This is a genomic window from Halomonas sp. NO4 (genome assembly GCF_010994375.1).
In the GTDB taxonomy this organism is placed as follows: Bacteria; Pseudomonadota; Gammaproteobacteria; order Pseudomonadales; family Halomonadaceae; genus Halomonas.
This window is the reverse complement of sequence record NZ_WHMA01000001.1, coordinates 88,978-196,633: the sequence shown is the minus strand read 5'-3', so window position 1 is coordinate 196,633 and position 107,656 is coordinate 88,978. Positions and strand designations below refer to the sequence as shown.

At 67.9% G+C, this 107,656-nt stretch carries 116 protein-coding genes and 1 tRNA gene (1 of these 117 cut by a window edge); 40 read left to right on the top strand and 77 right to left on the bottom strand.

Features of this window, described 5'->3' with window-relative positions; all coding sequences use genetic code 11:
• Window positions 1–1,477 carry the 5' portion of a sulfate permease gene (gene sulP / locus FEF15_RS00995; RefSeq protein ID WP_163557220.1) on the bottom strand. It extends 236 nt beyond the left edge of the window, so the window shows 1,477 of its 1,713 coding nt (coding positions 1–1,477); the start codon lies at window positions 1,475–1,477; the stop codon falls past the left edge of the window.
• Between the two features lie 126 nt (window positions 1,478–1,603).
• Between sulP and FEF15_RS00990 the strand changes: the two genes are divergently transcribed.
• Window positions 1,604–2,878 (top strand): aminotransferase class I/II-fold pyridoxal phosphate-dependent enzyme, encoded by a 1,275-nt coding sequence (locus tag FEF15_RS00990; protein ID WP_163557219.1) that lies wholly within the window; start codon window positions 1,604–1,606, stop codon window positions 2,876–2,878.
• A 179-nt stretch (window positions 2,879–3,057) separates the two neighbouring features.
• Window positions 3,058–4,650, top strand: coding sequence for a methyl-accepting chemotaxis protein (locus FEF15_RS00985; protein ID WP_240454029.1), 1,593 nt, complete (start codon window positions 3,058–3,060; stop codon window positions 4,648–4,650).
• A gap of 33 nt (window positions 4,651–4,683) precedes the next feature.
• Here the strand turns inward: FEF15_RS00985 and FEF15_RS00980 are convergent, their stop codons facing one another.
• Together FEF15_RS00980 and rarD are read right to left on the bottom strand one after the other, a co-directional pair.
• On the bottom strand, window positions 4,684–5,838 hold the full coding sequence (locus FEF15_RS00980; protein WP_163557218.1) for an FAD-dependent oxidoreductase: 1,155 nt from the start codon (window positions 5,836–5,838) through the stop codon (window positions 4,684–4,686).
• A 29-nt stretch (window positions 5,839–5,867) separates the two neighbouring features.
• Window positions 5,868–6,794, bottom strand: a complete 927-nt coding sequence (gene rarD / locus FEF15_RS00975; RefSeq protein WP_163557217.1) for an EamA family transporter RarD — start codon at window positions 6,792–6,794, stop codon at window positions 5,868–5,870.
• Between the two features lie 139 nt (window positions 6,795–6,933).
• Between rarD and FEF15_RS00970 the strand changes: the two genes are divergently transcribed.
• Both FEF15_RS00970 and FEF15_RS00965 read left to right on the top strand, forming a co-directional pair.
• Window positions 6,934–7,749, top strand: a complete 816-nt coding sequence (locus FEF15_RS00970; protein WP_163557216.1) for an amidohydrolase — start codon at window positions 6,934–6,936, stop codon at window positions 7,747–7,749.
• The gene (locus FEF15_RS00965) at window positions 7,749–8,447 is read left to right on the top strand and encodes a pseudouridine synthase (RefSeq protein ID WP_163557215.1); all 699 of its coding nucleotides are present in this window, start codon (window positions 7,749–7,751) and stop codon (window positions 8,445–8,447) included. Before FEF15_RS00970 ends, FEF15_RS00965 begins: the two co-directional genes overlap by 1 nt.
• Before the next feature lie 36 nt (window positions 8,448–8,483).
• Here FEF15_RS00965 and FEF15_RS00960 read toward each other — a convergent pair whose 3' ends face one another.
• The 6 genes from FEF15_RS00960 to gloB form a co-directional block, all read right to left on the bottom strand.
• The gene (locus tag FEF15_RS00960) at window positions 8,484–10,100 is read right to left on the bottom strand and encodes a dipeptide ABC transporter ATP-binding protein (RefSeq protein ID WP_163557214.1); all 1,617 of its coding nucleotides are present in this window, start codon (window positions 10,098–10,100) and stop codon (window positions 8,484–8,486) included.
• Window positions 10,093–11,178, bottom strand: coding sequence for an ABC transporter permease (locus FEF15_RS00955; protein WP_163557213.1), 1,086 nt, complete (start codon window positions 11,176–11,178; stop codon window positions 10,093–10,095). Before FEF15_RS00955 ends, FEF15_RS00960 begins: the two co-directional genes overlap by 8 nt.
• Before the next feature lie 3 nt (window positions 11,179–11,181).
• On the bottom strand, window positions 11,182–12,255 hold the full coding sequence (locus tag FEF15_RS00950) for a microcin C ABC transporter permease YejB (protein ID WP_163557212.1): 1,074 nt from the start codon (window positions 12,253–12,255) through the stop codon (window positions 11,182–11,184).
• Between the two features lie 21 nt (window positions 12,256–12,276).
• Window positions 12,277–14,058 (bottom strand): extracellular solute-binding protein, encoded by a 1,782-nt coding sequence (locus FEF15_RS00945; RefSeq protein WP_240454040.1) that lies wholly within the window; start codon window positions 14,056–14,058, stop codon window positions 12,277–12,279.
• Window positions 14,059–14,221: 163 nt separating this feature from the next.
• Window positions 14,222–15,379: a transglycosylase SLT domain-containing protein gene (locus FEF15_RS00940; RefSeq protein WP_163557210.1), complete on the bottom strand. Its 1,158-nt coding sequence runs from the start codon at window positions 15,377–15,379 to the stop codon at window positions 14,222–14,224.
• 65 nt (window positions 15,380–15,444) lie between these two features.
• Window positions 15,445–16,212, bottom strand: coding sequence for a hydroxyacylglutathione hydrolase (gene gloB, locus FEF15_RS00935; RefSeq protein WP_163557209.1), 768 nt, complete (start codon window positions 16,210–16,212; stop codon window positions 15,445–15,447).
• A 117-nt stretch (window positions 16,213–16,329) separates the two neighbouring features.
• On the opposite strand from gloB, the gene FEF15_RS00930 reads away from it, so the two are divergent.
• Genes FEF15_RS00930 through nudC form a run of 4 tightly spaced genes read left to right on the top strand, consistent with a single transcriptional unit; the run spans window position 16,330 to window position 19,127 of the window.
• Entirely contained in the window at window positions 16,330–17,103 is a 774-nt protein-coding gene (locus FEF15_RS00930) for a methyltransferase domain-containing protein (protein ID WP_163557208.1), read from the top strand.
• Entirely contained in the window at window positions 17,096–17,584 is a 489-nt protein-coding gene (gene rnhA / locus FEF15_RS00925; protein ID WP_163557207.1) for a ribonuclease HI, read from the top strand. Before FEF15_RS00930 ends, rnhA begins: the two co-directional genes overlap by 8 nt.
• A gap of 5 nt (window positions 17,585–17,589) precedes the next feature.
• Window positions 17,590–18,351 carry a DNA polymerase III subunit epsilon gene (gene dnaQ / locus FEF15_RS00920; protein ID WP_163557206.1) on the top strand — a complete coding sequence of 254 codons (762 nt, stop codon included), beginning with the start codon at window positions 17,590–17,592 and terminating at the stop codon, window positions 18,349–18,351.
• The gene (gene nudC, locus FEF15_RS00915; protein WP_163557205.1) at window positions 18,351–19,127 is read left to right on the top strand and encodes an NAD(+) diphosphatase; all 777 of its coding nucleotides are present in this window, start codon (window positions 18,351–18,353) and stop codon (window positions 19,125–19,127) included. Before dnaQ ends, nudC begins: the two co-directional genes overlap by 1 nt.
• 18 nt (window positions 19,128–19,145) lie before the next feature.
• Here the strand turns inward: nudC and FEF15_RS00910 are convergent, their stop codons facing one another.
• Window positions 19,146–19,457, bottom strand: a complete 312-nt coding sequence (locus tag FEF15_RS00910; RefSeq protein WP_163557204.1) for an SCP2 sterol-binding domain-containing protein — start codon at window positions 19,455–19,457, stop codon at window positions 19,146–19,148.
• Window positions 19,458–19,627: 170 nt separating this feature from the next.
• Here FEF15_RS00910 and sohB point away from each other — a divergent pair, with 170 nt between their 5' ends.
• Window positions 19,628–20,668 (top strand): protease SohB, encoded by a 1,041-nt coding sequence (sohB, locus tag FEF15_RS00905; protein ID WP_163557203.1) that lies wholly within the window; start codon window positions 19,628–19,630, stop codon window positions 20,666–20,668.
• A gap of 3 nt (window positions 20,669–20,671) precedes the next feature.
• On the opposite strand, the gene FEF15_RS00900 is transcribed toward sohB, so the two are convergent.
• Window positions 20,672–20,992: a metalloregulator ArsR/SmtB family transcription factor gene (locus FEF15_RS00900; RefSeq protein WP_163557202.1), complete on the bottom strand. Its 321-nt coding sequence runs from the start codon at window positions 20,990–20,992 to the stop codon at window positions 20,672–20,674.
• Between the two features lie 345 nt (window positions 20,993–21,337).
• Here FEF15_RS00900 and FEF15_RS00895 point away from each other — a divergent pair, with 345 nt between their 5' ends.
• The 3 genes from FEF15_RS00895 (at window position 21,338) to FEF15_RS00885 (ending at window position 24,898) form a co-directional block, all read left to right on the top strand.
• Window positions 21,338–23,248, top strand: a complete 1,911-nt coding sequence (locus FEF15_RS00895; protein WP_163557201.1) for a propionyl-CoA synthetase — start codon at window positions 21,338–21,340, stop codon at window positions 23,246–23,248.
• 169 nt (window positions 23,249–23,417) lie between these two features.
• A complete protein-coding gene (locus tag FEF15_RS00890; protein WP_163557200.1) occupies window positions 23,418–24,089 on the top strand; it encodes a 7-cyano-7-deazaguanine/7-aminomethyl-7-deazaguanine transporter in 672 nt (223 codons plus the stop codon).
• Between the two features lie 26 nt (window positions 24,090–24,115).
• On the top strand, window positions 24,116–24,898 hold the full coding sequence (locus FEF15_RS00885) for an alpha/beta fold hydrolase (protein WP_163557199.1): 783 nt from the start codon (window positions 24,116–24,118) through the stop codon (window positions 24,896–24,898).
• Between the two features lie 3 nt (window positions 24,899–24,901).
• Here the strand turns inward: FEF15_RS00885 and FEF15_RS00880 are convergent, their stop codons facing one another.
• Entirely contained in the window at window positions 24,902–26,191 is a 1,290-nt protein-coding gene (locus tag FEF15_RS00880) for an ABC transporter substrate-binding protein (RefSeq protein ID WP_163557198.1), read from the bottom strand.
• Window positions 26,192–26,322: 131 nt separating this feature from the next.
• On the opposite strand from FEF15_RS00880, the gene FEF15_RS00875 reads away from it, so the two are divergent.
• The 9 genes from FEF15_RS00875 to FEF15_RS00835 all read left to right on the top strand — a co-directional run bounded on the left by FEF15_RS00875 (window position 26,323) and on the right by FEF15_RS00835 (window position 31,679).
• Window positions 26,323–28,029, top strand: coding sequence for a potassium/proton antiporter (locus tag FEF15_RS00875; RefSeq protein WP_163557197.1), 1,707 nt, complete (start codon window positions 26,323–26,325; stop codon window positions 28,027–28,029).
• A gap of 72 nt (window positions 28,030–28,101) precedes the next feature.
• Window positions 28,102–28,191: transfer RNA gene (locus FEF15_RS00870), tRNA-Ser, on the top strand.
• A gap of 119 nt (window positions 28,192–28,310) precedes the next feature.
• Window positions 28,311–28,772, top strand: coding sequence for an NUDIX hydrolase (locus FEF15_RS00865; protein WP_163557196.1), 462 nt, complete (start codon window positions 28,311–28,313; stop codon window positions 28,770–28,772).
• Window positions 28,773–28,863: 91 nt separating this feature from the next.
• A complete protein-coding gene (locus FEF15_RS00860) occupies window positions 28,864–29,532 on the top strand; it encodes a Bax inhibitor-1/YccA family protein (protein WP_163557195.1) in 669 nt (222 codons plus the stop codon).
• An 89-nt stretch (window positions 29,533–29,621) separates the two neighbouring features.
• Complete coding sequence (tusD, locus tag FEF15_RS00855; protein ID WP_163557194.1) at window positions 29,622–30,014, top strand: sulfurtransferase complex subunit TusD; 393 nt, start codon at window positions 29,622–29,624, stop codon at window positions 30,012–30,014.
• Between the two features lie 12 nt (window positions 30,015–30,026).
• The gene (gene tusC, locus FEF15_RS00850; protein WP_163557193.1) at window positions 30,027–30,401 is read left to right on the top strand and encodes a sulfurtransferase complex subunit TusC; all 375 of its coding nucleotides are present in this window, start codon (window positions 30,027–30,029) and stop codon (window positions 30,399–30,401) included.
• 33 nt (window positions 30,402–30,434) lie between these two features.
• Window positions 30,435–30,725 carry a sulfurtransferase complex subunit TusB gene (gene tusB, locus FEF15_RS00845; protein ID WP_163557192.1) on the top strand — a complete coding sequence of 97 codons (291 nt, stop codon included), beginning with the start codon at window positions 30,435–30,437 and terminating at the stop codon, window positions 30,723–30,725.
• Complete coding sequence (locus FEF15_RS00840; protein ID WP_163557191.1) at window positions 30,725–31,078, top strand: TusE/DsrC/DsvC family sulfur relay protein; 354 nt, start codon at window positions 30,725–30,727, stop codon at window positions 31,076–31,078. Before tusB ends, FEF15_RS00840 begins: the two co-directional genes overlap by 1 nt.
• Window positions 31,079–31,112: 34 nt before the next feature.
• Window positions 31,113–31,679 (top strand): ACP phosphodiesterase, encoded by a 567-nt coding sequence (locus FEF15_RS00835; protein WP_163557190.1) that lies wholly within the window; start codon window positions 31,113–31,115, stop codon window positions 31,677–31,679.
• A gap of 17 nt (window positions 31,680–31,696) precedes the next feature.
• On the opposite strand, the gene glp is transcribed toward FEF15_RS00835, so the two are convergent.
• From glp to FEF15_RS00780, 11 genes are all read right to left on the bottom strand, one after another.
• Complete coding sequence (glp, locus tag FEF15_RS00830) at window positions 31,697–32,917, bottom strand: gephyrin-like molybdotransferase Glp (protein ID WP_163557189.1); 1,221 nt, start codon at window positions 32,915–32,917, stop codon at window positions 31,697–31,699.
• Complete coding sequence (gene moaB / locus FEF15_RS00825) at window positions 32,910–33,431, bottom strand: molybdenum cofactor biosynthesis protein B (RefSeq protein WP_163557188.1); 522 nt, start codon at window positions 33,429–33,431, stop codon at window positions 32,910–32,912. The genes glp and moaB overlap by 8 nt, the downstream gene beginning before the upstream one ends.
• Window positions 33,428–33,751: a DUF1244 domain-containing protein gene (locus FEF15_RS00820; protein WP_163557323.1), complete on the bottom strand. Its 324-nt coding sequence runs from the start codon at window positions 33,749–33,751 to the stop codon at window positions 33,428–33,430. Before FEF15_RS00820 ends, moaB begins: the two co-directional genes overlap by 4 nt.
• A 94-nt stretch (window positions 33,752–33,845) precedes the next feature.
• A complete protein-coding gene (locus FEF15_RS00815) occupies window positions 33,846–34,904 on the bottom strand; it encodes a formate dehydrogenase subunit gamma (protein WP_163557187.1) in 1,059 nt (352 codons plus the stop codon).
• Between the two features lie 12 nt (window positions 34,905–34,916).
• Window positions 34,917–35,567, bottom strand: a complete 651-nt coding sequence (fdh3B, locus tag FEF15_RS00810; protein ID WP_163557186.1) for a formate dehydrogenase FDH3 subunit beta — start codon at window positions 35,565–35,567, stop codon at window positions 34,917–34,919.
• A 25-nt stretch (window positions 35,568–35,592) separates the two neighbouring features.
• Window positions 35,593–38,448 (bottom strand): formate dehydrogenase subunit alpha, encoded by a 2,856-nt coding sequence (locus tag FEF15_RS00805; RefSeq protein ID WP_163557185.1) that lies wholly within the window; start codon window positions 38,446–38,448, stop codon window positions 35,593–35,595.
• Window positions 38,449–38,472: 24 nt separating this feature from the next.
• Window positions 38,473–38,751 carry a twin-arginine translocation signal domain-containing protein gene (locus FEF15_RS00800; protein ID WP_240454028.1) on the bottom strand — a complete coding sequence of 93 codons (279 nt, stop codon included), beginning with the start codon at window positions 38,749–38,751 and terminating at the stop codon, window positions 38,473–38,475.
• A 30-nt stretch (window positions 38,752–38,781) separates the two neighbouring features.
• The gene (locus FEF15_RS00795) at window positions 38,782–39,399 is read right to left on the bottom strand and encodes a molecular chaperone TorD family protein (RefSeq protein ID WP_163557184.1); all 618 of its coding nucleotides are present in this window, start codon (window positions 39,397–39,399) and stop codon (window positions 38,782–38,784) included.
• Window positions 39,400–39,401: 2 nt separating this feature from the next.
• Window positions 39,402–41,126 (bottom strand): 4Fe-4S binding protein, encoded by a 1,725-nt coding sequence (locus FEF15_RS00790; protein WP_163557183.1) that lies wholly within the window; start codon window positions 41,124–41,126, stop codon window positions 39,402–39,404.
• Window positions 41,127–41,207: 81 nt separating this feature from the next.
• A complete protein-coding gene (locus FEF15_RS00785; protein WP_163557182.1) occupies window positions 41,208–41,816 on the bottom strand; it encodes a DUF3306 domain-containing protein in 609 nt (202 codons plus the stop codon).
• Window positions 41,813–42,244 carry a DUF3305 domain-containing protein gene (locus FEF15_RS00780; protein WP_163557181.1) on the bottom strand — a complete coding sequence of 144 codons (432 nt, stop codon included), beginning with the start codon at window positions 42,242–42,244 and terminating at the stop codon, window positions 41,813–41,815. Before FEF15_RS00780 ends, FEF15_RS00785 begins: the two co-directional genes overlap by 4 nt.
• A 100-nt stretch (window positions 42,245–42,344) precedes the next feature.
• Here FEF15_RS00780 and FEF15_RS00775 point away from each other — a divergent pair, with 100 nt between their 5' ends.
• On the top strand, window positions 42,345–43,211 hold the full coding sequence (locus tag FEF15_RS00775; RefSeq protein ID WP_163557321.1) for a formate dehydrogenase accessory sulfurtransferase FdhD: 867 nt from the start codon (window positions 42,345–42,347) through the stop codon (window positions 43,209–43,211).
• Here the strand turns inward: FEF15_RS00775 and FEF15_RS00770 are convergent.
• Together FEF15_RS00770 and FEF15_RS00765 are read right to left on the bottom strand one after the other, a co-directional pair.
• The gene (locus FEF15_RS00770) at window positions 43,208–43,837 is read right to left on the bottom strand and encodes an XRE family transcriptional regulator (protein ID WP_163557180.1); all 630 of its coding nucleotides are present in this window, start codon (window positions 43,835–43,837) and stop codon (window positions 43,208–43,210) included. The two genes, FEF15_RS00775 and FEF15_RS00770, sit on opposite strands and share 4 nt — an antisense overlap.
• A 94-nt stretch (window positions 43,838–43,931) precedes the next feature.
• Window positions 43,932–44,867, bottom strand: coding sequence for a histone deacetylase family protein (locus FEF15_RS00765; protein WP_163557179.1), 936 nt, complete (start codon window positions 44,865–44,867; stop codon window positions 43,932–43,934).
• 109 nt (window positions 44,868–44,976) lie between these two features.
• Between FEF15_RS00765 and FEF15_RS00760 the strand changes: the two genes are divergently transcribed.
• Complete coding sequence (locus FEF15_RS00760) at window positions 44,977–47,724, top strand: bifunctional acetate--CoA ligase family protein/GNAT family N-acetyltransferase (protein ID WP_163557178.1); 2,748 nt, start codon at window positions 44,977–44,979, stop codon at window positions 47,722–47,724.
• A 69-nt stretch (window positions 47,725–47,793) separates the two neighbouring features.
• On the opposite strand, the gene pdxH is transcribed toward FEF15_RS00760, so the two are convergent.
• The 5 genes from pdxH to FEF15_RS00735 all read right to left on the bottom strand — a co-directional run bounded on the left by pdxH (window position 47,794) and on the right by FEF15_RS00735 (window position 50,541).
• Window positions 47,794–48,435: a pyridoxamine 5'-phosphate oxidase gene (gene pdxH, locus FEF15_RS00755; RefSeq protein ID WP_163557177.1), complete on the bottom strand. Its 642-nt coding sequence runs from the start codon at window positions 48,433–48,435 to the stop codon at window positions 47,794–47,796.
• Window positions 48,436–48,533: 98 nt separating this feature from the next.
• A complete protein-coding gene (locus tag FEF15_RS00750; protein ID WP_163557176.1) occupies window positions 48,534–48,935 on the bottom strand; it encodes a DUF2069 domain-containing protein in 402 nt (133 codons plus the stop codon).
• The gene (wrbA, locus tag FEF15_RS00745; RefSeq protein ID WP_163557175.1) at window positions 48,932–49,552 is read right to left on the bottom strand and encodes an NAD(P)H:quinone oxidoreductase; all 621 of its coding nucleotides are present in this window, start codon (window positions 49,550–49,552) and stop codon (window positions 48,932–48,934) included. The genes FEF15_RS00750 and wrbA overlap by 4 nt, the downstream gene beginning before the upstream one ends.
• A gap of 39 nt (window positions 49,553–49,591) precedes the next feature.
• The gene (gene arsC, locus FEF15_RS00740; RefSeq protein ID WP_163557174.1) at window positions 49,592–49,948 is read right to left on the bottom strand and encodes an arsenate reductase (glutaredoxin); all 357 of its coding nucleotides are present in this window, start codon (window positions 49,946–49,948) and stop codon (window positions 49,592–49,594) included.
• A gap of 56 nt (window positions 49,949–50,004) precedes the next feature.
• A complete protein-coding gene (locus tag FEF15_RS00735) occupies window positions 50,005–50,541 on the bottom strand; it encodes a gamma-glutamylcyclotransferase family protein (RefSeq protein ID WP_346427851.1) in 537 nt (178 codons plus the stop codon).
• A 32-nt stretch (window positions 50,542–50,573) separates the two neighbouring features.
• Between FEF15_RS00735 and smrA the strand changes: the two genes are divergently transcribed.
• The gene (smrA, locus tag FEF15_RS00730) at window positions 50,574–51,167 is read left to right on the top strand and encodes a DNA endonuclease SmrA (RefSeq protein WP_163557173.1); all 594 of its coding nucleotides are present in this window, start codon (window positions 50,574–50,576) and stop codon (window positions 51,165–51,167) included.
• A gap of 60 nt (window positions 51,168–51,227) precedes the next feature.
• Here smrA and FEF15_RS00725 read toward each other — a convergent pair whose 3' ends face one another.
• From FEF15_RS00725 to metH, 4 genes are all read right to left on the bottom strand, one after another.
• Window positions 51,228–51,761: a DUF934 domain-containing protein gene (locus FEF15_RS00725; protein WP_163557172.1), complete on the bottom strand. Its 534-nt coding sequence runs from the start codon at window positions 51,759–51,761 to the stop codon at window positions 51,228–51,230.
• Window positions 51,754–53,406 (bottom strand): nitrite/sulfite reductase, encoded by a 1,653-nt coding sequence (locus tag FEF15_RS00720; RefSeq protein ID WP_163557171.1) that lies wholly within the window; start codon window positions 53,404–53,406, stop codon window positions 51,754–51,756. The genes FEF15_RS00725 and FEF15_RS00720 overlap by 8 nt, the downstream gene beginning before the upstream one ends.
• A 140-nt stretch (window positions 53,407–53,546) precedes the next feature.
• Window positions 53,547–54,911: an MATE family efflux transporter gene (locus FEF15_RS00715; RefSeq protein ID WP_163557170.1), complete on the bottom strand. Its 1,365-nt coding sequence runs from the start codon at window positions 54,909–54,911 to the stop codon at window positions 53,547–53,549.
• The gene (metH, locus tag FEF15_RS00710) at window positions 54,908–58,633 is read right to left on the bottom strand and encodes a methionine synthase (protein ID WP_163557169.1); all 3,726 of its coding nucleotides are present in this window, start codon (window positions 58,631–58,633) and stop codon (window positions 54,908–54,910) included. The genes FEF15_RS00715 and metH overlap by 4 nt, the downstream gene beginning before the upstream one ends.
• A gap of 253 nt (window positions 58,634–58,886) precedes the next feature.
• On the opposite strand from metH, the gene nfuA reads away from it, so the two are divergent.
• On the top strand, window positions 58,887–59,477 hold the full coding sequence (gene nfuA, locus FEF15_RS00705; RefSeq protein ID WP_163557168.1) for a Fe-S biogenesis protein NfuA: 591 nt from the start codon (window positions 58,887–58,889) through the stop codon (window positions 59,475–59,477).
• A gap of 56 nt (window positions 59,478–59,533) precedes the next feature.
• Here nfuA and FEF15_RS00700 read toward each other — a convergent pair whose 3' ends face one another.
• The gene (locus FEF15_RS00700) at window positions 59,534–60,574 is read right to left on the bottom strand and encodes a DNA-binding protein (protein ID WP_163557167.1); all 1,041 of its coding nucleotides are present in this window, start codon (window positions 60,572–60,574) and stop codon (window positions 59,534–59,536) included.
• A gap of 277 nt (window positions 60,575–60,851) precedes the next feature.
• On the opposite strand from FEF15_RS00700, the gene FEF15_RS00695 reads away from it, so the two are divergent.
• The gene (locus FEF15_RS00695) at window positions 60,852–61,952 is read left to right on the top strand and encodes a site-specific integrase (protein WP_163557319.1); all 1,101 of its coding nucleotides are present in this window, start codon (window positions 60,852–60,854) and stop codon (window positions 61,950–61,952) included.
• Window positions 61,953–61,979: 27 nt separating this feature from the next.
• A complete protein-coding gene (locus tag FEF15_RS00690; RefSeq protein WP_163557166.1) occupies window positions 61,980–62,408 on the top strand; it encodes a SufE family protein in 429 nt (142 codons plus the stop codon).
• A gap of 27 nt (window positions 62,409–62,435) precedes the next feature.
• Here FEF15_RS00690 and yidD read toward each other — a convergent pair whose 3' ends face one another.
• The 6 genes from yidD to FEF15_RS00660 form a co-directional block, all read right to left on the bottom strand.
• Complete coding sequence (gene yidD, locus FEF15_RS00685) at window positions 62,436–62,696, bottom strand: membrane protein insertion efficiency factor YidD (RefSeq protein ID WP_163557318.1); 261 nt, start codon at window positions 62,694–62,696, stop codon at window positions 62,436–62,438.
• Between the two features lie 72 nt (window positions 62,697–62,768).
• Window positions 62,769–63,221 (bottom strand): phosphoribosyl-AMP cyclohydrolase, encoded by a 453-nt coding sequence (hisI, locus tag FEF15_RS00680; protein ID WP_163557165.1) that lies wholly within the window; start codon window positions 63,219–63,221, stop codon window positions 62,769–62,771.
• 52 nt (window positions 63,222–63,273) lie between these two features.
• The gene (locus FEF15_RS00675) at window positions 63,274–63,729 is read right to left on the bottom strand and encodes a transcriptional repressor (RefSeq protein WP_163557164.1); all 456 of its coding nucleotides are present in this window, start codon (window positions 63,727–63,729) and stop codon (window positions 63,274–63,276) included.
• 10 nt (window positions 63,730–63,739) lie between these two features.
• On the bottom strand, window positions 63,740–64,762 hold the full coding sequence (locus FEF15_RS00670; RefSeq protein WP_163557163.1) for an alpha-L-glutamate ligase-like protein: 1,023 nt from the start codon (window positions 64,760–64,762) through the stop codon (window positions 63,740–63,742).
• A 5-nt stretch (window positions 64,763–64,767) separates the two neighbouring features.
• Window positions 64,768–66,273, bottom strand: coding sequence for a UUP1 family membrane protein (locus FEF15_RS00665; RefSeq protein WP_163557162.1), 1,506 nt, complete (start codon window positions 66,271–66,273; stop codon window positions 64,768–64,770).
• Between the two features lie 33 nt (window positions 66,274–66,306).
• Window positions 66,307–67,155 (bottom strand): ATP-dependent zinc protease, encoded by an 849-nt coding sequence (locus tag FEF15_RS00660; RefSeq protein WP_163557161.1) that lies wholly within the window; start codon window positions 67,153–67,155, stop codon window positions 66,307–66,309.
• Between the two features lie 321 nt (window positions 67,156–67,476).
• On the opposite strand from FEF15_RS00660, the gene FEF15_RS00655 reads away from it, so the two are divergent.
• On the top strand, window positions 67,477–67,791 hold the full coding sequence (locus FEF15_RS00655; protein WP_163557160.1) for a hypothetical protein: 315 nt from the start codon (window positions 67,477–67,479) through the stop codon (window positions 67,789–67,791).
• On the opposite strand, the gene FEF15_RS00650 is transcribed toward FEF15_RS00655, so the two are convergent.
• The 21 genes from FEF15_RS00650 to FEF15_RS00550 all read right to left on the bottom strand — a co-directional run bounded on the left by FEF15_RS00650 (window position 67,783) and on the right by FEF15_RS00550 (window position 77,246).
• The gene (locus FEF15_RS00650) at window positions 67,783–67,926 is read right to left on the bottom strand and encodes a hypothetical protein (protein ID WP_163557040.1); all 144 of its coding nucleotides are present in this window, start codon (window positions 67,924–67,926) and stop codon (window positions 67,783–67,785) included. The two genes, FEF15_RS00655 and FEF15_RS00650, sit on opposite strands and share 9 nt — an antisense overlap.
• Window positions 67,916–68,068: a hypothetical protein gene (locus tag FEF15_RS00645; RefSeq protein ID WP_163557159.1), complete on the bottom strand. Its 153-nt coding sequence runs from the start codon at window positions 68,066–68,068 to the stop codon at window positions 67,916–67,918. Before FEF15_RS00645 ends, FEF15_RS00650 begins: the two co-directional genes overlap by 11 nt.
• A gap of 122 nt (window positions 68,069–68,190) precedes the next feature.
• Complete coding sequence (locus FEF15_RS00640) at window positions 68,191–68,490, bottom strand: hypothetical protein (RefSeq protein WP_163557158.1); 300 nt, start codon at window positions 68,488–68,490, stop codon at window positions 68,191–68,193.
• Window positions 68,487–69,179: a hypothetical protein gene (locus tag FEF15_RS19210; RefSeq protein WP_205598448.1), complete on the bottom strand. Its 693-nt coding sequence runs from the start codon at window positions 69,177–69,179 to the stop codon at window positions 68,487–68,489. The genes FEF15_RS00640 and FEF15_RS19210 overlap by 4 nt, the downstream gene beginning before the upstream one ends.
• Complete coding sequence (locus tag FEF15_RS00630; protein ID WP_163557157.1) at window positions 69,176–69,469, bottom strand: hypothetical protein; 294 nt, start codon at window positions 69,467–69,469, stop codon at window positions 69,176–69,178. Before FEF15_RS00630 ends, FEF15_RS19210 begins: the two co-directional genes overlap by 4 nt.
• 9 nt (window positions 69,470–69,478) lie before the next feature.
• Complete coding sequence (locus FEF15_RS00625; RefSeq protein WP_163557156.1) at window positions 69,479–70,066, bottom strand: tail fiber protein; 588 nt, start codon at window positions 70,064–70,066, stop codon at window positions 69,479–69,481.
• Window positions 70,066–70,593 (bottom strand): hypothetical protein, encoded by a 528-nt coding sequence (locus FEF15_RS00620; protein ID WP_163557155.1) that lies wholly within the window; start codon window positions 70,591–70,593, stop codon window positions 70,066–70,068. Before FEF15_RS00620 ends, FEF15_RS00625 begins: the two co-directional genes overlap by 1 nt.
• Window positions 70,590–71,057 carry a hypothetical protein gene (locus FEF15_RS00615; RefSeq protein WP_163557154.1) on the bottom strand — a complete coding sequence of 156 codons (468 nt, stop codon included), beginning with the start codon at window positions 71,055–71,057 and terminating at the stop codon, window positions 70,590–70,592. The genes FEF15_RS00620 and FEF15_RS00615 overlap by 4 nt, the downstream gene beginning before the upstream one ends.
• Window positions 71,047–71,388: a hypothetical protein gene (locus FEF15_RS00610; RefSeq protein WP_163557153.1), complete on the bottom strand. Its 342-nt coding sequence runs from the start codon at window positions 71,386–71,388 to the stop codon at window positions 71,047–71,049. Before FEF15_RS00610 ends, FEF15_RS00615 begins: the two co-directional genes overlap by 11 nt.
• On the bottom strand, window positions 71,376–71,588 hold the full coding sequence (locus FEF15_RS00605; protein WP_163557152.1) for a hypothetical protein: 213 nt from the start codon (window positions 71,586–71,588) through the stop codon (window positions 71,376–71,378). Before FEF15_RS00605 ends, FEF15_RS00610 begins: the two co-directional genes overlap by 13 nt.
• A gap of 3 nt (window positions 71,589–71,591) precedes the next feature.
• Window positions 71,592–71,909: a hypothetical protein gene (locus tag FEF15_RS00600; protein ID WP_163557151.1), complete on the bottom strand. Its 318-nt coding sequence runs from the start codon at window positions 71,907–71,909 to the stop codon at window positions 71,592–71,594.
• A gap of 15 nt (window positions 71,910–71,924) precedes the next feature.
• Window positions 71,925–72,734 carry a major capsid protein P2 gene (locus FEF15_RS00595; RefSeq protein WP_163557150.1) on the bottom strand — a complete coding sequence of 270 codons (810 nt, stop codon included), beginning with the start codon at window positions 72,732–72,734 and terminating at the stop codon, window positions 71,925–71,927.
• A 12-nt stretch (window positions 72,735–72,746) separates the two neighbouring features.
• A complete protein-coding gene (locus FEF15_RS00590; protein WP_163557149.1) occupies window positions 72,747–72,890 on the bottom strand; it encodes a hypothetical protein in 144 nt (47 codons plus the stop codon).
• A gap of 93 nt (window positions 72,891–72,983) precedes the next feature.
• Complete coding sequence (locus FEF15_RS00585; protein ID WP_163557148.1) at window positions 72,984–73,640, bottom strand: ATP-binding protein; 657 nt, start codon at window positions 73,638–73,640, stop codon at window positions 72,984–72,986.
• Entirely contained in the window at window positions 73,624–74,076 is a 453-nt protein-coding gene (locus FEF15_RS00580) for a hypothetical protein (protein ID WP_163557147.1), read from the bottom strand. Before FEF15_RS00580 ends, FEF15_RS00585 begins: the two co-directional genes overlap by 17 nt.
• Before the next feature lie 17 nt (window positions 74,077–74,093).
• The gene (locus FEF15_RS00575; RefSeq protein ID WP_163557146.1) at window positions 74,094–74,474 is read right to left on the bottom strand and encodes a hypothetical protein; all 381 of its coding nucleotides are present in this window, start codon (window positions 74,472–74,474) and stop codon (window positions 74,094–74,096) included.
• On the bottom strand, window positions 74,467–74,664 hold the full coding sequence (locus FEF15_RS00570; RefSeq protein WP_163557145.1) for a hypothetical protein: 198 nt from the start codon (window positions 74,662–74,664) through the stop codon (window positions 74,467–74,469). The genes FEF15_RS00575 and FEF15_RS00570 overlap by 8 nt, the downstream gene beginning before the upstream one ends.
• The gene (locus FEF15_RS00565) at window positions 74,661–76,553 is read right to left on the bottom strand and encodes a replication endonuclease (protein ID WP_163557144.1); all 1,893 of its coding nucleotides are present in this window, start codon (window positions 76,551–76,553) and stop codon (window positions 74,661–74,663) included. The genes FEF15_RS00570 and FEF15_RS00565 overlap by 4 nt, the downstream gene beginning before the upstream one ends.
• Window positions 76,550–76,792 (bottom strand): hypothetical protein, encoded by a 243-nt coding sequence (locus tag FEF15_RS00560; RefSeq protein ID WP_163557143.1) that lies wholly within the window; start codon window positions 76,790–76,792, stop codon window positions 76,550–76,552. Before FEF15_RS00560 ends, FEF15_RS00565 begins: the two co-directional genes overlap by 4 nt.
• Window positions 76,789–76,941 (bottom strand): hypothetical protein, encoded by a 153-nt coding sequence (locus tag FEF15_RS00555; protein ID WP_163557142.1) that lies wholly within the window; start codon window positions 76,939–76,941, stop codon window positions 76,789–76,791. The genes FEF15_RS00560 and FEF15_RS00555 overlap by 4 nt, the downstream gene beginning before the upstream one ends.
• Entirely contained in the window at window positions 76,938–77,246 is a 309-nt protein-coding gene (locus FEF15_RS00550) for a hypothetical protein (RefSeq protein WP_163557141.1), read from the bottom strand. Before FEF15_RS00550 ends, FEF15_RS00555 begins: the two co-directional genes overlap by 4 nt.
• A 198-nt stretch (window positions 77,247–77,444) precedes the next feature.
• Between FEF15_RS00550 and FEF15_RS00545 the strand changes: the two genes are divergently transcribed.
• Window positions 77,445–77,783, top strand: coding sequence for a helix-turn-helix domain-containing protein (locus tag FEF15_RS00545; protein ID WP_163557140.1), 339 nt, complete (start codon window positions 77,445–77,447; stop codon window positions 77,781–77,783).
• A 161-nt stretch (window positions 77,784–77,944) separates the two neighbouring features.
• On the opposite strand, the gene FEF15_RS00540 is transcribed toward FEF15_RS00545, so the two are convergent.
• The 4 genes from FEF15_RS00540 to gorA form a co-directional block, all read right to left on the bottom strand.
• A complete protein-coding gene (locus FEF15_RS00540; protein WP_163557139.1) occupies window positions 77,945–78,361 on the bottom strand; it encodes an ectoine synthase in 417 nt (138 codons plus the stop codon).
• A gap of 109 nt (window positions 78,362–78,470) precedes the next feature.
• On the bottom strand, window positions 78,471–79,736 hold the full coding sequence (ectB, locus tag FEF15_RS00535; protein WP_163557138.1) for a diaminobutyrate--2-oxoglutarate transaminase: 1,266 nt from the start codon (window positions 79,734–79,736) through the stop codon (window positions 78,471–78,473).
• Between the two features lie 89 nt (window positions 79,737–79,825).
• Window positions 79,826–80,404 carry a diaminobutyrate acetyltransferase gene (ectA, locus tag FEF15_RS00530; RefSeq protein WP_163557137.1) on the bottom strand — a complete coding sequence of 193 codons (579 nt, stop codon included), beginning with the start codon at window positions 80,402–80,404 and terminating at the stop codon, window positions 79,826–79,828.
• A 254-nt stretch (window positions 80,405–80,658) separates the two neighbouring features.
• Window positions 80,659–82,020, bottom strand: a complete 1,362-nt coding sequence (gene gorA, locus FEF15_RS00525; RefSeq protein WP_240454027.1) for a glutathione-disulfide reductase — start codon at window positions 82,018–82,020, stop codon at window positions 80,659–80,661.
• A gap of 230 nt (window positions 82,021–82,250) precedes the next feature.
• Here gorA and can point away from each other — a divergent pair, with 230 nt between their 5' ends.
• The 9 genes from can to FEF15_RS00480 all read left to right on the top strand — a co-directional run bounded on the left by can (window position 82,251) and on the right by FEF15_RS00480 (window position 92,191).
• Entirely contained in the window at window positions 82,251–82,904 is a 654-nt protein-coding gene (gene can / locus FEF15_RS00520) for a carbonate dehydratase (protein WP_163557135.1), read from the top strand.
• A 159-nt stretch (window positions 82,905–83,063) separates the two neighbouring features.
• Window positions 83,064–84,641 carry an ABC transporter substrate-binding protein gene (locus tag FEF15_RS00515; protein WP_163557134.1) on the top strand — a complete coding sequence of 526 codons (1,578 nt, stop codon included), beginning with the start codon at window positions 83,064–83,066 and terminating at the stop codon, window positions 84,639–84,641.
• Between the two features lie 98 nt (window positions 84,642–84,739).
• Window positions 84,740–85,786: an ABC transporter permease gene (locus FEF15_RS00510; RefSeq protein WP_163557133.1), complete on the top strand. Its 1,047-nt coding sequence runs from the start codon at window positions 84,740–84,742 to the stop codon at window positions 85,784–85,786.
• Window positions 85,783–86,739 carry an ABC transporter permease gene (locus FEF15_RS00505; protein ID WP_163557132.1) on the top strand — a complete coding sequence of 319 codons (957 nt, stop codon included), beginning with the start codon at window positions 85,783–85,785 and terminating at the stop codon, window positions 86,737–86,739. The genes FEF15_RS00510 and FEF15_RS00505 overlap by 4 nt, the downstream gene beginning before the upstream one ends.
• A gap of 15 nt (window positions 86,740–86,754) precedes the next feature.
• On the top strand, window positions 86,755–87,777 hold the full coding sequence (locus FEF15_RS00500; RefSeq protein ID WP_163557131.1) for an ABC transporter ATP-binding protein: 1,023 nt from the start codon (window positions 86,755–86,757) through the stop codon (window positions 87,775–87,777).
• Entirely contained in the window at window positions 87,774–88,835 is a 1,062-nt protein-coding gene (locus tag FEF15_RS00495) for an oligopeptide/dipeptide ABC transporter ATP-binding protein (RefSeq protein ID WP_163557130.1), read from the top strand. Before FEF15_RS00500 ends, FEF15_RS00495 begins: the two co-directional genes overlap by 4 nt.
• Window positions 88,836–88,893: 58 nt before the next feature.
• Complete coding sequence (locus FEF15_RS00490; RefSeq protein WP_163557129.1) at window positions 88,894–89,802, top strand: LysR family transcriptional regulator; 909 nt, start codon at window positions 88,894–88,896, stop codon at window positions 89,800–89,802.
• A 23-nt stretch (window positions 89,803–89,825) separates the two neighbouring features.
• Window positions 89,826–91,133: a Xaa-Pro dipeptidase gene (pepQ, locus tag FEF15_RS00485; protein ID WP_163557128.1), complete on the top strand. Its 1,308-nt coding sequence runs from the start codon at window positions 89,826–89,828 to the stop codon at window positions 91,131–91,133.
• 20 nt (window positions 91,134–91,153) lie between these two features.
• Window positions 91,154–92,191 carry a hydrolase gene (locus tag FEF15_RS00480; protein ID WP_163557127.1) on the top strand — a complete coding sequence of 346 codons (1,038 nt, stop codon included), beginning with the start codon at window positions 91,154–91,156 and terminating at the stop codon, window positions 92,189–92,191.
• Here the strand turns inward: FEF15_RS00480 and msrA are convergent.
• The 6 genes from msrA to galU form a co-directional block, all read right to left on the bottom strand.
• The gene (msrA, locus tag FEF15_RS00475) at window positions 92,175–92,786 is read right to left on the bottom strand and encodes a peptide-methionine (S)-S-oxide reductase MsrA (RefSeq protein ID WP_163557126.1); all 612 of its coding nucleotides are present in this window, start codon (window positions 92,784–92,786) and stop codon (window positions 92,175–92,177) included. The genes FEF15_RS00480 and msrA overlap by 17 nt on opposite strands.
• A gap of 71 nt (window positions 92,787–92,857) precedes the next feature.
• Complete coding sequence (locus FEF15_RS00470) at window positions 92,858–96,877, bottom strand: translocation/assembly module TamB domain-containing protein (protein WP_163557125.1); 4,020 nt, start codon at window positions 96,875–96,877, stop codon at window positions 92,858–92,860.
• Window positions 96,877–98,751: an autotransporter assembly complex family protein gene (locus tag FEF15_RS00465; RefSeq protein WP_346427850.1), complete on the bottom strand. Its 1,875-nt coding sequence runs from the start codon at window positions 98,749–98,751 to the stop codon at window positions 96,877–96,879. Before FEF15_RS00465 ends, FEF15_RS00470 begins: the two co-directional genes overlap by 1 nt.
• A 56-nt stretch (window positions 98,752–98,807) precedes the next feature.
• Window positions 98,808–99,662: a hypothetical protein gene (locus FEF15_RS00460; protein ID WP_163557124.1), complete on the bottom strand. Its 855-nt coding sequence runs from the start codon at window positions 99,660–99,662 to the stop codon at window positions 98,808–98,810.
• An 84-nt stretch (window positions 99,663–99,746) separates the two neighbouring features.
• On the bottom strand, window positions 99,747–101,048 hold the full coding sequence (locus FEF15_RS00455) for a UDP-glucose/GDP-mannose dehydrogenase family protein (protein WP_163557123.1): 1,302 nt from the start codon (window positions 101,046–101,048) through the stop codon (window positions 99,747–99,749).
• A 5-nt stretch (window positions 101,049–101,053) separates the two neighbouring features.
• Window positions 101,054–101,944 (bottom strand): UTP--glucose-1-phosphate uridylyltransferase GalU, encoded by an 891-nt coding sequence (gene galU / locus FEF15_RS00450; RefSeq protein ID WP_163557122.1) that lies wholly within the window; start codon window positions 101,942–101,944, stop codon window positions 101,054–101,056.
• A 154-nt stretch (window positions 101,945–102,098) separates the two neighbouring features.
• Between galU and ubiG the strand changes: the two genes are divergently transcribed.
• Window positions 102,099–102,821 carry a bifunctional 2-polyprenyl-6-hydroxyphenol methylase/3-demethylubiquinol 3-O-methyltransferase UbiG gene (gene ubiG / locus FEF15_RS00445; RefSeq protein ID WP_163557121.1) on the top strand — a complete coding sequence of 241 codons (723 nt, stop codon included), beginning with the start codon at window positions 102,099–102,101 and terminating at the stop codon, window positions 102,819–102,821.
• Window positions 102,818–103,480: an HAD-IA family hydrolase gene (locus FEF15_RS00440; protein WP_163557120.1), complete on the top strand. Its 663-nt coding sequence runs from the start codon at window positions 102,818–102,820 to the stop codon at window positions 103,478–103,480. The genes ubiG and FEF15_RS00440 overlap by 4 nt, the downstream gene beginning before the upstream one ends.
• Before the next feature lie 147 nt (window positions 103,481–103,627).
• On the opposite strand, the gene FEF15_RS00435 is transcribed toward FEF15_RS00440, so the two are convergent.
• From FEF15_RS00435 to tolA, 5 genes are all read right to left on the bottom strand, one after another.
• Window positions 103,628–104,386, bottom strand: a complete 759-nt coding sequence (locus tag FEF15_RS00435; RefSeq protein WP_163557119.1) for a YciK family oxidoreductase — start codon at window positions 104,384–104,386, stop codon at window positions 103,628–103,630.
• 27 nt (window positions 104,387–104,413) lie between these two features.
• Window positions 104,414–105,184: a tol-pal system protein YbgF gene (gene ybgF / locus FEF15_RS00430; protein WP_163557118.1), complete on the bottom strand. Its 771-nt coding sequence runs from the start codon at window positions 105,182–105,184 to the stop codon at window positions 104,414–104,416.
• Window positions 105,185–105,217: 33 nt separating this feature from the next.
• On the bottom strand, window positions 105,218–105,760 hold the full coding sequence (gene pal / locus FEF15_RS00425; RefSeq protein WP_163557117.1) for a peptidoglycan-associated lipoprotein Pal: 543 nt from the start codon (window positions 105,758–105,760) through the stop codon (window positions 105,218–105,220).
• A 24-nt stretch (window positions 105,761–105,784) separates the two neighbouring features.
• Complete coding sequence (gene tolB / locus FEF15_RS00420; protein WP_163557116.1) at window positions 105,785–107,074, bottom strand: Tol-Pal system beta propeller repeat protein TolB; 1,290 nt, start codon at window positions 107,072–107,074, stop codon at window positions 105,785–105,787.
• Window positions 107,074–107,656, bottom strand: a 583-nt coding sequence (gene tolA / locus FEF15_RS19340; protein WP_240454026.1) for a cell envelope integrity protein TolA, incomplete at its 5' end; no start/stop codon positions are given. The genes tolB and tolA, both read right to left, overlap by 1 nt.

The following is a 107,656-nucleotide window of genomic DNA, read 5'->3' as shown; positions in this document are numbered from 1 at the left end:
GCTCCGGGCGGGTGGCCACCAGGTCGTAGACGAGATCCTCCAGGTAGCGCGCATTGGCGAAGTAGAGGCTCTCGTCGATGCGCAGCAGCGCCAGGTGCGAGGCGGTCTCGGTGTCGTGCCGGACCACGTTGCGGAAGTGTTCGGTGCCCGGGATGCGGCCCACCAGGGCGCTGTGGGGGCGGCTGGTGCGGTAGAGGAAAAGGCCGATGGAGAGGGCCACGCCGCCGATGATGCCCGCCTCGACGCCCTCCACCAGGGTCAGGGCGATGGTCGCCGCCATGGCCGAGAAGTCGCTGCGCGAGTAGCGCCAGGTCTGGCGGATCATGGGTACATCCACCAGGGTCAGGATCGATACGGTGATGGTGGCCGCCAGGGTGGCGATCGGCAGGTGAGCAAGCAACGGAGTGAACAGCAGCGTGACCAGGGCGATGCCTGCGGCGGCGAAGATCCCCGCCATGGGCGTGCGGGCCCCGGCATCGAAGTTGATCACGGTTCGCGACAGGCCGCCGGTCACGGGCATCCCGGCCGAGAAGGCCGCGGCGAGGTTGGCGCCGCCCAGGCCCACGAGTTCCTGATTGGGTGAAATGCGCTCCCGGCGGCGCGCGGCGAGCATCTGGCCCATGGAGACGGATTCGACGAAGCCCACCACGCTGATCAGCAGCGCCGGCACGAGCAGGCTCTGCCACAGGGAGAGCTCGAAGCCGGGCAGGGTGAGGGGCGGCAGGCCGCGCGGGATGTCGCCGACCACCGCCACGCCCTGCGCGGCGAGGTCGAGCCACCAGGTGAGCCAGGTGGTGACCACCACCGCCAGCACGGGGCCGGTACGGGTCACCAGGTCGGCCAGCGACGGCGGCAGACGCAGCCCGCGGAGGGCCTGCTTGCCGCGCAGACGCATGGCAACCAGAAACAGCAGGGTGGCGCTGCCGATGGCCAGCGTCGGGCCGTTCAAGTGGGGCAGGCCGCTGACGATCTCGGCGAGGCGGGGAAAGAGACCGCTGGCCTCGACCTCGAGCCCCAGGAGGTGGCCCGCCTGGCTCACCGCGATCAGCAGGCCCGCGGCGGAGAGGAAGCCCCCGATCACCGGGTGACTCAGAAAGTTGGCCAGAAACCCCATGCGCAGCAGCCCCATGGCGATGAGCATGAGACCGGACAGCAGCGAGAGAACCAGTGCCGCCTCCAGGTATTCGGGCGTCCCCGGCGAGGCCACGTTGGCGAGGGCGGCCCCGGTCATCAGTGCCACGATGGCGACGGGGCCCACCGCCAGGGTGCGACTGGTACCGAGCAAGGCGTAGACGAGCATCGGCAGCAGGCTGGCGTAGAGCCCGACCACCGCCGGCAGTCCGGCCAGGATGGCATAGGCCAGCGACTGGGGGATCACCATCACGGTGACGATGACGCCGGCCAGCAGGTCGGCACTGCACAGGCGTCGGTTGTAGTGGGGCAGCCAGCTGAGGATTGGCAGGTGACGTTTCAGCATCCGTTCTCGTCAATCACGGGGAAGGGGGCGCCAGGGCCCGCGAAAGGCTACCAGACTAAACGATATTGGTGCCGAGGTTGAGACTTGGCTAGCATCGGGGCGGGATCAAACGACAAGGACCTCTACATGCGACCCGAAACCCTCGCCTTGCATCACGGCTACGCCCCCGACGAGCAGAAGGCCGTGGCCGTGCCCATTCACCAGACCACCTCCTTTGCCTTCGACGACGCCCAGCACGCCGCCGACCTCTTCGACCTCAAGGTGGAAGGCAATATCTACTCGCGCATCATGAACCCCACCTGCGCGGTGCTCGAACAGCGCCTGGCGGCTCTTGAAGGCGGCATTGCCGGACTGGCGGTAGCCTCGGGCATGGCCGCCATCACCTATGCCATCCAGACCATCGCCGAGGCGGGCGATAACATCGTCTCGATCAGCGAGCTCTACGGCGGCACCTACAACCTCTTCGCCCACACCCTGCCGCGCCAGGGCATCGAGGTGCGCTTCGCCGACAAGGATGACATCGCGGGTATCGAGTCGCTCATCGACGAGCGCACCAAGGCCGTGTTCTGCGAGACCGTGGGCAACCCCTCGGGCAGCGTGGTCGACCTGGAACGCCTGGCCGAGGTGGCCCATCGTCATGGCGTGCCGGTGATGGTCGACAATACCGTGCCGACGCCCTTCCTGTGGCGGCCCATCGAGCACGGCGCCGACATCGTGATCCACTCGGCCACCAAATACATCGGCGGCCACGGCACCACCGTGGGCGGGGTGATCGTCGATTCCGGCCGCTTCCCCTGGGCCGACTACCCGGAGCGCTTCCCGCTGCTCAACGAGCCGGACGTGTCTTACCATGGCGTGTGCTACACCCGCGACCTGGGCGAAGCCGCCTTCATCGGTCGGGCGCGGGTGGTGCCGCTGCGCAACATGGGGGCAGCACTCTCCGCCCAGGCGGCATGGAACCTGCTGCAGGGGCTGGAGACGCTGGCCCTGCGCATCGAGCGGGTCTGCGCCAATGCGCGCCGGGTCGCCGAATACCTGGAAGCCCACGACGCGGTCACCTGGGTGCAGTATGCCGGCCTGTCCAGCCACAAGGATCATGAGCTGGCGCAGAAGTACATGGATGGCCAGGCCTCCGGCATCCTCAGCTTCGGCATCCGCGGCGGCCGCGAGGCCGGGGCGCGCTTCTACGACGCCCTGGGCATGATCCTGCGGCTGGTAAACATCGGCGACGCCAAGACCTGTTCGTCGATTCCCGCCTCGACCACCCACCGTCAGCTCAACGACCAGGAGCTGGAAGCGGCCGGGGTCAAGCCCGATATGGTGCGGCTTTCCATCGGCATCGAGCATGTCGACGACATCATCGCCGACCTCGACCAGGCCCTGGCTGCCAGCCAGCAGTGATCGATCACGCCGCCAGGGTCGGTGCCTCGCGGCGATGGCGGATGACGGCACGATCCGGCGTGCCGTCTGATGCTCTCCGACGGGAATCACGCTTTGGTATGACAGGCGAAAGTGCTAGAGGGATCAGCCTGTCGACACGGTAAGCTGCGCATGACATCGACAACAAAAGAGAACGTGTCATGCAGATTCTGATCGTGGTAGCCGGCCTGGCGCTGCTGGGTATCGGCTTGATACTCATTGTGGTGGCCGGGGCTGGCGTGCTGGGCGCGGTTACCCTGGGCCTGGGCGGCGCCGCGGGCGCGCTGCTGGTGCTGTCCGGCATGACGAGCGTCTTCACGGCCAGTGCCGAGCGGCTGGAGAGCGGGCGCCTCGTGGCCTGGCTGCCACCCACCCGCGATTACCTCTCCCTGCGACGCATGGCCCATGGCTTGATCGAGCGGGCCAGCAATACCGCCATCGCCTCGGCGGAGGTCTCTCACCACGCCGATCAGATGGACCGGCGACTGGACCGCCAGGAGGGAGTCGTGCGCGAGGCGTCGTCGAGCATGGCGGCCATCACCGCGGCCATCGAGCAGGTGGCCGCCAGTGCTGGCAACGTGGCATCGCTGGCCAGCCGCTCGCGGGACGCCAGCCACGTGAGCCGCGAATCCCTGGATCAGGTCATCACCGAGATGCAGGCGCTGGCGAGCCGCTCGGAGGAGGCGCTGGAACTGCTCAACCTCCTCAGCGAAAAGGCCGATAGCGTGCGCCACGTCACCTCGCTGATCGAGGAGATCGCCGAACAGACCAACCTGCTGTCGCTCAACGCCTCCATCGAGGCCGCCCGCGCCGGCGAACACGGGCGGGGCTTTGCCGTGGTCGCCGGCGAGGTGCGCCAGCTCGCCGGACGCACGGCGGACGCCACCCGCAACGTGGAGGCGCTGGTCGGTGATATCGGCGACAGCAGCCATCGCGTCGTCGATACCATCGGTCACCTGATGCAGCGGGTCGGCGACCGGGCCCAGGAGATGGGCAAGGTGGGCGAGCAGCTCACCGAGATGACCGGCGACTTCGACCGAGTGGAGAGCGAGATCCGCTCCATCGCCGAGGCCATGGAGGACACCAACCGGCACACCCAGCGGGTCGCCGGTACGCTCAGCACCCTCGAGGAGGAGACCGAGCAGGGCAATCGCGACATGCATGGGTTGGCCGGCCAGGCCCGCTCGCTGATGGAAGCGGCGGAGGGCGTCGACGGCGCCCTGGCCCAGCAGCGCCTCGAGGGCCGTCATCAGCAGGTGCTGGCGGCCACCCGCGAGGCTGCAGCTCAGGTCGGCAGGCTGCTCGAGGCGGGCATCAAGCGTGGCGAGATCGAGGCCCGTACGCTCTTCGAGCCCGACTATCGGCCGGTTGCCGGTACCAACCCCGTGCAGTACCGCACCGACTTCGACGACTACACCGACCGCCACTTCCCCGAGGTTCAGGAGCCGCTGCTCGGCGCCCAGGGGCTCGCCTACGCCATCAGCACCGACCGGCGCGGCTACGTGCCCACCCACAATCACCATGTCAGCGAACCGCCCAACGGCGACTACGAGCACGACCTCAAGCTGAGCCGCAGCAAGCGGATCTACGACGATCCCACCGGGAGTCGCTGCGGGGCGCACCAGGAGCCGCTGCTGCTGCAGACCTACAAACGCGATACCGGCGAGATCATGCACGACCTCTCCGTGCCGGTGTTCGTCGACGGCAAGCACTGGGGGGGCTTCCGCGTCGGCTACAAGCCCGAGGTGGTCTGAGCACGCAGATGGCCTGGCCAGGCTGGTGACGCCTCAGCCGCGGTAGCGACGCAGGAAACGCGCATCCAGCCAACGTTTCCAGCGCAGGGCGCCGCGCCCAGCCCACCAGTGGCGCCCACGCAGGGCAAGCCCCAGGCCTTGGCCCAGGTCGAGGATGGCCAACGCCTGGCGCTGGGGGACGAAGTCGCGCAGCCCGCGCCCATAGAGCCGCGCCGCCAGGTTGTCGAGCAGCACCGGCCCCTGGCGCACCCCGTAGACGCCCTGGCGGGGCAGCGCCCGGCCGGGGAGGGCAGCGCAGTCGCCCACGGCGAAGATATCGGCGTCGCCGGTGCTCTGCAGGGTGGCGTGAATCGCCAGGCCGCGCGCCTCGATGCAGGGCAGGCCCAGCGCTTCCGCCACGGCCGGCGGCTGTAGCCCGCTGGCATGAACCACATGCTCGGCTATCACCAGATCCAGGCTGTCCTCCCCCATGGGCACCGTCTCGTCGCTCACCATCAGGCCGCCCGGCGCATGGCCCACCGCGCGCGTTTCGGTCTTGACCCGCACCCCCAGGCGCCCGAGATGGCGCGCCAGCCAGCGCTGTGCGCGTGGCGGTGCCTCGCCGAGCACGCTGGCGCCCCGCGTGACCAGGGTCACCTCGATCTCCCCCGAGCGGCGCTGTGCCAGGGCCGCCAGGTTACAGGCGACCTCCACCCCGCTCGGACCGCCGCCGACCACGGCGACACGTGGCGTCTCGCCCCGGTCGAAGGCGCGCTCCAGCTGGCGGCGCAGGTTGGCCAGCTGGGGGATCGGCTTCACCGTCCAGACCCTCGGCCCGGGGCGGCGTGCCGGAGGGTGATCGACCTGCGAGCCGAGGTTGAGCGAGAGCAGCGAGAAACCCAGGCGACGCCCGTCGTCGAGGCACGCCTCGCGGGTGGTCAGATCGACACCGTCCAGTCGGGCGCGCAGCAGGGTGGCGTCATGGCGACGGCACAGCCGGCGCGGGTCGAGGCGGTCCTCGGCGGGGGCGACGCGCCCGCCGAGCATCCCGGTGGCCAGCCCCGAATACCAGAAGCCGCCGGGGTCCACCACCACGAGTTCGGCGCTCGCCAGGCGATGACGGTGGCGAATCACGTGGAGGTGAGCATGGCCGGCGCCGACCAGCAGGATACGCGGGCGGCCCGGCGGTGGCGACCCGGGCGAATTCATGGGGTCAGCGTAGCGCATGGGCGGTGAGGCTAGCTGGACTGGCGGGGTGCCCCGGGGGCCGGGCGGCGCGTACGCCCCTGCCACGCCGACCAGGAGTAGAGCGCAAGCCCGGTCCAGATCAACACGAAGGTGGCCAACTGGGTGGGTGCTAGCGGCTCACGGAACACCAGCAGGGCGAGGAAGAACTGGATGGAGGGGTTGAGGTACATCAGAAACCCCAGCGTGGCCAGGCGCAACCGGCGAGCCGCCCCGGCAAAGGCGAGCAGCGGCAGGGCGGTGATCACCCCGCTGGCGACGAGCAGCGCCGTGGTGCGCGGTGCCTCCAGGAAGTGCGACAGCTCGACCGAACTCAGCCAGGCCAGCGCCACGAGCCCCAGGGGCAGCAGCAACAGGGTCTCGACGAAGAGGCCGGAGAGCCCGTCCAGCGGCACCTGCTTGCGCAGCAGGCCGTAGGTGCCAAAGGAGAAAGCGAGCACCAGGCTGATCCAGGGCAGCTCGCCGAGCAGCATCAGCTGAATGGCGATGGCCACGCCGGCGATCGCCACGGCCACGCCCTGCAGGGCGGCCATGCGTTCGCGCAGGACCAGCATCCCCAGGGCCACGTTGACCAGCGGAGTAAGGAAATAGCCCAGGCTCGCCTGGAAGACCTGGCGACTCTCCACGGCGTAGATGTAGAGCCCCCAGTTGGTGGCGATCAGCAGGGCGCAGCCGAGCACGCGCCCCAGCCGGCGCGGTTCGGCCAGCGCCAGGCGAATCGGCGCCCAGCGGCGCATCAGGGTGATCAGGCCGACCAGGAAGACGCAGGACCAGATGACGCGATGGATCAGTACCTCGAAGGCGGGCACACCCTGGAAGAGGGCGAAGAAGAGCGGAAAGCATCCCCACATCACATAGGCGGCGAGCCCGAAGGCAACGCCCTGGGCGGCTTCGCGGTCAGGGGAGAGAGTGGGGGACATGCCGGGCTCCTGGCAAAAGGCTTAACTTAGCAGGCGAATGGCTCGCCCGCCATGGGGCGACGGGCGTCGATGCGGGCTGACGTGGCCGAGACGCTGCGGTACGCTGGAAAGCATGCCCATCGCGCAACAGGAACCCGAGATGAGTGAACTGCGTACCACCCTGGTGCAGTGCGACCTGCGCTGGGAAGATCCCGATGCCAACTGTCGCCTGCTCGAGGAGACGCTGGGCGATCTCGGCGGTGACGACACTGACCTGATCGTGCTGCCGGAGATGTTCGCCACCGGCTTCACCATGAACTCGCGCGAGATGGCCGAACCCATGGCCGAGAGCCGCACGGTGGCCTGGCTCAGCGAACAGGCCCGCCGCCGCCGCTGCGTGGTGACCGGCAGCGTGGCCATCGAAGATGAGGGGCACTTCTACAACCGCCTGGTCTGGGCCCGTCCCGACGGCAGCCGGGTGCACTACGACAAGCGTCACCTCTTCCGCATGGCCGGCGAGCACGAGCGCTACGCCATGGGCCACGAGCGCGTCATCGTCACCCTCAAGGGCTTTCGCATCCTGCTCAGCGTCTGCTACGACCTGCGCTTTCCCGTCTGGCTTCGCCAGCAGCCGGGCCCCGACGAGCACTTCGAGTACGATGCTCTGCTGTGCGTGGCCAACTGGCCCGCGCCGCGCCGTCACCCCTGGCGCATCCTGCTCCAGGCCCGAGCCATCGAGAACCTTTGCCCGGTGATCGGGGTGAATCGCGTGGGCGAGGACGCCAAGGGGCTGGGCTACGCCGGCGACTCCATGCTGGTCGACTTCAAGGGCGAGGCGCTGATCGACGAGCCGCGCGACACGCCTTTCGTCGAGACCGCCACCCTGTCGCTGGACGAGCTCCAGGCGTTCCGCGAGAAGTTTCCCGCCTGGCGGGATGCTGACCATTTCACCCTCTCCGATGGGGTGGGCTACTGATGCGGCTCGACCGCTTCCTTGCCGAAACCACCGACCTCACGCGCGGCCTGGCCAAAAAGGCCCTGCAGCGCGGCGAGGTGCGCGTGAACGGGGAACTGGTGAAGCAGGCCGCCACCCAGGTGGACGAGGCGAGCCGGGTCACCTGGCACGACGAACCGCTGGTCCTGGTGGGGCGGCGCTACCTGATGCTGCACAAGCCGCCCGGCGTGGAGTGCACGGCGCGGCGCGGGCTCTACCTTCGCGCCATCGACTTGATCGACCTACCCAAGGCGGAACGGCTCCAGCCGGTGGGGCGGCTCGACGTGGATACCACCGGCCTGGTGCTGCTGACCGATGACGGCCAGTGGTCGCATCGGGTGACGGCGCCACGCCGGCGCTGTGGCAAGGTCTACCGCGTCAGCCTGGCCGAGCCGCTGGCCGGCGAGGCACTGGAACAGGCGGCGCGGTGCTTTGCCGAGGGGCTGCTGCTGGAGGGCGACACCAAGCCCACGCGTCCCGCCGAGCTGATCATGCGCGAACCCCGGGTGGCCGAGTTGACCCTGTTCGAGGGCCGGTACCACCAGGTCAAGCGCATGTTTGCCGTCGTCGGCAACCACGTCGTCGCCCTGCACCGCGAGTCGGTGGGGCCGCTGGCCCTGGCGGACCTGCCCGAGGGCGCCTGGCGGGCACTCAGCGCCGAGGAGATCGCGGCTTTCTGACCCGGCGCCACCTAACGCCCTGCCGAGAGGCCGTCGTCACGGCTCGCCGACGGGCACCGCGGAGGCCGAGAGCCCGGCGGCCGCCACCAGGGCGCGGGTGTAGGCGGTCCGCGGCGCCTGCAGGACTTCGAGGCACTCTCCCTGCTCGACCACCTCGCCCTCCTTGAGCACCATCACCCGGTGCGCCATGGCGCGCACCACCGCCAGGTCGTGGCTGATGCACAGGTAGCTCAGGCCGCGCCGCGCCTGGAGGTCGCGCAGTAGGACGATCAGTTGCTTCTGTACGGTGCGGTCGAGCGCCGAGGTGGGCTCGTCGAGGACCAGCAGCTCGGGCTCCAGAATGATGGCGCGGGCGACCGCGATGCGCTGCCGCTGGCCGCCGGAGAACTCGTGAGGGTAGCGCGCTGCGCAGTTCTCCGGCAGGCCCACCTCGCGCAGCGTCTCGCGCACGCGACGCTGCACCTCGGCGGCCTCCAACTCGGGATAGTGGAAGCGCAACCCTTCGCTGACGATCTCCGAGACGGGCAGGCGGGGGGAGAGCGACCCGTAGGGGTCCTGGAAGACCACCTGGAAGCGGCGGCGACGCAGTCGCAGCGCCTTGCCGCTGAGCCGGTCGAGGCGCTCCTCGGCGAAGGTAATCTCGCCCTGGCACTCGGTGAGACGCAGCAGGGCCAGCGCCAGGGTCGTCTTGCCCGAGCCGGATTCGCCGACGATGCCCAGGGTCTCGCCACGCCCCAGCGTGAGGTCGAGCGGCTTGACCGCCTCGAAGGCCGGCGGGCGAGGGGCCAGCAGCCGTTTCGGGCGGGCAAAGCGCACGGCGAGGCGCTTGGCCTCGAGCAGCGGGGTGATGCGGGGCAGGGGGGTGGGCCGCCCCTCCGGCTCGGCGGCCAGCAGGGTGCGGGTGTAGGCGCTCTGCGGGGCGTCGAAAACCCGGCTCACCGGCCCCGTCTCCTGCTCCCGGCCGTTGAAGAGCACGCAGACCCGGTCGGCGTGCCGCCGCACCAGGTTGAGGTCGTGGGTGATGAAGAGCATGCCCATGCCGTGGCGATCACGCAGCTCGGCGAGCAGCGCCAGGATCTCCTGCTGCACGGTGACGTCGAGTGCCGTGGTGGGCTCGTCGGCGATCAGCAGCTCCGGGTCGTTGGCAATCGCCATGGCGATCATCACCCGCTGACGCTGCCCGCCGGAGAGCTGGTGGGGCCAGGCGTCGAGCAGCTCGTCGGGGCGCGGCAGCTTTACCTGCACGAGGAGCTCGCGGCTGCGCTCCCGGGCCGCTCGCCCGGAGAGGCCCTGGTGCAGGCGCAGCGTCTCGCCGATCTGCTTGGCCACGGTGTGCAGCGGGTTGAGTGAGGTCATGGGTTCCTGGAAGACGAAGCCCACCCGGCCGCCGCGCAGCCCCTGCCACGCCCGCGGACGCAGGCGGGCAAGGTCGGTGTCGCCCAGCCAGCGCCCCCCGGTGACCCGGGCGTTGCCGGGCAGCAGGTTCATGACGCCCAGCGCGGACACCGACTTGCCGGAGCCCGACTCCCCCACCAGGGCCAGCGTCTCGCCGCGGCGAATGGACAGCGACAGGCGTTCGACCACCGTGGCGCCATCGAAGGCGATGCTCAGCTCGTCCAGGCGGAACAGCGTATCGGAGGCGGAATCAGGCATTGGTCTGGGTCCTCGGCACAGGGTCGGGGGGCGTGGCGTGCTGAATGTGGCGCGGGTCGAAGGCATCGCGCAGCCCCTCGCCGATGAACACCAGCAGCGAGAGCATCAGCGACAGGCTGACGAAGGCGGTGATGCCGAGCCAGGGAGCATGCAGGTTGTTCTTGCCCTGGGCGACCAGCTCCCCCAGTGACGGCGAACCGGGTGGCAGGCCGAAGCCGAGGAAGTCCAGCGCCGTGAGGCTGGTGATGGCCCCGGTGAAGAGGAAGGGCACGAAGGTCAGGGTGGCGACCATGGCATTGGGCAGCACGTGGCGCCACATGATCAGCCGGGGCGGGAGGCCCATCGCCTTGGCGGCGCGCACGTACTCGAGATTGCGCGCGCGCAGGAATTCGGCGCGCACCACGTCGACCAGCCCCAACCAGGAGAAGAGCAGCATGATGCCGAGCAGCCACCAGAAGCCGGGCTGCACGAAACTCGCCAGGATGATCAGCAGGAAGAGTACCGGCAGCCCCGACCAGATCTCGGTGAGGCGCTGGCCGATCAGGTCGGTCTTGCCGCCGACGTAGCCCTGGATACCACCCACCACCACGCCCAGGATCAGCGAGCCCGCCGTCAGCACCAGGGCGAAGATCACCGAGAGGCGAAAGCCGTAGATCACCCGGGCCAGGACGTCGCGTCCCTGATCGTCGGTCCCCAGCCAGTGACGGGCGTCGGGGGGCGCCGGCGAGGGGCGCATCATCTGCATGTCCAGTGTCTGGTAGGAGAAGGGAATCGGCGGCCACAGCGCCCAGCCGTTATCGGCGAGCTGTTCGCGGATGAAGGGGTCGTGGTAATCAGTGCCGGTGGGCAGGAATCCGCCGAACTCGGTCTCTGGGTAGTCCACCAGCAGGGGCAGGTACCACTGGCCGTCGTAGCGCATCACCAAGGGCTTGTCGTTGGCGATCAGCTCGGCGGCAAGACTCACCGCAAAGAGCGCCAGGAAGGCCCACAGCGACACCCAGGCGCGCCGGTTGTCGCGGAACACACCAAGGCGCCGCCGGGTGATGGGGGAGAGTCGTGACGTGAAGGCGAGGGCCATGGTTCAGGACTCCCGGGTTTCGAAGTCGATGCGCGGATCGACCCACACGTAGGTCAGATCGGAGACCAGCTTGAGGATCAGCCCGATCAGGGTATAGAGGAAGAGGGTGCCGAAGATCACCGGGTAGTCGCGCTGCATGACCGCCTCGAAGCCGAGCAGGCCTAGCCCCTCCAGGGAGAAGATCACCTCGATGAGCAGCGAGCCGGTGAAGAAGATGGTGACCAGCGCGCCGGGCAGGCCGGCGATGATGATCAGCATGGCGTTGCGAAAAACATGGCCATAGAGCGTGCGCCGGTCGCTGGCTCCCTTGGCGCGAGCGGTGAGCACGTACTGCTTGTGGATCTCGTCGAGGAAGCTGTTCTTGGTGAGCATGGTCAGGGTCGCGAAGCTGCCGATGGTCATGGCCACCACCGGCAGGGTGATGTGCCAGGCGTAGTCCTTGACCTTGCCCCAGGTCGAGAACGTGTCGAAGTCCGGCGAAGTGAGTCCGCGCAGCGGGAAGAGGTCCCAGTAGCTGCCGCCGGCGAAGAGCACGATCAGCAGGATGGCGAACAGGAAGCCGGGTATGGCGTAGCCGACGATCACCAGCCCCGAGCTCCAGACGTCGAAGCGCGAGCCGTGGTGCAGCGCCTTGCGAATGCCCAGCGGAATGGAGATCAGGTAGACGAGCAGGGTGGTCCACAGGCCCAGGGAGACCGACACCGGCAGGCGCTCGATCATCAGCTCCACCACCGGGCGGTCGCGGAAGAAACTGTTGCCGAAGTCGAAGGTGGCGTAGTCGGCCATCATGCCCAGGAAGCGCTCGTGGGCGGGCTTGTCGAAGCCGAACTGCTGCTCGAGCTGCTCGATGAAACGCGGGTCGATGCCCCGGGCGCCGCGTGACTCGTCGCGCACCACCACGTCGCCACCGCCGGTATCTAGGCGCGTGCTGGCCATGCTGTCGGCGCCCTCGAAGCGGGCCAGCATCTGGTCGATAGGGCCCCCGGGAGCGGCCTGCACGATGATGAAGTTGAGCAGCATGATGCCCACCAGGGTGGGGATCATCAGCAGCAGTCGGCGTAGAACGTAACGGCTCACGGGGGCATCCTTGTCCAGGCGTCAGCGGCCGTGCAGCCGCTGGTTGATCTCGGCGGCTCGCTCGGCGTCGACCCACCAGGCGGCCAGGTCGAAGCCGTACTCGGGGAAGGGCTCGGGGTAGCTGAACTTGTCCCAGAGTCCGATCCGCGTCTCGCCGGAATGGTAGTGGGGAATCGTGATGAACAGCCAGCGCAGCACCCGGTCCAGGGCCCGGGTGGCGGTGTTCAACTCCGCCCGGCTGTCGGCGCGGATCAGGTGGTCGACGAGGGCATCCACCGACGGGCGGGCAAGCCCCATCAGGTTGCGACTCTGCGGAGTCTCGGCATAGTCGCTGGTCCAGTATTCGCGCTGCTCGTTGCCGGGGTTGTTCGACTGCGGAAACTGGCCGACCACCATGTCGAAGTCGAAGTTGCGCAGGCGGTTGAGATACTGGTTGATATCGACGATGCGAATGCTGCCCTCGACCCCCAGGCGCGCCATGTTGCGCAGCATCGGCTGGACCACCCGCTCCATGCCGGTATCGAAGAGCAGCACCTCGAGGCTCAACGGTCGGCCCGTCTCGCTGTGGATCAGGCGCCCCTCCTCGACGACATAGCCTGCCGCCTGCAGCAGTTCATAGGCATGGCGCAGGCGCTCGCGCAGCTCATCGGGATGGTCGATGGGCAGCGCGGCCTCGAAGACCTCCGGCGGTAGGCTGTCGCGGTGGGGCGTGAGCAGGGCGAGCTCGGCCTCGCTCGGCATGCCTTCGGCGGCCATCTCGGAATTCTGGAAATAGCTTCGGGTGCGTCGGTAGCTGTCGTAGAAGAGGTTGGCGTTGAGCCAGGGAAAGTCGAAGGTCAGCGCGAGCGCCTCGCGCACGCGGCGGTCGCTGAACTTGTCGCGGCGCAGGTTGTAGATGAACGCCTGCATGGTGGCGGGCTGGCCGTCGGGCACGGTGAGGCGCTTGACCAGGCCGTCGTGGTAGGCGGGAAAGTCGTAGCCGATGGCCCAGGTGGCGGCCCGGGCATCGGTGCGGTAGTCGATGATGCCCGCCTTGAAGGCTTCCCAGGCGATGTCGCGATCACGGTAGTAGTCGTAGATACGACGGTCGATGTTGTGGCGTCCACGGTTGACCGGTAGGTCGCGCCCCCAGTAGTCCGGATCGCGCGCGTAGACGATGCGCCGGCCCGGCTCTACCTCGGCGATTCGGTAGGGCCCGGAGCCGGGGTGGCGGTCGAGGGTCGGCGAAGTGAAGTCGCGCTCGACCCAGTAGTGCTTCGGCAGGATCGGCAGCTGGCCGACGATCAGTGGCAGCTCCCGCGACTCGTTGGAGCGGAAGGTGAAGCGCACCGTCTGCTCATCCAGTGCCTCGACGTTTTCCACCTCGGCGTAGTAACTGCGATAGAAGGGGTTGCCCTCTTCGATCAGTAGATTGAAGCTGAACACCACGTCCTCGGCCGTGACCGGCTCGCCATCCTGGAAGCGCGCCTCGGGGCGAAGGTCAAACTCGATCCAGTGGCGGTCGGGATCCAGGCGAATGCCTTCGGCGAGCAGGCCATAGACGCTGAACGGCTCGTCGGGGTTGCCCTCGAGCAGGGTGTCGTAGATCACCGAGACCCCAGCGGCTGGCGTGCCGCGGATGATGAAGGGATTGGTCGAGTCGAAGCTGGAGCCCACGGCGGCCTGCGTCATACTGCCGCCCTTGGGCGCATCGGGATTGACGTAGGGGAAGTGCGCAAAGTCCGCGGGTAGGGCTGGCTCGTCGTAGAGGGCCAGCCCGTGGACAGTCGGAACGCTGGTCTCCGGGTTGCCCAGGGCCGGCATGGCCAGCACGACCAGGCTCAGCAGGCTGTGGCGCAGGCGGCAGGCGCCGATTGATAGCAGTGACATCCTTGGCGGAATCCTCTGGTCCTCGGGGAGACGACCGCCATAAGGTGTCAGGAGCCTTGCCCCGTGTAAACTGCCATGCCGGTTTTTGACCCGGCGATCAGCGAGATGCCAGGCTCTGGCTGGGCATGTCGAGCACCTGGCCGACCTGGATCACGTCGCCGCGGAGGCTGTTGTGACGGCGGATCTCGTCGACGCTGATCCCATGGCGGCCGGCGATGCGCGACAGGGTATCGCCTTGCTGCACCACGTACTCTGCGGCACCAGGCGAGTCGTTACGGGCCGGCTCATCACCCAGGCGGGCCAGGACCGTCGCCTCATGCTCACTGGGAATCATCACCACTTCGGCCGTGCCCGGGCGTACCTGGCTGCCGCTGAGCGCCGGATTGAGGTCGGCGATTTCGGTGTGGCTGACGCCCGCCATGTCGGCCAGTCGACGCAGGTCGAGCGGCTGGTCCACCGGCACCTCGGCAACAGCCGGGGCTGTCTCGATGGCGGGCAGCTCGATGTCGTACGTCTCAGGATCGGCGACGATGGCGGCAATCGCATGCAGCTTGGGGAGGTAGTTCATGGTCTCGCCAGGCAGGTCGAGATTCCAGTAATCGCCTCGTTCTCCGCGGGCCAGGGCCGCGTTGCGTGCCCGGTTCACGGTGCCGGCGCCGGCATTGTAGGCTGCCAGGGAGAGTTCGATGTTGCCGTCGTACCACTGCTCGGCCTGCAGTTCGATGTAGTCGAGGGCGGCTTGCGTGGCGGCCGCCACGTCGAGCCGGCCGTCGTATCCCTGCAGACGCTGCAGGCCCAGGGCGTCGGCGGTACCCGGCATGAACTGCCACATCCCGGCGGCACCGCGGTGGCTAAGGGCATGCGGATCGAAGGAACTTTCGATGAAGGGGATCAGGGCCAGTTCGCCCGGCAGGTCGCGCTGCTCGATCTGCTCGGTGATCCACGCCAGCCAGGGGCGGGCGCGTTCGGCGATCTCGTGCACGTTCTGCGGACTGGCACGCAGCTTGTCGATCCAGTGCTGCACTCGGGGGTCGTCGATATGCAGTTCCCACTGCATGGCATTGCGCAGCCGCGCCCAGGCATCCGCGGCGCGGGGCTTGAGCTGCAGGGCATTCCAGAAGTGGCGCGTCGGCTCGACGGCATGGGGGTTCAAGGTGGCAGCCTGGGTGACGGGGCCAGCCAGAGCCAGGGCGCAGATCAACGCGAGGCTGCTGGCCAGGCCGATGCCCTGGCGGCGGGCTGTTCGATAGGTCATGCAGTCTCCTTGCTAATCGCAGGACGGCGAGATCGCGGGGGTGTTCGGGATCACGTCGGTGGCGATCAGAATCGATCCTTCCAGGCCCGCAGGGTGGTAAAGGTAGCCAGGTCGGTGTCGGTGTCGCCCTGAGCAGCGGCCGCCGCACGCACCTCGGGGTCAGCACAACGCAGGAACGGGTTGATGCGCCGTTCACGGCCCAGGTCGCTGGGCAGGGTGGGGCGGTCCAGTTCCCGGGCACGTTCCGTCTCGGCCATTGCCGCCGCCACATCGGGGTTGTGGGGATCGGCAGCGCTGGCGAAGCGCAGATTGGCGAGCGTGTATTCGTGGGCGGCGAACACCAGGGTGTCGTCGGGAAGTTCCGCGAGGCGCTTAAGTGAGTGGTGCATCTGCTCGGGGGAACCTTCGAAGAGCCGGCCGCAACCCGCCGAAAAGAGCGAATCGCCACAGAAGAGCAGAGGAGGGATGCCCGCGGTGAAGTAGGCGATATGATCGAGGGTGTGGCCCGGTACGGCCATGATATCGAAGCGACGCCCCATCACCCGGCAGGTGTCGCCATCCTCCACGCGCTCGTCGATGCCTTCGATCTGCGGGTTGTGGGGGCCGATCACGTGGGGCGCGTAGCGCTGGATGAGCTCCGGCAGGCCGCCGGTATGGTCGTGATGATGGTGGGTGATCATCACGCTCGCCAGGGTCAGGCCCTCACGCTCCAGCAGCTGGATGACGGGCTCGGCATCGCCTGGATCCACGACGCACACGTTGGGGCTCGTGTCCTGACGCAGAAGCCAGATATAGTTATCGTTAAACGCGGGAATCGGTGTCACGCTCAGCATGGGCAGGTTGTCCTCGTTGCGTCGTCAACCGAGTGAGCGGAATGGGGCCGGCCCGCATGCTGCGAGCGGTCTGGAAACGGCTTACAAAACACACAATCTTGGAGGTGATGGTCGACGATGTCAAACGCGCAGGAGGCCATCGCCCTGGCACGGCTTTACCGGGAAGGGCAGCGTTACTGGGCGAGTGCCGATGGCGGTGCGCACTGGCGCACCGAGCGCGCCTGCCTAGGGCCCATCTGCGAGCGCCTGCACGGCGGGCACCGCCTGGAGCTGGGCATGGCGCCCAGCCTGACCGAGATGTGCCCGATCCGGCATGCCTTGCGCTGGGCGCCCACGGCCGAGCTCGCCGAGGGACCCTCGACCCTGGTCTGCCCGCCGGACGCCCTGGCACTGCCCGACGAGTGCCTGCACCTGGTCGTCGTCCATCATCTGCTTGAAGTGGTACCCAATCCTCACCGCCTTCTGCAGGAAGCCGCTCGGGTCACCGCCGACGACGGCCACCTGATCATCTTCGGCTGGGCCCCCATGGGGCCGGCGGGCCTCGCCCGTCTGTGGCCCGGCCATCGGCACCGCCTGCCGTGGCGTGGCCGTTGGCGAACCCCGGCCGGGCTGCGGGATTGGTTGGCGTTTGTCGACTTCCAGATCGAGCGGGTAGACTACTGCGGCTTTCATCTGCCCGGCAGCCTGCCGCGCAATGCCACGCTGGAGACCTTGGGCCGGCGACACAACCTGCCCTTGGGCGACAGCTACATCATCCGCGCTCGACGCCACAATCGGCTGGCCCATGTCCAGCGCCCCCAGCTGAGCCTCGGCAACGCGCTGGGTGGCGGTGCCCTGGGGCATGCCTCGCGCGTCGGGCGCCACAGCGAAAGGGTATGCGAGCTTGAGTGATGCACCCTCGGATGGCCCGCTGCCCCGGGTCACCGTTTACACCGATGGCGCCTGTCGCGGCAACCCGGGACCGGGCGGCTGGGGCGCGGTGCTGCAGAGCGGCCAGCACGAGAAGGCGCTCAAGGGCGCCGAAGCCATGACGACCAACAATCGCATGGAGCTGATGGCGGCGATCATGGCACTGCGCGCCCTCAAGCGTCGCTGCGAGGTGGAGCTCTGGACCGACTCGGAGTACCTGCGCCGCGGCATCACCGAGTGGATTCATGGCTGGCAGAAGCGTGGCTGGAAGACGGCGAGCCGCCAGCCGGTGAAGAATGCCGAACTGTGGCGTGAGCTGCTCGACGAGACCCGGCGCCACCGCATCCAGTGGCACTGGGTGAAGGGGCACAGCGGCCACCCCGGCAACGAGCGGGCCGATGCCCTGGCCAATGCCGCCATCGACGAACAGACGGCCAGCGCCGCCCTCTCCAACCAGGAGTGAGTCCCATGCGACAGATAGTTCTGGATACCGAGACGACCGGCATCGACCCGCGCGACGGGCACCGCCTGATCGAGATCGGTGCCGTGGAGCTGGTCAACCGCCGTCTGACCGGTAACAACTTCCACCAGTACATCAACCCTGAGCGCGAGATCGACGCCGAGGCGATCGGTGTGCACGGCATCACCAATGAGCGGGTGGCCGACGAGCCCCGCTTTGCCGAGATCGCCCAGGCGTTCTGGGACTACATCCGCGGCGCCGAGCTGGTGATCCACAACGCCGCCTTCGACGTGGGCTTCATCGACCACGAATTCCAGCTGCTGGCCGCCGAGCGTCGCGAGCCGCGCCTGGGGCCGGTGGCGGAGCATTGCCGCATTCTCGACACCCTGAAGCTGGCACGTGATCGCCACCCCGGCCAGCGCAACAACCTCGACGCCCTGTGCAAGCGCTACGAGATCGACAACGGGCATCGAGTGTTGCACGGCGCCCTGCTCGATGCCGAAATCCTCGCCGAGGTCTACCTGGCGATGACCGGCGGGCAGACGGCGCTGACCCTGGATGCCGACGACAGCGGCAGCAGCGAAGCAGTCGCCGGCGGGCTCGCGATTCGCCGGCTGTCGCTGGCCCCCGGCACCCTGCGCGTGGCCAGCCCGAACGACGCGGAGCTCGCTGCCCATCGCGCCAAGCTGGAGCAGATTCGCCAGGCGGCGGGCCACTGCCATTGGGATGACCTGGGCGAACGCTCGGAGCTCACCGCGGAGCCCCGCTGATGCTGCGTCGCGAGTTGCCGCTGGCGGAAACAGCGGGGTGGGTGATCCGCATCGCGGAGGGGCGCATTGCCCCCGGCCCCGACGGCTCCCCCCTTCAGCTGCAGCAGTCCTGGTCGAGCACCTGGCAGCCGCTCTGCTACTGGGATGAGGTTCCGGTGGCGCTGGCCGTGGAGGCGCAGGCCGAGGAGAGCTGGCCGGACGGCCGCCACTGGCTGTCACGCTTGCCCGAGTCATGGTTTCCGCTGCTCTCCACCGCCCTGCAGGTGGCCGCCTGGCTGCGCGACCACCGCTTCTGCGGGCGTTGCGGCGCGCCTTCCGCGCGGCTGGACCGCGAATTCGCCATGCTCTGCCCGCACTGCGGTCACCGCAACTACCCGCGCATCTCGCCCTGCATCATCACCCTGGTGACCCACGGCGAGAGCCTGCTGCTGGCTCGCAGCCCGCGCTTTCCGCCGGGGCGCTACTCCACGCTGGCGGGCTTCATCGAGCCCGGTGAGTCCGCTGAGGACGCCGTGCGCCGCGAGATCCACGAGGAGGTGGGCCTGCCGGTGGGGCGGGTGCGCTACTATCGCAGCCAGGCGTGGCCCTTTCCGCATTCGCTGATGCTGGGCTTCTTCGCCGAGGCGGCGAGCCGGGAGCTGCACATCGACGGCGTCGAAATCGTCGATGCCGCCTGGTTCCGGCCAGGGCGGCTGCCCCAGCTGCCGCCCCTCTACTCGATCTCGCGGGCGCTGATCGAGACGCACCTGGCGGAGGTGGCGACGGCTACCCGCTGAGACGAGCGGTCGGCCGTGTCAGCGATTGGGGAAAAGACTCGAGAGCTTGGTGGCCAGCATGACGTTGCCGGTGGCCTTGAGCTTGCCAGTCATGAAGGCGCTCATGCCGCTGATTTCGCCGGTCATGACGCCCTTGAGGGTGTCGCTGCTCATGCTCAGGGTGACCGAGGGGTCGTCGTGTTCGCCCTCGTGGACAGCCAGGCTACCGTCCTGGACTACCAGATAGTGGCTGCCGGCATCGCTGAAGTGGAACTGGAAGACGTCATCCATCCCCTGGGCGGCCTGGGGATCGAAGCGCTGTTGCAGTTTCTCGAGCGTGGAGCGGGACATGGTCGTTCCTTTTCAGGGTGTCATGGGGAATCGTGTCGTGGGGAGAGGTGAGATGGCACCCATCCTGCGACGAAAGCGTATTTCGAACGATCGTTTTAATCAAGAGCATTGTGCTGCGCGCCGGGCGACGGCAGGATGGACCCATCGAATGTGGTAGCGGAGATCTCAGGGTGGAAGAGTGGCTGACCGAATTAGGACTCTTTGTGGCCCAGCTCGTGGTCCTGGCGCTGATCGTGGGCCTGGCGCTGGCAGCGATCGCACGGTTTCGCGGCGAGGGCAGTGAACGCCTGCGTCTGCGCGTCGAGCAGCTCAACGATCGCCGCGAGTACCGGCGTCGCCGGCTGGCTCTCGCCGCCAGCGAGCCGGGCGCCCGCAAGCGGCTGCTCAAGGCGTTCCGGCGCGACGACAAGGCGCGTGGCCGCCGCGGCGGCAAGGAGACATCGGAATCGCAGCAGACGGTGTGGGTGCTCGACTTTCACGGCGACATCCGCGCCAGCGGTACCGGGCGCTTCGCCGAGGAGATCACCGCGGTGCTGGCGAGTGCCGAGGCGGGTGACGAGGTGGTACTGCGTCTGGAATCCGCGGGCGGGCTGGTGCACGCCTATGGCCTGGCCGCCGCCCAGGTGGATCGCCTGCGTGAGGCCGGTTTGACCACCACGGTGTGCGTCGACAAGGTGGCAGCCAGCGGCGGCTACCTGATGGCGTGCGCCGCCGACCAGTTGCGTGCTGCGCCCTTCGCGGTGCTCGGCTCCATTGGCGTGGTGGCGCAGCTGCCCAACCTCCACCGCCTGCTCAAGCGCCACGACGTCGACGTGGAGCTGCTGACGGCCGGCGAATACAAGCGCACGCTCACCGTGTTCGGCGAGAACACCCCGGAAGGACGCGACAAGTTCCAGTCCGACCTGGACAACACCCACCAGCTGTTCAAGGCCCATGTGGCCGAGCGTCGCCCGGATCTGGACGTCGATGCCGTGGCCACCGGCGAGGTGTGGCACGGGCGCGATGCCCTCGGGCGCGGCCTGATCGATGCCCTGGACACCAGCGAAGCCTATCTGGTGTCGCGCATGGAAACGGCACGGGTCATCGCCGTGCGGCTGGAGTCGCGGCGGTCGATGGGCGAACGCCTGGGCATGGCCGTTTCCCACGGCGTGGAGCGTGGCGTCGACCGGCTGCTCGAACGCCTGGATGCCGGTCGCTGGGAGAAACGCTGACGCTCAGAGACCCTGCAGGCGCGCTAGCGTCTCGACCAGGGCCGGCGCCTGCTCCCCGTGTACCGAATAGTAGATGGTCTGGGAGGCGCGACGCGTCGTGACCAGACCCTCCCGACGCAGGATCGCCAGGTGCTGCGACAGTGCCGACTGGCTCAGCGCCAGGCGGCGGTTGAGTTCGGTGACGGAGAGTTCCGTGCCGTCGAGCAGGCAGAGAATGCGCAAGCGATTGTCGTTGGCGACGGCCTTGAGCAGGGCCGTGGCCTCGTCAATGGCGTCGTCTCCTGCATCGAGCAGGCGTGCAGCCGCGCTGTGTGAGGTGCTCATCATGGTCTCCCTTTATCGGCTCGCCGTGCGCTGGTGGCACTCGTCAGGATGGCGTCGGGAGCCGGGTCGAGCGGCGGCACGGACAATGCCGCATCGCTCACAGCCAGTGGCCGATTTTCATGGCATCACTCATTTAGTCATCTTTGATAGTGGTTCCGATCCTGTCAAACGCCGTGTCAACGAAGATAGGGCTGCCCTGGCTCCGACCTCGCACGGTTGTCAACAATATTGACTCTCACTTCGGCGCTTTCACCATCCTTAGCCGATGGTATGAAGGAAATCCGCGAGAAAATCTCTAAAGTGTCAACAATCATCGTGGCAACTTCGACGCCGGACAGGAAACCCATGACCACCTACAAGACCGAATTCCAGCACTCCATCGAGCGGCCCGAATCCTTCTGGGCAGAGCAGGCTCGCCGCATCCCGTGGTTCACGCCGCCCTCCACCATTCTCCAGTACGACGAGCAGCAGCACGCGCGCTGGTTCGTCGATGGCGAGCTCAACATCTGCCACGCGGCCCTTGACCATCACGTCGAGGAGGGACGCGGCGAGCAACCGGCCGTCTTCTGGGATTCTCCGGTCACGGACAGCAAGCGCACCCTGACCTATCGCGAGATGCGCGACGAGGTAGCCCGCGTGGCCGGTGCGCTGCGCCGCCTGGGGGTCGAGAAGGGCGATCGGGTGGTCATCTACATGCCCATGGTGCCCGAGGCGCTGATGGCCATGTACGCCTGCGCGCGACTCGGCGCGGTGCACTCCGTCGTCTTCGGCGGCTTCGCGCCCCACGAACTGGCCGTGCGCATCGACGACGCCAAGCCCAAGGTGGTAGTGGCGGCGTCCTGCGGCATCGAGGTCGAGCGCGTCATTCCCTACAAGCCGATCCTGGACGACGCCATTGCCCAGAGCGAGCACCAGCCGGATGCCTGCGTGATCCTGCAGCGTGAGCGGCAACCGGCCACCCTGGGCCCTCGCGATCATGACTGGGCCGCGCTGGTCGCCGAAGCCGAGCCCGCCGACTGCGTGCCCGTCAAGGGCAGCGACCCGCTCTACGTGCTCTACACCTCGGGCACCACCGGCAAGCCCAAGGGCGTGGTGCGCGACACCGGCGGCTATGCCGTGGCGCTGCACTACTCCATGGAGGCGATCTACGACGTGGCGCCGGGCGAGGTGTTCTTCTCCGCCTCGGACGTGGGCTGGGTAGTCGGCCACTCCTACATCGTCTATGCGCCGCTGCTGCGCGGCTGCACCACGGTGGTCTACGAGGGCAAGCCGGTGAAGACGCCGGATGCCGGCGCCTTCTGGCGCCTGATCAGCGAGTACCGGGTGAAGAGCTTCTTCACGGCCCCCACTGCCTTCCGCGCCATCAAGAAGGAGGACCCGGACGCCAAGCTGCTCGAGCAGTACGATATCTCCTGTCTCAAGGCGCTGTTCCTGGCCGGCGAGCGTCTCGATCCGCCGACCTTCCACTGGCTGGACGACCTGCTCGACGTGCCGGTGATCGACCACTGGTGGCAGACCGAGACCGGTTGGCCGATCGCCGCCAACCTCCACGGCCTCGAGCCCATGCCCACGAAGGCGGGCAGCGCCACCGTGCCGGTACCGGGATTCGACGTGCAGATCCTGGATCGCGAAGGAGAGCGCGCCCACGCCATGGAGCAGGGCAGCGTGGTCATCAAGCAGCCGCTGCCGCCCGGCTGCCTGACCGGCATCTGGGGCGACCCGCAGCGCTTCCACAGCGCCTACATGGCGGCGTTCCCCGGTTACTATCTCACCGGCGACGGCGGCTACTTCGACGAGGATGGCTACCTTTTCATCATGGGGCGCACCGACGACGTCATCAATGTCGCCGGCCACCGCCTCTCGACCGGCGAGATGGAAGAGGTGGTGGGCGCCCATCCGGCCGTGGCCGAGTGCGCGGTGATCGGCATCCACGATGCGCTCAAGGGTCAGGTGCCCGTGGGGCTGGTGATTCCCAAGGACGGCTTCGAGGGTGACGAGGTAGCCCTGGAGCAGGAGCTGATCGACAAGGTACGCCAGCAGATCGGCCCTGTCGCCTGCTTCAAGCAGGTGCTCGTGGTCAACCGCCTGCCCAAGACCCGCTCCGGCAAGATTCTGCGCAAGCTGCTGCGCAACATCGCCGACGGCAAGGAGTACGGGGTGCCATCGACCATCGACGATCCGGCGAGCCTCGAGGACGTCCACGAGGCCATGAAGGAGCGCGACGTGGGCGCCGCTCACGAGGCCCGTCAGGTCTGAAGACTCCGCTGGCCGAGCCCCTGCGACGCCGCCTCCGGGCGGCGTCGTGCTGTGCGGCCGTTGCCTTGGCCTGTCCGGGCCTGGCGCGTATACTACGCGCCTTCCAGTCACGAGGGTTCCCTCACCCCTCCCGCGGCGAGCTCAGCCGCGCACGAAAAAGGACCTGCCGATGTTCACGCTTCCGCCCGTACAGTACCGCCGTTGTCTCGCCCTGCTGGTGAGCTTCCATATCCTGGTGATCGCCGCCAGCAACTACCTGGTACAGATTCCGTTCACCCTGTTCGGTTTCCACACCACCTGGGGGGCCTTCAGCTTCCCCTTCATCTTCCTGGCCACCGACCTGACCGTGCGTCTCTTCGGCAAGGAGCCGGCGCGCGCCATCATCCTGCGCGTCATGCTGCCGGCGCTGGTGATCTCCTACCTGGTGTCGGTGATCTTCCCGCGCGGCAGTTTCGCGGGCCTCGAGGCGTTGAGCGAGCCCAACCTCTTCGTGGCCCGCATCGCCCTGGCCAGCTTCATGGCCTATGTGCTCGGTCAGCTGCTCGATGTTCAGGTCTTCGATCGGCTGCGCAGGCTGCGAGCCTGGTGGATCGCCCCGGCCGTATCGACCATCTTCGGCAACCTGGCCGACACCGCCGCGTTCTTTTCCATGGCGTTCTACAACAGCCCGGATCCCTTCATGGCGGCCAACTGGATCGAGATCGCCTGGGTCGACTACGTGATCAAGCTGGGTATCAGCCTGCTCTTCTTCCTGCCGCTCTACGGCGTGCTGCTCGCCTGGTTGAGTCGTCGGCTGGTCGCTGCCACCGGGCAGCAGGACCTGGCCCCGCAGCGCGCCTGATTCAAGCAACCGATATGGGAGGTCCGATGACCGTCGAGCTCAATCATGTGGACACCGGCGGGGAGGGCACGCCCCTCGTCGTCGTGCACGGACTGCTGGGCAGCGCCGACAACTGGCGCTCCCACGTCAAGCAGTGGCAGGAGCAGCACCGGGTGGTGGCCGTCGATCTGCGCAACCACGGGCGTTCACCGCATGCCGACGGCATGGGCTATGCCGCCATGGCAGCCGACCTGCTCGCCCTGCTGGATAAGCTGGGCATCGAGCGTGCCCACCTGCTGGGTCACTCCATGGGCGGCAAGGTGGTCATCAGCCTGGCCCGCCTGCATCCGGAACGGGTCGCGTCGCTGATCGTGGCCGACATCGCTCCCCAGGCCTACGGGCACGGCCATGATGACGTCTTTGCTGCCCTGCGCCGGGTCGCCGAGGGAGAGCCCACTAACCGCCGCGAGGCGGATGCGCTGCTCGCCGAACACGTGACGGAGCGCCCCATACGGCTGTTTCTCGCCACCAACCTGGAGCGCAGCGACGACGGCGTGCTACGGCTGCGCATCGGGCTCGAGCAGATCGAGGGCGACTATGAGGCGATCATGCAGGCGCCGGAAGGAGAGGGAAGCTACGACGGGCCGGTACTGGTGCTGCGCGGCGGACGCTCTCCCTACGTGACCGATGCCATGCTGCCCGCGCTTCGCGAAGTATTGCCCACGGCGCAGGTGGTCACTCTCGGCGAGGCAGGGCACTGGCTGCACGCCGAACAGCCCGAGGCGTTCCAGGCGGCGGTCAACGACTTCCTCGCCACGCTCGAGGCATAACCCTCAGGGCTCCGGCGTGCCCAGGTCCACCGCCAGGCGTTCCACCGGCTGGCGGGTCTCGATCACCCCGGCTTCCAGCAGCAGCTCCTCGAAGCGGGCGTAACGCCCCTGGTCCACGGCGGCGGGACGCTGGGCAAGACGCGGGAATACATCCAGCCAGGCCTCCCCCATGATGGGATCGTCGAGGGCCGGCTCCGCTGCCGTCATGAGCTCCCAGGCGGCCTCGCGGTGGTTGAGGATCCATAGGGTGGCCTCCTCGAGGGCGGCGACGAGTTCGCGAATGGCATCCCGCTGGGTAGCCAACCGGTCGCGGTTGGCCATCAGAATCAGGCCGTCGTGGGCGGGAAGGCCATGCTCCTCGAGCCGCAGCGTACGCGTGGGAATGCCCTCGTCGGCCAGCTGACGCGGCACGAGGTGGCGCTGGTGGATCACCACGCCATCCAGGTTCCCCTCGCGCATGGCGTCGAGCACCCCGTAGTTCACGTCCTCGAGGTCGATACGCTCGGGCAGGCCGTTGGCAGAGCCCAGCGGCGAGCTCAGCAGGGCGGCGCTGTCCTGTACTGTGTAGCCGAGGCGCAGCTTCGCGAGCGCCTGGGGCTCGTCGACATTTCCATCGACCGCTTCCGTGGCTTCCGCGGATTCGGGCTCCTCCTCGAGCAGTGACTGGCGCAGCACCAGCCCCGACAGCGGTGTGTCGATGAGGGTCGCCACCCGTACCAGCGGGGCGCCCTTATCCACCAGCAGATGCAGCAGGGGCTGGCGGCCCAGGGCCAGATCGGTGCGGCCGGCAGCCAGCAGCTTGGCGGGCACGTTGGGGTCGGCGGGGCTGACCAGTGTCACTTCCAGTCCCCGGCGCTTGAAGAAGCCCTTCTCTCGCGCCACCAGCAGGGCCGCATGCTGGGGGTTCAGGTACCAGTCGAGCGTGATGCTGAGGTGGGTCACCGGCGGCGGAGCGATCGGCTCGGCGGGCTCGAAGGCCACCGACGGCACCTCGGGGACAACCAGCTCGGGAGCCGGCTCGACGACGGCGGGGGAGGCCAGGAAGGAGGGACCTTCCACCACCGGCGGGACCTCGACGAGGTGCGGCGCCTCGATCAACGGCCTGCCCGGCGTTCCCTTTGCAGCCGGCGCTTCCGCGACCACCAGGCTCGGCGGCACCAGGACCTCGGTGTCCAGGGTCAATGCCTCCTCTTCGCCATCGGTGGCCTCGGCGAGGGCCATGGGTGCGATCAGGGCGCTTGGCAGCACGGCAAGGAGGACGGCGAGAAAGGGGGCGCGAGGAACCTTGTGCATGAGCGGGTTGGCACTCCAGCCATTGGTGAGGCGCCAGTTTATCCCTGGCCACCTTGTCGAAGCCAGCGGCGACGCCAACGGCGAACGGGCAGCGAGCGTGGCATAATGGCTCGCCCGCCTGCGAGGAAGCTATGGATACCATCAACACCCTCTTTCTTCTCAGCGGCTTTCTGCTTGCCCTGAGCGTGATTGCCAGCCGCCTTTCCACCCTGGTGGGCTTCCCCCTGCTGCTGATCTTCCTGGCGCTGGGCATGCTGGCAGGCGAAGAGGGCGTGCTGGGTATCCAGTTCGACGACTACTCTCTGGCCTTTCTGATCGGCCACCTGGCCCTGGCGATGATCCTGCTGGATGGCGGCTTGCGCACCCGGCTCAAGACCTTCCGGGTCGGATTCAGGCCCGCGCTCTCCCTGGCCACCCTGGGGGTTTTCGTCACCAGCGCACTGATCGGCGTCATCGCCATGCAGGTATTCGACCTGTCGTTGATCCAGGGCTTGCTGGTCGGTGCCATCGTCGGTTCAACGGATGCTGCGGCGGTCTTCTCCATGCTCAGCGGGCGGGGGGTGCACCTCAACGAGCGGGTTAGCGCCACCCTGGAGATCGAGTCGGGCACCAACGACCCCATGGCGATCTTCCTGACGCTGCTGCTGGTCGAGCTGCTGGTCGGCGACCTGGGAGGACCCCTGGGTACGCTGCTGTTCCTGGCCAGCCAGTTCGGCCTGGCGCTGATCCTCGGCGTGGGCGGTGGCTGGCTGAGCGGGCGCCTGTTACGCTGGCTCGACCTCGCGCCCGGGCTCTACTCGCTGCTGGCCCTGGCGCTGGGGTTTGCCGTCTTCGGGCTGACCGGATTCCTGGGCGGCAGCGGCTTTCTGGCCATCTACCTCACCGGGCTGATGATCGGCAATCAGCCGGGGCGCCACCTCAACTTCATTCTGCCCGTCCACGACGGCCTGGCTTGGCTCAGCCAGATCGGCCTCTTCCTGGTCCTGGGGCTGCTGGTCACGCCCTCGGAACTGCTGGAGTACGCCCTGCCGGCGACCGTCGTGGCCCTGGCGCTGATCCTGGTGGCTCGGCCACTCGCCGTGTTCATCAGCGTCAAGCCGTTCTTCAAGTTCCGCTGGCGGGAGCTCTTCTTCATCGCCTGGGTGGGGCTGCGCGGGGCCGTGCCCATCGTGCTGGCGATCTTTCCGGTGATCGGCGGGGTCGAGAACGCCTCGCTCTACTTCAACGTGGCCTTCGCCGTGGTGCTGCTGTCGCTGCTGATCCAGGGTGGCAGCCTGCCGCTGATGGCACGCTGGATGCGAGTCGAGATTCCCAAGGGGGTTACCCCCAACCATCGCGGGCCGCTCGGCATCCTGCCGGAGAACGACTACGAGATGTTCGTCTACAAGGTCGACAACAGCGACCTGGACGATGTGCCCATTCGACTGTTGCGCTTTCCCTCCGGCGCGGTGATCTCGGCCCTGTTTCGTGAACACGCCATGCTTCACCCCAAGGGCAGCACCCGGCTCAAGCTGGGCGATGTCATCTGCGTGATCGGCCGGGCCGACGACCTGCCGGCGCTGAACCGACTGTTCAGCGGCGAGACCCGCCTCAAGCAGGAGCGTGCCTTCTTCGGCACCTTCACCTTCGACGGCGACGCGCGCATGGGCGACATCGCCAGCGCCTACGGCCTCACCCTGAGCCCCGGCGAGACGGACATGACGCTCGGTGAGTTCGTCTCGCTGCGCGTCGGAGGGCACCCCGTGGTCGGCGACGACGTCGACTGGCACGGTATTCACTGGGTCGTCAACGAGATGGACGGCAACAAGGTCACCCGTGTCGGCCTGCGTCTTTACTGAACGGGTAACGCCTTGATCGCACACCGCTCTTGACCCCGGCCGAAAAGCTGATAAGATGCTTCGCCGTGAGCCGGAGGGATGGCAGAGCGGTTGAATGCACCGGTCTTGAAAACCGGCGAAGGTGAGAGCCTTCCCAGGGTTCGAATCCCTGTCCCTCCGCCACTCACCCAAATCAAATCAGAAAGCGCCCCGCAGCTCCTTGTCTTTGCCTTGACAAGCCATGTTGCGGGGCGCTTTCGCGTGCGGCGACGCATCGTAACCCGGCATGGTAGGGTAAAGCGATGAGCAAGAATCACGCCTCGTCCGTTCGCCCCATCGCCTCGGTCTCCGCGGCCGTGGTCTGCCAGGACCGAATTTTGATGGTGCGGCGGCGAAATTCCCCCAATGCCGGGCGCCTGGCTCTGCCGGGTGGCAAGGTCGAGCCGGGTGAGACCCTTCAGGCGGCCGCGGTGCGCGAGCTGCGCGAGGAGACCGGCTTGGAGGGCGTGCCTCGCGGGGTGCTCACCGCCATCGACATGCTGAGCCACGATGCCGCGGGTGAGTTGCTGTCGCACTACGTGATCGTGGTGATCCGCCTGCACTGGCGTGGCGGGGAACCCATGGCCGCCGACGATGCCAGCGAGCTGGTATGGCTGGATCTGGCGGGGTTGGAAGCGGCAGGGGACGATGTCTGCGTGACGGCCGCCCGGGTGGCGCGGGAGATCCTGCATCACGACTCCAGGGAAGAAGCAGCGTTGAGATGAGCGCAGGCAAGGGCTTGCGCGGGGAACACGGAGTGGGCATTCTAGGTCAACCAAAGGTCTACCCAGATCAATCACAGGGAGCTCTGTACCAATGGCCTATCAAGACACTCATGTGACGCAGCAGACGTCCCAGGCGGTCAGCACCAACAAGGTGTTGCGCAACACGTACGGGCTGCTGGCCATGACGCTGCTGTTTTCCGCGGTGACCGCGGGCGCCGCCATGGCGATGGGTATCGAGCGGATGAACATCTTCGTGTTCTTCATCGGCGCCTACGGCCTGATGTTCCTGGTGCACAAGACCGCCAACTCGGCCATGGGGCTGCTGTCGACCTTCGCCTTCACCGGCTTCATGGGCTTCACTCTGGGCCCGATCCTCAGCGCCTATCTGGCCATGCCCAACGGTGCCGCGCTGATCATGAATGCCCTGGCCATGACCGGCCTGACCTTCGTGGGGCTCTCTGCCGTGGCCCTGGTGACCAAGAAGGATTTCGGCTTCCTGGCCAACTTCCTGGTGGCGGGCGCCATCGTGCTCGTCCTGGCGATGGTCGCCGGCCTGATCTTCCAGATCCCCACGCTGATGCTGATGGTGTCTGCCGGTTTCGTGCTCTTCGCCTCGGCGGCCATTCTCTATCAGACCAGCGAGATCGTGCACCGCGCCGGCGAGACCAACTACATCCTGGCCACCATCACGCTCTACGTCTCGATCTACAACCTCTTCGTCAGCCTGCTCTCGCTGCTCGGCATCATGAGCAACGAATGACCGAGCCCGGTTGCCGTTACCGCCAGGCCCCGCTACGGCGGGGCCTGTGCATTTGAGGCTGTCACCACTTCCACACCGACACGATTGCCATGCGCTACGCATTGCTCGTTCAGGGCGCTCCCTACAGCCAGCAGGCCTCGCACTCGGCGCTGCGATTCGCCATGGCCCTGCCTGAACGGGGCCACAGGCTCGACAGCGTCTTCTTCTACCACGACGGGGTCTACAACGCCGCACGTCTCGCTGCACCGCCCCAGGACGAACCCCACCTGCCGGACGCCTGGCGCGAGCTGCACGAGCGCCACGGTACCGAACTCCTGGTCTGCATCGCCTCGGCCCTGCGCCGAGGCCTGCTCGACGAGCGTGAAGCCGCACGCCACGGCAAGGAGGGCCATAGCGTCGAGCCGCCATTCGAGCTCACGGGGCTGGGCCAGCTGATCGAGCTGGGCCGGCGCTGTGATCGGTTGGTGACATTTCCCCCTTGAGGAGGCCCGCCCATGGCACAATCTGACCCCCCGGGTGAGCTTCTGGTGATCCTGCGCCATGCGCCGCACGGCAGCAGCTGGCTGCGCGAAGGCCTCGACGCCGCTCTCGTGGCCGCCGCCTTCGGCCAGTCGGTCACATTGCTGTTCCAGGGCGAGGGTGTCATGGCGCTGCTCGAAGGGCAGGACAGCGGCGCCCTGGGCCAGAAGGGCACGTCCGCCACCTTGGAGATGCTCGGCATGTACGATATCGAGTCGCTCTACGTCGATGCCGCCGCCCTGGCCAGGTTCGGCCTGACGCGCGACGACTTGCTGCTGGCCGCCGAGCCCCTCGAGGCGGCGGACACGCCGGCCATTCTCGCCGCCCACCCTCAGGTGCTGGTCTTCTAGATAGCGCCCCAGCGCGCAACCGCGAGGTCACCCATGATCCTGCACATACTCAATCGCTCGCCGGGCGGCAGCCTGGTCTACCGCGACGCCCTGGCCAGCATGGGCCCCGACGATCGCCTGCTGCTGATCGAGGATGGAGTGCAAGGGGCACTGCCCGCGCAGGTGCGCCATTTCGAGCCGGTACTCGACCGATTATTCGCCCTGCGCGAGGATCTGGTATCGCGCGGCCTGGAGGGGCGCTGCGACGAAGCCGTCCAGGTGGTGGACGTCGACGGTTTCGTCGAGCTGACGGAGGAAGCGGACAAGACGGTGAGCTGGTTCTGATGGCCTCCACGGAGACATATCGCTATCTACAGGTGGGCGAGCGCGCCATTGCGCTCGACCCGGAGGGCTACCTGGTCGATCTGGCGGACTGGACGCCCGAGGTCGCCACGGCCCTGGCCGAGGAAGAGGGCCGCACTCTCTCGGAGGAGCACTGGGAAGTCATCGAGGTGCTGCGCGACTTCTACGCCCGTTTCGAGAACGCCCCGGCCATGCGACCGCTGGTCAAGTCCGTCGCTCAGGCGCTCGGGCCGGAGAAGGGGCGCTCGCTGCACCTCATGAAACTCTTCCCCGACAGCCCCGCCAAGGTGGGCGCACGCCTGGCCGGGCTACCCAAGCCCACTAACTGCCTGTGAGTCGGTGCCAACAGCAGGCGCCAGGAGTCGTCGCGTGAATTTCCTCGCCCACGCCTGGCTCGCCCGCGGCGGCAGCGACGACTTCCTGTACGGCAACCTGATCGCCGACGGGGTGAAGGGGCGTGACCTCACGGCCTGGCCGGATGCCGTGGCCCAAGGCATTCGCCACCATCGCCGCGTCGATGCCTACGTCGACCGACACCCGGTGGTCCTCGCCGCGCGCCGGCGTTCGCCACCGGAGCTGCGCCGCTATGCCGGCATAGCGCTGGACCTGATATGGGATCACTTCATTGCCGCCGAATTGAGGCAAGACGGCCGCGACAGGCTACTCATCCCGCGCTGCTATCACCTGCTGGCCTCGCGTCCCGCGCCGGCTCGCCTGGCGGGCATGATGCCGCTGCTCGTCGAGCAGGACTGGCTGCGCCGCTACCGTGACTTCGGCTTTACCTGCCGGGCCGTCGAGGGGATCGGGCGGCGTCTGTCAGGCCCCAATCGGCTTGCCGAACTGACGCCCTGGCTGGCGGCGGACTATCCCAGCCTGGCGGCCGACTTCCAGCGGCTCTGGCCGGAACTGGAGGCGGCACTCGGCGACGAGTCTTGAAATGACCTAGAAGAGAGTCACGGCAGCTGCAGCCATAGGCAATGCACCGCGTCTCCCTCCTTCACTCGACCGTGCTCCGCAATGACGGCAAGGGCATCCGCCTCGATGCAGGAGGCGAGCACGGCGGAATTCTGGTCCCGAAAGGCGTGTGCCAGGATGCCCTCGGGGCCGAACTCGAGGCGCACACGCAGGAAGTGACGGCGCGGGCCGGTTTCGGCAGCGAAGGCGGCCCGGGCGGTGAGCGTCGGCAGCTTGGCCAGCTTCGGGCAGTCGAGCAGGGCACCCAGCAGCGGCCGGAGGAAGAGCCAGGCACCCACGAAGGTGGAGACCGGATTGCCGGGTAGGCCCACGAACCGCGCCTCGCCTCCCTCGCCACGGCGCGGCAAGCGACCGAGTGCCAACGGTTTGCCGGGACGCATGGCGATACGCCACAGGTCGAGCTGTCCCAGTTCGCCCACCGCCGCCTTGACGTGATCCGCCTCGCCGACGCTGACACCCCCGGTGGTGACCACCACGTCGGCGCATTCAGCCGCCTGCCGAAGCAGACGCCGTGTCTCGTTGGCACTGTCGGGCACGGCGGCCTGCATTACCACCTCGGCACCGAAACGCGTCAGCAGGCGCTCCAGCATGGGCCGGTTGGAGTTGTAGATCTGACCCGGTCCCAGCGGCTCGCCGGGGGCTACGATCTCGTCGCCGGTGGAGAGAAGCGCCACTCGCGGCCTGCGTCGCACCGTGACTGTGGTGATGCCCTGGCCGGCGAGATGGCCGAGGGCTGCCGCCTCGAGCCACTGCCCGGCCGGCAGCAGGGGCGCGCCGGCGGCCACGTCGCGGCCGCGTCGGCGCACGTTGTTGCCGGCGGGAATGTCGCCGGTAACCTGCACATTCTCTTCGATGAGCGTGACGGCCTCCTGCATGACGACGCAGTCGGCGCCGGGTGGGATCTCGCCCCCTGTGAAGATGCGGGCACATTCGCCGCGGGGTAGAGGAGAGGGCGAGGTGCCGGCGGTGATGCGCTGGGTGACCGGCAACGCCTGACCGGCGTCGGCGTGGTGGAGGGCGTAGCCATCCATGGCGCTGTTGTCGAAGGGCGGCACGTCCAGGGTGGCCGTCACCGCCTCGGCCAGGACGCGGCCGGCGGCGCGGTCGCACTCGATCCGTTCGGCATCCAGCGGCGCGACATCGGCCAGCAGGGCGGCCAGCGCCGCCTCCACGCTCTGCAACGGATTGCCGTCAGCCATGCTGCCCCCGCTCCGGGATCACCAGGTTAGCGAAGTTGCAGGGCTTGTGCCGGCTGTCCAGCTGCTCGGCGAGCAGGCCGTCCCAGGCCGTGCGACAGGCGCCGCTGGAGCCCGGCAGGCAGAACACCACGGTGGCGTTGGCCAGGCCGCCCAGGCAGCGGCTCTGGATGGTCGAGCTGCCGATCTCGGCGAAGGAGAGCTGGCGGAACTGCTCGCCGAAGCCTTCGATGCGCTTGTCGAGCAGTACCGATACCGCCTCGGGCGTGGAGTCTCGGCCGGTGAAGCCGGTGCCCCCGGTGGTGAGGATCACCTGGATCTCGGGGTCGGCGATCCAGGCCGACACCGCGGCACGGATGCGGTAGACGTCGTCGATGACGATACGCCGCTCTGCCAGGCGATGCCCGGCGGCCGCCAGGCGCTCGGCGAGCAGGGCGCCGCTGCGGTCGGTCGATTCGTCACGGGTGTCGGAGATGGTCAATACCGCGATGGAGAGCGGAATCATCGCCTCGTTCATGCGTTGTCGCTCTCCTGCTTTCGGGCCTGGCGCGTCGCGAAGGCGGCCTGCTGCTCCGGGGTGGCCTCCTTTTGGTACTGCGCCTTCCACTCTGCATAGGGCATGCCGTAGACGTACTCGCGGGCGCTTTCGTAGTCGAGCTCGGCACCCCGCTCCTCGGCGGCGGCTACCAGCCACTTGGAGAGGCAGTTGCGACAGAAGTCGGCCAGGATCATCAGGTCGATGTTCTGCACTTCCTTGTGCGCATCGAGGTGGTCGAGCAGCCGACGGAAGGCCGCGGCCTCGAGTTCGGTTCGTGTCGTCTCGTCGAGGTGTTGCATGGTCACTTGCGCGCTCCTGTAGTGGGCCTTTCCGCCAGCATAACAAAAGACACCGCCCGTGGTCGGGCGGTGTCGGTAATGGAATATCCCGGATTCATCCCGATCGCGGCGCCGGATCGCTACGGGTCCCCTCGGCAGCCTCGTCGGCGAGAGTTTGTTCATCCACGGCCTCTCCCTTCACCTCCTCGTACCAGAGGTTGTGATGGTCCTTGGCCCAGGTTTCATCCACGTAGCCGGTGGTCATGCCCTCCAGCGACCCTTCGGAGCCAATGGTGCCGATATAGATATGACCGAACGCCAAGGCTGTCAGGCCCAGTGCGCCCACGGCGTGCAGGATGTTGGCCCACTGCATGGTATCGCGGCCCTGGCCGTAGTTGGGGAAGTCCATCACCACGCCCGAGGCGATAACCAGGATCCCCACGGTGGCAAGCACCCAGAACCACGCTTTTTCACCGCCGTTGGCGAAGCCGGCGTCGACGTGCTGCTTGCCGACCAGTCCGCCGCCCTTCATGAACCAGGTAATGTCGTGACGTTTGGGCAGGTTGCGCTTGAGCAAGCGAAGCAACAGTACGACCAGCAGGATGCCGAACAGCGGTCCCAGGTAGTTGTGAGCCACCTTGGAGACGGAAATCATGCTGGCCCAGAACGCATCGCCGAACAGCGAGCGGAAAACGAATTTGCCGTACAGCAGATTGAGTCCGGTGAGCGCCAGGACAATGAAGAGCGTGGCAACCGTCCAGTGGAGCGACCGCACCACCAGCGGCCAGCGCAACAGCTTGCGACCGGTGCGCGGCGCGCTGAGGTCCTTGCGCCCGATGATCACGTAGAACAGCGCAATCACCACGAGCATGCTGCCAATGACGATGAGTCCGAAGGGCGAGACCCAGCGGTTGCGCAGCTGTCGCCAGGTCTCCCCGCTGGCGTTGACCAGGTTGTAGTCGCTTCCCGCCCGCGAATCGCGGAAGTTAGGCCCGGTCTCGCCGCTGCGCACTTGGCGCCAGGTATCGGCATCCAGCGCCGGCACCGCCGTGGCCGCCTCGCGCTCGGGATCGGCCTGGGCCATGACACTCTGCGAGAGCACCAGACCAACCACTAGCAGCAGGGCGAGCAGTGGCAATCGCCATAGCGACTGCCGGTCAATGAAGTGGCTCATGACATCACCTCCTCAGCCCTGGCGGGCGGCGTCGTAGGCCAGCGAGTCGGCCGCGGACAGGTCGTCACCCTGGCCGGTGCGCATCCGCTCTCGGCGCTGGTTGCCGGACCAGCCGCCGTCGCGGTGGCCGCGCCGCACCACCCGCTGGCGGAAGATGTCGGCCACTTCCTGGGCGTCACCGGCAAGCAGCGCCTTGGTGGAGCACATCTCGGCACACAGCGGCAGCTTGCCCTCGGCAATGCGATTGGCCCCGTACTTCTGGTACTCCTCCTCTTTGGTCTCCGCCGGGCCGCCGGCGCAGTAGGTGCACTTGTCCATCTTGCCGCGCTCGCCGAAGGCGTTCTGCTTGGGGAACTGCGGGGCACCGAAGGGGCAGGCATAGAGGCAGTAGCCGCAGCCGATGCACAGGTCCTTGTCGTGGAGCACAATGCCGTCGTCGGTCTTGTAGAAGCAGTCGGTGGGGCAGACCGCCATGCAGGGCGCATCGTCGCAGTGCATGCAGGCTACCGAGATCGACACTTCGCCGGGCTCGCCGTCGTCGAGGGTGACCACCCGCCGGCGCTGGACACCCCACTCCACGTCATTGGCGTTCTTGCAGGCGGTGACGCAGCCGTTGCACTCGATGCAGCGTTCCGCGTCGCACATGAATTTCATCTGAGCCATGGGAATCTCCTGGTACCGGGTGCCGTCAGCTGGCCTTCTCGATGCGACACAGGGTGCACTTGGTTTCCTGCATCTGCGTCACGGTGTCGTAGCCGTAGGTGGTCGCCGTGTTGGCCGCCTCGCCGAGCACGTAGGGTGCCGAGCCTTCGGGGTAGCGGTCGTGCAGGCTCTCGCCCTGGAACATGCCGCCGAAGTGGAAGGGCATGAACACCACCTCACGGGCCACGCGGGGCGTGACCAGCGCCTTGACGCGCACACGGCCGCCCTCAGCCCCCTCGACCCAGACGTCGTCGCCCTCGGCGATGCCCAGGTCATTGGCCAGCGCCGGGTTGATCTCGACGAACATCTCCTGCTGCAGCTCGGCGAGCCACGACATGGAGCGCGTCTCCTCGCCGCCGCCTTCGTACTCCACCAGGCGCCCTGAGGTGAGGATGATGGGGTAATCGCCGGTGACGTCGTTCTCCTGGATGCTCTTGTAGAGCGTGGGGAGCCGATAGTGGGAAGCCACGTCATCCCAGGTGGGATAGTCCTCGACCAGGTCGCGACGGCTGGTGTAGAGCGGTTCGCGGTGCTTGGGGATGGGGTCGGGGAAGGTCCAGACATTGCAGCGCGCCTTGGCATTGCCGAAGGGAGAGCACTCGTGGGCGATGGCCACCCGCTGAATGCCGCCGGAGAGGTCGGTCTTCCAGTTCTTGCCCTCGGCCTCGGCTTTCTCGTCGTCGCTGAGATCGTCCCACCAGCCGAGGTCCCTGAGCATCTCGGCGGTGAACTCCGGGTAGCCGTCCTCCAACTCGGAGCCGGCACTGTAGGAGCCGTCGGAGAGGATGTTCTCGCCGTCGCGTTCGATGCCGAAGCGCGCGCGGAACGTCAAGCCACCCTCGGAGACGGGCTTGCTGGTGTCGTAGAGGATCGGCGTTCCGGGGTGGCCCATCTCGGCATTGCCCCAGCAGGGCCAGGGCAGGCCGTAGTAGTCGCCGTCGGCCGGGCCTCCCTGGGCCTGCAGCGTACGGAAGCTGAAGGTGTGCCAGTTCTGCTGGTGGGCCTTGAGACGCTCGGGGCTCTGGCCGGTATAGCCCACCGTCCACATGCCGCGGTTGAATTCGCGGGTGATGTCCTCGATCAGAGGCTCGTCGCCGTTCATCTCATAGTTCTTGACCAGTTCGTCGCCGAAGCCCAGCTTACGGGCCAGCAGATACATGATCTCGTGGTCGGGCTTCGACTCGAACAGCGGATCGATCACCTTGTCGCGCCACTGCAGCGAACGGTTGGTCGCGGTCACGCTGCCGTAGGTCTCGAACTGAGTGGCCGCCGGCAGCAGGTAGACGCCGTCGCTGCGGCCGTGCATGACGCCGGCCACGGTGGGGTAGGGGTCGACGATGACCATCATCTCCAGCTGCTGCATGGCCTGCTGCATCTCGGGCCCGCGGGTCTGGGAGTTGACCGCATGCCCCCAGTAGAACATCGCCTTGAGCCGGGTACGCTGTGAGATCGCCTCCTCTTCTTCGAGCACCCCGTCGATCCAGCGCGACACTGTGATGCCGCTGGAATACATGGGCTGGCCGTCGGCGTACTCGGTCGAGTCGAAACGACCCTTGAGCCAGTCGAGATCGAGGTCCCAGACGCGTGCCCAGTGAGCCCAGGCGCCCTCGGCGAGGCCGTAGTAGCCGGGCAGGGAGTGCGACATCAGCCCCAGGTCGGTGGCGCCCTGGACGTTGTCGTGGCCGCGGAAGATATTGGCCCCGCCGCCGGACTTGCCGATATTGCCCAGCGCCAGCTCGAGGATGCAGTAGGCGCGGGTGTTGTTGTTGCCGGTGGTGTGCTGGGTGCCGCCCATGCACCAGACGATGCAGCCGGGGCGGTTCTCGGCCAGGCGCTGGGCGGTATCGCGCATCTGTGCCTCGGGCACGCCGGTGATGCGCTCCACCTCGCTGGGCGGGAAGTTCGCCACCTCGGTACGCACCTCGTCCATGGCGTAGACCCGCTGATTGATGTATTCGCGATCTTCCCAGCCGTTCTCGAAGATATGCCACAGCAGGCCCCAGATGAAGGCCACGTCGGAGCCGGGCCGGATGCGCACGAAGCTGTCGGCCTTGGCAGCGGTACGCGTGAAGCGCGGGTCGACGACGATGATCTGGGCGCCGCTGCGCTCCTTGGCCAGCAGGATATGCTGCATGGCCACTGGGTGCGCCTCGCTGGGGTTGGAACCGATGAACATGATCGACTTGCTGTTCTGCAGGTCATTGAGCGAGTTGGTCATCGCCCCGTAACCCCAGGTGTTGGCCACCCCGGCCACGGTGGTGGAGTGGCAGATGCGCGCTTGATGGTCGGTGTTATTGGTGCCGGCCAGGGCCGCGAACTTGCGCAGCAGGTAGGCCTGTTCGTTGTTGAACTTGGCCGAGCCCAGCCAGTAGATGCTGTCGGGGCCGTGCTGCTCGGTGAGCTCGAGCACCTTGTCGCCAATCTCCTCGATGGCCTCTTCCCAGGAGAGGCGCTGCCACTCGCCCCCCACCAGTTTCATGGGGTACTTGAGGCGGCGACTGGAGTGGCCGTGCTGTCGCAACGAGGCGCCCTTGGCGCAGTGTGCGCCACGGCTGATGGGGTGGTCGAAGGCGGGCTCCTGGCGGGTCCAGATGCCTTCCTGCACCTCGGCATAGACACCACAGCCCACCGAACAGTGGGAACAAACGGTGCGCTTGGTCTCCACCGGCGAGTCGAGCACCGGCGTCTTGTCCGCTGCGCGGGTCCGCTGCATCATCGGTGCGCCCATGAAGCCGGCCGCAGCCAGGCCGCCGGTGGCGGCACCACTACGCTTGAGGAACTGGCGTCGAGAGATGCCAAGTCCCTTCGCCTGGGGAAGATCGGATTTCCGGGTCAGTCGCATGGCGATGGTCTCCTGGCTCTGTCGTCAGTCACGCAGGGTGGCGTAGAAGGTACGGACGTGCTCGGTCTCCCGGTAGCGGGTCGAGCGCTCGGTCTCGTCACGGCTCGGCTCGGGCTCGGCCTGCACGAAAGTGACGTGCCCCACGGCGGTGGCCGCGCCGGCTGCCGCCGTTCCCAGGCCCAGGTGCTTCAAGAAACGCCGGCGCTGCGGGTTGCGTGTGGTTGGCATGGTGTTCTCCTCGACGATCGATGCCTCAGGGGCGTTGTTGTCGTTGCTGTGGTCGCTGTCTTCCGGTTGGGTCATGGGCTTGTCAGTGTGCGCAGGCAGCCCGACTCACGGCTCGACGAGGCGCACGGGATCCTGTACCGCCTCGTCCTCGAGGTGGTGGCGTTCATGGGCCAGGAAAGCGATGCCCAGCTCGCCGAGCCGGGCATAGAAGAGGGTGTCGACGCGCGCCAGGTCAGCCAGGCACTCCGTCGCCCAGGGGGCGAGGTGCGCCATGAAGAAGCGCGCCTCGTCGCCGCTGCCGGCCTCGATCAGCAGGGCCATGCTCTCGCACAGGGCGGCCAGGTGATCCTCGGGTTCGGGGACGGCCTCGCGACGCGCAATGCCCAGCGTGCGCAGGTCGCGGCGCAGGCTGAGCAGGGCCTCATCCATCAGTTCGCCGTTCCGATACCAGGAGGCGTAGGGAGTGATCTCGCCCTGGATCACCCCGACCAGATGACGGAAATGCGCGCGCGCCAGGTCCTCGGGCGTGGCCTGCCGGGCCGCCTCGACCAGCCCGGCCCAGTGGGTGGCGAGGTCGCCCTCGCTCACGTCGACATCGAGCCCCGCGAGCCAGTCGAGCAGCTCGTGGCTCGGCGGCTCACGCAGCAGGCGCGCCAGCAGGCGATAGATGTCGGCACGCAGCGCGCGGGTCTCGTCCTGGGTGCAATCGGGAGCATCACGCATGGCTATACCTTCAACTGGGACTCGGGGTCGTGGGCCAGCGTCCGCCAGACATCGCGGACACGACAGTCCTCGCACATTTCGAGGCGTGCCATGGCTTCGCCGGCGAAGTAGGGGTGATCGGCGAGCTTGGCCTTGATCGTGGCGATGGTGCTGGCCGTGGCGAACGGTTTGCCGCAGCGGATGCAGTCGAACGGTGCTTCTTCGTGGCACACCCTGCGCTCGCGACGAGTCGCGTCGGCCAGGAAACCGGGCACCAGGCGGATGGCGTCTTCCGGGCAGGCCTCGGCACAGAGGCCACACTGCACGCAGTCCGCCTCGCGAAAGCTCAGCTGTGGGCTGTCGCTGCCGGCTGCCAGGGCCGGGGTGGGGCAGCTCGCCACGCAGGCCATGCACAGGGTGCAGGCCTGGGCATCGACCGCCAGCCCGCCGTAGGGAGCGCCCGCCGGCAGGGCTTGGCGCTCCCCGCTCGGCGCACCCAGCGCTGCCAGGCGCCCGAGCACTTGGTCGAGGCGCGTGCGCTTGTCGTCGCTATCGAACTGCAGCGGCTCGGCCGTCAGCACGCCGTGCGGGGGGATCGCGTCGCGCCCCTTGCGGTCGTTCACCGTCAGTGGCTGGATGCGCTCCGGGTCATGCCCCAGTGCCACGAGCAGCGCGCGGGCGAGCGCCAATTCGCCGTCCAGGAAGTCCACCAGGCGTGGCGGCATGTCGGGATGATACTGAAGGCGCATCTCGGCGGCGCCGGCGGCGAGCGCGGCAAGCCACTGGTCGTGGCCGGCGGCGCCCAGCTCCTCGAGGGGGACGTCGAGTACGTGGCCGGCCGGCTCGTCGTCACCAGACAGGTGCTCCTCGTCCAGATACTGGGCCGGGGTGAAACGCACCACCGGTGTCGTGCCACCCGCCTCGCGGTAGGCCGCCAGCCAGGCAACGAGCGTCTCCTGCTGCCGCTGCGTTTCCGGCACGCGGAACTGGATGGCCCCGGTGGGGCAGGCGCTGCTGCAGCTACCCACACCGTGGCAACGGAAGGGGTCGATCTCGATCCAGGCGTCGATGCGCCCCTGGCGGCTGGCGATGGCATCCGCCGGACACACCTCGAGACAGCGGGTGCAGCCGCCATTGCCGTTGGCCGAGTGGGCACAGAGGTCGGCGTTCACCTGGAAGTAGCGCGGCTTGTCGAACTCCCCGATGAGCTCGCCGAAGGCATCGAGCTGCGCTGCATGGTCGGGATCGTCGCTTCGGGTGGCGATATAGCCCGGCGGCGGCAGCTCGAGGACGAGGGCAGGGCGCTCGCCGAGGTCGAGGACGCAATCGAAGTGCGCGCGGTCAGCGAGAGCGCGGGCGAGATCGAGCCGCTCGCCCGCCTGCTCGACGCTTACCATGAACCGGCCGAGATGGCCGTCGAGGCGAAGCGTGCGGGCCTGGGCAGCGGTGAGCGCATGGCTGGCGAGATGCCGGGTGGCCTTGAGCAGGGCCGCGTCAGCGGCGTCGCTCGCTCCCTTCACGGGCTCGGTGAACAGCAGGGTCAGACTGGCCAGGCGAGTGCCGGCCAGGGCCTGGGCAGCGCGGCGCACGTCGCGCTCGTTGCCCAGCAGTAGGGCGTGGCCGCGGCTGAGGTAGTCGACGCCCGCCGGTGCCAGGTTGACCGGCCAGGAGATACGGCGGAAGGCGTGGGCTCGGGCGAGCCGGTTCGACGGCTCGTTATCCGATACCAGCTGGATATGTTGGTTCATGCGGTCTCACGGTCTGTAATTGTTATCGTGTCGTTACTGTCGTTGTTGTGAGCCAAAGCCGTTTGAAGGCTTGCTAATGTTTCAGTGTTGGTCGCTTTCGGCGTTCTTGCCACTACATCCTTCGTCTAAGGCGGACTGAGGCGGCACCGCCTCACGAGGGAGGGTTTCGTCCTCCTCACCGGTGGTCGCGCTGCTGTTGTCGGCTGCCACTTCCTCATCATGGGAGTGACCGGTGGCATGATCACCGCCGGCCGTCTCGCTCGTGCCTACCTCGCGGGGGCCTTCCTCGCCGGAGACTTGCCGTGTCCACTGACGCAGCCGCTGGGCCAGCTCGCTGGCCAGGGGTTGGAGCTGGCGGCGGTAGTCGTCGTCGTAGTCGTCCAGTCCGTCGCGCACCCCGTAATGATCGGCGGCGAAGAGACGACGCAGGGCGCGTCGGCGCAGCCCGGCGCTCACGCCGGGGGACAGGAACGCCTTGATGTCGCTGCCGGGGGCCAGGCTGTCCGGGTCGGGCAGGGTGTGGTCGAGGCTGCCCGGCTCGGGGGGTGGTGTGGCGTCCGCCGAAGCCTCGCGAGGCGCCTCAACCATGGCGTCAGCGTCTTGGCTTGACTCAGTGTGGGCGGGCGCGTCGCTCGCGGGGACAGCCTGACCGGCCCGCTTGCGTTCCGACCAGCGGTTCAGACGGTTCATGGGTTCACCTCCCGGGCACGGCCCGCCCCCGGGCGCTTCTTTTTGCGCCCCTCGTCCGGCGCCTCCCCGTGGCGGGCCAGGTAGGCCTCGACCCAGGCCTGGATGGCCAGGGGCATGGCGACCTCCAGCACCTGCTGCTCGCCATCGAGCCAGGCGGCGGCCACGTCCTGGCTCGCCGAGATGGCCGTGGGGCGGGGAGTCTCACCAGCGTCACCGGCACGCACGAAGAGGCGCGGTGAACCGCCGGTGAGGTTGAATCGGTAGGCGGCCCGCTCGGTGAGATAGAGCTGAAGACTCAGCACCCAGGGGCCGCCGTCGCCCGGCGCCAGGTCGACGATACGCCAGCGAGTGGTGGCGAATCCCTTGATACGCTGTGACTCCCCGGCGAGAGCGAAGCTCAGCGGGCGTCGGCTCACACTGCCCGTCATGGCATGATCTCCGGTGGTGGATTGGCCGATGGCTTTCAGTAAAGACGTCCGCGTCGAGGAGTGCCATCATGGGGATCAACGCTACGCCGAGGAGCTTGCCATGCCATCGTTGAGCCTGAGTCGGGCTCGCCTGCCCGCCACGGTGGAAGTCGACGTGGTCGACGAGTACGGGGAACCTCGCCGGCAGGCCATCGCCGCCGAGCGCCCCCTGACGCTCTATCTCAACCGCCGCGAGATCGTCACCCTGATGACGCTGGGAGCCGATCCCGAGGCGCTGGTGGTGGGCTACCTGCGCAACCAGGGACTGCTCGGCGCTCTCGAGGATCTCACTGCCGTTCACGTCGACTGGGAGGTGGAAGCCGCGGCGGTGGTCACCCGCCACCTCCCGGACGATCTCGAGGCGCGCCTGGGCCAACGCACCGTGACCACGGGCTGCGGTCAGGGCACGGTGTTCGGTCGCCTGCTGGAGGCCACGGCGCTCACGCCGCTGCCGGCGACCCAGCTGCCGCAGTCGGTGCTCTATGCGCTGCTGGAGCGCCTGAACGACTTCAACGAGACCTACAAGAGCGCCGGCGCGGTGCACGGCTGTGCGCTGTGCCGCCAGGCGGAGGTGCTCGATTTCGTGGAGGACGTGGGGCGCCACAACGCCGTGGACACCCTGGCGGGACGCCAGTGGCTGGCAGCGGCGGGAGTGGGCGGCGTCGCGTCCGCCTCGGCCGATCTCTTCTACACCACCGGGCGGTTGACCTCGGAAATGGTGCTCAAGGTCGCCCAGATGGGCATCAGCGTGCTGGTCTCTCGCTCGGGCGTGACCCAGAAGGGCGTGGAGCTGGCCAGCCGCTTCGGCGTGCTGCTGATCGCCCGCGCCAAGGGGCGCCACTTCCAAGCGATCCATGCCGACGCGCGCCTGGTTCTTGACGCCGTGCCGCCGCGGCGACCGGGTGATCGGGCACGGGCGAAAGCCTAGGTTTCCGCCGGGGTGCAGACGGACAGAACCACTGCATCCTCATCGCTCACCGACACCAGGGCGTGCCCCATGTCGCTGTCGAAGTAGATGCTGTCGCCCGCCCCCAGGGTGAGCGGCTCGTAGAACTCGGTGTAGAGGCGGACCGCCCCTTCGAGGACCATCAGGAATTCCTCGCCGTCATGGCGCACCCACTCGCTGAACTCGTCGAAGTGGCGAGCGCGCACGATGGTCTTGAAGGGGATCATGCGCTTCTGCGCCAGCTCGCAGCTCAGGAGCTCATGCTCGTAGGTGGGGGTGGGGTGGTGCTGGCCGTCACCCCGGCGGGTCAGGTCGCGCCGCCCCATGGTGCGCGGTTGGCTGCGCGGCGGCGTGAGCAGCTGGGGCAGGTCGATGCCCAGGCCGTTGATCAGTTTCTGCACCGCCGTGAAGGTGGGCGAGATCTGGTCGTTCTCGATCTTGGAGAGCGTGGAACGCGCCAGGCCGGTGCGGCGGCTGACGTCCTCCAGGGTCCACTGGTTGGCCAGGCGCAGCTCCCTGAGGCGCTCGCCCAGGCGCAGCGGCTCCACGAAGGGCTTGCGACCGGACGCGATACGCAGCGCGGCCTCCTGGTCGGTGGTCGTGGTCATCTAGGCGTTCACTATCGGAAACAGAATTTCCCGAAAGCGTACCACAAATGGCCGCGCCGGCATTGCGGAAACGACCCCCGCAATGTCCTGTGCGTCAGGTGTCGAAGGGCAGGCCGAGCAGTGCCTTGAGGTGGGCCTCGGTACTGCGCCCCAGGGAGTCGAGGTCGTAGCCGCCCTCGAGTACCGAGACCAGTCGGTTGTCGGCGTAGAGGGCAGCGATCTCCATGGCCAAGTGCGTCACCCAGTGGTAGTCCGCCTCGGTCAGGCACAGCTCGGCCAGGGGGTCCTCGTGGTGGGCGTCGAAACCGGCCGACAGCAGGACGATCTCGGGCTTGAAGGCGTGCAGTGCCGGCAGCCAGTCGTCCTCGATGGCGCGCCGGAAGCCGGCACTGTCGGTGCCGGCCTCGAGCGGCGTGTTGACCACGTTCTGCCACTCGCTGCGCAGGTAGCGCCAGGGGTAGAAAGGGTACTGGAAGCTGGTGCAGATCAGCACCTCGGGATCGTCCTTGAAGATGTCGATGGTGCCGTTGCACTGGTGCACGTCGAAATCGAGGATGGCGACGCGCCGGGCGCTGTATTTGGCGCGCGCGTGGGCCGCTCCCACGGCGACGTTGTTGTAGAAGCAGAAGCCCATGGCGTCGGCCGCCTCGGCATGGTGGCCCGGCGGGCGAACGGCACAGAAGACGTTGTCGGCCTGGCGCCGAAACACCTGGTCGACGCCGCGGATCACCGCACCCGCCGCCACCCGGGCCGCGCGCAGGCTGTCGGGGTTCATCAGGGTGTCACTGTCGAGGGTGACGATGCCGCTTTCGGGGACGCACTTGTCGAGGGCGCGCAGGTGGCGCAGGGGGTGAACCCGCGCCAACTCCTCCTCGGAGGCAGGCTGCGCTTCGGACTGCATGGTCTGCTGCAGCACGCCGGCCAGCGCCAAACGGGCGCGGATGGCCTCCAGGCGCAGGGGGCTTTCAGGGTGGTCGGGGCCCATGTGATGCAGATTGCAGTCCGGGTGGGTGATATAGGCCGTGATCATGCGCGCGCTCCAGAATGATTGAAGTCACCTTAATGCGCTCAATCCCTTGCACGACAGTCGCAATAAGTCGTACACAGGGTGGAGCCATTGACCTGGAGGAGGACACGACTTGGGCACCCGATTCCTGCGGCACTTCTTCGAACCTCGCACCGTGGCGGTCGTCGGCGCCTCGGAGAAGGCGCACTCCATCGGCGGCCTGGTGATCCGCAACCTTGAGGATGCCGGTTTCCGCGGCTCGGTATGGGCGGTCAACCCCAAGGGCTACGACACGGTGTTCGGCCGCCCCTGTGTGGCGCACATCCGCGATCTGCCGGAGACGCCTGACCTGGCGGTGGTCGCCTCGCCCGCCGCGACGCTGCCCAAGGTGATCGCTCAACTGGGCCGGGTCGGCGTCAAGGCCGCCCTGGTGCTCTCCGCGGGTGCCCATCTGGACGACGCCGAATCCGGCCAGGCGTCGATTCGCGACCGCATGCTCACCGCCGCCCGGGAGTCCGGCATTCGCGTGCTGGGTCCGGAGTGCATGGGGTTGATCGTGCCCGGGCGTCACCTCAACGCCTCCTACGCCAGCCAGCCGGTCAAAGCGGGCAAGGTGGCCTACCTGGGGCAGTCGGGGATGCTCGGCAACGCCATGATCGATTGGGCGGCGGGGCGCGGCATCGGCTTCTCGCACCTGATCACGGTCGGCGACAGCGTCGACGTCATGCTTCCCGACCTGCTCGACTACATCAACCAGTATGCGCCCACTCAGGCCATCCTCCTGCACCTGGAACGCATCCAGGATTCTCTGCACTTCATGACGGCGCTGCGCGACGCCTCGCGCCATCGACTGGTGCTGGCCATCAAGAGCGGGCGCACGCCGGAGTCGGACCTCTTCAACCTGCCGCCCACGCCCGGGATTGCCAACCGCGACGTGATCTTCGACGCCGCCTTCTCGCGAGCCGGCGTGGTGCGCGTCAACGACTCCGACGAGCTCTTCGACGCCCTGATGACGCTGTCGCAGATGAAGCCGCTCAAGGGCGACCGACTGGCCATCGTCGCCAACGGCCTGGGGCCGGCAATGCTCGCCATCGACAAGCTGATCAGCGCCGGCGGGCGTCTCGCGGCCTTCTCCCGCGAGACCCACGATGCCCTCTGCGACGGCGATTTCGACATGAGCAAGCCCGGCGAGAATCCGGTGGACTTGGGCGGCAACGCCACCCCGGAGAAGTTCGTCGAGGCACTGGAGATCGTCGCCGCCGACCCCGGCGTGGACGCCGTGCTGGTGGTTCACGCTCCGACGCGCCTGGCACCCTCCAAAGCCACGGCTGAGGCGCTCATCGCCAGCCGCAAGCGTTTCCGGCGCAACCTGCTGACCAGTTGGATGGGCCTGGAGGGGGCGCTGGATGCCCGCCACGCCTGCAGCCTGGCCGGGATTCCCACCTATGTCTCGCCGGAGAAGGCGGTCAAGGCCTTCATGCACATGGTGGACTACCAGCGCGTCCAGGCGCTGCTGCAGGAGACGCCGCCCAGCCTGCCCTTTGCCACCACCAGCGACATTCGCGCCGAGTGCCGCGCGCTGATCCAGCGCGCCAAGGCGGAGGGCCGCGACAGCCTCTCCCATTCGGAGACGGCGCAGGTCCTCGAGGCCTACGGCATTCCCGTGGCGCCCGGCCGCTACGTGCGAACTCCCGAGGAGGGCGCAGCCGCCGCGGCGGAAATGGCCGGCCCCATGGCGCTCAAGGTGGTGCACGAGGGCAACTGCGTGCCGTTTCGCTATCGCCGTCACCCGCACAAGCTCTCCGCCGGGCTGCTGCAGGATTTGACCACGCCGGAACAGGTCGCCGAAGGCGTTGAGCAGCTCGGCGAGAAGGTGGGCGAGAAGTTCCCGACCATGGCCATTCGCGAGTTTTGCCTGCAGCCCATGCAGCGCGGCAAGCACTCGCTGCAGGTCTGCGCCGGCATCACCCGCGATCCGGTGTTCGGTCCGGTGATCGTTTTCGGCATCGGCGGCTACAAGGTCAATATCCTGGCCGACCGCCAGGTGGCACTGCCGCCGCTCAACATGACCCTGGCCGCCGACGTGGTGGGGCGCACCCACGCCGCGCGGCTGATTCGCGAGCACTCGAGTCATCCCGAGCGCGACCTGGACCGCCTCTGCGAGCTGCTGGTCAAACTCTCGCAGATGGCCTCGGACTTGCTCGACCTGCGCGGCCTGGAGCTCAATCCGCTGCTGCTCAACCGCGACGGCATCCAGGCGGTCGACTTCGCCCTCGATCTCGGCGCGCCGGCGCGCTTCGCGATCATGCCCTACCCGGAGGAGCTGCGCGAATGGACGACGCTCAAGAACGGCATGGCCGTCGAGGTGCGCCCCATCCGTGCCGAGGACGCACCGCTGATCACCAGCTTCCACGAGCAGCTCTCCGAGGAGAGCATTCGCTTCCGCTACTTCCACAACAAGTCGGATCTCACCCAGCGCGACCTGTCGATCCTCTCGCACATCAACTACGACCGGCAGATGGCCTTCATCGCCGAGCACCAGAAGGCGGACGGCAGCAAGGAGATGCTGGGGGTGGTGCGGGTGTGGAACGACCCGGACAACATCCGCACCGAGTTCTCGATCATCGTGCGTGACGACATGAAGGGACAGGGGCTCGGCAGCCTGCTGATGAACAAGATGATCGCCTACTGTCAGAGCGTGGGCACCCTGGAGATGATCGGCAAGATCATGGTCGACAACCACCCCATGCGGGCGCTGATGAAGCACCTGGGCTTCAAGCAGCGCTACAACATGGAGGAGCAGGTAGTGGACGCCGTGTTGCGGCTCAACGAGCCGGAGAGCGAGTGGCAGCGGCACCGCCTGGAAAGCCTACCCGACTGACACGGCAACCCCGAACATCAGCCCCCGCGCGAGGGGACTTTTACGTTACGACACAGGAGATGCGGCGTTTCAGGGCGCCATACGGAAGAGGTGCCAGCGGCCCTCGCGCTGTTCGAAGCGCAACCGGTCGTGCAGGCGGCTGGGCTGTCCCTGCCAGAACTCAAACATGTCGGGAATCACGCGGTAGCCGCCCCAGTGCACCGGGCGGGGCACCGTCTGGCCCTCGTAGGCCTGTTCGAAGCGATGCTGACGCTCCTCGATCCACTGGCGGCCGGGAATCACCACGCTCTGGGTGGCAATCCAGGCGCCCAACTGGCTGGCCCGCGGGCGGCTTTCGAAGTAGGCGTCCGACTCCTCGGCCGAGACCTGCTCGACGCGCCCCTCGACACGCACCTGGCGGGACAGCGACGGCCACCAGAACACTAGGGCAGCATGCGGCACATTGGCCAGCTCGCTGCCCTTGTGGCTGTGATAGTTGGTGTAGAAGACCAGACCCTGCTCGTCATAGCCCTTGAGCAGCAACACCCGCGCATGCGGCAGCCCCTGGCTGTCCACCGTGGCCAGCGTCATGGCGTTGCCGTCCTCGCCTTCGTTTTCCAGGGCCAGGGTCATCCATTCGTCGAACAGCACCCGAGGGTCGTCGGGCACCTGATCCTCATCCAGCCGTCCGCCCTCGTAGTCGCGGCGAATATCGGCAATGTTGCGTGTCATGGCGGTCTCCTCATCGTTTCCCGCTATGGTCGCTGCTGCGCGAAAGGAGCACAACACCTGTTTCTCGACGCCCCCGGCACCGGCCGGGCCACCTCTCCTCAGCGCTGTTGGCTTGCCTTCAGCTGCCGGCTGCGAAAGCGCGCATAGAACATGCTGCCGGTGAACAGCGCCAGAGCGCTCACGGCCTCCAGTAGGCCGAGCAGACCCTGGCCGGGCAGGGTGGCCAGCATCACCCCCTGGGCGAAGTAGAGCAGGCTGACGAAGGCCAGCCACGCATGGCCCCGCGGCCGGCGACCGAGAATCGAAGGGAGGAAGAGCACCAGCGGCAGGATGCGAATGAGGATCGGCAACAGGGGATTGTCGCCGGCCTGCATCGACAGACCGCCCCAAACCAGCAGTACCAGCAGGACCGCCAGGCTGCCGAGGACCAGTCGTCGCGCCCGCTCGGTCAGCACATCCACGCCGTATTGGGCTTCCAGTGACTCCAGCCAGCGTCTCATGGCGCCTCCCGCAGCGGCTGCAGGGCCAGGGCCAGGCGAGCAAGGCGCTGCCCCTGAGCCCGCACCAGGTGGCGTTCGTGGTCGTCCAGCACGCGATCACTGCGCTGGCCGGCCAGGTGGCTGGCGCCATAGGGGGTGCCACCCGTGGTGGTTTCCATGAGCTCGGTCTCGCTGTAGGGAATGCCGGCGTAGACCATGCCAAGGTGCAGTAGCGGCAGCAGCATCGAGATCAGCGTGGTCTCCTGGCCACCGTGCAGACTGGCGGTGGAGGTGAAGGCGGTGGCCGGCTTGTCGTTCAGCGCCCCGCCCAGCCACAGTTCGCTGGTGGAGTCGACGAAGTGCTTGAGCGGGGCGGCCATGTTGCCGAAGCGCGTCGGGCTGCCCAGCGCCAGGCCCGCGCAGTGGCGCAGGTCGTCGAGGCTGGCGTAGATGGCGCCTTCGGCGGGAATCTCCGGGTCCACCGCCTCGCAGGTCGGCGATACCGGCGGCACGGTGCGCAGCCGGGCATCGATGCCCGGACAGGACTCGACGCCGGCGGCGAACTGCTCGGCCATGGCGCGGGTGGCCCCGTAGCGGGAGTAGTAGAGGATCAATACGTAGGGCAGGGAGGCGCTCATCCGGGCTCCTGGTGGCGGGTGGGGCGGCAGGCGGGGGGATCAGTCGGCATCGACCAGGGCGAGCACGTCTTCCGGCGGACGACCGAGCACCGCTCGCTCGCCGTCGTCGGCAATGGGGCGCTCCAGCAGGCGGGGATGGGCAACGATAGCCGCGATCACCTGCTCCTGGTCGCTCAGATCGACCTCCGGGTCCATCGCCTTCCATTCGGCTTCCTGGGTGCGCACCAGGGCATGGCCGTCGGCGTCGAGCCGCGACAGCAGGTCGCGCAGCTCGGCCTCGCTCGGCGGCTCGTCCAGGTAGCGGCGCTGGCGCACCTCGATGCCGCGCTCCTCCAGCAGCGCCAGGGCCTGGCGCGACTTGGAACAGCGAGGGTTGTGATACAGGGTAATGGGCATGCCGGCTCCTCGATCCGTGACGAAGTGGCGGCCATTGTAGAAGGGGGGGGAGTGGCTCACAACTGCGCTTCGGGCTCGGCCGCCCTGTCCAGCCGCTGGTATGCCCAGGCCTGGCTTCCGTCGGAAAGGGTCACGCGCACGCGTTCATAGCGAATCCCCAGCCGCTCGTAGCGGTCGAGCCGGGCGAGCTCCCGGGCGGAGACCTCGAGCACCACGCCCTCGACCGCCTTCCCGGGCGCCTCGGCGATATCGAGACCCTCGCGGCGAAAGTCCTCGAGCACCGCCGGTTGCGGGTCGCCGACGCGCCCGTAGACCAGCCAGCGCACCGGGGCATGGCGCAGCGTGCCGTAGACGAAGACCGCATGGGGGCCTGTCTCGACCGGTGGCAGATGCTCGGGGCGGTCGTAGGTGAAGGGGCTGAGCAGGGTCCACCATAGCCAACCGGCCAGCGCCAAGGGGGCGAGGAGCAACAGGGTAACGGACCAACGAAGCAGGCGCATGGCACTCCTCAGCGGGATGGCAAGCGGCGGATAGCCGCCATCCTGCCACGCCGTGCGGCCCGACTTAAGCCCGTGGCGGTGCTCTGCTAGCATGGAACTTCCCCAGACGACCCCGGAGGTACGCCATGACACAGTCGGCACGCGACGATCACGACTTTCGGGCCCTGATGGGGGACGTGCAACCCTTGCGGCGTGAAGGCAACCGCGCCGACCCCGGCCGGCCGCGTCGGGCGCCCAGCGAAGCGCAGCTGGCCCGGCGCGAGAGCGCCGAGGCCGAAAGCGCGGGCGACAGCTTCCTCTCCGACGACTTCGTCGAACTGCTACCGCCCTTCGATCCCCTGGAGTTCCGCCGCGACGGCATCCAGCAGGGGGTGGTGGACCGCCTGCGCCATGGCGGCTATGCAGCCCAGGCGCGGCTGCACCTGCTGCGCCGCCCCCTCGCCGAGTGTCGCCGCACGCTGCCCGGCTTCATCGAGGAAGCCCAGGCCCATGACCTGCGCTCGGTGTTGATCGTGCATGGCCGCGGCCGCGAGATCGACAGCGCCCCCAACGTGCTGCGCTCCTATCTGGCCAAGTGGCTGGCCCAGTTCGAGCAGGTGCAGGCCTTCGTTTCCGCCCAGCCGTCCGACGGTGGCCTGGGCGCCACCTGGGTGATGCTGCGCAAGAGCGAACGCGCACGGGCCGCAAACCGCGAACGCCAGCAGAAGCGGCGTGGCTGACGTCGCGCCGATACTAAGACGCTGACCTAAGGGTCGGCGTCATTTGATAGAAGGCTGATCTCACGCGAAGGCAGGCTCGGCCTCGTGGATCGCCTCGCGCAGGCGATGGCGGAACAGCGGTTCGGGCTCGTCCACGGCCGGCTGGTAAGCGCGGCTGAAGGCGTTGAGGGCACGCAGGGCATCCTCCAGCCACTGGTCCTCGCGCAGCGAGAGGGCATCGAAACCACAGCGGGTCAGGAAGAACACCTGGTCCACCAGCACGTCGCCGATGGCGCGGATCTCACCCGGGTAGCCATAGCGCTCGCGCAGCAGCCGGGCCAGCGAATAGCCGCGACCGTCGGTGAACTTGGGGAAGTCGATGGCGATCAGCGGCGCGTCCTGCAGGGCATCGGCCAGCTCCGGCGTCAGTTCGGTGTCGCTGGCAAGCCAGGGCGCCAGGTCCTCGCTCGGCGCGGCTTCCCGCCACTGCTCGAGCGGCACGATGGCCGGCCCCTCGGGGAGCGCGGACTCGGGATCGCGAATCAGGGTCCAGCGATCCGCGTCGGGCACTCCCCGACGAATGAGGGGACGTGTGACGGTGGCTTGATCAGGCATAGACCCGCTCCTTGAAGGGTTTGAGACCGATACGGCGATAGGTGTCGAGGAAGGTCTCGCCGTCGTGGCGCTCGCCGACGTAGACCTGCAGCACCTTGTCGATGACGTCCGGGACACTGTCGCGGTAGAACGACGGCCCCAGGATCTTGCCCAGCGACGCCTCGTCGCCCTGGGCACCGCCCAACGAGATCTGGTAGAACTCTTCGCCCTTCTTGTCGACGCCGAGGATGCCGATGTGGCCGACATGGTGGTGACCGCAGGCGTTCATGCAGCCCGAGATGTTGAGCTCCAGCGGCCCCAGGTCGTAGAGGAAATCCAAGTCCTCGAAGCGCTCCTGGATCGCCTGGGCGACGGGGATCGACTTAGCGTTGGCTAGGGCGCAGTAGTCGCCGCCGGGGCAGCAGATCAGGTCGGCCAGGGTGCCCACCGTGGGATTGGCCAGACCCAGCGCCTCCAACTCGTGCCACAGCGCCTCGAGGCGGTCCATGGGCACGTCGGTGAGCACCAGGTTCTGCTCGTGGGTGACGCGCAGCTCGCCAAAGCTGTATTCGTCGGCCAGGTCGGCGATCTGGTGCATCTGCTCCCAGGTCACGTCGCCGGGGGAGTGGCCGCGGCGCTTGAGCGATAGGGTCACCGCCTTGTAGCCGGGGACCTTGTGGCCGTGCACGTTGTTGGTCATGAAACGCGCGAAGGCGCGGTTCTCGCCGCGCAGCCGCTCGATCTCGGCCTGGGCCGCGGCCGGCACCTCGCGGCGCTCGGGATCGATGAAGTGGGCCTGCATGGCCTCGACGGTTTCGCGGGTCAGGGTCTGGCTGCCCTCCTTGAGGTGGGCCCACTCGGCATCGACCCGGCGGCGGAACTCCTCGATGCCCAGAGCCTTCACCAGGATTTTGATGCGCGCCTTGAACTTGTTGTCACGGCGGCCGAACTGGTTATAGACGCGCACCAGGGCTTCCAGGTAGGTGAGCAGGTGCTGCCAGGGGAGGTCCTCGCGCACCACGTCGCCGATCATCGGCGTGCGGCCCAGCCCGCCACCGGCCAGCACCTTGACGCGTACCTCATCGTGTTCGTCGCGCCACAGGCGCAGGCCCACGTCGTGCACCTGGATCGCCGCGCGATCCTCGGCCGCGCCGGTGACGGCGATCTTGAACTTGCGCGGCAGGTAGGTGAACTCGGGGTGGAAGGTCGACCACTGGCGGATCAGCTCGCACCAGGGACGCGGATCGACCTCCTCGTCCTCGGCCACCCCGGAGAATTGGTCGGTGGTGGTGTTGCGGATGTCGTTGCCGCTGGTCTGGATGGAGTGCATCTGCACGCTGGCCAGCTCGCCCAGCATGTCGGGCACCGTCTCCAGCTTTGGCCAGTTGAGCTGCAGGTTGGTACGGGTGGTGAAATGGCCGTAGCCGCGGTCGTAGTCGCGGGCCAGATCGCCGAGCTTGCGCAGCTGATAGGAGGCCAGCATGCCGTAGGGAATGGCGATGCGCAGCATCGGGGCGTAGCGCTGGACATAGAGGCCATTCTGCACGCGCAGGGGCAGAAACTCCTCCTCGCTGAGCCGCCCGGCCAGATAACGGTTCATCTGGTCGCGAAACTGGGCGACGCGTTCGTTGACCAAGGTCTGGTCGTGGGTGTCATAGCGATACATTCGGCCGGTCCTGCTGCAGAGAGATTGGCGAATCGTCAGGGGGCACCATAACGCCCCGGCTTTATTCGATGAAAGAATAAATATTTATACTTTTTATTCAAAAAAGAATATATGGCGCTTCCATCCTGCCAGGCAGGCCGCTAGACCTCAAGCTGCTGCCAGCGGCGGCGTTGCCAGATCGCCGCAAACCACGCCGAGTTGAGACAGCGATAGCCGAGCTGCACCCACCAGATGCCGAGCAGCCCCTGCTCGAGCGCCACGCCCACCCACCAGGCCAGCGGCAGGAAGACCAGCCACTGCAGGGTCAGGGTGGTGGTCATCACGGTACGATTGGCCCCGGCACCGAGCAGCGCCTGGCCGAGCACCAGGGCGGCGGCATCGAGCACGATCATGGCGGCGGTGAGCTGCAGCGGCACGCGCCCGAGGGCGACCAGCGCAGGGTCGTGCAGGAACAACGCCAACACCGCGTCGGGGAAGAGCGCCATGGGTAGGGCCAGCGCCGCCAGGCAGAGCCAGGCCAGGCGCACCACGTCCCAGCCCCAGCGATGGGCATCGCCGTGGGCGCGCCGCCCCAGTGCCTGGCCCACCAGGCTCATGGCGGCCATGCCCAGCCCCACGCCGGGCAGGATCAGCAGCAGCGAGAGGTTCACCAGTACGTGACCCACGGCCACGCTGGCGGTGTCGATCTGCCCCAGTATCCAGAACAGCACGGCATAGCCGGCGGCAAACCACAGCTGCTGGAAGGAGTGTGGCGTGGCCAGGCGCAGGGTAGTGACAACGGTCAGTCGCCGTGGCAGGTCGCCGAGAAAACCGCGCCGCCGCGCATGGCGGGCGCTCACCCCGGCCCAGATGGCCAGTCCCGCGAAGAGCGACAGGGTGGTGCCGGCGCCGGCACCGGCCGTGCCCATGGCCGGCAGGCCCAGGTAGCCGAAGATCAGCACCAGGCTGGCGGCCACGTTGACGACGTGCATCACCAGCAGGATACGCAGGTAGATGGCTGTCTGCTGGATGCCGTTCCAGTAGCCGCGGAAACAGAAGATCATGGCCACCGCAGCGAGCGACACCACCCGCCAGCGAAAGTAGGCCACCGCCTCGGCATGCACGGCCGGCTCCTGGTTGAGCAGAGCCAGGAGGGCAGGTGCCTGCCACAGACAGAGCAGGGTGACCGGGGCGGCCAGCAGCGCCGCGATGATCAGCCCGGCATTGAGCGGCACCGCCAGGCGGGGCCAGTCCTCCTCGCCGTGGCGTCGGGCTGTCTGGGCCTGCACTCCAGAAGAGAGGCCGAAGACCAGGGCGGTCACTAGGAACATGGCGTAACCGCCGATGCCCACCCCGGCCAGCGGCACCTCGCCGAGGGCACCCACCAAGGCCGCATCGATCAGGTTGATCAGGCTCTGCGACAGCATGCCGGCCACGATCGGCAGGGCCAGGCGCAGGATGCGCTGGCGTCGGTGCGGATCGAGTCGCAGGCGATCCAGCCGCTCGTCCCGGCCCAGCGAGGTCATGCCGGGTCGTAGGAGAGTACCGGCGAGAGCCAGCGTTCGAGCTCCACCAGCGTCATGCCCTTGCGTTCGGCCAGCGCCTCCACCTGGTCACGGGTGATCTTGCCGGTGGCGAAGTACTTGGACTGGGGATGCGAGAAGTACCAACCGGATACCGCCGCCGCCGGCCACATGGCGAAGTTCTCGGTGAGTTCGATCCCCGCGTTGGCGGGTGCGTCGAGCAGGTGGAACAGCCGCGTCTTCTCGGTGTGGTCGGGGCAGGCCGGGTAGCCCGGGGCGGGGCGGATGCCCTGGTACTTCTCGGCGATCAGCGCCTCGTTGTCGAGTCCCTCCTCGGGCACGTAGCCCCAGAACTCCTTGCGCACCCGTTCGTGCAGGCGCTCGGCAAAGGCCTCGGCAAGGCGGTCGGTGAGGGCCTGGACTAGGATGGCGTTGTAGTCGTCGCCGGCGGCCTTGTACTGCTCGGCGAGTTGTTCGACGCCATGGCCGGTGGTTACCGCGAAGCCGCCGATCCAGTCGAGCTTGCCGGTCGGCTTCCCGTCCGCGTCGTAACGGGGCGCCACGAAATCGGCCAGGCTGTAACAGACGCCGTCGCGGTTCTTGGTGGTCTGCTGGCGGATGTGGTGCAGTCGCTCGATTACCTGGGTGCGCGACTCGTCGGAATACACCTCGATGACGTCGTCATCGACGCTGTTAGCGGGCCACAGGCCGATCACGCCGCGGGGGTGCACCAGCCGCTCGTCGACCAGCCGACGCAGCATGGCCTGGGCATCGGCATAGAGACTGCGTGCCGCTTCGCCGACCTTGGGATCGTCGAGAATCTTGGGAAACTTGCCGGAGAGCTCCCAGCTCATGAAGAAGGGCGTCCAGTCGATGCGCTCGACGAGCTCCTCGAGGTCGTAGCCGTCGAATACCTTGAGGCCGGTGAGACGCGGGCGTGGCGGTGTGTAGCTGGCCCAGTCGATGGCCAGCTTGCGGCGTCGCGCCTCGGCATAGCTGAGATCGGCGGCCTTGGGGCGGCGCTTGGCGTTGCGCGCACGGACCTGATCGTACTCCTCGCGAATCTGCGCCACGTACTCCGCCTTGTGGCCCGGCGAGAGCAGCTTGCCGGCCACCCCGACGGCGCGCGAAGCGTCCGCCACGTAGATCACCGGCTGGTCGTAGCCGGGCTCGACCTTCACCGCGGTATGCGCCTTGGAGGTGGTGGCCCCGCCGATCAGCAGCGGGAGGGTAAAGCCCTGGCGCTGCATCTCCTTGGCCACATGGACCATTTCATCGAGCGACGGGGTAATGAGCCCCGAGAGGCCGATGATGTCGGCATTCACCTCGCGGGCGGTCTGCAGGATCTTTTCCGCCGGCACCATGACGCCGAGGTCGATTACCTCGTAGTTATTGCACTGCAGGACCACGCCGACGATGTTCTTGCCGATGTCGTGGACGTCCCCCTTCACCGTGGCCATGACGATCTTGCCCTTGGCCCGGGTATCCTCGTTCCTGGCCTTTTCCGCTTCGATGTAGGGAATCAGGTAGGCCACCGCCTGCTTCATGACCCGGGCCGACTTGACCACCTGGGGCAGGAACATCTTGCCCGCGCCGAACAGGTCACCCACCACGTTCATGCCGTTCATCAGCGGCCCCTCGATCACTTCGATGGGCTGCTGCGCCCGCTGACGGGCCAGCTCGGTGTCCTCTTCGATGTAGGCGGTGATGCCCTTTACCAGAGCGTGCTCGATGCGTTTCTCCACCTCCCAGCTGCGCCACTCCAGGTCTTCCTTGCGGGCGCCGCCCGAACCGTCTCCCTTGTACTTCTCGGCCAGGTCGACCAGGCGTTCGGTGCTGTCGCTGCGGCGATTGAGCACCACGTCCTCGACCGCCTCGCGGAGTTCGCCCGGCAAGTCGTCATAGACGGCCAGCTGGCCGGCATTGACGATGCCCATGGTGAGCCCGGCGCGGATGGCATAGTAGAGGAACACCGAGTGGATCGCCTCGCGCACGGTGTTGTTGCCGCGAAAGGAGAAGGAGACGTTGGAGACGCCGCCCGAGACCAGGGCATGGGGCAGGTGCTCGCGGATCCAGCGGGTCGCTTCGATGAAATCCACCGCGTAGTTGTCGTGTTCCTCGATACCGGTGGCGATGGCGAAGATGTTGGGGTCGAAGATGATGTCTTCGGGCGGGAAGTCGAGCTCGTCGACCAGCAGCCGGTAGGCGCGCTGACAGATCTCGGTCTTGCGCGCGAAAGTATCCGCCTGGCCCTTCTCGTCGAAGGCCATCACCACGATGGCGGCACCGTGACGGCGGCAGACGGTGGCCTGCTCGCGGAAGGCCGCCTCGCCCTCCTTGAGCGAGATGGAGTTGACCACCGCCTTGCCCTGCACACACTTGAGGCCCGCCTCGATGATCTCCCACTTGGAGGAGTCGATCATGATCGGGACCTTGGCGATATCGGGCTCGCCGGCGATCAGGTTGAGGAAGCGCACCATCGCCTCCTGCGACTCCAGCATGCCCTCGTCCATGTTGACGTCTATCATCTGGGCGCCGTTCTCCACCTGCTCGAGGGCCACCTCCAGCGCCGTGGTGTAGTCCTCCTCGACGATCAGGCGCTTGAAGCGTGCCGAGCCGGTGACGTTGGTGCGCTCGCCGACGTTGACGAACAGCGACTCGGCGCCGATGTTGAAGGGCTCAAGCCCCGACAGGCGACAGGTCCGGGGGATCTCCGGCACCGGGCGGGGCGCTACGCCCTGAATGGCCCGGTGGATGGCGGCGATGTGCTCGGGCGTGGAGCCGCAGCAGCCGCCGATGATGTTGACCAGCCCGCTTTCGGCGAACTCGGCGACGATGGCCGCCATCTCCTCGGGCGTCTGGTCGTACTCGCCGAACTCGTTGGGCAGCCCAGCGTTGGGGTGAGCGGAGACGAAGGTATCCGCCTTGGTGGCCAGCTCCTCGACGTAGGGACGCAGTTCCTCGGCGCCCAGCGCGCAGTTCAGGCCGATGGAGAGCGGCCGGGCATGACGCAGCGAGTTCCAGAACGCCTCGGTGGTCTGGCCGGAGAGCGTGCGCCCGGAGGCGTCGGTGATGGTGCCGGAGATCATCACCGGCAGCCGCTCGCCGCGCGCCTCGAAGAGCACCTCCAGGGCGTAGATCGCCGCCTTGGCGTTGAGGGTGTCGAAGATGGTCTCGATCAGGATCAGGTCCGAGCCGCCCTCGATCAGCGCCTCGGCCGCCTCGTAATAGTTGTCGCGCAGTTCGTCGAAGGTGACGTTGCGCTTGGCCGGATCGTTGACGTCGGGGGAGAGCGAGGCGGTGCGCGAGGTCGGCCCCAGCACCCCGGCCACGTAGCGCGGCACCCGGGTTTCCTCGGCCACGGCGTCGCACACCGCGCGGGCCAGTCGCGCCGCCTCGCGGTTGAGCTCGGGGACGAGCGCCTCCATGTTGTAATCGGCCTGGGAGAGGCGGGTGCTGTTGAAGGTGTTGGTCTCGACGATGTCGGCCCCTGCCTCGAGATACTCGCGGTGGATACGCGTCACCAGGTCGGGACAGGTCAGTGCCAGCAGGTCGTTGTTGCCCTTGAGGTCGGTGGCCCAGTCGGCGAAGCGCTCGCCGCGGAACTCCGCTTCGGAGAGCCCGGCATTCTGCAGCATGGTGCCCATGCCTCCGTCGAGCATCAGGATGCGCTCGGCGAGGCGTTCGGTGAGAGAGGCGGTCAGGGCAGTGGGAACGGCAGCCATGGGTCGGGTCGGTCTCCAGCGAAGTCACGTCGAGATTGGCAGGTCGCCGCTGCGCTTTGGGGCGTCTTGTGAGCATGGGCGGCGCCGCGATATTAGAGGCGCCATGGTAGCAAAAGCGCCGCAGCGAGGGCAGGGCAGCGGCCAAAAACCGACCAAAACAGTCGGGATTGTGTCGCCCGCGGCTTTTGCTTACCATGGCGTCAGACCAATGACGGCTGCCTGAGCGACCGGCAGCCAGGCTAGCGAGAATACCATGAGCGAGATCATCCAGATTACCGACAGCGCCCAGGACTACCTCGCCGAACTGCTCGCCAAGCAGAACGTCGAGGGTATCGCCGTGCGCATCTTCATCACCCAGCCGGGGACGCCCTACGCGGAGACCTGCCTGGCTTACTGCCGGCCCGGCGAGGAAGAGCCGACCGACGAGCGCCTCGACCTCAAGAAGCTTGCCGTCTACGTCGACAAGCACAGCATTCCCTTCCTCGAGGAGGCCGTGGTCGACTTCAACGCCGACCGTATGGGCGGCCAGCTCACCATCAAGGCGCCCAACGCCAAGATGCCCAAGGTCAACGCCGACAGCCCCTTGGAGGATCGCGTCAACTACGTGCTCTACAGCGAGATCAATCCCGGTCTGGCCGCCCACGGCGGCGAGATCAAACTGATCGAGCTGACCGAGGATCAGATTGCCGTGCTCGCCTTCGGCGGCGGCTGCCAGGGCTGTGCCGCGGTCGACCTCACCCTCAAGCAGGGCGTGGAGCGTACCTTGATGGAGCGCATCCCCGAGCTTTCCGGCATTCGCGACGTGACCGACCACACGGACACGACCAACGCCTACTACCGCTGAGTCGCCGGCGAGGCGAGGGCCGTCACCTCGCCGCGATGTCTCGGTAAGCACCTCCCTCAGCGCTTCTCCGCTGCCGAAGATCCGGCCTCGTCCGGGTCTTCGCTGTTGTCGTGCGGGCCCGCCTCGGGCCTTGCCGGCGCCGGCTCCTGCCATAGCCAGCGATTGAACTGCGACTCGAGCTCGCGCAAACGGCGCGCCTGCTCATCGAGCAGGCGGCGCTGTTCGTCGATGCGTGCCTGCAGCAGGGCCTTTTCATGCTGGCGTGCCTGCGCCAGCTCCTCGGCCCGGTGGCAGGCCCAGTTGGCCTCGCGGTGGCGCTGCTCCTCCTCGGCCAAGGCGCCGCGAGTCGCCTTCACCTCTTCCTGCAGCGCCGCCAGGCGCGTCTCCAGCTGACGCTCACGGGCGACGCGCGCCTTCTCCACGGCCTGCCGCTCCTGGCGCGCCTCGTCGAGTAGCGCCATCAGCCGCGCTTCGGCGCTCTCGTGGCGCTGCTCCTCCTGGCTCAACCGCTCGCGCAACTGCGTCTCACGCTGCGCCTGGGCCTCCTGCTGGGAGGCCAGGCGCCGCTCGTGCTCGGTTTGCTGCTTTTCCAACTGGCGAGTCAGGCGTTGCACCCGTTCGCCAAGCTGTTCCGCCTCGCTCCGGCGCTGGTCACGCTCGGCCTCGGCCGTGGCCAGGGCGGCGCTGCGCGCCTCCAGCCGCTGCTGTGTCTCGCCGAGGTGCGCGGCCAGGGCGGCCTCGCGCTGAGCGGCATCCTCGGCTTGGCGCTCGGCATCCTGTGTCGCTTCGTGGGCCGCCTCCACGCGACGATCGGCGGCGTCGCGGTACTGCGCCAGGGCGTCGCCGGCCGCCTCCTGAGCCTGGGTCCACAGCCGCTCGGCAAGCGATGCCACCGCCTCCGGCATGGCGTGCGTCGGCGGTGCGTCACGACTGGCATCACGCCGCGCCCGCCACTCGCGCAGATGCTCGTTGATGGTGGTGAAGCTGCCGGTCCCCAGTATCTCGCGCACCTTCTGCACGCTGGGCGTTTCTCCCTGGTCAAGCAGTGTCTCCACCGCCCGCTGCACATCTTCGTATTGCACACCGCTGCGTGCCATGACGTTCTCCTTGCTGATCTTCACCGGGTCTGGCCGGCGCGAGCTTACCCGATGCGTCGGGTGCTTCGATACCATTCAGCATATTACATATAACGTAATATACACTACGTTAAAGACAATAAAGTCAAGATTACGCGGCTTATCTTGCTTTTATTGCTGATACGGCGGTAGAGTTGTCCCGGTCACGCCGAAGGAGCCCTGTTTCGTGTCGCAGCCGCCCCCGGGCAACCCGCCGCTCGACAACCGTCAGGCACCCGACCTTGCGCCGGTTGCCGCCATGCCCGCAGCCGGCGAGGTGCGTATCGCGGCGAATGGCGATGCCGAGGCCGTCGCCCACTGGCTCGCCGAGTACCGCGCAAGTCCCCGCACCCAGCGCGCCTATCGCCGCGAGGCGGAGCGGCTGCTGCTGTGGCTCGGCGAGCAGGGCAGGGGGCTAGGCTCGCTGCGCCGCGAGGATCTCGACGCCTTCGAGGCTTTTCTTGCCGACCCACAGCCGCGGGCACGCTGGACGGGGCCGGCACGGCCGCGCACGAGTCCCGAGTGGCGCCCCTTCCGCGGGCCGCTGTCGGCGGCCAGCCGGCGCCAGAGCCTGGTGATTCTGCAAGGCCTGTTCGCCTGGCTGGTGGAAGCGGGCTGGGTCAGCCACAACCCCTTTCGCCTGATGCGCGACAAGCGTCGGCGCCTCGACAATCGGCAGGGCCGGGTGGAGCGCTACCTGGAACGGTCGCTGTGGGAGTGGCTATGGGCCTGGCTAAACCGGCCGCTGTCTCAGCGCGCGACACCGCGCCAGCGCTTCGAGCGGGAACGGCAACGACTGGTGTTCGGCTTCGCCTATCTGCTCGCCCCGCGGATCAGCGAGATGAGTGCGGCACGGATGCACGACTTCCACCGTCGGGAAGGACGCTGGTGGTGGCGGGTGGTCGGCAAGGGGGACAAGGTAGCGGCGATTCCCGTGCCGCCGGACATGCTGCCACTGCTCGAAGCCTGGCGGGCCCAGTTGGGGCTGGCGCCGCTCCCCGAACCGGGAGAGGCCACGCCGCTGCTGCGTGCCCTGAACGGTACGCGCCCGCTGGGCGACAACCGCCTCTACCGGCTGGTTCGCGAGACGTTTCAGGAGGCCGCCGAGGCGCTGGAGGACGAACGGGGCAGGGCGGTGGCGCCCCAGGTGGCACGCCTGCGCCAGGCCACGCCCCACTGGCTACGCCACACGGCGCTGACCCACCAGGCCCAGGCCGGCGTGGAGCTGCGCTTCCTGGCCGCCACCGCCCGTCATGCGCGCCTGGACACCACGACCCGCTACCTGCATGCCGAAGATGAGGAGTGGCACCAGCAGCAGGCAGCCCACGGCCTCGTCGCCAGGGGTGACGACGCGTTATAATGATCCCAACCCTTTCAAGGAGTCGCCATGAGTGCCGAGACCACTGCCGAACAGGCCCAGCAGGCGCTGCAGGAAGAGTTCGAGATGTTCGACAACTGGATGGACCGCTACCAGTACATCATCGACATGGGCAGGCAGCTGCCGGCCTTCCCGGACGAGTGGAAGACCGCCGAGCACAAGATCGAGGGCTGCCAGTCGAACGTCTGGATGCACCATCGCCGCGACGGCGAGCAGCTTCACTTCCAGGCCATCTCGGATGCCGCCATCGTGTCGGGGCTGATCGCCGTGCTGATGCGTATCTACAATGACCGCCCGGCGGCGGAGATTCGTGACACCAGTCCGCACTTCCTGCAGGACCTGGGGCTCGACAAGCATCTTTCACCGACGCGCAGCAACGGCCTGCACAGCATGCTTGCACGCATCTACGAGGTGGCCGAAGCGGAGACGGCCGCTTGAGAGGCGCCGCTTCAACGCAGCCGGAACTCAGCGCGGGCGAAAGTCCTCATCGAGCTCCGGATCGGCCCGGCACAGCGCCTCGCTGGGGCCGCCGGGAACCGGGTCGATGCCGCCTTCGCAGCCGGGGTGGCAACGCAGGATACGCCGCGCCGCCAGCCATCCGCCCTGGAGCGTGCCGTGCACGCGAAGCGCTTCCAGGGTGTAGTGCGAGCAGCTCGGCCAGTAGCGACAGCGCGGACCGAGCAGCGGGCTCAGGGTGACCTGATAGAGCTTCACCAGGCCGATCATCACCAACCCCAGGCCATTGGATAGAGCACGGCCGAGGCGGGTGAGCCAGGCGGCCACCAGGCAGGGCACGGCTCAGCGCCCCTCCGGGGACGTGCCGTAAAGCGCTTCGGGGTCGATCAGCGGTTCACTGGTCACCCGCGCCGTCTCGCCCTCCAGGGCCAGGTAGAAGCAGCTGAGCCGCCCGGTGTGACAGGCCGGCCCGGTCTGGTCGACCTGCAGCAGCAGGGTGTCGCCGTCGCAGTCGAGGTGCGCCGACCGGAGGTGCTGCTGCTGGCCCGAGGACTCCCCCTTGCGCCACAGCTTGCCGCGCGACCGCGACCAGTAGCAGACACGCCCGGTGCGCAACGTCTCCTCCAGCGCCTCGCGGTTCATCCACGCCATCATCAGCACCTCGCCGCTGTCGTGCTGCTGGGCAATGGCAGGAATCAGGCCATCGGCATTGAAGCTCACGGCCTCGAGCACTCGGGTGAGGGGTTCGCGCACGTCGCCGGTGGCGCGCTCGAGTTGCTTGAAGAGATCGGCCATGGGCACTCCGGAATCAGAATAGAGAAGCAGAAGCAGAAAGAGAAAAGGGTTCTCAGGCGTTGGCCGCGGCCGTCTGCAAGCAGGCCTCGCAGCGTCCCAGCAGCTCGATGGTCTGGCGCTCGACACGAAACCCCAGGTCGCGCGCTCGGCTGTCGAGCTGGGTATTGACGTCGTCGAGGTGCAGCTCCTCCACACGGCCGCAGTCGCGGCAGATGAGCAGCTGGAAGCCGTGCGCATGTTCCGGGCAGGGGCAGGCCACGAAGGCGTTGAGGGACTCGATGCGATGCACCAGCCCCTGGTCGATCAGGAAGTCAAGGGCGCGATAGATGGTCGGCGGGCGCGCTGCCGCATGCTCCGCAGCCAGGCGATCGAGAAGCTCGTAGGCCTTCAATCCGCCGCTGGTATCGGCAATCATCTCGAGCACACGACGGCGAATCGGCGTGAAGCGCACCCCGTGGCGCTGGCACTGTCGCTCCGCCTGCTGGAGCAGACTGCTGGAATTGGTCATGGCGGGTCCGCTACGCTGAAAACCGCTCTCCATTGTACGCGCCGGCCGCTACACCGGCCAGCGGCACCCCTTCAGCGGGCGGCGGCAGCTCGCCCTGCCGGGCGAATTGGCGCTGGGCGAAGTCGACGCGTGCCGACACCTCGGCGCCATGCGCTTCACGCTCAACGAGATCGAGGCGCCGGCGCAGGCCTTCGCCGTTGGCCATCTGAATGGCCAGGCCGGGACGCGCATTGAGCTCGAGCAGCATCGGGCCACGGTCGCGGTCGAGCACCATGTCGGTGCCCAGGTAGCCAAGCCCGGTCACCTCGTAGCAACTGGCGGCCAACAGCAGCAGGGTGCGCCACTCGGGAATGACCAGGCTCGCCAGCTCATGGCCGGTGTCGGGGTGCGCCTGGCGCGTCCGGTCGAACTGCACGCCGCGCAGCGCCCGCCCGGTGGCGATGTCGAGCCCCACGCCGACGGCCCCCTGGTGGAGGTTGGCCTTGCCGTCCGAGGCGGCCGTGGAAAGGCGCATCATGGCCATCACGGGATAGCCGCGAAACACCACGACCCGAATGTCGGGCACGCCCTCGTAGGTATAGGCGGAGAAGCGCTCGTCGAAGTTGATCAGCGCCTCGACCACGGCCACGTCCGGCGTGCCACCCAGCGAATAGAGTCCGGAGAGGATGTTGGAGACGTGGCGCTCGAGGTCCGCGAGGGTTAGTGCCACCCCGCTGGGCTTGATGTAGCGGTCGCCTTCCACGCGCTCGACCACCAGGATGCCCTTGCCCCCGCTGCCCTTGGCGGGCTTGATGACGAAGCCAGCGACGTCGGTGATCATCTCGCGAATGTGCTTGACCCCGAACTGGGTGGTGACGGTGCCGATCAGGGCAGGCGTGGTGATGCCGTGGCGCTCGGCCAGCAGCTTGGTCTTGAGCTTGTCATCCACCAGCGGGTAGAGCCGTCGATCGTTGTAGCGCCCGATATAACGGATGTTGCGACGGTTCATGCCGACGATGCCGCGGGTGCGCAGTTGCTTGGGCCAGGCCCACATAAAGATCAATCCTCGGTAACGGGCTTGAAGCGGCGCAGCTCAAGCAAGCGGTAGCCGGTGTAGTTGCCGAGCAACAGGATCAGCGCCATGAGTATCAGCTGTACGCCCAGAAAATTGAAGGTGATGTGGCGAATCCAGGGGTTGTTCATGGCCAGGTAGGCGAGCACCGCGGTCAGCAGGCTGCCGCCTCCCTGGATCAGCACCTCCTTGGCCCCTTCCTCTTCCCACAGGATGGACATCCGCTCGATGGTCCAGGCGAGGATGATCATGGGGAAGAAGGTGATGGTCAAACCGGCGTTGAGTCCCATGCGGTAGGAGAGCACCGAGAACAGCGAGATGATGGCGATGACGGTGATGATCACCGCCGAGACTCTCGCTACCAACAGCAGATTGAGGTAGGAGAGGTAGTTGCGAATCACCAGTCCCACCGCGACGACCAGCAGGAAGCCCACGATACCGGTCAGCAGGGAGGTCTGGATGAACGCCAGGGCGATCAGCACGGGCATGAAGGTCCCTGAGGTCTTGATCCCCACCAGCACGCGCAGTAGCACGACCACCAGGGCGCCGATGGGAATCAGCAGGATTGTCTGGAACAGCGCCTGCTCTTCCAGCGGCAGGCTGTGGATCGAGAAGTTGAGCAGGGTGTCCTCCACCAGCTGGCTGCGCACGGCCGCGGCTGCCGGCTGGCTCCGCGAGATCATCGCGAAGTCGATGCGCGAACTGGTGCCGCCTTCGACCTCGAGCACCGACTCCCCGGCGGATTCCCAGAGCAGCAGGTTGTCAGGCTGCCCCTGGGTGCCGGAACGCGGGTCGAAAAGCGTCCAGTCGCTGCCGTCGAAGACCTGGATCCAGGGGGTGAGGCTCTGCCGCCGGCGGCCATCCTCGAGTCGCAGTCCGCTGACCGCCCGGGCCGTCACGCCCGCCTGATGGAGCAGCCGCACCAGCAGCGGCGTGCGATCGAACTGCGTGAGCAACAGGCGCGCGTTCTCGCCTTCGCGCTCCTCGGTGAAGTCGCGAATCAGCTGCCGGGCAAAGGTGTAGGCGTCCGCACTGCGCGCCCAGGCGCGCTCGATGACCTGGCTGGCGGCGGTGTCGTAGGGCGGCTCCCAGACGATGTCCTCGCGCAGCGGCGGTGCTTCCACGCCCCCGTTCCGCGCATCTGGCGCCACCAGGGCCTGGACGCTGTAGAAGAGCTGCTGATTGCCTTGCGCTTCGCGCGTTGCCCACTCGGCGCGTCGGCCACCGTTCTCCTCCAGGAACGACAGCCCGTAGCCGGGCGAGGCCGTGTGCTCGGTCAGGATGCGAAACCCGCGCTGGCTGGAGGGGAGGGCAAGATTGACCTTGACTGGCCCCCCTTCGGCCGTGAAAGTGACCTGCGCCTGAATCTCCCAGATCTGGCGCTGCTCGCCGGGTGTCCAGGGCACCTCGAACTGGAGGTGGCGGTGAATGGACAGGGCGATGCCCGCAACCAGCAGCAGGGCGACGATCAGGTAGAAGGGGAGTCGTGACATGTATCTTCCTTGAGCGGGGCGCCGCCCCGGTCATCAGGCATCGTCGTCGGGCTGGGCCGCATCGCTGGCTTCAGTGCCTTCGGCGGCGGCCCCGGCGGAGCCGTCAGCATACTCGGGACGTTCGTGCAGGTACTGCTCAGCCACGTCGACCACGGCAATGTCCATGAGGAAGCGGCGTCCGAGAAGGATCGGATAGTCCAGGCTGGTACGATCCGTGAGGGTAAACTCGACCGTTTCGCGAATCGGCCCCAGCGTCATCAGCAGGCTGATCACGGGGCGTGACTCCTCGCCGACGGTCTGGATGACGCGCACCCGGCGCTCCACGGGGGCCTCGATCCACTGGTCGCGCACGCTGTCGACGACGCTGTCGCTATCGACCAGGCCGAGCTTGAAGCGGACCCAGTCCTCGCCGTCGCGCTCGAACTCGGTGATGTCGATGGCGGAAATCGATGAGGTGTTGGCGCCCGAGTCTATGCGTGCCCTGAGATAGGTCCCGACCTCGGGCAGGCCGATCCACTCGCTGCGCCCCAGCACCTCCTTGTTATCGAACTGGGCGATCTCGTTGCGACAAGCCGCAGCGTCAGCGTCGCGGGGTGAGCTCTCGTCATCGCGACTGGCCAGATCCCCGCGCAAGTCACGCAGCAGGCCACCCAGTTCGCGCACGTCTGCCATTAGCGCCTGCTGCTCGCGCTGCTGTTCCTGTAGCGCCAGTTGGCCAACGTCGCAGCGGTTCGACAGCGTCGTCTCCAGTCGATCGATTCGGGACTGGAACGCCTGGCGGGTCAGCGGTGGCTCGGCGGGGTCACGCTCGGGAACCAGGTTACAGCCGGTCAGCAGCACGGCCAGGGAGAATAGGGCAGAGGATCGCAGGAAGTGGCACATGCAGGGGCTTCGAAAAAAAATGATGGGTGATGATACGGAGTCGCCGCGCCGCTTGTCCAACGCGACAATCCCGTACCGAACGCGCGGAAGACGTGGTCCCAATGAGTATAGCGGGTGCTCCGTTAGCCACACCTCTAATTTAACATAATATACATTATGCGCACTCGATTGGGTGCGATTTTCCTGATCCCTTCCCGCTTGATCCTTCCCCTTTTTTCCTAAGTCATCTGCACCAGATTTCTCGGCCTGATTGCCTTGCATCGCCGCTCGCCGATGGACGCGGCGGCACTTGATAAAAATCGAACGGCTGGAGCGATTGCGATGCAAAACTTTCACGAATGGATTTTGCTGGATACCGCCCACGGCGCGGTGGCGGTGACCGTCGGCGAGGCGGTGCGCCTGCTCGGCGTGCACGAGAAAACCGCCCAGCGCTGGGCACGCGGCACGCAGCGGCCCTCGCCGGAACGCGCCGCGCTGCTGGCGATCCTGTCGGGTCAGGTGGTGCCGTGGCGCGGCTGGGCGGGCTGGCAGGTGCGCACACGACACGGGCCGGCGCCCACGCGCCGGCCCTTCACGGTCTTAGTGGCCCCCGATGGCCGGGAGCTGCGCCCCGACTATCCGGCGCCGTCAGAATAGCCGCCCCTGGCTGCCGCGCTGGGCGCGGCGGCCCTTGGCCTTGCCCTTGACGGACACGATGCGCCCGCCCTTGCGGAACTTGTAGCCCTTCTTGAGCCGCCCGCATTGATTCAGTGCCTCGCGCTTAGTGGCCACGGCGTTGCTCCCTCTCCAGTTCTCGGGCGAGTTCCAGGCGGGTGACGCGGGCATTGGTGCGCATCAGGGCCAGGCCCATCAGCAGCAAGCCCAGGTTTCCCCCGGCCTGGATCGCCTCGATGATGATTCCGCCATCCGCCATGGCTCAGAACGCGCCCAGGATTTCGGCGATCATTTCGGGCGGAATGAAGGTTCCCGAGAACCAGGCCAGCACGCCCACGATGCCGTATGACGCGGCCTTTTTCTGTTTGTCGGTCAATTTCATCACAGGCTCCCCATGCTGCCGCTGTTCCAGCCGGTCTGTTGGTTGATGCGCTCGGCCACGGCGGCGATCTCGTCGGCCTCGCGGCGCCCGTAGGGCTCGATGCCGCCGCCCAGCGAGAAGTCCCAATCGCGGAAGTCCCAGGTGCCCAGGTTCCAGTCGAGCCAGGCGCCGGCGGCGCCCAGGGCGTCGGGCTGGACGGGGCGCAGGATGGCGGGGCGCTCGCCGGTGGTCAGCCGATAGAGCAGGTAGCCGCCGAGGCCGAGCAGGGCGACGGTGCCCAGGTCGAGGTTGATTTTCATGCCATGCGTACCCCTTTCATGATGGTGGCCGAGCTGTACGGCTGTTCGCCGTTCTCAAACTCGATGATTGCCCGCACAAGCTCGGGGCGGCGGGCCATCACGTCGATCTCGTCCCACACGCCGACGCCCAGGGCGTGGGCGACGTGCTCGGCGTAGGCGTTGGTCGGGTTCTCGTGGCTGGGCGCCCAGCGGTTGATGATGCCCATGACGTTGGTGATGCCGTGGGTGTTGGTGTAGGTGTCGAGGACGCGGGCGAGTGCGCGAATGCCGTACTCCGGCGCGGTGAAGCGCATGAAGCGGCCATCTGAGGGCGGGTCATCGAGTCCCTGCCAGCGGGTGCCGGTGTACTCGATGTTGCCGGGGTTGTTGTTGCGGATGCCGCGGGGCTGTGCCATGTCAAAAATGCTCCAGTCGAGGGTGTCACTGATGCCGGGTATGGTGTGGTCGGTGTCGTCCTCGGCGCCCAGCCAGTCGTCGAGCCAGCCCAGGTTGAGGCGTCCGTCGCTCAGCTCGTGGCTTTGGCGGTTCGTCCACCAGTCGCCGAGCAGCGGCACGCCGCCGCTGTCGTCAAAGGCGCCCTGCGTGGGCTGGTACGGCACGCCCGAGGTGCCGAAGGCGCGTGGCTGGCGGCCCAGCAGGTACCAAGCACCCCCGGCCAGCAGGGCAAGCCCCAGGACGGCGCGAATCATGCGGGCTCTTCCCCGGTCGGCTCGGCGGCGGCGGCTTCCAGCGCGGCCAGATGGTCGGCGTGCTGCTGGTCGGCGTCGGCAAAGGCGGCGTCGATCTGGGCGCCCAGCTCTGCGGGAATGTCGGTCACGCGCCCGGTGAACGGCTCGCGCTCGATCCAGCGGGCGCCATTGTGTTCGCCCACGAAGGCGACGCCCTCGGCGGCGAGCGCGGCGGTATCGACGGTGTAGTGCGTGCCCAGGGCGACGAATACCAGCCCCTCGGCGGTGATAATCTGGCGTGCAGGTGTCATATCGGCCCCTTATGTCTTGATGGCGTAGAGCATGGCGACGTTACGCGGGCGGGTTTCGCTGCCGCCGCTGTTGCCCACGCTGACGCTGTGCGAGTGGTTACCGTTGCCGTTGATGCTCAGGCTGTGCCAGTGGTTGCCGGCAGCTCCTGTTGTTTTCGCTGCATTGTCACCGCCAGCCCATGAGCCGTTATTCAGGTTTCCATCATTGGCGTTTTGTCCGGTATACGAATGGCTATGACTGCCGGTGCTGTTGGTGCTGCCGCTGTGCCCATGGCTGCCGGTGCTGTTGGTACTCGCGCTGTGGCTGTGACTTTTGTTGTCATCGCCTTGGCTGCTGCCCAGCCCGCGCCCGCTGTCGACCCCTCGGCCATCGTCCAGGCCGCGCACGAACTCGCCGCGCAAGTCGGGCAAGTTGAAGGTGGTCGCGCCGTCGCCGGCGCCGTGGGTTTCGCCGATGGCAGCGAATAGGCGCGGGTAGTCGGCGCGGGCCACCTCGGCGCCGTTGCACTTGAGCCAGCCGCGCGGCGGCGCGGCCATGGCAAAGGTTTGTACGGCGCCCGGCTCGGCGCCTGCGGCGGCGGCGGTCAGGCGGGCCATTAGACGACCTCCGCGACATGCAGCACGTCGCCGGCATCGCCGCCCACCTCGACGGCGCCGGTCACGTCAAGCTCGAAGGTGTCGCCGGGCTGGATCGGTAGCCCGGCGATGGTCACGGCCTGGCCGTTGTTAATGCTCGCGCGCATGACCAGTTGCCGGCGGTCGGGGTTGGCCGGGATCGTCTCGCCCCCGGCAATGTCGCCCACGGCTTGAATCGTGGCGGCGGCGTCGAGCGCCACGCTGCCGGTGGTGCGGTTTGACTCGAACTCGCCGGTGCCGGCGATCAGCCTGACTCGCAAGGTCACGCCCGAGTCATTGCGAATGCGCAGGGTGTCGAAGGGGCGCACGCGGGCGCCCTCGCCCCCCTGCACCTCGAAACTGTCGCCCCGGCTCGTCTCGACGGTGACGCGCCCGCCGCTGGCGTCGGTGACGCGGAAATATTCGCCCACCGCCTGCACGAGCTGCTGCGCGCCGGGCTCGATGTTGAGGACGTAATCGCGCAGCGCGCCTCGGTTGCTGTCGCTCATGCCTTGATGCCTCCCTTGCTCGCCCAGGCGATGCCCACCAGGGTCACGCCAGCCACGGCGGCGACCCACATGACGGTGCGGGTGGCCTCGGCGGCGTTGCCGGTCTGGGCGCGTTCGGTGTAGTTGGCCACGAAGTCCATGGCGCGCTGCGATCCTTCCTCGCCGGCCTGCGCCACCTCGCGGGCGAGGTTGATGGCGTCGCCGCTGACGTTCTCCATGCTGTCGAGGCTGTCGCGGTTGATCGACACGGTGGCGTCCAGGGTGCGGCGGGTCTGCTCTTCGCCGGCCTCGGTCACGTCCTGCACGCCCGCGCCCAGCACGTCGGCGATATGCTCCAGGGCCAGCGCGTCGGCGCGCTCGATGGTGACGCGGTTGTTGTTGCCGTGGACGTTGCCTTCGCCCTGCTGGCTGACGTTGGTGGTGTTGTACGTCCGGCGCGTGCTGCTTCTGCTGCTACCGCCCATGTGCGTAAACCCTCTCGATCTCGGTGAAGCCCAGGCGGGCGAGCAGGCGGCCCAGCGCGGGGCGGCGGGTGTGGAACCTGACCGACCAGCCCTGACGCTCGGCATGCTCGACGATGGCGGCGACCTTGCCGGGGGCGTCCTCGCCGGCCCCGCCGACAATCACCAGCTCGGGGCGCTCGGGGCGCGGTTCCAGGCGCAGCACGATGCGGCTGCCGTCGTCGTAGCGCACCAGGCGCGACGCGCCGGCCTCGATCTCGGCGGCGACCGTCTCGGCGTCGTCGCCGAGTGCCGGGGCGAGGATCGCCGCATCGCTGGGGGTCAGTTGCGCCATACCCACAGCGCCCCCAGGGCCACCGCGCCGATCACTGCCAGCTCGACCCAGCCCAGGCCGTTATCCTTGCGTACGCGGCTGCCCCTGGCGTAGTAGTCGCCCACGGACATACCGCCCATGCCCGACACGTCGCCGGTGTCGGCGGCGCTCGACGGCCCCGCCGCGCCCCCGGTGACGTTGGGCATCGCTGGCATCGCCATGCGTCACCCCCTCGCGATCAAAAACAGGCCCGCCAGCAGGGCGCCGCCGACCATCAGGTGCGCCGGGGTGAGGCCGGCGCCGCCGGTCAGGCCGGTGCCGGCCTGCTGCGGCGCCTGGCTGCCGCTGGGGTAAGTGGCGGTGTCGCGGGTGGCGGTCTGGCTGGCCGCCTGGCTTTCCTTCATGCCCTTGACCTTCTCGACCGTCACCCAGGCGCCCAGGGCGTCGCCGAACAGGCCGCGCCCCGCTTGGGTCAGGTCGCTGATGCCGCCCCAGGAGTAGCCGGTCGACACCTCGTCGTTGATGTTGTCAATCCAGCTCATGGGCTGGCCCTCCGGTCAGATGCCCGCGAAATTGTCGAGGTATTCCACCAGCACATCGACGGCCCCGGCGGTTTCCAGGGTGAGCCGGAATCGCTGGTCTTGAATCTCGCGCGGGTCGGTGGCGATGGACTGATAGACGTCGCCTTCCTGCGTCCAGTCGACGGCCAGGTAGGTCGCCTGCGGGGTGCGCCCCGCTTCCTTCTGCAGGAATTGCAGCAGTGCCTTGTCGCCCTCGACGATCTTGCGGGAATTCTGCTCGACCTCGACGCGGCTCACGTCATCGGCGGTTTTCTTGAAATGCACGGCCATGAGGCGCGGGCCACGCGGGATATTGTCGATCTCGAAGGTGCCGGCGGTGGCCGAGCTGTAGGTAAACCGCTTGATCTTATTCAGCATGCCCAGCGGCTTGGGGTCGCTCTGCACGGCATGCGCGGTGATCTTGGGGTTCGCCGCGGCGGCGTCGATATCGAGTTCGAGTTGCAGGGTCGACACGCGCCCGTTGCCCTCGCGGTCGCCGGTGCCGATCCCGGTCAACCGCTGGTGTTCGAGGCGCTGCATTTCGGGGCGCACGAACCACAGGGTGAGGTGGCCGGCGCTGTCGTGGCGGCCATAGTATTTATTGAGCGCGGCGGCCTGCTCGGCGTCGGCGAACTCGATGACGGGTTTGCCGTCGATCAGCAGGCGGATTTGTTTCATTTGCGCCCGGGTCACGCCCGAATAGGCCAGGATCAGCCGTTCGTAGGTGCGCCCGATGGGCATGTTTAGGGTCGCGGTGCCGCCGGCGCTGACATTTGACAGCGACGGCATCCGTTGGGTGAGGCGCATTGGCTGGCTCCCTTACTTGACGATGTTGGCGGCGGTGCGCAAACCGGCTTTTCGCAGGCCGTAGGCGCCGGCCCCGATGATCACGGCGGCGGTGATGGAGCTGATAACAATGCTCCAGTCCAGGTTGTCGCGGTATTTCTGCACTACGTCGTTCATGTGCCCTGCCCTCTGGCGTGGTAACGAAAAAAGCCCCCGACGCGGGGTGCTGTCGGGGGCAGGTTTGCCGTTCCTTCGGCCATCGCTCAAGTATCAGTCGGTCAGTTCGGTCAGATATCGGCGCTTGCCGTGGAATTCCAGGCGGTGAAACGTCACGTCCGCGCCCCGCTTGCGCACGTAGTGCAGGTTGTCGATGCCGGCGATGCGGTCGGCGGGCAGCGCGGTCAATCGCTCCATGTGGCGCAGGTCGGTCGCCTCGACGCGGCCTATCCAGTACTCGGCGCACTGGGTATAGACGGTTTTACTGATCTCGGTCCCGCGCTGGGTGGCGAGCGTCAGCCCGCCGTTGTACTTGCGGGCGCGGCGGATCAGCTCGCCGAAGGCGGGCGACGCCTTGCCCGCCGTGGGCGACACGTCGGCCAGTTCCTCCACCAGCAGCTCGGTGGGGCGTCGGCCATCCAGGGCGGCGAAGGCGAGCCCGCACCACCACTCCCAGGTCTTCAGGTCGTTGGCCCCCGCCCACAGCAGCCGGAACGGTCGCCCCGACCGTAGCGCAGCGGCCACCGCCTTGGCGTAGGCGGCGCGGCTGGCGTAGTGGTGGCCGGGGTGATCCTCGTCGGTGTCCCAGCCGAGCAGGCACACCCCGCTGGCGGGTATCAGCTCGCGGATTAGCTGGCTTTTCCCGGCCCCGGTGGCGCCGATCACCAGGCGGTGGCGGTTGGGCAGGCTGGTGTCAGGATTGACCGCCATGGGCGCCCTCCCCCGCCTGCTGCTCGGCCTGGCGCTCGCGCTCGGCGTCCTCGGCGCGCCGCGCCCGGTAGGCGCCCACCAGCACGCCGCCGATCCACAGCCCCGCGCCCAGGTAGTGCATGTAGGGGCGCAGCCACTCGGGCACCTCGCCGGAGAAGTCGCGGGCGACCGGCAGCATCACGTCCTCGCCGTGGGCGCGGCTTTGGCTGTCCAGACCGTGGCCGGGGTGGATCAGTCCCGCCGCCATTTCCACGCCCTGCACGGCCATTTTGGCCAGGGCGCGGGCCTGCTCTTCCTGCGCTTCGCCGTCTTCCCACTCGCCGGGGTCGGGCTCGGCCTGCGCCTGCTCGGCCTGTTCCTCCCACTCGGCCTGTTGGGCGAGCGCCTCGATCTCGTCGGCGGCGTCGGTTCCTGCGTGGGTCGCTTCGAGTGTCATGTCGGGTTCCTTGTCGGTCAGTGGGTGGCCAGGATCACGCCCAGGCCCAGGGCGCCGAGCAGCAGCAGGCCCACGCCACGCGCAGCGCTGGGTCGCTCGGTCGGTTGCGCCTCGGTCGCGGCGTCGCCCTCGGGCTCGGCCTCGCTCGGGTCAAAGTCCGGTTTCTGGCCGCGCTCGACGGCCTGCGGGACGTTGGCGGGGCGAATGGGCTGCGCCCCAGCGTGCCAGTCCGTCTCCCGCCACAGCCGGCCCTGGATGGCGGCGCCGGTGGGCTGCATCAGCCCGCACTCGGCGCACTGCCAGTACAGGTGGGCGCCGCGGCGCTTGGTCTGGCGCACGTCGGCTCCCTCGGTTGCGCAGGTCGGGCAGGCGATGGTGCCCAGGCTGGGGTTACTCATCGGCGGCGCCCTCCATGCGGGTCAGCTCGCCCCGTACCAGCTCGCGGCGGGCCAGCTCGTCGGTGATCTCGGCCATCAGCAGGGCGGCGTTCTTGATGGTGCCCATGGCGGCCATGGCCGGCATGCCGGCTATGGCGCGCTGTTTGTCGGCCAGTTGGGCGCGGCGCTGGGCGAGTTCGGCGTTGGTCATGTCAGTGCCTCTCGTGCTTGGGTGGGGGTGATCTCTCCACGGGCGAGCATGCGCACCACGGCGGCCTCGCCCTCGTCGATCAGCTCGCGGTGGCGGGCGGCGTCCTCGCGCTCGAGCCGGTGCAGGTCGGCGGCTCGGTAGTAGGCGGCGGCGTCCAGGGCGGCCTGGCGCTGGATGCGCTCGACCTCGGGGCGGGGTATCGGGGGCTTCATGCGGCGGTAGGATTCGGTGACGTGCCATTCCCACTCTGATAGTGGGGAGCTTTTCGGGCCGAAAACGCGGCCCGTGAATGTTGCGGCACGCGGCCCCGGTGGGGCCGGCGTACAGTTATTGACACGAGTCCAAGCGCCGCCTGCGGCGGCGAAGGTCAACCCCTCCCGGCTGTCGCCGGGGGCGCGGCGGCGCGTCTCCCAGCGGTGGCGCTGGGTCAGGCACTCGACGCCATGCACGACGATGCCCAGGGGCGATTCGACCGGCTCGCCGTAGGCGCCGGTCTGCAACTCGCCGTCACCCCTGCCGGTGTGGCGCAGGATGCGCCACGGCCTGGCGGGCTGATCGGCGCGCTTGGTCATCGGCCCGCCCATTTCGCGCAGGTAGCCCGCCCAGTCGCCGCTGTCGGCGGCCTTCCAGATGCGGCCCAGCACGGCCACGGCGGCGGCGTCGGGGTCGCGCTCTTCCATCCATTGCAGCAGGTCGGCGGCGTCGCGGATGCGCCGCGCCTGGCGCCAGACCGTGACCGACGGCAGGCCGAAAAACTGGAACTGACGAATGCCCCAGGTCGACGCCCACGCCTCGATGCGCGGGGCGCTGCTGGTCAGGTCGTGGCCGTAGGCGTCCAGATGGTCGCCGTCCACGGCGCCGCGCTCGAACTGCTCGCCGTTGATGTTCTTCGATATGTATTTCGCCACGTAGCCCGCTGCCGATCCCCGGGCGGTGTCGATCGTCACCGGCTTGAAGCGCACCTGCTCGCGGGCGGCGGCCTTCGCGTCGGTGTCGCCGGGACGCCGCGCCACTTCCTCGGGGGAGTCCTCCAGGGCATAGGCGCGCAAGATGGCGGTCACGGCGGGCGCGTTGTCGGGCTCGCACCACATCAGCAGATGCCAGTGCGGGCAACCGTCGTGATGGGGCTCCACGACGCGGATTCCGTAGATACCGATACCCTCGCGACCCAGCTTGGCGCGTGCCCTGGCCCACAGGTTTTGCAGATGGGCTTGCGCCTGGCGCGGGTCGGGGCGCTCGGCGCCTTCCCATTTGGGATTCTGGCGGGCGGTGCCCCGCCATACGGCGTGAAACCGGCTCGGGCATGTGAGCGTGACGAACAGGCCCACATGCCCCAACCGGATTGCCTCGGCCTCGGTGTCGGCAATGCGCAGCATCAGCTCGGCGCGGCGGTTGTTGGGATTGGCGAGCCCCACCTCGGCCAGCTCGGCGAGCGTGTACTCCTGGCCCAGCTCATTGACGGCGGCCACGGCTTCGAGCAGGCGGGCATTACGGGCGACCTGGCGGCGTCGGGCGCGGTAGCCCTCGTCACTCACGTATATGCCGGCGCGGTCGTGGACGCGGCCCAGCACGCGCTGCTGCTGCTCAAGACGGCGGGCGTTGAGGCGGCGTATCTGGCGGCGCCACCACAGCGGGCATGCAAGGCGGGCGATCTGGCCGCGCTCGCCCTCGGTGTCGGGCAGGGCGATGCCATGGGCGGCGCAGCGGCGGGCGGCGGCGTCCAGGGCGGCGGCATCGCCGCCCCTGGCGCGAATGCGGGCGATCTCGTCTGCCTGGCGCTCGGCGTGCGAAATGATGGCTTCATCGTCGTGGGTGCAGTACCAGGGGCCACAGCGCAGCAGGGCATCGGCGACGGCCTGGCGTTCGACGGCGGCGGCGTGGCTGGTCACAGGGTCAGCCCCAACTGCTCTTCCTCGAGCTTGGGCTCAGGTCGGTAGGTGCGCGTCATTCCCGCCTGGTGCACCTCGTCGGCCACGCAGTGCAGCTCCTGCGATGCGATCTTGAGCCCTCCGGCTGCCTGCTCGTCGCCGGCCTTGCGGAACGCCTTGGCCCGCTCCATGTAGCGGCAGGCCATGGCCCGCACCTCGTCGCGCATTTCGTCCAGGGCGGCTTTTCCGGTCTGATTCATGCCACCACCCCGCGCTCGCCATGCTCGATCCACTCGCGCCAGTAGCGCTCAGCGAGGGCAGCACGGCCTGCGGCCAGGTGCCACGCCAGATAGGCGGCCTCGCGGCCCAGCCACTCGGTATCGGCGCGGTTCGTATCGGCGCGGTTCATGACAGCACCCCCGCGGCGTCGTCAGCGGCGCCGAGTAACTCGTGGCCATCGGCCTCGGCTTCCTCGGCGAGCTGGTGAAACCGGGTCGCCAGCTTGCAGTACCAGTCGCCCAGGCCGGTGCCGGCGTGCACCACCATGGCGTCGAACAGGTATTCCGCGCGCTGGCGGAGCGTCTCGGCTTCCTGAAACGCCCGGTGGGCGGCTATGCGCTCAGGGCCGGCAGCGGTGTGCAGCTCACGGCGTAGAGCATGGAAAGCAGCGGGGGGAGTAATACCAGGGGTGGCGAAGGCATCGAGGGCATCCATAGGTCGCTCCGGTTCGCTTGTCGCTGGCGGAAACCCCGGGCGATCACTCCCGGGGCGGCCCGGTGGGGCCTATCCAGCGAACGGACGAACACAGGATATGCACGCGCCGAGTGCGTATGCAATTGGCGCGGACAGTCGTTAAGCAATTGCATAGTGGTCTATCCTTGGCGTGGAACGTCGCGTCCCCGGAGAATTAAAATGAATACCCTGGAACTATTGACACGCCTGAAAGCCGCGCACGGCGGGGCCTCCGACTACCGGATTGCCCAAATTCTTGGCGTGAAACATCAAACCGTCTATCGGTGGAAAAACGGGCAGGGAACGATGTCCGATGAAACCGGAATTCGCGTGGCTGAAGAGCTAGGAATCGACCCGAAAACGGTCGTTGTTGACCTGCACATTGAACGGGAGGCTGGGAACGTCGCGTCCCCGGTGTGGAAGGCGATTCGGCGGCAGCTCGAAATGGCTGCAACGCCCGTGGTTGTGGGCGTGGCGGGCTACGGGGGAGGGGTGCTGTTCGGCCTGCCGCTGATTTAACCCCCTATACATTATGCGAACCCATTGATGCGGCCCCTATGGCGGGCTTTATCGTGCCGTCACCCAATCCCGCCAATATCATCTCGCAATGGCGAACGCCCCGACCGGCAGGATCGGGGCGTCAACACTGACTGGTGGCGTTTGTCAGAGCGTCATCAATGTCAGAGTGGCTTGGTGTCGTCGGCTTCTTCGTGGGACGGGGCGTAGGAGCCATCCTCACGGTGCACTTCCTTGCCGGTCAGCCCCGGCGTGAAGACGCAGGCCAGGTGCATGGTCTTGAAGGCCCGCAGCAGATGCTCGTCGTGCTGGTCGAGAATGTAGATATCGCCCGGCTTGATCGGCCAGATTTTGCCGTCGGCCAGGGTTTCCACTTCGCCATCACCCTCGATGCAGTAGACCGCCTCGAAGTGGTGCTTGTAGTGGATGTGGGTTTCGGTGTTTTCGTAGATGCGCGTGATGTGAAACGAGCAGTTGCCGCCGTCATCGGCCAGCGACAGGCGCGTGCTGTCCCAGTTGCCGTTCTCGGCCTTGACCAGGCGATCTGTCTCGCGGGCAACTTCCAGGTTGCGGACAATCATGGGGAATCTCCGTAGGTTCCGGTGACAGGCCGGCCAGATGCCGGCCGATGACCGGGCCGCCGGGGAGCGTCTCGCTGCCCGCGCTCCTCGCGGCGGCCCTTTACACAGCTTAGCTGAGTGCCTGCTTGGTACTCTCTTCGAGGATATCCAGGCCCTTCAGCAGGTCCTCGTCGGGGATGGTCAGCGGGCACAGGCACTTGACCACCTCGCCATCCTGGCCGCTGGTCTCGATCACCAGACCGTTCTCGAACGCCTTGGCGGTGATCTTGTCCGCGATGTCGCCACTCCCCACGTCGATACCGCGCATCAGGCCGCGGCCGCGCTCGGAGGCCTCGATGCCCTGTTCGCGCATCCAGGCGGCGATCTTCTGGAAACGATCGGCAACCACCCTGCCCTTGCGCTGAACGTCACGCTCGAAGGTGTCGTCACTCCAGTACTGGCGCATGGCGGCGGCCGCCGTGGTGAAGGCCAGGTTGAAGCCGCGGAACGTGCCGTTGTACTGGCCGGGCTTCCACTTGTCGAGCTCCGGGCGCATCAGCACGTGGGCGAACGGCAGGCCGAAGCCGGAGAGCGACTTGGAGTTGGTGACGATGTCCGGGGTGATGCCGGCGTGCTCGAAGCTGAAGAACTTGCCGGTGCGCCCGCAGCCCGCCTGGATGTCGTCGATGATCAGCAGGATGTCGTGGTCGCGGCAGATGCCCTCCAGGCGCTTGAGCCACTCCAGGCCAGCGACGTTGATGCCGCCCTCCCCCTGCACGGTCTCGACGATGACCGCCGCCGGGGTGTCCAGGCCGCCCGACTTGTCGGCGAGCAGCTTCTCGAAGTAGTCCAGCGTGTCGATATGCTCGCCCATGTAGCCGTCAAAGGGCATGAAGGAGGAGCCCTGCGTGGGGATGCCGCCAGTGGCTTCGCGGAACTTGCGATTGCCGGTGGCGGCCAGCGCGCCCATGGTCACCCCATGGAAGCCGTTGGTGAAGCTGACGATGTTGTGCCGCCCCTTGGCAACACGTGCCAGGCGAATGGCCGCCTCGACGGCGTTGGTGCCGGTCGGCCCCGGCAGGTGCACCTTGTATTCCAGGCCGCGCGGCTTGAGGATCACCTCCTCGAGGGTCTCGAGGTAGTCGCGCTTGGCGGCGGTCCAGAAGTCAAGGCCGTGGACGATGCCGTCGCTGGCCAGATAGTCCATCAGCGCCTGCTTGAGGTGCGGGTTGTTGTGCCCGTAGTTGAGCGTGCCGGCGCCGGCCAGGAAATCGATGTACTCGCGGCCGGTTTCATCGGTCAGGCGGGCATTCTTGGCCTGGGTGAAAACCACCGGAAAGGAGCGCGAATAGGTGCGAACGTTGGATTCCATGCGTTCGAGGGTCTGGGTCTGCATCGTGCGACCTCCTTGGGATGGGAATGGTATAGCGGCTGCCACGGATGAGCGGTACACGATCATCCGGGCGGATGTGTCGGAATGGCGGGTCAGAGTCGACCGGTCTCGAAGGGACCGATGCGCACAAGGTTCTCGGGGTCATGCTCGCCGCCGAGCTGGTCCGTGGAGAAGTACTCACGGCTGTTGAGGGGCGCCTGCCAGCGACCGGCCAGGCGGCGGAAGAGCCCCCAGGAGGCCTGGTTGTCGGGCGTGATCGTGGTCTCCAGGTGATGCACCTCGGCCAGCTCGGGGCGGGTCATCACCGCCTCGACCAGGCGCCGGGCGAGTCCCGTGCCACGTGCCTTCTCGCCCACGGCCACCTGCCACAGGAAGTAGGTGTCGGGGGCGTTGCTCTTCACGTAGCCGGAGACGAAGCCGACGATCTCGCCCTCTTCGTCGGTGGCCACCGCGCAGGTGTCGCGGAACTGGGTCGCCAGCAGCAGGTAGGCGTAGGCGGAGTTCACGTCCAGCGGCGGACAGGACTTGACCAGCTCGTAGATGCCCCAGCCGTCGTCCGGGTTGGGCTTGCGGATGAACAACGGTGCGGCGTCGCTGCCAACGACGGCGTCCGCCACGCTGGGGCGGGCAAGGTCGGCAGAAGGTGTGAAGGGCTGTGGTGTCAGGTTCATGTTCTGGCTTCGCTGTAGCGATGTCGACGCCCATGATAGCAGGGCTGACTGCCAAATCAAAACGAGCATTATGGCCGGCGGCGTATTCCATAACAGCATGTTATGCCGGAGCTGTCCTGTCTCGCTCCTCCGCCCTTCATCAGTTTAGCTCACGCTCGTTGCCGGCACCTCCTGCCAACGCGCCGGACCAACGGGAGCGGGCCATTCCGAAGGATGGCCCGTCACGGGTGGCGCGCCTGCCCCGGCGGCTTGGCTCAGTGGCGGCTGGGCGTGCGCAGGGTCACGAACTCTTCGGCGCCGGTGGGATGAATACCCACGGTGGCATCGAAATCCGCCTTGGTGAGCCCGGCGCGCACGGCGATGGCAATGCCCTGGATCACCTCGCCGGCCTCCTCGCCCACCATGTGCGCGCCCACCACCACGTCGCTGGCGTCGTCGACGATCAGCTTCATCAGGCAGCGCTCCTGGCTGCCCGAGAGGGTGTGCTTGAGAGGGCGAAAGTCCGTGCGGTAGACGCGAATGGCGCCGTAGCGCTCGCGGGCGGCGTCTTCGGAAAGCCCCACGGTGCCGATGTTGGGATGGCAGAACACCGCGGTGGCGATACGCTCGTAATCCAGCGGCGGGGGCGGTGTGTCGCCGAAATGGTGCTGCACCAGCTGCATCGCCTCGGCCAGCGCCACCGGTGTCAGCTCCGGCCCCCCGCTGACGTCGCCCAGGGCGAGGATCGAGGGCACCGAGGTTTCGAAACGCGCGTTGACCGCCAGGCTGCTGTCGCTATTGAGCGCCACGCCCAGGGTGTCGAGCCCCAGGTCGGCCAGGTTGGGGCGACGCCCCGTCGCCGCCAGGACAGCGTCGACCTCCAGCCGCTCGCCGCTGGTCAGGGTTACCGCGAGGCCATTCTCCCCTCGGTCGATGCGCTCGATATTGGTTCCGAAGTGGACCTGGACCCCCTTCTTGTCCATCTCGTCGCGGGTGAACTCGCGTACCTCCTGGTCGAAGCCGCGCAGGAAGAGCTCGCCGCGGTAGATCAGGTGGGTATCGCTGCCCAGCCCATTGAAGATGCTGGCGAACTCCACGGCGATGTAGCCGCCGCCCAGCACCAGGAAGCGCTCGGGGAAGTGCTCCAGATCGAAGACCTCGTTGGAGGTCACCACGTGCTCGTTGCCGGGAAAGTCCGGCACCCAGGGCCAGCCGCCCACCGCTACCAGGATCTTCTCGGCGCTGAGGCGCTCTCCCGCCACCTCGACGTGATGGGCATCTTGCACCCGTGCTCGCCCATGAATCAGGCGCACCCCGGCGTTATCCAGCAGGTTGGCGTAGATGCCATTGAGGCGCTTGATCTCGCTGACCTTGTTGTCGCGCAGGGTGGTCCACTCGAAGCGCGGTGCCTCGGCGAGCGTCCAGCCGAAGCCGGCGCTGTCGTCGAAGGCGTCGTGGAAGTGGGCGGCGTACGAGTAGAGCTTCTTGGGCACGCAGCCCACGTTGACGCAGGTGCCTCCCAGGTAGCGATCCTCGGCCACCGCTACCCGAGCGCCTGCGGCCGCCGCGGTGCGGGCGGCACGTACGCCGCCGGAACCGGCACCGATGACGAAGAGGTCGTAATCGAAGTCTGACACGGCAGTCTCCTTGCTGATGACACGGGGCGCTGGCGGCCCCGCTCGACTGGCGAGATGATAGCAGCCATCCCCGCGGCCCCGCTCGACTGGCGAGATGATAGCAGCCATCCCCGCGGCCCCGGGAGGGCGCGGTTGACGCCGCCACCCCCCGGGGTTACAAGGTCGGGGCCACCGCTGGAGCCCCGCCACCCTCTGGCCACCCCCACCGATTGCCTACAGGACCTGCCGAGATGAAACAGGAGATCGCTGCCCTGCTCGACAACAACCGCGCCTGGTCGCAGCGCATGCACCAGGAGGACCCGGACTTCTTCGCCCGGCTGTCCCGCCAGCAGAACCCCGACTACCTGTGGATCGGCTGCTCGGATAGCCGTGTGCCCGCCAACCAGATCATCTCGCTGCCGCCCGGCGAGGTCTTCGTGCACCGCAACGTCGCCAACCTCGTGCACCACAACGACCTCAATGCCCTCTCGGTCCTCCAGTATGCCGTGGATGTACTCCAAGTGCGCCACATCATGGTGGTCGGCCACTATGGCTGTGGCGGGGTCAAGGCCGCAGTTGCCGGGGGCGACAACGGCATGGTCGATCTGTGGCTGCATTCGGTGCGCGAACTCTACAGCCAGCACCGCGACACCCTGGCCGAGTTGCCGCTGGAGGCGCAGGTCGATCGCATGTGCGAGCTCAACGTCCGGGCCCAGGTCATGAACCTGTGCCGCAACAAGATCATCCAGCAGGCGTGGCAGCGCGAGCAGCCGCTGGCGGTCCACGGCTGGATCTACGGCCTAGACGATGGTCGCATTCGCGACCTCGAGTGCAGCGTGACCGGCCTCGACCAGGTGGCCACCCTCTACCGCATCGAGCGCGTCACGGCGCCGTCCGGCGACTGATCTGCGGCGTCGCCGGTGGGCGACCTATTCGCCAGGCGCATGGCGCCTGTCGGAATTTCGATTGTCCTCCTCACGAGCGGGTCTCTATGTTGTCGGTCGCACCATGTGGCGCGGCCGCCCGGGCCGCGTGCCTACAACAACCCCACAAGGGAACCACAGATGACCTTCAAGAAGACCCTGCTGGCCGGCATGATCGGCGCCACCCTGAGCGGCGCGGCGCTGCTGCCGAGCGTGGCCACCGCCGACACCACCCTGCGCATGGCCTACGACGCCGACCCGGTATCGCTGGACATCCACGAGCAGCTCTCCGGGGGCATCCTTCAGCTCTCGCACATGACCCACGACCCGCTGGTGCGCTGGACGAGTGACCTCGACTTCGAGCCGCGCCTGGCCACCGCCTGGGAGCAGGTCGACGACACCACCATGCGCATGACCCTGCGCGAGGGCGTCGAATTTCACAGCGGCAACGCCTTCACCGCCGAGGACGTGGCGTGGACGGTCGAGCGCCTCAAGCGCAGCCCGGATTTCAAGGCGATCTTCACCCCCATCGAGAGCGTCACCGCCCTCGACGCACACACCGTCGAGTTCAAGACCGCCAAGCCCTATCCGCTGCTGCTCAACCTGGCCACCTACATCTTCCCGCTGGACAGCCAGTTCTACTCGGGCACGGATGCGGACGGCGACCCCAAGGATGAGATCGTCAAGAACGGCAACTCCTTCGCCTCGCGCAACGCCTCCGGCACCGGTCCCTACACCGTCACCGAGCGTCAGCAGGGCGTGCGCGTGGAATTCGCCCGCAACGCCGACTACTGGGATGAAAACTCCCCCGGCAACGTCGACACCATCGTGCTCACCCCGATCAGCGAGAACGCCACCCGCGTGGCCGCCCTGCTCTCCGGCGACGTCGACTTCATCGCCCCGGTGCCGCCCAACGACCTGGAGCGCGTGCGCGAGAGCGATAACGCCGAACTGGTCACCATGTCGGGCACACGCATCATCTTCTTCCACATGAACCAGGAGCGCGTCGAGGCCTTCCAGGACGAGCGAGTGCGTCAGGCCTTTGCCTATGCGGTCAACCAGGACGGCATCGCCGACCGTCTGATGAAGGGCTTCGCCACCCCGGCCGCCCAGTTCTCGCCGAAAGGCTATGCCGGGCATATCGACTCGCTCGAGCGTCGTTATGACCTCGACAAGGCGAAGGCACTCATGGAGGAAGCCGGTTACGCCAATGGCTTCGAGATCACCATGATGGCGCCCAACAACCGCTACGTGAACGATGCCAAGATCGCCCAGGCGGTGGCCGCCATGCTGGCGCGCATCAACGTCGACGTGGACCTCAAGACGCTGCCCAAGGCGCAGTACTGGGGCGAGTACGACGACCGCGCCGCCGACATGATGTTGATCGGCTGGCACTCGGACACCGAGGACAGTGCCAACTTCCACGAGTACCTGACCGCCTGCCCCGATGCCGACACCGGCGCCGGCCAGTACAACGCCGGCAACTACTGCAACCCGGAGCTCGACAAGCTGGTCGCCGAGGCCAACCTGGAGGTCGATCTCGAGAAGCGCGCCGAGATGCTCCAGCAGGTCGAGCAGACGCTCTTCGACGAGGCCGCCGTCGTGCCGCTGCACTGGCAGGATCTGGCCTGGGCCGCCGCGCCCCACGTGAACATCGAGCCGGTGCTCAACGTCATGAACTTCCCCTACCTCGGGGACTTGGTCATCGACGCCGAGTGAACCCAGGCGCCGGCCCTCGGGTCGGCCGCCCCTTGAACCCGATCCGGTGACACGCCCCCATGGGCGTGTCACCCTGCGTTGCCCACAGGACGCCCCCCATGATCGCCTTTCTGGTCAAGCGCCTCTTCCATGCGCTGCTGGTGATGTTCGTCATCAGCGTGATCGCCTTCGCCATCCAGGACAACCTCGGCGACCCCATCCAGCAGATGGTCGGCCAGTCGGTCCCCGAGAGCGAGCGCGAGGCCCTGCGCGAGGAGCTGGGGCTCAACGACCCCTTCCTGGTGCAATACCTGCGCTTCGCCAAGAACGCCGCCCAGCTCGACTTCGGCTACTCCTACAACTTCAACCAGCCCACCACCGAGGTGATCGGCCGGCACCTGCCGGCGACGCTGGAACTGGTGGCCGCAGCCACCTTCCTGATCATCGTGCTCTCGGTGCCCATCGGCGTGTACAGCGCCATCAAGCCGCGGGCCTGGCTGTCGCGCTTCTTCATGGGCGTCTCCATCGTGGGGATCTCGATCCCCGTGTTCCTGACGGCCATCGTGCTCATCCAGCTGTTCGCCATCGGCGTGAACTGGTCGCCCTTCCCCGCGGATACCGCCTGGGGCACCTGGCTCAACGGCCTGATCAGCACCGAGGGCGGCATGCCCGCCTACGGCCGCGGTGATCCGGTGCACGTCGTCGGCACCTGGTACACCAACTTCGCTTCGCCGCGCGGCCTGCTCTACCTGGTACTGCCGGCGATTTCGCTGGCCTCGATCATGCTGCCGCTGTTCATCCGCCTGATCCGTGCGGAGATGCTCGAGGTGTTGCAGTCGGAGTACGTCAAGTTCGCCCGGGCCAAGGGCATCCGCCTGCGCCGCATCTACTTCCTGCACGCGCTGAAGAACACCATGCTGCCGGTGATCACCGTGGGCGGGGTGCAGATCGGCACCCTGGTGGCCTACACCATCCTCACCGAGACGGTCTTCCAGTGGCCCGGCATGGGGCTGATGTTCCTGGACGCCATCGAGCGCTCCGACATTCCGCTGATCGTTACCTACCTGATGATCGTGGGCCTGATCTTCGTGATCACCAATACCCTGGTCGACCTGATCTACGGGCTGGTCAACCCCACCGTCAAGCTGACAGGGAAACCCGCATGAGCACTGCGAACTCCTCCATCGAGAGCCCCCCCGTGACGAGCCGCTGGGCGCGCTTTCGCGACTCCTACCTGCTCTACAGCTTCAAGCGCGACCTGGTCGCCCAGATCAGCCTACTGGCCTTCCTGGTGCTGGTAACGGTGGCCGTGCTGGCGCCGTGGCTGGCGCCGATGAACCCCTACGACCTGGCGCAGATCGACATCCTCGCCTCGGAGCTGCCGCCCTTCTGGATCGACGGCAGCGACCCCGCCTACCTGATGGGCACGGACGCCCAGGGCCGCGACCTGCTCTCCACCATCCTCTACGGGGCGCGGGTGTCGCTGATCATCGGTTTTGGCGCCGTGGCCCTGCAGGCCCTCCTGGGTGTCTGCTTCGGCCTGCTGGCCGGCTACCTGGGCGGCCGGGTCGATGCCTTCCTGATGCGCCTCGCCGACATCCAGCTCTCCTTCTCCACGCTGATGGTGGCCATCGTGGTGGGTGCCCTGGTCAAGGCGATCTTCGGCGGCGCCACCTTCAGCGACTACGCCGTGCCGCTGCTGGTGCTGATCATCGGCCTGGCCGAGTGGCCCCAGTACGCGCGTACCGTGCGTGCCTCCGTGCTCGCCGAGAAGGGCAAGGAGTACGTCGACGCCGCCCGCACCATGGGGCTCTCCAGCCGGCGCATCATGTTCCGCCACATCCTGCCCAACACCCTGTCGCCGATCTTCGTCATCTCCACGGTACAGGTGGCCAACGCCATCATCTCCGAGGCCGCGCTCTCCTTCCTGGGGCTGGGCATGCCGGAGACCCACCCGTCGCTGGGCTCGCTGATCAAGTCGGGCTTCGACTACATCCAGTCCGGCTCCTGGTGGATCACCCTGATCCCCGGCGCCATGCTGGTCGCGCTGGTGCTGGTCATCAACCTGCTCGGCGACTGGCTGCGCGACGTGCTCAACCCGCGCCTCTACAAGGGCTGAGGCCAAGGAGTCCCCATGTCACTTCTCGAAGTCAATCACCTCGACGTGCGCTTTGCTCTGCGCCGCGGCGACGTCAAGGCCCTGCGCGACGTCTGCTTCAGCCTCGACCGCGGCGAGCGGCTGGGCATCGTGGGCGAATCCGGCGCCGGCAAGTCGGTCGCCGCCTTCAGCCTGCTCAACCTGATCGCCAAGCCCGGCTATATTGCCGGCGGCAGCATTCGCTTCGACGGCCAGGAGCTCACCGGCATGAGCGACCGGGCGCTGCGCAAGATCCGCGGACACCGCATCTCGATGATCTTCCAGGACCCGATGATGACGCTCAACCCGGTGCTCACCATCGGCGAGCAGATGGTCGAGTGCTTAAAGGCGCACCGCCGCATCGCCAGCCGCGAGGCACGCGCCATCGCCCTGCGCAAGCTGGAGCAGGTGCAGATCCCCTCGCCCGAGGCGCGCCTCGACCAGTACCCCCACGAGCTCTCCGGCGGCATGCGGCAACGTGTGATCATTGCCATCGCCCTGCTGCTCGACCCCGACATCATCATCGCCGACGAGCCCACCACAGCGCTCGACGTGACCATCCAGGCCGAGATCATGGCGCTGCTGCTGGAGCTGTGCGAGAAGCACAACGTCGGCCTGATCCTGATCACTCACGACCTGGGGGTGGTCAGCCAGGTGACCCAGCGCATGCTGGTGATGTATGCCGGCCGGGTGATCGAGCAGGGCCCGACCCGGGAGATCATCAACGACCCCCAGCACCCCTATACCCAAGGGCTGATGAACGCCCTGCCGCAGATGGCCACCCCGGGCAGCCGCCTCAACCAGATTCCCGGCAGCATGCCCTCGCTCGACAACCTGCCGAGCGGCTGCGCCTTCCACCCGCGCTGCGGTTTTACGCAGCGTGTCGACGGCAGCGAACGCTCCGCTTGTCGTTCACAGGTGCCCGAGTTCGTCACCTCCGGCAACTGCCGGGTGGCCTGCCACATGGTCGCCGAGATGCTCGAGCGCGAACGCATCCCGGCCGAGGAGACAGCACGATGACCGCCACAGCGACCGCGCCCGTGCGCGAGACAGCGGCCCCCGAGGCCATCCGACCGCTACTGGAGATTCGCGGCCTCGAGAAGCGCTTCTCGCTATCCGGCGACTTCCTCGAGCAGCTCAAGTTCAAGGGCGGCAAGCTCGTTCGCGAGCAGGAGTACGTGCACGCCATCAACGGCGTCGACCTGGAGATCCAGCGCGGCGAGGCGCTCTGCGTGGTCGGCGAGTCGGGCTGCGGCAAGTCCACGGTGGCGCGTACGGTGATGGGCTTGCTGCACCCGTCGGCGGGCGAGATTCGCTACGACGGCACGCGAATCGACGACCTCTCGACCCGGGCTCTGATGCCCTACCGCCGACGCATGCAGATGATCTTCCAGAACCCCTATGCGTCGCTCAACCCGCGCATGACCATCCAGCAGACCCTGGAGGAGCCGATCCGCCTGCACCACCCCGACTGGAGCCAGCAGCAGGTGCGCGACCAGGTCGCCGAGGTGATGGCCTCGGTGGGCATCGCGCCCGACTGGGGTAAGCGCTACGGTCACGAGTTCTCCGGCGGCCAGCGGCAGCGCATCGCCATCGCCCGGGCGCTGGCCGTGGATCCGGAGTTCATCGTCGCCGACGAACCGATCTCGGCACTCGACGTCTCCATCCAGGCTCAGGTGCTCAACCTGCTGATGGACGCCCAGCGCGATCGCCACCTCACCTACCTGTTCATCACCCACGACCTCGCCGTGGTGGAACACTTCGGCACCCGCGTGGCGGTGATGTACCTGGGCCGGGTCTGCGAGGTGGCGCCCACCGCGACGCTGTTCGCGACGCCGCGCCACCCCTACACCCAGGCGTTGATGTCGGCGATCCCGCGCCTCGAGGACGACCGCCCCCAGCACATCCGCCTGGAAGGCGAGGTGCCCACGCCGGTCAACCTGCCCTCGGGCTGCGTCTTCCATGCCCGCTGCCCCCACGCCAACGCACGCTGCCGCGAGGAAGTACCGGCGCTGATCGCCAGTGACGACGGCGCCCGGGTGGCCTGTCATGCCGTCGAGGAAGGGCGGCTCGACTGAGCCCACTTTGACTCTGGCATAATGGGCGGTTTGGTATCCGCCGGCCCTGGGAGACGACATGGAACTACGCTGGCTGGAAGACTTCATCGCGCTGGCCCGCACCCAGCACTTCTCGCGGGCTGCCGAGCAGCAGAACGTCACCCAGCCGACCTTCTCGCGGCGCATCAAGCTGCTCGAGGAGGAGATGGGCACCACGCTGATCAACCGCCAGACCCTGCCGCTGTCGCTCACCCCCGCCGGCGAGGAGTTCCTGGGGCTGTGTCACGACGTCACCCAGCGCGTCGCCGAGGGACGGCGGAGGCTGGCGCACCTCGCCGAACAGCAGGACGGGCACATCCGACTCGCCGCACCGCAGAGTCTGCTGGTGCACTTCGTGCCCCACTGGCTCGGCCAGTGGCCCCTGCCCTCGCCGGTGACGCCCTACCTGCGCGCCACCGGCTGGCTGGCCGACGACTACTTCCGGGCGCTGGCCCGGGAGGAGTGCGACATGGTGCTCTGCTACTGGCCACGCACGCCCTGCGGCGCCGAGCCCGATACCGAAGGCTTCGTCTCGTACTCCCTGGGCCAGGAGCGGCTGATTCCCGTCTCGCTGCCGGAAGCGGACGGCCGGCCGCGCTTCGCCCTCGAGGGGGCGGCACGCCTGCCGCTGATCGCCTACCACCCGCGCGGCCTGATCGACGCCGCCATTCGCGCCCACCTGGCCCGCCTCGGCGAGACGCCGGACTTCAGCATCCTCAACGAGAGCATCCAGAGCGGCAATATCCGCGAGCTGGTCGCCCTGGGCTACGGCATCGGCTGGCTGCCCGAGCGCGCCGTGCGCCAGGCACTCACCGCCGGCACCCTGGTGCCCGCCGGGGGTGAGCGCTGGCAGGTGCCCTTGGAGATTCGCCTCTACCGCCGGGCCGACGACACCCACTCGGCACTGGACGCCTTCTGGGAGAGCCTCTTGCCGACCACGCCCGCCTGACAGCACCGACTCGGAGACCCAGCATGCCCCCCGACTTCGACACCCTTCATGCAGGCCACCTGGACGCCCTCGAGAGCGCCTACGCCGCCACACTAGCCCGCCACGATCTGGACGGCGTGCTGCTCTACAGCGGTCACCCGCATTACCACTTCGCCGACGATCAGGCGGCGAGCTTCGCCACCTACGCCCACCTCCTGCACTGGGTGCCGATGCCGGGGCTCGCCCACTGCTGGCTGCTGATCCGCCCCGGCGAGCGCCCGAGGCTCTATTTCCATGCCCCCGACGACTTCTGGCACCGGCCCGCCCGCCTGCCCGACGAGGCCTGGGTCGATCGCTTCGTGATCGAAAAAGGGCGTTTCGAGCAGCCCCCGACCCTGCCCGCCGGTCGCTACGCGATACTTGGCGAGGTAGCCCCCGAGATCGCCGCCTCCCTCGGCGCAGCGCTCAATCCGCCGAGGCTCACCGCCGAGTTGGACGAGGGGCGGGTGCGCAAGAGCGACTACGAGGTCGCGTGCCTGCGCGACGCCAATCGCCAGGCCATGGCCGGCCACCGGGCGGCCCGCGACGCCTTTCTCGACGGCCACGCAGCCGAGCTCGATATCCAGCTCGCCTATCTCGCCGCCTCGCGGCAGCGCGAGAGCGAGGTGCCCTACGGCAACATCGTGGGCCTCAACGCCCACGGGGGCGTACTGCACTACCAGCACTATGACACCGCCCCGCCGGCCCGGCGCCACAGCCTGCTGGTGGATGCGGGGCATCGCCATCGTGGCTACTGCGCCGACATCACCCGCAGTTGGGCCGGGCCCGACGCCGAGCCGCTCTTCGCCACGCTTATCGCTGGCATGACGGCGCTCAAAGACCGCCTGGTGGCGAGCCTGGCACCGGGCGTCTCCTTCGTCGCCCTGCACCAGCGCATGCATCGCGAACTGGCTGCGCTGCTGGTCGAGCACGGCCTGGTCGGCTGCAGCGCCGAGGCCGCCGTGGAAAACGGCATCACCCGCGCCTTCTGCCCCCACGGGCTCGGCCACCTGCTAGGCTTGCAGGTACATGACGTGGCCGGGCGGAGCGCCGCCGACGGCACCCCGCTGCCACCGCCAGAGGCCGACCCGGCGTTACGACTGACGCGTGAACTGGAAGCGGGAATGGTGGTCACCATAGAACCTGGATGTTATGTGATCCCGATGCTGCTGGCGCCGCTGCGGGAATCGTCGGTGGCCGCCGACATCGACTGGGCCAAGGTGGAACGACTGGCCTCCCATGGCGGCATCCGTATCGAGGACAACGTGCGGATCACCCGCCACGGCGCCGACAACCTGACGCCCGAGCCCTAAGCGCAGCGAGTGAACCCATCATGGCCGGCCACCTGCACATTGCCGATTTTCAGCCGCCTCGAGGGCTTGCCAATCCGCACGTGCAGACACTGCTGCCGCGCCTGCTGCCACGCCAGCGCCTTGCCCACCGTCGGGAGATCCTCGAGCTGCCCGACGGCGACTTCGTCGAACTCGCCTGGGCCCAGCCGGCGCCGCGCGACCTGCAGGCGCCGATCCTGGTGCTCTTCCACGGCCTGGAAGGCTCCCTTGCCTCTCCCTATGCGCGCTGGCTGCTGGGCACCGCTACTCGCCTCGGTTGGCGCGCCGTGCTCATGCACTTCCGCGGCTGCGGCACCCAGCCCAATCGCCTGCCGCGCGCCTATCACAGCGGCGACACCGCGGACGCCTACTGGCTGATCGGCCAGCTGGCCCACCGCTATCCCCATGCGCTCAAGGTGGCCGTCGGCGTCTCGCTGGGCGGCAACATGCTGCTCAAGCTGGTCGCCGAGCAGGGCGGCGACGGACTGGATCTCGCCGGCGCCATCGTGATCAGCGCCCCGCTCGACCTTGCCGCCAGTGCCGACAGCCTGCACCGAGGGTTCGCGCGGGTCTACGAGCGCCACCTGCTTCGCTCGCTCAAGGCCAAGGTGCGCCGCAAGCTGGCCGACGACGACTTTCCGCTCTCCCTCGACGCCCGTCAGCTGGCGGGCCTTCGCAGCCTGCGCGCCTATGACGACGCGGTCACCGCCCCCCTGCACGACTTCGACGACGCCGACGACTACTATCGTCGCGCCTCGGCGGGACGCCTGCTCGGCGAGATCGAGCTGCCGACCTTGATCCTGCATGCCGAGGACGACCCCTTCACATCCCGCGACCTCTTCACCCGGCTGCCGCCCCCCAGCGACGCCGTGCGCCTGGAGATCGCCCGCCACGGCGGTCACGTCGGCTTCCTCGAGGGGCGCCAGGGCCGCCTGCGTCCCTGGCTCTCTCGTCGCCTGGCCAAGGAGCTGACCGACTGGGCCACCCCTCCCGTGCCCTGTCAGCCGCGGGACAGTCGCCGCGTCAGATCGGACAGCTGACGCCCGTGCCCTTGAGGCCGCAGTAACCGAGGGGATTCTTGTGCAGGTACTGCTGATGGTACTCCTCGGCCGGGTAGAAGGCCTCGAGGGGCGCGATCTCGGTGGTGATGCGCCCCCGGCCCGCCCGGTCGAGGGCACGCTGGTAGGCATCGCGGCTGCGCTCGGCCACGTCCCGCTGCGCCTCGCGAGTGGTGTAGATCGCCGAACGGTACTGGCTGCCGACATCGTTGCCCTGGCGCATGCCCTGAGTGGGGTCGTGGGCCTCCCAGAACACCCGCAAGAGTTCCTCCAGCGCGAGCCGGGCGGGATCGAAGACCACGCGCACCACCTCGGCGTGGCCGGTCAGGCCGGTGCAGGTCTCCTCGTAGGTGGGGTTGGGCGTCACCCCGCCGGCATACCCCACCGCCGTGACGTAGACGCCCGGCAGCTCCCAGAAGAGACGCTCGGCGCCCCAGAAACAGCCCAGGCCGAGCACGATCTCTTCGTGCCCTTCGGGAAAGGGCGGCAGCATGGAGCGACCGGTGACGGCGTGCACGCCGCTGATCGACAGCGGTGACTCGCGCCCCGGCAGGGCGCGGGATGGGTCGATGATCATGGGCGTCTCCCTGTGTGGCGATGTCATGATGCAGTATGGAAGAAAGCCAGGGGGCCTTGCACGACGGTCCTTCAGCGCGACGAGTCGATCTCCGGCGGGTTGCCCGGTCGGCTGAAGGTGTACACCAGGTCGACCGCCTGCGCGGCTCCGGAAACCGCCTCCAGGTAGAGATTTCGCCACAGGGTGTAGCGCAGGGCCAGCTCGGCGATCGGCGAGAAGATCCCCACCCCGTAGCTGACGCGCAAGTCCTCGGTGAGATAGCCGCTGACCACCACCTGGCTGTCCTCGCCGCCGCCGGCGGTCTCGAGGCTGAGGTCGCCGATGCCGAAAGCCTGACCGATGGCGCCCACCGCGCCCCCGGTCTGCCCCACCGTCAGGCCGACCAGCGCCGAGGTCAGGGCCCCATCGGTGTCGCTGTCGCTGGGCGCTCGCCCGCGCAGAAGGTAGGAGAGCGCCCGCGCCTCGTCCATCGCCGGCTCGGCGAAGATGGTCAGGTTGGGCGCGGCGGCAAACCCCTCGACGCGCAAGCCGGCGACCACGCCATCCTCGGTGACCTCGGGATTGCGGATCGCCTCGAAGTCGAGCAGCGGCTGATCGGGCGGCCCGCTGAACAGCAGCGCGCCCTGGCGGATGAGCAGGTCCTGACCGAAGGCGCGGAAACGCCCGTCGGTCAGGTTGACGTCGCCGAAGAGTTGCACCGGGCCGTTCTGCTGGCGCACCTCGAGGGTGCCATCCAGGCCGGAGCTGAGCCCGTAGGCCTCGAGCTCCATGTCGGGGCCGAGGCGCAGGTCGATCTGGACGTCCACCGCCATGCCCGCCTCGTTGAGCGCTGCGGCGGTGGTGGCGTCGGCGCCATCCGCCGCCTGTGCTGCCTCGCGGCGGCGGGCGTCTTCACGCTCGGTGATGATCACCTCGTCGGGGCTGGGGCTCACCGCGGCCTCGGGCCGCTGGCCGACCTCGAGTCGCGCCCAGGGCACCTGCACCTGGCCGCGTACCTGCAGCAGTCCCGGGTCGATGCGCACGCGCATGTCCGGGGCCACGCGCAACCGACCAAACGCTGGCAGAGCAACCAGCAGGGGCTCCGCGGTGCCGTCGAGGGCGATGTCCAGCTCCCAGTCATCGGGGGCCGGCCAGGCGGCATCGCCGCCGATGGCCAGCCGCCCCTCCTCGGCGGCCAGGAAACCGTCGATGCGCGCATTGTCCCCGGCGAAATCGACCCGCAGCTCGCCGTCCCGCACCACCACCGGGACGTCGGCGCCGCTCACCTGCAACCCGGCCAGCGACACCTGGCCATCGAGGCTCGGCGCTTCCCGGTTCCCGGCGATCGTCACGTCGCCCTCCAGCGTTCCCTCCAGGGTCTCGAGGCCCACCACCAGGGTACGATAGCGCGACAGCTGGAGGTCATCGAGGCGCAGCTCGCCCTCCAGGCGCCCTGCCTCCAGCGGCTCGGCAATCGCCAGGGTCAGCGCCACGCGGCCCGATTCGGCCAGGCCCAGGGTCAGGTCCAGGTCGGCGCGATCCGCGGTTGCCTCCAGGGTGGCGTCGAGGCGCGAGGCGGGCAGCTCCCAGGGCTGGCCGTAGGCGTCCTCCCCGGTCACCGCGACACGGCTCGCCAGCTCGGCAGTGGCCTGCCAGTCGGCGCCGCCGCCTTGCCACTCGGCCATCAGGGTCAGGCCGCTCTCGCCTTCCACCTGCCAGGTCTCGGGCAGCCAGGTCTCGATCAGGCCCATGGGCAGCTCACGCAACGACAGCGCCGCCCGGCCCTGCTCGGCACTGGCGGTCATGGCCTCGTCGAGGCACAACTGCCCGCCCTGGTCGCGGCGCAGGCAGAAGGGCTGCACCTGGCCCTGCGCTTGCGGCAGGTTGATCTCGAAGGCCAGGGCCTCTGCCAGGGCCAGGTCGCCGTAGTCGCTGGCGACGTTCAGCGGATCGAGCGTGCCGCGGTAGCGCTGGCGATCCTCCGAGAGCCCGCCCGCCAGGCGCAGGGCGGCGGTACTCACCGGCAGCCCCTCGCCGCCGCTGACGTCGAGCGTCAGGCGATGGTCGGAGAGGCGACCCGCCAGCTCGAGGCGCAGCGACTCCAGCCGCTGACCGCCGGCAGCCACGCCACCGACGTCGAGGGCAAGGTCGAAGGCGGGGTCGTCGATGCCGCTGGCCTCCCCCGCCAGCCGCAGCGTCGTCACGCGATTCTCGGCGAAGGCGAGCCCCTCACCGTCCAGGGCCAGCTCAATTTGTGGCGACTCGAGGCTCCCCGAGGTGGTGAACTCGCCGCGCAGCGAGCCGCCCAGGGCCTCGTGCAGGGAGGCCAGCGCCGGCATGGCGATCTCGCCGCTCAGGTCGAGGGCCGTCTCGGCCACCTCGCCACTGGCAGTCAGGCGGTTGTCGCCCTGGCGGAAATCGAAGCGCTCGATCTGCCAACGCATGTCGCTGTCGCCGGAGAGCCTTGTCTGGAGCGACAGTGGCCGCTCGGCCAGCTCGCCCTCGATGGCCACCTCGGGTATCGACACCCGCCAGCCCGCCGCCGTCTGGCGAAAGCTCAGTTGGAGATCCCCGCTCAGCTGTCCCTGCACGGCCTCGGTGAAGCGCCCCGGGTCGATGTTGTCGAGGCGCAATCCGGCCTCGACCGCCAGGCCGTCGTCCCAGGCGACCTGGCCCCGACTCACTGCGGAGGCGCGCCCCAGAGTGAGCGACAGCGGCGTCCAGGCAAAGTGCGTGCGGTCACCGCTGCCCGAGAGTGCCACCCGGGTACGCGGGATCTGCGGCCCCTCGAGCTGGGTCGACAGTGACGCGCGGTAGTCGGTGAGGTTGCCCTCCAGGCGCAGCGCCAAGTCCTCGGCCAGATAGGGCTCGGCGCCGGCGGGTTCTGCCGCCTCCTCACTATCTGGGGTGACGGCGGAGGGGGACGGAAGCGGCCACTGCAGCAGCGGGCTGTCCAGCGAGGCGGTGAACGGCAGGGTCGGGTCCAGGGCATCGAGGCGGGCTTGCAGGTCGGCCTGGACGGGGCCGCGGGCGCGGAGCTGGGCCTCGAGCGCGGCCAGGCTGCCCTGCAGGTCGAGCGTCAGGCGTTCGCCGGCCAGCGCCGGGAAGCGTTCGGGCAACCACAGGGCGCTCTCCAGGCGCGCCTCGAGCGGATAGTCGTCGCGCAGCTCCACGCGGGCCGAGAGCCGTGCATCCACATCCCGGCTCGCCACTTCGAGGGGCGCCACCTCCAGGGTATGGTCGCTTGCCGAGAGCGTCAGGGCGAGACGCCGCACCTGGTAGTCGATGGGCCCCGTGAGGAGGATGTCCTCGACCACCAGTTCGGGCACCGAGATGTCCAGCGGAAAGGCAATGCTGGGCAGGGTCAGACGCTCCCGCTCCGCTGGTGGCGTGTCCGCAAGGCCCTCGAGTTCGGCGGCGGCCCCCGCCGGCAGCGGCGACTGGGCGGCTACGGTCGCGTCGATGGCTTCGGCGGTTAGACGGGGCCCCTCGTGTTCCGCCTGGCTGAGGGCCAGGCGCGCGCCGGCCGACAGCGGCAGGGCCAGGTGGAGCCCCGTCAGTCGCGTCGGCGACAGCGTCAGCGAGGAGGCCTCGGCCTCGGCCCCGGAAGTGAAGTCGTCGAAGTGCAGCTGGGTGCCGTCGGCGAGCCGGACAGACACATCGACGAGGCTGAGCTCGCGCAGCACCACGGGCAGCGGCAGTCGGATCTCGCCGGGCGCCTCGCCGGTGGGCTCGGGGCTGTCCGCCGCTTCTGCCTCGCTGCGACTCAGCCGTACCTGAGCCCCTTGGGCAGCGAGCCGGTCGAGGCATAGCCGCCCGCGCAGCAGGCAGTCCTCGGCCCAGGCCAGCTCGAACCGGTCGACAGCCACAGACGCCGGCCCTGCCTCGACACGCAGGCCATGCAGCACCAGGCGGTCGAGTGGCGCCCCCTCGGCGGCCTCGAGCTGGTAATAGCCGCGCTTGGCGCCCTCTTCCAGCAACAGCCCCGTGCCCCAGGGCGACAGGGCGAGGCCCAGCACCAGGAGCACGAGGCCCAGGCACCACAGCGGAAGGGCGATCGCCAGGCCCAGCAGGGCACGAATCAGGGCACGACTTCTCGCAAAACGACGCATCAGAATTCCGGACCTATGGCGAAGTGCAGGCGCCACGCATCCTCCTCGTCGTCGAAGGGGTGGGCGATGTCGACGCGGATCGGCCCCACCGGGGAGACCCAACGCACGCCGAGGCCGGCGCCGGTGTTGAGGGTCTCGGGCCACCAGTCGTCGAAGGCGTCGCCGGTATCGACGAAGGCCGCCGCCCACCAGTCACCGGTAACTCGCCGCTGGTACTCCAGGCTGGTCGTGAGCAGCTGCTCGCCGCCGCGCAACTCGCCCTCGGCGTTGCGCGGCGCCAGGCTCTCGTAGGCGTAGCCGCGCACGCTGCGGTCACCGCCAGTGAAAAAGCGCAGCGACGGTGGTATCTGCGAGAAGTCATCGGTCTGGATGGCCCCCATTCCGACACGGCCGACGAAACGGTTGTCGTCACCCAGCATACGGATCCACTCGGTGTCGCCGGTGAGACGCAGGAAATCCGCATCGGAACCCCACAGGGAGCTGGAGTACTCGATACCGAATCGCTGCCGGTCGCCCCAGGTGGGAAAGCGGGGGTTTCGGGTTCGGGTGCGCGACCAGCTGATGCCGGGGTAGTAGATGAGGACGCTGTCGGCCTCCCCCCCCTGGGTGAAGTCCTCGAAGGTGGCGCGCACAAAGAGCGTCTGCACCCAGCGATTCTCGAACTCCCAGCGCCGCGCGAACTCCACGGTGCTCTCGAGGGTCCGCGTGTCCTCGTTGTCGAGGTGGCGCAGGCCGTATTGCAGGCGGTACTGGTCGCGCAGGGGGTTATCCAGCGGCATCAGATAGGTTCCGGTGAAACGCTGTTCCGGCGCCGAGAGATAGAGGTCGTGATCGAGACTGTGCCCCAGCCGATTGATCCACGGCTGGTGCCAGGAGAAGCGCAGCCGTGGCCCCACGTCGGTGGCATAACCCACGCCGACCTCGAACTGGTGACGGTCGGCCGGCGTCACTACCACGTCGATGGGCATCTCGGGGGTTGCCGAGGCCGTCAGGCTGGTCACGGCCTCCAGGGCCGAGGCGGCGACGCGCGGCTCGAGGGAGGCCTCGCGCTCGCGATCCAGCCCCCCTTCCCCTTCGGTGGCCACGACCCGCCACCAGCCGAGCGTGGCGGGCGGGAGGGCGAGTTCGCGCTCGTCGTCCAGGCGGGGGCGCACGCTGATCGAGTCGAACCAGCCGGCCTGGCCCAGGCGCTGGGAGTAGACGGCCACGTCACCGGCGCGGTAGGGGTCGCCGGCACGAAAGGGGGCCATGCGCCGCAGCCGTGCCGGTTCGATGTGGCTGCCCCGTATAGCGACGTTGCCGAAGCGATAGCGGGGGCCGCTGTCGAGCGTCAGGTAGAGGCGCGCACTCTGGGCAAAGGGGCGCACTTCCATGCGCCGCTCGACGAAGCGCCAGTCGAAGTAGCCGCGCTCCAGGGAGAGACCCGCCAGGCGGCTGCGCATGCGATCCCAGGGGGCGTGGGCCAGGGGATCGCCCTCCGTAAGGGGGAAGTCGTCGAACACCTCGCGAAACGGCGGATCGTTCGCGGCGTCCCCGCTGAGGTTCAGCTCCAGCGTCTCGATGCGCACCTGGGGGCCGGGCTCGATGGTGAGCGCCACCTCGCGAGGCGGGTCGCTCTCCTCGAGCCGCGGCTCGATGGTGGGCTCATAGTAGCCATACACGCGCAGCGCCTCGCGGATTCGCCGCCGGATCTCGCCCACCAGCCGCTCGCGGCCATACTGCTCGGCCTCCAGGTCGCTCAGGTAGTAGCGCACGTTGTCCGCCGCTTCACCCTCGATCCCGTCGATGCGAGCCTCGAGGGCCGCTGCCCCCTGGGCCAGGCCCAGGCCCACGATCATGGCCCCCAGGCAGGCGATCACGCGTTTTACCATCATCTCGGATTCCCCGGCTGACTCCATCGGCGGGACGACCGGCGACCGGCCATGCAAGGTTACTGCCGCAGGGTTTCCAGCTCGGCGTTCAACGCCACCTGCGAACGACGCAGTTCGCGCAGCTCGGATTCGGCGGAGGCGAGACTCTCCTGCAGGTCAGCCAGTGCCGCGGCGTCGTCCTCTCGATTCTCGGCAAGCCCCGCGAGGCGCTCCTCGACGCCGGCGAACCGCTCGCTGAGTGTCTCGAGACGTTCCCGCGTCTCATCATCCCGCGACTCGAGGGTGTCCAGCGTCGCCTCGCGCTCGGCCAGCCGTGCCGCCTGCGCCTCGATCTGCTCGTCACGCCGCTCCCCCGCCGTTGCCAGCGTCTCGAGCCGTGTCGCCAGCACCTGGCGCCCCTCCTCGCCAGCGCGCTCGAGGGCATTCAGGGAGGCTCGCAGGGCGGCCATCAGCGCATCGCGGGTGGCTGCCTCCTGGTCGAGGGTATCGAGACGGCCGCCCAGGTCATCGAGGCGCGTCTCGAGCGCCGCGAGGCGTTCGGCGTCACCGCCGGCGCGCTGCTCGAGTTCGATCTCGAGTCCGGTGGTGCGCGCCTCGAGGGCGTCATTGCGCCCTTCCAGGGTGTCGAGTCGGGTTTCCAGATGCTCCAGCCAGTCGCCGCGGCCCTCCTGGGCATCGAAGCGGGCATGAACGTTGGACATCTCGCCGGCGAGGCGCTCCCAACGGGCATCGAGGCGCACCCGCTCCTGCCAACCGAACCAGGCCAGGGCACCGAGGCCCGCGATCAGCAGCAGCAACAGCAGATAGACCGGCCATAGCCGGGGCGCGGGTGCGGAAACACGACGGGCGCGCGACACGCTGGCCTCCGGGTCCGGTACGATGGGACGTCGCTCGGGGGGACGCGCTTCGGGCATGGCTAACTCCTTGTCACCGGGAACGACGGATGCCCGTCCATTGTACGCGGGGGGTTCGGCCTCGCGCACGCGGCCCTGTCAACGTCACGAACGCTGTTCGTCCGGATCGGCACGGCGGCCGATGCCGCGGTAGGTCAACCCCCAGCCCGCCACGTGCCGGGGGTCATAGATGTTGCGTCCGTCGAGCAGCAAGCGCTCGTTGAGCAGCCCCGCCAGGCGTCCCCAGTCCGGGTTCCAGTAGTGCTTCCACTCGGTGACCAGCATCAGGGCATCGGCGCCCTCGCAGGTCCGATAGGGGTCGCCGTCGAAAAGCGTCAGGCGCGGATGCTCTCCGAGCTCCGCACGCATTGCCGGCGTGGCGGCCGGGTCGTGGAGGCGCACATCGACGCCCTGGGCCCAGAGGGCGTGGAGCAGCGGGAGCACCGGGGAATGGTCGATACGTGCCGAGCCGGGCTTGAAGGCGGCGCCCCAGATCGCCAGGGTGCGGCCCTCCAGGCGACCGTGGAAGTGGGTCCACAGCTTGCGAAAGAGTGTCTCCTTCTTCTGCTCGTTGATGTCGAGCACCTGCTCGAGCAGCGCCGAGTGACGGCCGCTCGCCTCCTGCACGTCGGCCAGGCGCATCAGGTCGCGGGAGAAGTTGGGGCCGCCGAAGCCGCAGCCCGGGTAGAGGTACTCGTAGCCGATCCGCGAGTCGGCGCCCATGCCCTGGCGCACGTACTCGACGTCCACGCCCAGGGTGTCGGCGAGGCCCGCGATCTCGTTCATGTAGCTGATGCGGGTCGCCAGCATGCCAATGGTGGCGAGCTTGGTGAGCTCGGCGGCTCGCCGCGGCATGCGCTGGAAGACGTCGCGCCGACGGTTGAAGGCACGCAGCAGCTCGCGAACCTGGGATTCGGCCCAGTTGTCGTCACAGCCGAGCAGCCAGCGTCCGGGCCGGGTGAAGCTCTCCCAGGCACGCCCCTCCTCGAGGGTATCGACCAGGGCCACGGCGCGCGCCGCCTCGCCGAGGTTGCCTTCCAGCCGCTCGGTCTCGCCCACGGGAAAGGTGGAGTTGTTGACCAGCAGCAGCGGCCGGGAGCGGTCGCGCGTCACTTCGGCTACCAGCCCATCGGCATCGCCGCGCTGCTCGGGCGACAAGGCCAGCCACAGCACGTCGGCGGCACCCGGCTCGCGGGGCTCGCTGCCATCCACCGTGAGGGCGCCCTGCTCGCGCCCCTCTGCCAGGCGAGCCCGCAATTCCGGCTCCCGCGCGAGCCAGTCGGCGTGTTGCAGGGCCGACCAGGGCATGCTCTGGTGGGGCACCCAGTGCACTCGATGTCCGACCCAGGAGAGGGCTGCCGCCGCCGTGGCGGCGGCCAGCTCGCTACCGCGAATCTCGATGCGCATGGCGGTCACTCCGACCGCGCGTGGCGGGTGATCAGCTCGCGGAAGTCGGCACCGATCTCGGGGTGGCGACTGCCGTAGGCAAGGGTCGCCTCGAGGTAGCCCAGGGGGTTGCCGCAGTCGAAGGTCTGGCCGCGCATGCGCCAGGCGTCCACGCCGTCAGCGGCGCGGAGGGTGTCGATGGCATCGGTCAACTGGATCTCGTTGCCGGCTCCCGGCGGCGTCTCGGCCAGCAGCGGGAAGATGTGCCCGGGCAGCACGTAGCGGCCGATCACGGCCAGGTTGGAGGGCGCCGCCTCGCGCGCGGGCTTCTCGACCATTCCGGCCAGCGGTGCCGACTCTCCGGCCGCGGGCACCGCCTGCTCGGGCGCCACGATGCCGTACTGGTGAACGCGCTCCCAGGGCACCTCCTCGACCATCAGCTGGCTGAGCCCGGTGGCGTCGAAGGCGGCGATCATGCCCGCCAGGTCGTTGTGGGCAAGGCCGTAGTCGTCGACCAGAACGTCCGGCAGCAGCACGGCGAAGGGTTCGTCGTCACCGATCACCGGCCGGGCACAGAGCACCGCATGGCCAAGGCCCAGCGGCTCGGGCTGGCGAACGCTGATGATGTTGACGTCCTTGGGTACGATGCCGCGCACCGCCTCGAGCAGATCGTGCTTGCCCTTGGCCTCGAGGGTTGCTTCCAGCTCGAAATGCTTGTCGAAATGGTTCTCGATGGCGCTCTTGCTGGAGTGGGTGACAAGCACGATGTCGCGGATCCCGGCGGCGACGGCCTCCTCCACCACGTACTGGATGACGGGGCGGTCGACGATGGTGATCATCTCCTTGGGTATCGCCTTGGAAGCCGGCAAGCAGCGCGTACCCAAGCCGGCAACGGGAAGTACAGCCTTGCGAATCATGGAATCGTCCTTGTCGGGGGATCTCAAGGGGCGCGACCGCGCATTCGCGATCGGATCATGGGAATGCCGCGTCCGCTACGGGTACAATGCCGCCATGATACCGAAGGAGACGGCCGATGCTAATGGCGGTCGACCCATCACATGGAGAGCTCCCATGAGCGCTAGCGCCCCGCATTCCAACGTTGACCCCTCGGAGGTCGCCAAGTTCGAGTCCCTGGCCAGTCGCTGGTGGGACCCGGAGAGCGAATTCAAGCCGCTGCACGACATCAACCCCTTGCGCCTCGACTTCATCGATGCGCGCTGCGGCCTGGCCGGGCGCCGGGTCGTCGACGTGGGCTGCGGCGGCGGGCTGCTGGCCGAGGCCATGGCCCACCGCGGTGCCCGGGTAACCGGTATCGACATGGGCGAGGCCCCGCTCGGCGTGGCCCGCCTGCACGCTCAGGAGAGCGGCATCGAGGTCGACTACCGGCAGTCCAGCGCCGAGGCGATGGCCGAGGCGCACCCCGGCGAGTACGACGTGGTCACCTGCCTCGAGATGCTCGAGCACGTCCCCGACCCGGGCTCGGTCATTCGCGCCTGCGCGACCCTGGTCAAGCCGGGCGGCCACGTCTTCTTCTCCACGATCAACCGCAACCCCAAGGCCTACGCCCTGGCCATCCTGGGTGCCGAGTACCTGCTACGCATGCTGCCCCGCGGCACCCACGACTACGCCAGATTCATCCGCCCCTCGGAGCTGGCCGGCTGGTGTCGCGAGGCGGGACTCGAGGTACGCGAACAGAACGGGCTGGTCTACAACCCCCTGACCCATCGCTACCGGCTGTCGGCCAGCGACGTCTCGGTCAACTACCTGATGCATTGCCGACGGGAGCAGCCGTGATCCCGCACCCCGACGCCCTGCTCTTCGATCTCGATGGCACCCTGGTTGACACGGCGCCCGACCTGGCGCGCGCCACCAATGCCCTGCGCAGCCATCACGGCCTGGCTCCCCTGCCCTACTCCGAGATCCGCGCTCAGGTCTCCAACGGCGGCAGCGCCCTGGTGACCCTGGCGCTGGGCCTGGAGAAGGCGGCCGATGGCCATGACGCGGCCCGCGTCTTCCTGCTCGCTGCCTACGGCGAGGCCGTCGCCGTGGAGAGCCGGGTCTTCCCGCCGCTCGCCCAACTGCTGAGCGGATGGGAGGCAGCCGAACGCCCCTGGGGCATCGTCACCAACAAGCCTCGCGCCTATGCCGCTCCGCTGGTCGATGCCCTGGGGCTGAAGCCGGGGGTGCTGGTGTGTGCCGACGACCTGCCGGTGCGCAAGCCCGACCCGGCGCCGCTGCGACACGCCGCCGAGCGGCTTGGCCTGCCGGCCGAGCGCTGCTGGTACATCGGCGACCATCGCCGTGACATGGAGGCGGCGCGCCACGCCGGCATGGTCGGCGTGGCGGTGGGCTACGGCTACATCGAGGAAGGCGAGGACTACCATGATTGGCCCGCCGACCGCTGGTACGCCACCGGCGAGGCCCTGGTTGCCGCCCTGTTAGAAGACGCTTGACCTTCTTTAGGAAACAGAAAGTTAGCGCAAATCGGCGAGCGGGATGTAGCGCAAGGCGCCCGGAGCACAGCATCCTGAGCGTATGGAGTTATACGTGAGGAATGCGAGCATCCGGGCAACGCAGCGATTCGCACGCGCAGCCATTTGTTACCTAGGAGGCTGGGCGTCGAAGCGCTCGCCATTATGCCCCCGACTGTCGGGGCCCATCAGCCACAGGTAGGTCGGCAGGATCTCCTCGGGCGTGCGTAGCGTTTCCGGGTCTTCGCCGGGGTAGGCGGTGGCGCGCATGCGGGTGCGGGTGGCACCCGGATTGAGGCTGTTGACGCGGATATTGCCCAGGTGCTCCACCTCGTCGGCGAGCACCTCTATGAAGCCCTCGGTGGCGAACTTGGAGACGCTGTAGGCGCCCCAGTAAGCACGCCCCTTCCGCCCCACGCCGGAGGAGGTGAACACCACCGAGGCGTCCGGCGAGGTCTCCAGCAGGGGCAGCAGCGCCTGGGTCATCCAGATCGGTCCGTTGATGTTGACCTGCATCACCTGCTCCCACAGCGCCGGGTTGTACTGCGCGAAAGGCGTGATATTGCCCAGCAGGCCCGCGTTGTGCAGCAACCCGTCGAGGCGGCCGAACTCCTTGTCCAGGGTCTCGGCCATGTCGTGGTAGTCCTTGAGGGTGGCGCCCTCGAAGTTGAGGGGGAAGATCGCCGGCTGGGGCAGCCCCTCGGCTTCGATCTCGTCGTAGACCGTCTCCAGCTTGGAGAGCGTACGCCCCAACAGGACCACGGTGGCGCCGTGGCGCGCGAACGCCAGGGCGGCGGCGCGGCCGATACCGTCACCCGCCCCGGTAACCAGAATGATCCGTTCCTTGAGCAGGCCGGCCGGCGCCTGGTAGTCGATCTTGCAGTTCATGGCAGCTCCTTCTCGCGGGGACGGGCATCACAGCGACTGGCGCAGGAAATCCGTGGCAAGGCCGGCGGCACTGGTGTCGGGGTAATCGTCGCGGACCCGCTCGAGCAGCTCCCGGCTCGCTTCCGGCTCGCCCTGGCGCGCCTTGACCAGGCCCAGCTTGTAGAGCGCGTCGGGCAGCTTGCTGCTGTCGGGAAAGTCGTCGATCACCCGCCGGAAGGCGGCTTCCGCCTCGGCCAGGTTGGCCTCTGCCGAGTGCAGCTCCCCCAGCCAGTAGTAGCCGTTGGCGGTCAAGCTGCTGTCCGGGTGCTCGGCCACGAAACCTTCGAAGGCGCGGATCGCCTCCGCGAACTCGCGCGACTGCACGTGGGCGAAGGCGGCCTGGTAGGCGGCCTGGGTATCGGCGCTGGTACCGCTCGGCGACGGCGTTTCGGCGACTTGGCGCGCCGTCGCGTCATCGACCTCGGGGCTCGCTTCGATACCCGCACTCCCGGCCATCAGCCGCTCGTCGAGATCCAGGTACTGCTGCCGCGTCTGGCGACGCAGCTGCTCGAGCTGGTGGCGCAGTTCCTCGACCTGGCCACGCAGCTGGCGCAGCTGCTCCTCGTGCTGCTGCACTTGGTTGAAGATCACCAGGCTACCGCCGGCTTCCTCGCGGACCTCCGTCTGGTCGAGGAATGAGCGAGGCTGGTCGCGCAGGTCCTCCACCACCGGCCCCTGCTGGGCCATCACCGGCAACCATACGGACAGCGGGAGCAACAGGGCTCCCGCGCCGCACAGTCGTTTCAGACCGTGTTTCATGCATGACTCCATCGACGCTGGGCGCCGTAGCGATCAGTAGGCGAAGAGGACACGACGATTCTCGGCGTAGGCCTCGTCGTCGTGGCCGCCCACGGCCGGGCGCTCCTCGCCATAGCTGACCACCTCGACCTGCGACGGCGAGACGCCCTGCACCTCCAGGAAACGCCGCACGGCGCGCGCGCGACGCTCACCCAGCGCCATGTTGTACTCGCGGGTGCCGCGCTCGTCGGTATGCCCCTGGAGCACCACCTCGGCGCCGCCGTTGCCGCGCAGGTAGCGCGCATGGGCGGTGAGCACCGACTCGAACTCGGACTTGATGGTATCGCTGTCGAAGTCGAAGTAGATGGTGCGCACTTCGGGAATACGGCCGTCGGCTTGCTGGCCCACGCGCTCGCCATCGGTGCCGATACCGCTGCTGCTGACCTGGCCGGTCCCGGCGGTGCCGGTGCCTGTGCCTGTGCCGCTACGGCTGCCGTCCATGGTGCCGTCCTGGGTACCACCGGTGCTGGAGCAACCGGCAATGAGCGCCAGTGAGAAGGCAATGGCCAGGGTTCTGGCATGTGACTTGAGTTGCATCGTCAAAACTCCTTGAGTGGCCTATCAATTCAGAAACGGTGACCAGGCAGGCTCCCGCACATCACCCTGGGCCGAGGGCAGGCGGTAGGACGCACGCCCATCGGCGGACACGGCGCTCAACACCCCGCTGTCTCCCTGCCGGGTGGCGAAGATTACCATGGTCCCGTTGGGGGCAACACTGGGCGATTCATCCCAGCGCGTCTCGCTCAGGGTGACCAGGCGCCCCGACTCGAGATCCTGCCGCGCGACCTGGTAGCCGCTGCTGCTGCGGTGGATCAGGAAGATCGCCTCGCCGTCGGGGGCAAAGCGCCCGCGGGCGTTGTAGTTGCCGGTGAAGGTGAGGCGCTCCTGCTCGCCACTGGCCAGGTCGTGACGATAGATCTGCGGACCGCCGCTGCGATCGGAAGTGAACAGCAGGCTCCGCCCGTCCGGGGCCCAGTCCGGCTCGGTATCGATGCTGGAACTGTTGGTGATGCGCTCGACGCTGCGGTCGGCGATGGTCATCACGTAGATCTCCGGCTGGCCGTCCCGGGACAGCGACATGGCCAGGCGGCGCCCGTCCGGCGACCAGGCCGGTGCGCTGTTGAGGCCGTCGAAGGAGGAGACGCGGACGCGCTGGCCGGTTGCCAGATCCTGGACGTAGATGGCCGGCCGCTCCGTCTCGAAGGAGACATACGCCAGTTTCTGGCCATCGGGCGACCAGGCCGGCGAGAGGATGGGCAGGCGCGACTCCAGAACCTGCTGGCTGTTGTGGCCGTCGGCATCGGCCACATAGAGGCCGAACTGCTGATCGTCGCTCACTCCCTGGGCCGTGATGTAGGCGATGCGCGTGGAGAAGGCACCGCGAATGCCAGTGATCTCCTCGAACACCTGGTCGCTGATGAAGTGCGCGCCGCCACGCAGTTCGTTGCCCCCTGCGGTGACCGTCTCGCCGAGCAGGCGCCGTCCACCACTGACGTCCAGCAGCTCGTAGCGGATGCGGTAGCCGTCGTCAGCGCGACTCACTTCCCCCACGACCAGGTAGCGCACGTCCAGCGCCCGCCACTCGCCGTAGCGGACCCCATCGCTGCGTGAGGGGCGTTCGAACATGGCATCCCGGGCCAGGGGCGCGAAGAAGCCACTGCGCTCCAGGTCGTCGCTGACAATCTGGGCCACGTCCTCGGGCGGGGCCTCCCCCTCTGCGGCGAAGGGCACCACGGCAATGGGTGTTGCCTCGTCGCTGCCGCGGGTGATCTCGATGGTGAGGTCGGCCTGGGCCAGGGTGGCGAAACACAGCAGCACGGCACCCAGCCAGGCAGTCATCAGGGCTTTCATCAGCGGATATCCCCCGGTGTGAATCTCAGGTTGAACTCTCGGAAGCTGCGTTGCGCGTTGGCGGGCAGCTGGCGCAGCTCGTTGAAGGGCGCGGCGGCTTCCACGGCCTGTATCGCCGAGCGGTCGAAGGCGTTGTCACCGCTACCTTGGGTAATGGTAGCCGCGAACAGTTCACCCGAAGGCCCCAGACGAACCTGCACGATGGCCGTCAGGCCGTTGCCGGCGCCGGGCGGGATCACCCAGGCCTGCTCCACCGCCCGCCGTACCAGGTTGATGAAGCTGTTGGCCGCTTCACTGGCCTGATTGGCATTGGCCACCGCATCGGACTCGCCCTCGATGGCGCGGTCGAGCCCCTGGCTGGCCGCTTCGGCGGCCTGGCTCTGGCGCTCGGCTTCTTCCTCGCGGCGGCGTTGCTCCTCGGCCTGGCGCTGGCGTTCGGCTTCTTCCTCGCGGCGGCGTTGCTCCTCGGCCTGGCGCTGGCGCTCGGCTTCTTCCTCGCGGCGGCGTTGCTCCTCGGCCTGGCGCTGGCGTTCGGCTTCTTCCTCGCGGCGGCGTTGCTCCTCGGCCTGACGCTGGCGCTCA

What these genes read in the sequence shown, in the direction of transcription:
- ybgF (WP_163557118.1), bottom strand. Translation starts at nt 105,184, where the DNA reads ATGAAACACGGTCTGAAACGACTGTGCGGCGCGGGAGCCCTGTTGCTC.
- ubiG (WP_163557121.1), top strand. Translation starts at nt 102,099, where the DNA reads ATGAGCGCTAGCGCCCCGCATTCCAACGTTGACCCCTCGGAGGTCGCC.
- FEF15_RS00545 (WP_163557140.1), top strand. Translation starts at nt 77,445, where the DNA reads ATGAATACCCTGGAACTATTGACACGCCTGAAAGCCGCGCACGGCGGG.
- FEF15_RS00790 (WP_163557183.1), bottom strand. Translation starts at nt 41,126, where the DNA reads ATGAACCAACATATCCAGCTGGTATCGGATAACGAGCCGTCGAACCGG.
- FEF15_RS00670 (WP_163557163.1), bottom strand. Translation starts at nt 64,762, where the DNA reads ATGTGGGCCTGGCCCAAGCAACTGCGCACCCGCGGCATCGTCGGCATG.
- FEF15_RS00700 (WP_163557167.1), bottom strand. Translation starts at nt 60,574, where the DNA reads ATGGCACGCAGCGGTGTGCAATACGAAGATGTGCAGCGGGCGGTGGAG.
- FEF15_RS00580 (WP_163557147.1), bottom strand. Translation starts at nt 74,076, where the DNA reads ATGACACTCGAAGCGACCCACGCAGGAACCGACGCCGCCGACGAGATC.
- FEF15_RS00910 (WP_163557204.1), bottom strand. Translation starts at nt 19,457, where the DNA reads ATGTCCCGCTCCACGCTCGAGAAACTGCAACAGCGCTTCGATCCCCAG.
- tusD (WP_163557194.1), top strand. Translation starts at nt 29,622, where the DNA reads ATGCGCTACGCATTGCTCGTTCAGGGCGCTCCCTACAGCCAGCAGGCC.
- FEF15_RS00660 (WP_163557161.1), bottom strand. Translation starts at nt 67,155, where the DNA reads ATGTGCCACTTCCTGCGATCCTCTGCCCTATTCTCCCTGGCCGTGCTG.
- FEF15_RS00735 (WP_346427851.1), bottom strand. Translation starts at nt 50,541, where the DNA reads ATGCTAGCAGAGCACCGCCACGGGCTTAAGTCGGGCCGCACGGCGTGG.
- glp (WP_163557189.1), bottom strand. Translation starts at nt 32,917, where the DNA reads ATGGCTGACGGCAATCCGTTGCAGAGCGTGGAGGCGGCGCTGGCCGCC.
- moaB (WP_163557188.1), bottom strand. Translation starts at nt 33,431, where the DNA reads ATGAACGAGGCGATGATTCCGCTCTCCATCGCGGTATTGACCATCTCC.
- FEF15_RS00945 (WP_240454040.1), bottom strand. Translation starts at nt 14,058, where the DNA reads ATGCCGGCCCTGGGCAACCCGGAGACCAGCGTTCCGACTGTCCACGGG.
- FEF15_RS00800 (WP_240454028.1), bottom strand. Translation starts at nt 38,751, where the DNA reads ATGACCCAACCGGAAGACAGCGACCACAGCAACGACAACAACGCCCCT.
- FEF15_RS00725 (WP_163557172.1), bottom strand. Translation starts at nt 51,761, where the DNA reads ATGCCTGATCAAGCCACCGTCACACGTCCCCTCATTCGTCGGGGAGTG.
- FEF15_RS00695 (WP_163557319.1), top strand. Translation starts at nt 60,852, where the DNA reads ATGCCCGCAGCCGGCGAGGTGCGTATCGCGGCGAATGGCGATGCCGAG.
- FEF15_RS00570 (WP_163557145.1), bottom strand. Translation starts at nt 74,664, where the DNA reads ATGACCAACGCCGAACTCGCCCAGCGCCGCGCCCAACTGGCCGACAAA.
- FEF15_RS00955 (WP_163557213.1), bottom strand. Translation starts at nt 11,178, where the DNA reads ATGGCCCTCGCCTTCACGTCACGACTCTCCCCCATCACCCGGCGGCGC.
- FEF15_RS00970 (WP_163557216.1), top strand. Translation starts at nt 6,934, where the DNA reads ATGAGTGAACTGCGTACCACCCTGGTGCAGTGCGACCTGCGCTGGGAA.
- FEF15_RS00435 (WP_163557119.1), bottom strand. Translation starts at nt 104,386, where the DNA reads ATGAACTGCAAGATCGACTACCAGGCGCCGGCCGGCCTGCTCAAGGAA.
- FEF15_RS00505 (WP_163557132.1), top strand. Translation starts at nt 85,783, where the DNA reads ATGAGCACTGCGAACTCCTCCATCGAGAGCCCCCCCGTGACGAGCCGC.
- FEF15_RS00815 (WP_163557187.1), bottom strand. Translation starts at nt 34,904, where the DNA reads ATGAGCCACTTCATTGACCGGCAGTCGCTATGGCGATTGCCACTGCTC.
- metH (WP_163557169.1), bottom strand. Translation starts at nt 58,633, where the DNA reads ATGGCTGCCGTTCCCACTGCCCTGACCGCCTCTCTCACCGAACGCCTC.
- gloB (WP_163557209.1), bottom strand. Translation starts at nt 16,212, where the DNA reads ATGCTGAGCGTGACACCGATTCCCGCGTTTAACGATAACTATATCTGG.
- ectB (WP_163557138.1), bottom strand. Translation starts at nt 79,736, where the DNA reads ATGCAGACCCAGACCCTCGAACGCATGGAATCCAACGTTCGCACCTAT.
- FEF15_RS00720 (WP_163557171.1), bottom strand. Translation starts at nt 53,406, where the DNA reads ATGTATCGCTATGACACCCACGACCAGACCTTGGTCAACGAACGCGTC.
- FEF15_RS00750 (WP_163557176.1), bottom strand. Translation starts at nt 48,935, where the DNA reads ATGAGACGCTGGCTGGAGTCACTGGAAGCCCAATACGGCGTGGATGTG.
- FEF15_RS00765 (WP_163557179.1), bottom strand. Translation starts at nt 44,867, where the DNA reads ATGATCACGGCCTATATCACCCACCCGGACTGCAATCTGCATCACATG.
- FEF15_RS00510 (WP_163557133.1), top strand. Translation starts at nt 84,740, where the DNA reads ATGATCGCCTTTCTGGTCAAGCGCCTCTTCCATGCGCTGCTGGTGATG.
- FEF15_RS00540 (WP_163557139.1), bottom strand. Translation starts at nt 78,361, where the DNA reads ATGATTGTCCGCAACCTGGAAGTTGCCCGCGAGACAGATCGCCTGGTC.
- FEF15_RS00840 (WP_163557191.1), top strand. Translation starts at nt 30,725, where the DNA reads ATGGCCTCCACGGAGACATATCGCTATCTACAGGTGGGCGAGCGCGCC.
- wrbA (WP_163557175.1), bottom strand. Translation starts at nt 49,552, where the DNA reads ATGAGCGCCTCCCTGCCCTACGTATTGATCCTCTACTACTCCCGCTAC.
- fdh3B (WP_163557186.1), bottom strand. Translation starts at nt 35,567, where the DNA reads ATGGCTCAGATGAAATTCATGTGCGACGCGGAACGCTGCATCGAGTGC.
- nudC (WP_163557205.1), top strand. Translation starts at nt 18,351, where the DNA reads ATGCTGCGTCGCGAGTTGCCGCTGGCGGAAACAGCGGGGTGGGTGATC.
- FEF15_RS00625 (WP_163557156.1), bottom strand. Translation starts at nt 70,066, where the DNA reads ATGGCCCGCCTGACCGCCGCCGCCGCAGGCGCCGAGCCGGGCGCCGTA.
- FEF15_RS00805 (WP_163557185.1), bottom strand. Translation starts at nt 38,448, where the DNA reads ATGCGACTGACCCGGAAATCCGATCTTCCCCAGGCGAAGGGACTTGGC.
- FEF15_RS00575 (WP_163557146.1), bottom strand. Translation starts at nt 74,474, where the DNA reads ATGAGTAACCCCAGCCTGGGCACCATCGCCTGCCCGACCTGCGCAACC.
- FEF15_RS00930 (WP_163557208.1), top strand. Translation starts at nt 16,330, where the DNA reads ATGTCAAACGCGCAGGAGGCCATCGCCCTGGCACGGCTTTACCGGGAA.
- can (WP_163557135.1), top strand. Translation starts at nt 82,251, where the DNA reads ATGAAACAGGAGATCGCTGCCCTGCTCGACAACAACCGCGCCTGGTCG.
- FEF15_RS00640 (WP_163557158.1), bottom strand. Translation starts at nt 68,490, where the DNA reads ATGAAAATCAACCTCGACCTGGGCACCGTCGCCCTGCTCGGCCTCGGC.
- pal (WP_163557117.1), bottom strand. Translation starts at nt 105,760, where the DNA reads ATGCAACTCAAGTCACATGCCAGAACCCTGGCCATTGCCTTCTCACTG.
- FEF15_RS00785 (WP_163557182.1), bottom strand. Translation starts at nt 41,816, where the DNA reads ATGAACCGTCTGAACCGCTGGTCGGAACGCAAGCGGGCCGGTCAGGCT.
- arsC (WP_163557174.1), bottom strand. Translation starts at nt 49,948, where the DNA reads ATGCCCATTACCCTGTATCACAACCCTCGCTGTTCCAAGTCGCGCCAG.
- ectA (WP_163557137.1), bottom strand. Translation starts at nt 80,404, where the DNA reads ATGAACCTGACACCACAGCCCTTCACACCTTCTGCCGACCTTGCCCGC.
- hisI (WP_163557165.1), bottom strand. Translation starts at nt 63,221, where the DNA reads ATGGCCGATCTCTTCAAGCAACTCGAGCGCGCCACCGGCGACGTGCGC.
- FEF15_RS00465 (WP_346427850.1), bottom strand. Translation starts at nt 98,751, where the DNA reads ATGATGGTAAAACGCGTGATCGCCTGCCTGGGGGCCATGATCGTGGGC.
- FEF15_RS00775 (WP_163557321.1), top strand. Translation starts at nt 42,345, where the DNA reads ATGCCATCGTTGAGCCTGAGTCGGGCTCGCCTGCCCGCCACGGTGGAA.
- FEF15_RS00605 (WP_163557152.1), bottom strand. Translation starts at nt 71,588, where the DNA reads ATGGCGATGCCAGCGATGCCCAACGTCACCGGGGGCGCGGCGGGGCCG.
- nfuA (WP_163557168.1), top strand. Translation starts at nt 58,887, where the DNA reads ATGAGCGAGATCATCCAGATTACCGACAGCGCCCAGGACTACCTCGCC.
- FEF15_RS00615 (WP_163557154.1), bottom strand. Translation starts at nt 71,057, where the DNA reads ATGGGCGGTAGCAGCAGAAGCAGCACGCGCCGGACGTACAACACCACC.
- tusC (WP_163557193.1), top strand. Translation starts at nt 30,027, where the DNA reads ATGGCACAATCTGACCCCCCGGGTGAGCTTCTGGTGATCCTGCGCCAT.
- FEF15_RS00555 (WP_163557142.1), bottom strand. Translation starts at nt 76,941, where the DNA reads ATGAACCGCGCCGATACGAACCGCGCCGATACCGAGTGGCTGGGCCGC.
- pdxH (WP_163557177.1), bottom strand. Translation starts at nt 48,435, where the DNA reads ATGACACGCAACATTGCCGATATTCGCCGCGACTACGAGGGCGGACGG.
- FEF15_RS00865 (WP_163557196.1), top strand. Translation starts at nt 28,311, where the DNA reads ATGAGCAAGAATCACGCCTCGTCCGTTCGCCCCATCGCCTCGGTCTCC.
- FEF15_RS00585 (WP_163557148.1), bottom strand. Translation starts at nt 73,640, where the DNA reads ATGGCGGTCAATCCTGACACCAGCCTGCCCAACCGCCACCGCCTGGTG.
- FEF15_RS00590 (WP_163557149.1), bottom strand. Translation starts at nt 72,890, where the DNA reads ATGAACGACGTAGTGCAGAAATACCGCGACAACCTGGACTGGAGCATT.
- FEF15_RS00460 (WP_163557124.1), bottom strand. Translation starts at nt 99,662, where the DNA reads ATGCCCGAAGCGCGTCCCCCCGAGCGACGTCCCATCGTACCGGACCCG.
- FEF15_RS00455 (WP_163557123.1), bottom strand. Translation starts at nt 101,048, where the DNA reads ATGCGCATCGAGATTCGCGGTAGCGAGCTGGCCGCCGCCACGGCGGCG.
- FEF15_RS00595 (WP_163557150.1), bottom strand. Translation starts at nt 72,734, where the DNA reads ATGCGCCTCACCCAACGGATGCCGTCGCTGTCAAATGTCAGCGCCGGC.
- FEF15_RS00490 (WP_163557129.1), top strand. Translation starts at nt 88,894, where the DNA reads ATGGAACTACGCTGGCTGGAAGACTTCATCGCGCTGGCCCGCACCCAG.
- FEF15_RS00655 (WP_163557160.1), top strand. Translation starts at nt 67,477, where the DNA reads ATGCAAAACTTTCACGAATGGATTTTGCTGGATACCGCCCACGGCGCG.
- FEF15_RS00495 (WP_163557130.1), top strand. Translation starts at nt 87,774, where the DNA reads ATGACCGCCACAGCGACCGCGCCCGTGCGCGAGACAGCGGCCCCCGAG.
- FEF15_RS00940 (WP_163557210.1), bottom strand. Translation starts at nt 15,379, where the DNA reads ATGACCTATCGAACAGCCCGCCGCCAGGGCATCGGCCTGGCCAGCAGC.
- FEF15_RS00890 (WP_163557200.1), top strand. Translation starts at nt 23,418, where the DNA reads ATGTTCACGCTTCCGCCCGTACAGTACCGCCGTTGTCTCGCCCTGCTG.
- FEF15_RS00610 (WP_163557153.1), bottom strand. Translation starts at nt 71,388, where the DNA reads ATGGCGCAACTGACCCCCAGCGATGCGGCGATCCTCGCCCCGGCACTC.
- FEF15_RS00715 (WP_163557170.1), bottom strand. Translation starts at nt 54,911, where the DNA reads ATGACCTCGCTGGGCCGGGACGAGCGGCTGGATCGCCTGCGACTCGAT.
- yidD (WP_163557318.1), bottom strand. Translation starts at nt 62,696, where the DNA reads ATGATCGGCCTGGTGAAGCTCTATCAGGTCACCCTGAGCCCGCTGCTC.
- FEF15_RS00820 (WP_163557323.1), bottom strand. Translation starts at nt 33,751, where the DNA reads ATGCAACACCTCGACGAGACGACACGAACCGAACTCGAGGCCGCGGCC.
- FEF15_RS00795 (WP_163557184.1), bottom strand. Translation starts at nt 39,399, where the DNA reads ATGCGTGATGCTCCCGATTGCACCCAGGACGAGACCCGCGCGCTGCGT.
- FEF15_RS00860 (WP_163557195.1), top strand. Translation starts at nt 28,864, where the DNA reads ATGGCCTATCAAGACACTCATGTGACGCAGCAGACGTCCCAGGCGGTC.
- FEF15_RS00985 (WP_240454029.1), top strand. Translation starts at nt 3,058, where the DNA reads ATGCAGATTCTGATCGTGGTAGCCGGCCTGGCGCTGCTGGGTATCGGC.
- dnaQ (WP_163557206.1), top strand. Translation starts at nt 17,590, where the DNA reads ATGCGACAGATAGTTCTGGATACCGAGACGACCGGCATCGACCCGCGC.
- FEF15_RS00550 (WP_163557141.1), bottom strand. Translation starts at nt 77,246, where the DNA reads ATGGATGCCCTCGATGCCTTCGCCACCCCTGGTATTACTCCCCCCGCT.
- FEF15_RS00965 (WP_163557215.1), top strand. Translation starts at nt 7,749, where the DNA reads ATGCGGCTCGACCGCTTCCTTGCCGAAACCACCGACCTCACGCGCGGC.
- FEF15_RS00645 (WP_163557159.1), bottom strand. Translation starts at nt 68,068, where the DNA reads ATGGCGGATGGCGGAATCATCATCGAGGCGATCCAGGCCGGGGGAAAC.
- FEF15_RS00500 (WP_163557131.1), top strand. Translation starts at nt 86,755, where the DNA reads ATGTCACTTCTCGAAGTCAATCACCTCGACGTGCGCTTTGCTCTGCGC.
- FEF15_RS00875 (WP_163557197.1), top strand. Translation starts at nt 26,323, where the DNA reads ATGGATACCATCAACACCCTCTTTCTTCTCAGCGGCTTTCTGCTTGCC.
- FEF15_RS00885 (WP_163557199.1), top strand. Translation starts at nt 24,116, where the DNA reads ATGACCGTCGAGCTCAATCATGTGGACACCGGCGGGGAGGGCACGCCC.
- tusB (WP_163557192.1), top strand. Translation starts at nt 30,435, where the DNA reads ATGATCCTGCACATACTCAATCGCTCGCCGGGCGGCAGCCTGGTCTAC.
- FEF15_RS00980 (WP_163557218.1), bottom strand. Translation starts at nt 5,838, where the DNA reads ATGAATTCGCCCGGGTCGCCACCGCCGGGCCGCCCGCGTATCCTGCTG.
- FEF15_RS00675 (WP_163557164.1), bottom strand. Translation starts at nt 63,729, where the DNA reads ATGACCAATTCCAGCAGTCTGCTCCAGCAGGCGGAGCGACAGTGCCAG.
- FEF15_RS00880 (WP_163557198.1), bottom strand. Translation starts at nt 26,191, where the DNA reads ATGCACAAGGTTCCTCGCGCCCCCTTTCTCGCCGTCCTCCTTGCCGTG.
- FEF15_RS00780 (WP_163557181.1), bottom strand. Translation starts at nt 42,244, where the DNA reads ATGACGGGCAGTGTGAGCCGACGCCCGCTGAGCTTCGCTCTCGCCGGG.
- smrA (WP_163557173.1), top strand. Translation starts at nt 50,574, where the DNA reads ATGACACAGTCGGCACGCGACGATCACGACTTTCGGGCCCTGATGGGG.
- galU (WP_163557122.1), bottom strand. Translation starts at nt 101,944, where the DNA reads ATGATTCGCAAGGCTGTACTTCCCGTTGCCGGCTTGGGTACGCGCTGC.
- FEF15_RS00665 (WP_163557162.1), bottom strand. Translation starts at nt 66,273, where the DNA reads ATGTCACGACTCCCCTTCTACCTGATCGTCGCCCTGCTGCTGGTTGCG.
- tolB (WP_163557116.1), bottom strand. Translation starts at nt 107,074, where the DNA reads ATGAAAGCCCTGATGACTGCCTGGCTGGGTGCCGTGCTGCTGTGTTTC.
- FEF15_RS00960 (WP_163557214.1), bottom strand. Translation starts at nt 10,100, where the DNA reads ATGCCTGATTCCGCCTCCGATACGCTGTTCCGCCTGGACGAGCTGAGC.
- FEF15_RS00620 (WP_163557155.1), bottom strand. Translation starts at nt 70,593, where the DNA reads ATGAGCGACAGCAACCGAGGCGCGCTGCGCGATTACGTCCTCAACATC.
- FEF15_RS00470 (WP_163557125.1), bottom strand. Translation starts at nt 96,877, where the DNA reads ATGCGTCGTTTTGCGAGAAGTCGTGCCCTGATTCGTGCCCTGCTGGGC.
- rarD (WP_163557217.1), bottom strand. Translation starts at nt 6,794, where the DNA reads ATGTCCCCCACTCTCTCCCCTGACCGCGAAGCCGCCCAGGGCGTTGCC.
- FEF15_RS00770 (WP_163557180.1), bottom strand. Translation starts at nt 43,837, where the DNA reads ATGACCACGACCACCGACCAGGAGGCCGCGCTGCGTATCGCGTCCGGT.
- FEF15_RS00630 (WP_163557157.1), bottom strand. Translation starts at nt 69,469, where the DNA reads ATGACACCTGCACGCCAGATTATCACCGCCGAGGGGCTGGTATTCGTC.
- pepQ (WP_163557128.1), top strand. Translation starts at nt 89,826, where the DNA reads ATGCCCCCCGACTTCGACACCCTTCATGCAGGCCACCTGGACGCCCTC.
- FEF15_RS00515 (WP_163557134.1), top strand. Translation starts at nt 83,064, where the DNA reads ATGACCTTCAAGAAGACCCTGCTGGCCGGCATGATCGGCGCCACCCTG.
- FEF15_RS00990 (WP_163557219.1), top strand. Translation starts at nt 1,604, where the DNA reads ATGCGACCCGAAACCCTCGCCTTGCATCACGGCTACGCCCCCGACGAG.
- FEF15_RS00600 (WP_163557151.1), bottom strand. Translation starts at nt 71,909, where the DNA reads ATGAGCTGGATTGACAACATCAACGACGAGGTGTCGACCGGCTACTCC.
- FEF15_RS00895 (WP_163557201.1), top strand. Translation starts at nt 21,338, where the DNA reads ATGACCACCTACAAGACCGAATTCCAGCACTCCATCGAGCGGCCCGAA.
- FEF15_RS19210 (WP_205598448.1), bottom strand. Translation starts at nt 69,179, where the DNA reads ATGATTCGCGCCGTCCTGGGGCTTGCCCTGCTGGCCGGGGGTGCTTGG.
- FEF15_RS00480 (WP_163557127.1), top strand. Translation starts at nt 91,154, where the DNA reads ATGGCCGGCCACCTGCACATTGCCGATTTTCAGCCGCCTCGAGGGCTT.
- FEF15_RS00690 (WP_163557166.1), top strand. Translation starts at nt 61,980, where the DNA reads ATGAGTGCCGAGACCACTGCCGAACAGGCCCAGCAGGCGCTGCAGGAA.
- msrA (WP_163557126.1), bottom strand. Translation starts at nt 92,786, where the DNA reads ATGATCATCGACCCATCCCGCGCCCTGCCGGGGCGCGAGTCACCGCTG.
- FEF15_RS00900 (WP_163557202.1), bottom strand. Translation starts at nt 20,992, where the DNA reads ATGAGCACCTCACACAGCGCGGCTGCACGCCTGCTCGATGCAGGAGAC.
- FEF15_RS00560 (WP_163557143.1), bottom strand. Translation starts at nt 76,792, where the DNA reads ATGAATCAGACCGGAAAAGCCGCCCTGGACGAAATGCGCGACGAGGTG.